Source organism: Mesorhizobium sp. WSM4815 (assembly GCF_055811575.1).
This window is the reverse complement of the sequence record NZ_JBVVQS010000097.1, coordinates 172,167-286,014: the sequence shown is the minus strand read 5'-3', so window position 1 is coordinate 286,014 and position 113,848 is coordinate 172,167. Positions and strand designations below refer to the sequence as shown.

103 protein-coding genes and 1 pseudogene (2 of these 104 only partly in view) are annotated in these 113,848 nt (G+C 62.7%); 62 read left to right on the top strand and 42 right to left on the bottom strand.

The genetic code is table 11. The annotated features are described in order from the left end of the window. Positions 1–50, bottom strand: partial view of a DUF3572 domain-containing protein gene (locus AC0L2B_RS21000; protein ID WP_027156292.1) — the beginning only. 250 nt of this gene lie to the left of the window's left edge; 50 of the gene's 300 nt are visible here — the first part of the coding sequence; it begins with the start codon at positions 48–50; its stop codon lies beyond the left edge, outside the window. A gap of 249 nt (positions 51–299) precedes the next feature. On the opposite strand from AC0L2B_RS21000, the gene AC0L2B_RS20995 reads away from it, so the two are divergent. Both AC0L2B_RS20995 and AC0L2B_RS20990 read left to right on the top strand, forming a co-directional pair. Further along, positions 300–656 (top strand): response regulator, encoded by a 357-nt coding sequence (locus tag AC0L2B_RS20995; RefSeq protein WP_287247952.1) that lies wholly within the window; start codon positions 300–302, stop codon positions 654–656. A gap of 33 nt (positions 657–689) precedes the next feature. Continuing rightward, positions 690–2,063, top strand: a complete 1,374-nt coding sequence (locus AC0L2B_RS20990) for a PleD family two-component system response regulator (protein WP_023801084.1) — start codon at positions 690–692, stop codon at positions 2,061–2,063. Between the two features lie 387 nt (positions 2,064–2,450). On the opposite strand, the gene rpmG is transcribed toward AC0L2B_RS20990, so the two are convergent. From rpmG to topA, 7 genes are all read right to left on the bottom strand, one after another. Further along, on the bottom strand, positions 2,451–2,618 hold the full coding sequence (gene rpmG / locus AC0L2B_RS20985; RefSeq protein WP_006201775.1) for a 50S ribosomal protein L33: 168 nt from the start codon (positions 2,616–2,618) through the stop codon (positions 2,451–2,453). A gap of 255 nt (positions 2,619–2,873) precedes the next feature. After that, complete coding sequence (locus AC0L2B_RS20980) at positions 2,874–3,329, bottom strand: YqfO family protein (protein ID WP_473520525.1); 456 nt, start codon at positions 3,327–3,329, stop codon at positions 2,874–2,876. Between the two features lie 104 nt (positions 3,330–3,433). Next, on the bottom strand, positions 3,434–4,609 hold the full coding sequence (locus AC0L2B_RS20975; protein ID WP_023801086.1) for an MFS transporter: 1,176 nt from the start codon (positions 4,607–4,609) through the stop codon (positions 3,434–3,436). A gap of 21 nt (positions 4,610–4,630) precedes the next feature. Further along, the gene (locus AC0L2B_RS20970) at positions 4,631–5,365 is read right to left on the bottom strand and encodes an NUDIX hydrolase (RefSeq protein WP_473746671.1); all 735 of its coding nucleotides are present in this window, start codon (positions 5,363–5,365) and stop codon (positions 4,631–4,633) included. A gap of 73 nt (positions 5,366–5,438) precedes the next feature. Continuing rightward, entirely contained in the window at positions 5,439–5,891 is a 453-nt protein-coding gene (locus AC0L2B_RS20965) for a DUF983 domain-containing protein (RefSeq protein ID WP_473746670.1), read from the bottom strand. After that, positions 5,891–8,197, bottom strand: coding sequence for a ribonuclease R (rnr, locus tag AC0L2B_RS20960; RefSeq protein ID WP_473746669.1), 2,307 nt, complete (start codon positions 8,195–8,197; stop codon positions 5,891–5,893). The genes AC0L2B_RS20965 and rnr overlap by 1 nt, the downstream gene beginning before the upstream one ends. 6 nt (positions 8,198–8,203) lie before the next feature. Next, positions 8,204–10,828, bottom strand: coding sequence for a type I DNA topoisomerase (gene topA, locus AC0L2B_RS20955; protein WP_473746668.1), 2,625 nt, complete (start codon positions 10,826–10,828; stop codon positions 8,204–8,206). A 415-nt stretch (positions 10,829–11,243) separates the two neighbouring features. On the opposite strand from topA, the gene AC0L2B_RS20950 reads away from it, so the two are divergent. The 6 genes from AC0L2B_RS20950 to AC0L2B_RS20925 all read left to right on the top strand — a co-directional run bounded on the left by AC0L2B_RS20950 (position 11,244) and on the right by AC0L2B_RS20925 (position 17,140). Beyond that, the gene (locus AC0L2B_RS20950) at positions 11,244–11,990 is read left to right on the top strand and encodes a cytochrome c biogenesis CcdA family protein (RefSeq protein WP_473746667.1); all 747 of its coding nucleotides are present in this window, start codon (positions 11,244–11,246) and stop codon (positions 11,988–11,990) included. 231 nt (positions 11,991–12,221) lie between these two features. Further along, positions 12,222–13,583 carry a bifunctional UDP-N-acetylglucosamine diphosphorylase/glucosamine-1-phosphate N-acetyltransferase GlmU gene (glmU, locus tag AC0L2B_RS20945; protein ID WP_473746666.1) on the top strand — a complete coding sequence of 454 codons (1,362 nt, stop codon included), beginning with the start codon at positions 12,222–12,224 and terminating at the stop codon, positions 13,581–13,583. A 157-nt stretch (positions 13,584–13,740) separates the two neighbouring features. Then, complete coding sequence (gene glmS / locus AC0L2B_RS20940; RefSeq protein ID WP_027155143.1) at positions 13,741–15,564, top strand: glutamine--fructose-6-phosphate transaminase (isomerizing); 1,824 nt, start codon at positions 13,741–13,743, stop codon at positions 15,562–15,564. Between the two features lie 118 nt (positions 15,565–15,682). Beyond that, positions 15,683–15,964, top strand: coding sequence for a type II toxin-antitoxin system RelE/ParE family toxin (locus AC0L2B_RS20935; RefSeq protein WP_091593986.1), 282 nt, complete (start codon positions 15,683–15,685; stop codon positions 15,962–15,964). Between the two features lie 37 nt (positions 15,965–16,001). Further along, positions 16,002–16,301, top strand: a complete 300-nt coding sequence (locus AC0L2B_RS20930) for a HigA family addiction module antitoxin (protein ID WP_077383967.1) — start codon at positions 16,002–16,004, stop codon at positions 16,299–16,301. A gap of 80 nt (positions 16,302–16,381) precedes the next feature. Continuing rightward, complete coding sequence (locus tag AC0L2B_RS20925; RefSeq protein WP_473508552.1) at positions 16,382–17,140, top strand: DUF502 domain-containing protein; 759 nt, start codon at positions 16,382–16,384, stop codon at positions 17,138–17,140. Here AC0L2B_RS20925 and recG read toward each other — a convergent pair. Further along, positions 17,092–19,203: an ATP-dependent DNA helicase RecG gene (gene recG, locus AC0L2B_RS20920; RefSeq protein ID WP_473746665.1), complete on the bottom strand. Its 2,112-nt coding sequence runs from the start codon at positions 19,201–19,203 to the stop codon at positions 17,092–17,094. The two genes, AC0L2B_RS20925 and recG, sit on opposite strands and share 49 nt — an antisense overlap. Positions 19,204–19,513: 310 nt before the next feature. On the opposite strand from recG, the gene AC0L2B_RS20915 reads away from it, so the two are divergent. The 3 genes from AC0L2B_RS20915 to AC0L2B_RS20905 all read left to right on the top strand — a co-directional run bounded on the left by AC0L2B_RS20915 (position 19,514) and on the right by AC0L2B_RS20905 (position 25,061). After that, complete coding sequence (locus AC0L2B_RS20915) at positions 19,514–19,801, top strand: FAD assembly factor SdhE (RefSeq protein ID WP_128169001.1); 288 nt, start codon at positions 19,514–19,516, stop codon at positions 19,799–19,801. Between the two features lie 13 nt (positions 19,802–19,814). Next, a complete protein-coding gene (gene mfd, locus AC0L2B_RS20910) occupies positions 19,815–23,312 on the top strand; it encodes a transcription-repair coupling factor (RefSeq protein WP_473490288.1) in 3,498 nt (1,165 codons plus the stop codon). A 375-nt stretch (positions 23,313–23,687) separates the two neighbouring features. After that, on the top strand, positions 23,688–25,061 hold the full coding sequence (locus AC0L2B_RS20905) for a class II 3-deoxy-7-phosphoheptulonate synthase (protein WP_473746664.1): 1,374 nt from the start codon (positions 23,688–23,690) through the stop codon (positions 25,059–25,061). A 244-nt stretch (positions 25,062–25,305) separates the two neighbouring features. On the opposite strand, the gene AC0L2B_RS20900 is transcribed toward AC0L2B_RS20905, so the two are convergent. Together AC0L2B_RS20900 and AC0L2B_RS20895 are read right to left on the bottom strand one after the other, a co-directional pair. Continuing rightward, positions 25,306–26,112, bottom strand: a complete 807-nt coding sequence (locus AC0L2B_RS20900) for an RES family NAD+ phosphorylase (protein ID WP_473746663.1) — start codon at positions 26,110–26,112, stop codon at positions 25,306–25,308. Then, entirely contained in the window at positions 26,072–26,446 is a 375-nt protein-coding gene (locus tag AC0L2B_RS20895; RefSeq protein ID WP_091593990.1) for an MbcA/ParS/Xre antitoxin family protein, read from the bottom strand. The genes AC0L2B_RS20900 and AC0L2B_RS20895 overlap by 41 nt, the downstream gene beginning before the upstream one ends. Positions 26,447–26,681: 235 nt before the next feature. On the opposite strand from AC0L2B_RS20895, the gene AC0L2B_RS20890 reads away from it, so the two are divergent. The 3 genes from AC0L2B_RS20890 (at position 26,682) to AC0L2B_RS20880 (ending at position 28,231) form a co-directional block, all read left to right on the top strand. Then, on the top strand, positions 26,682–27,101 hold the full coding sequence (locus AC0L2B_RS20890; protein ID WP_473746662.1) for a GFA family protein: 420 nt from the start codon (positions 26,682–26,684) through the stop codon (positions 27,099–27,101). A gap of 93 nt (positions 27,102–27,194) precedes the next feature. Continuing rightward, a complete protein-coding gene (locus AC0L2B_RS20885; protein ID WP_091593617.1) occupies positions 27,195–27,554 on the top strand; it encodes a diacylglycerol kinase in 360 nt (119 codons plus the stop codon). 98 nt (positions 27,555–27,652) lie between these two features. Then, positions 27,653–28,231, top strand: coding sequence for a hemerythrin domain-containing protein (locus AC0L2B_RS20880; protein ID WP_473746661.1), 579 nt, complete (start codon positions 27,653–27,655; stop codon positions 28,229–28,231). Positions 28,232–28,234: 3 nt separating this feature from the next. Here AC0L2B_RS20880 and AC0L2B_RS20875 read toward each other — a convergent pair whose 3' ends face one another. Both AC0L2B_RS20875 and AC0L2B_RS20870 read right to left on the bottom strand, forming a co-directional pair. After that, positions 28,235–28,822, bottom strand: coding sequence for a DedA family protein (locus tag AC0L2B_RS20875; RefSeq protein WP_473746660.1), 588 nt, complete (start codon positions 28,820–28,822; stop codon positions 28,235–28,237). After that, positions 28,819–29,382: a DUF1003 domain-containing protein gene (locus tag AC0L2B_RS20870; RefSeq protein WP_473746659.1), complete on the bottom strand. Its 564-nt coding sequence runs from the start codon at positions 29,380–29,382 to the stop codon at positions 28,819–28,821. Before AC0L2B_RS20870 ends, AC0L2B_RS20875 begins: the two co-directional genes overlap by 4 nt. Before the next feature lie 89 nt (positions 29,383–29,471). Between AC0L2B_RS20870 and AC0L2B_RS20865 the strand changes: the two genes are divergently transcribed. The 4 genes from AC0L2B_RS20865 to gltX all read left to right on the top strand — a co-directional run bounded on the left by AC0L2B_RS20865 (position 29,472) and on the right by gltX (position 36,004). Beyond that, positions 29,472–30,185 (top strand): DNA-3-methyladenine glycosylase I, encoded by a 714-nt coding sequence (locus AC0L2B_RS20865; protein WP_473746658.1) that lies wholly within the window; start codon positions 29,472–29,474, stop codon positions 30,183–30,185. A gap of 176 nt (positions 30,186–30,361) precedes the next feature. Continuing rightward, a complete protein-coding gene (locus tag AC0L2B_RS20860) occupies positions 30,362–32,107 on the top strand; it encodes an NAD+ synthase (RefSeq protein WP_473746657.1) in 1,746 nt (581 codons plus the stop codon). A 420-nt stretch (positions 32,108–32,527) separates the two neighbouring features. After that, complete coding sequence (locus AC0L2B_RS20855) at positions 32,528–34,333, top strand: ABC transporter ATP-binding protein (RefSeq protein ID WP_473746656.1); 1,806 nt, start codon at positions 32,528–32,530, stop codon at positions 34,331–34,333. Between the two features lie 297 nt (positions 34,334–34,630). Then, positions 34,631–36,004, top strand: coding sequence for a glutamate--tRNA ligase (gltX, locus tag AC0L2B_RS20850; protein WP_473746655.1), 1,374 nt, complete (start codon positions 34,631–34,633; stop codon positions 36,002–36,004). Here gltX and AC0L2B_RS20845 read toward each other — a convergent pair. From AC0L2B_RS20845 to AC0L2B_RS20820, 6 genes and pseudogenes are all read right to left on the bottom strand, one after another. Next, positions 35,922–37,052, bottom strand: a complete 1,131-nt coding sequence (locus AC0L2B_RS20845; RefSeq protein ID WP_473746654.1) for a DUF2865 domain-containing protein — start codon at positions 37,050–37,052, stop codon at positions 35,922–35,924. The genes gltX and AC0L2B_RS20845 overlap by 83 nt on opposite strands. A 310-nt stretch (positions 37,053–37,362) precedes the next feature. Continuing rightward, the gene (locus AC0L2B_RS20840; protein ID WP_077383986.1) at positions 37,363–39,687 is read right to left on the bottom strand and encodes an NADP-dependent malic enzyme; all 2,325 of its coding nucleotides are present in this window, start codon (positions 39,685–39,687) and stop codon (positions 37,363–37,365) included. A gap of 364 nt (positions 39,688–40,051) precedes the next feature. After that, positions 40,052–40,426, bottom strand: coding sequence for a PIN domain-containing protein (locus AC0L2B_RS20835; RefSeq protein ID WP_473746653.1), 375 nt, complete (start codon positions 40,424–40,426; stop codon positions 40,052–40,054). Then, a complete protein-coding gene (locus AC0L2B_RS20830; RefSeq protein WP_268929459.1) occupies positions 40,426–40,644 on the bottom strand; it encodes an AbrB/MazE/SpoVT family DNA-binding domain-containing protein in 219 nt (72 codons plus the stop codon). The genes AC0L2B_RS20835 and AC0L2B_RS20830 overlap by 1 nt, the downstream gene beginning before the upstream one ends. Before the next feature lie 73 nt (positions 40,645–40,717). Beyond that, positions 40,718–40,911, bottom strand: a pseudogene (locus AC0L2B_RS20825) (hypothetical protein); the annotation flags it as partial. 128 nt (positions 40,912–41,039) lie between these two features. Next, positions 41,040–41,873, bottom strand: a complete 834-nt coding sequence (locus AC0L2B_RS20820; RefSeq protein WP_473746652.1) for a LysR family transcriptional regulator — start codon at positions 41,871–41,873, stop codon at positions 41,040–41,042. A gap of 147 nt (positions 41,874–42,020) precedes the next feature. Between AC0L2B_RS20820 and AC0L2B_RS20815 the strand changes: the two genes are divergently transcribed. Then, positions 42,021–43,094 carry an alpha/beta fold hydrolase gene (locus tag AC0L2B_RS20815; protein WP_473746651.1) on the top strand — a complete coding sequence of 358 codons (1,074 nt, stop codon included), beginning with the start codon at positions 42,021–42,023 and terminating at the stop codon, positions 43,092–43,094. Positions 43,095–43,287: 193 nt separating this feature from the next. Here AC0L2B_RS20815 and AC0L2B_RS20810 read toward each other — a convergent pair whose 3' ends face one another. Next, positions 43,288–44,235 carry a LysR family transcriptional regulator gene (locus tag AC0L2B_RS20810; protein WP_473746650.1) on the bottom strand — a complete coding sequence of 316 codons (948 nt, stop codon included), beginning with the start codon at positions 44,233–44,235 and terminating at the stop codon, positions 43,288–43,290. A 138-nt stretch (positions 44,236–44,373) separates the two neighbouring features. Between AC0L2B_RS20810 and AC0L2B_RS20805 the strand changes: the two genes are divergently transcribed. Then, a complete protein-coding gene (locus AC0L2B_RS20805; RefSeq protein WP_473508538.1) occupies positions 44,374–45,342 on the top strand; it encodes an MBL fold metallo-hydrolase in 969 nt (322 codons plus the stop codon). Between the two features lie 504 nt (positions 45,343–45,846). On the opposite strand, the gene AC0L2B_RS20800 is transcribed toward AC0L2B_RS20805, so the two are convergent. Next, on the bottom strand, positions 45,847–46,626 hold the full coding sequence (locus tag AC0L2B_RS20800; protein ID WP_473746649.1) for an SDR family oxidoreductase: 780 nt from the start codon (positions 46,624–46,626) through the stop codon (positions 45,847–45,849). 119 nt (positions 46,627–46,745) lie between these two features. Between AC0L2B_RS20800 and AC0L2B_RS20795 the strand changes: the two genes are divergently transcribed. After that, positions 46,746–47,576, top strand: coding sequence for a UDP-2,3-diacylglucosamine diphosphatase (locus AC0L2B_RS20795; RefSeq protein ID WP_287175231.1), 831 nt, complete (start codon positions 46,746–46,748; stop codon positions 47,574–47,576). A gap of 109 nt (positions 47,577–47,685) precedes the next feature. Then, entirely contained in the window at positions 47,686–48,903 is a 1,218-nt protein-coding gene (locus AC0L2B_RS20790; RefSeq protein ID WP_473746648.1) for an MFS transporter, read from the top strand. Here AC0L2B_RS20790 and dgcA read toward each other — a convergent pair. Next, positions 48,874–49,857 (bottom strand): N-acetyl-D-Glu racemase DgcA, encoded by a 984-nt coding sequence (gene dgcA, locus AC0L2B_RS20785; RefSeq protein WP_473746647.1) that lies wholly within the window; start codon positions 49,855–49,857, stop codon positions 48,874–48,876. The two genes, AC0L2B_RS20790 and dgcA, sit on opposite strands and share 30 nt — an antisense overlap. A gap of 100 nt (positions 49,858–49,957) precedes the next feature. Between dgcA and AC0L2B_RS20780 the strand changes: the two genes are divergently transcribed. From AC0L2B_RS20780 to AC0L2B_RS20765, 4 genes are read left to right on the top strand one after another with little or no spacing between them, the layout of a single operon-like run. Beyond that, on the top strand, positions 49,958–51,145 hold the full coding sequence (locus AC0L2B_RS20780) for an ABC transporter permease (RefSeq protein WP_027155114.1): 1,188 nt from the start codon (positions 49,958–49,960) through the stop codon (positions 51,143–51,145). Between the two features lies 1 nt (position 51,146). Next, positions 51,147–51,965, top strand: coding sequence for an ABC transporter ATP-binding protein (locus AC0L2B_RS20775; protein ID WP_473490266.1), 819 nt, complete (start codon positions 51,147–51,149; stop codon positions 51,963–51,965). A gap of 14 nt (positions 51,966–51,979) precedes the next feature. Next, entirely contained in the window at positions 51,980–53,353 is a 1,374-nt protein-coding gene (locus tag AC0L2B_RS20770) for an MlaD family protein (RefSeq protein ID WP_473746646.1), read from the top strand. A 46-nt stretch (positions 53,354–53,399) separates the two neighbouring features. Beyond that, a complete protein-coding gene (locus AC0L2B_RS20765; protein WP_473520507.1) occupies positions 53,400–54,083 on the top strand; it encodes an ABC-type transport auxiliary lipoprotein family protein in 684 nt (227 codons plus the stop codon). 127 nt (positions 54,084–54,210) lie between these two features. Here the strand turns inward: AC0L2B_RS20765 and AC0L2B_RS20760 are convergent, their stop codons facing one another. After that, on the bottom strand, positions 54,211–61,317 hold the full coding sequence (locus AC0L2B_RS20760) for a kinesin (protein WP_473746698.1): 7,107 nt from the start codon (positions 61,315–61,317) through the stop codon (positions 54,211–54,213). Here AC0L2B_RS20760 and AC0L2B_RS20755 point away from each other — a divergent pair. The 4 genes from AC0L2B_RS20755 (at position 61,282) to AC0L2B_RS20740 (ending at position 63,998) form a co-directional block, all read left to right on the top strand. Next, positions 61,282–61,755, top strand: a complete 474-nt coding sequence (locus AC0L2B_RS20755) for a hypothetical protein (RefSeq protein ID WP_473746697.1) — start codon at positions 61,282–61,284, stop codon at positions 61,753–61,755. The two genes, AC0L2B_RS20760 and AC0L2B_RS20755, sit on opposite strands and share 36 nt — an antisense overlap. A 217-nt stretch (positions 61,756–61,972) precedes the next feature. Then, positions 61,973–62,341 carry an Hpt domain-containing protein gene (locus tag AC0L2B_RS20750; protein WP_027151987.1) on the top strand — a complete coding sequence of 123 codons (369 nt, stop codon included), beginning with the start codon at positions 61,973–61,975 and terminating at the stop codon, positions 62,339–62,341. Positions 62,342–62,441: 100 nt separating this feature from the next. Next, positions 62,442–62,762: a 2Fe-2S iron-sulfur cluster-binding protein gene (locus AC0L2B_RS20745; protein WP_006334837.1), complete on the top strand. Its 321-nt coding sequence runs from the start codon at positions 62,442–62,444 to the stop codon at positions 62,760–62,762. Between the two features lie 207 nt (positions 62,763–62,969). Then, positions 62,970–63,998, top strand: a complete 1,029-nt coding sequence (locus tag AC0L2B_RS20740) for an NAD(P)/FAD-dependent oxidoreductase (protein WP_287123223.1) — start codon at positions 62,970–62,972, stop codon at positions 63,996–63,998. A gap of 46 nt (positions 63,999–64,044) precedes the next feature. Here AC0L2B_RS20740 and AC0L2B_RS20735 read toward each other — a convergent pair whose 3' ends face one another. Next, positions 64,045–64,662, bottom strand: coding sequence for a DUF922 domain-containing Zn-dependent protease (locus AC0L2B_RS20735; RefSeq protein ID WP_473520503.1), 618 nt, complete (start codon positions 64,660–64,662; stop codon positions 64,045–64,047). An 84-nt stretch (positions 64,663–64,746) separates the two neighbouring features. Between AC0L2B_RS20735 and folP the strand changes: the two genes are divergently transcribed. The 3 genes from folP to folK all read left to right on the top strand — a co-directional run bounded on the left by folP (position 64,747) and on the right by folK (position 66,554). After that, positions 64,747–65,589, top strand: coding sequence for a dihydropteroate synthase (gene folP, locus AC0L2B_RS20730; protein ID WP_473746645.1), 843 nt, complete (start codon positions 64,747–64,749; stop codon positions 65,587–65,589). A 109-nt stretch (positions 65,590–65,698) separates the two neighbouring features. Continuing rightward, the gene (folB, locus tag AC0L2B_RS20725) at positions 65,699–66,058 is read left to right on the top strand and encodes a dihydroneopterin aldolase (RefSeq protein WP_473746644.1); all 360 of its coding nucleotides are present in this window, start codon (positions 65,699–65,701) and stop codon (positions 66,056–66,058) included. After that, complete coding sequence (folK, locus tag AC0L2B_RS20720; RefSeq protein WP_473746643.1) at positions 66,042–66,554, top strand: 2-amino-4-hydroxy-6-hydroxymethyldihydropteridine diphosphokinase; 513 nt, start codon at positions 66,042–66,044, stop codon at positions 66,552–66,554. The genes folB and folK overlap by 17 nt, the downstream gene beginning before the upstream one ends. A 48-nt stretch (positions 66,555–66,602) precedes the next feature. Here the strand turns inward: folK and AC0L2B_RS20715 are convergent, their stop codons facing one another. The 6 genes from AC0L2B_RS20715 to AC0L2B_RS20690 form a co-directional block, all read right to left on the bottom strand. Then, a complete protein-coding gene (locus AC0L2B_RS20715; RefSeq protein WP_473746642.1) occupies positions 66,603–67,151 on the bottom strand; it encodes a DUF924 family protein in 549 nt (182 codons plus the stop codon). Positions 67,152–67,169: 18 nt separating this feature from the next. Then, positions 67,170–69,005: a monovalent cation:proton antiporter-2 (CPA2) family protein gene (locus tag AC0L2B_RS20710; protein ID WP_473746641.1), complete on the bottom strand. Its 1,836-nt coding sequence runs from the start codon at positions 69,003–69,005 to the stop codon at positions 67,170–67,172. Positions 69,006–69,276: 271 nt separating this feature from the next. Then, the gene (locus AC0L2B_RS20705; RefSeq protein WP_473490259.1) at positions 69,277–69,828 is read right to left on the bottom strand and encodes a hypothetical protein; all 552 of its coding nucleotides are present in this window, start codon (positions 69,826–69,828) and stop codon (positions 69,277–69,279) included. Between the two features lie 295 nt (positions 69,829–70,123). Beyond that, entirely contained in the window at positions 70,124–71,212 is a 1,089-nt protein-coding gene (locus tag AC0L2B_RS20700) for a YcjF family protein (protein ID WP_473746640.1), read from the bottom strand. Next, complete coding sequence (locus AC0L2B_RS20695) at positions 71,209–72,723, bottom strand: YcjX family GTP-binding protein (RefSeq protein WP_473746639.1); 1,515 nt, start codon at positions 72,721–72,723, stop codon at positions 71,209–71,211. The genes AC0L2B_RS20700 and AC0L2B_RS20695 overlap by 4 nt, the downstream gene beginning before the upstream one ends. Before the next feature lie 227 nt (positions 72,724–72,950). Then, on the bottom strand, positions 72,951–73,454 hold the full coding sequence (locus AC0L2B_RS20690; RefSeq protein ID WP_473746638.1) for a SixA phosphatase family protein: 504 nt from the start codon (positions 73,452–73,454) through the stop codon (positions 72,951–72,953). 264 nt (positions 73,455–73,718) lie between these two features. Between AC0L2B_RS20690 and dksA the strand changes: the two genes are divergently transcribed. Then, positions 73,719–74,135 carry an RNA polymerase-binding protein DksA gene (dksA, locus tag AC0L2B_RS20685; RefSeq protein ID WP_292483123.1) on the top strand — a complete coding sequence of 139 codons (417 nt, stop codon included), beginning with the start codon at positions 73,719–73,721 and terminating at the stop codon, positions 74,133–74,135. An 85-nt stretch (positions 74,136–74,220) separates the two neighbouring features. On the opposite strand, the gene AC0L2B_RS20680 is transcribed toward dksA, so the two are convergent. Continuing rightward, positions 74,221–74,967 (bottom strand): hypothetical protein, encoded by a 747-nt coding sequence (locus AC0L2B_RS20680; RefSeq protein ID WP_473746637.1) that lies wholly within the window; start codon positions 74,965–74,967, stop codon positions 74,221–74,223. Between the two features lie 368 nt (positions 74,968–75,335). Here AC0L2B_RS20680 and cckA point away from each other — a divergent pair, with 368 nt between their 5' ends. Both cckA and AC0L2B_RS20670 read left to right on the top strand, forming a co-directional pair. Then, positions 75,336–77,906 (top strand): cell cycle histidine kinase CckA, encoded by a 2,571-nt coding sequence (cckA, locus tag AC0L2B_RS20675; RefSeq protein WP_473746636.1) that lies wholly within the window; start codon positions 75,336–75,338, stop codon positions 77,904–77,906. Positions 77,907–77,991: 85 nt separating this feature from the next. Beyond that, a complete protein-coding gene (locus tag AC0L2B_RS20670) occupies positions 77,992–78,702 on the top strand; it encodes a purine-nucleoside phosphorylase (RefSeq protein ID WP_473746635.1) in 711 nt (236 codons plus the stop codon). Here the strand turns inward: AC0L2B_RS20670 and AC0L2B_RS20665 are convergent. Continuing rightward, positions 78,699–79,004 (bottom strand): ribbon-helix-helix domain-containing protein, encoded by a 306-nt coding sequence (locus AC0L2B_RS20665; RefSeq protein WP_027151971.1) that lies wholly within the window; start codon positions 79,002–79,004, stop codon positions 78,699–78,701. The genes AC0L2B_RS20670 and AC0L2B_RS20665 overlap by 4 nt on opposite strands. A gap of 257 nt (positions 79,005–79,261) precedes the next feature. Here AC0L2B_RS20665 and AC0L2B_RS20660 point away from each other — a divergent pair, with 257 nt between their 5' ends. The 3 genes from AC0L2B_RS20660 to AC0L2B_RS20650 all read left to right on the top strand — a co-directional run bounded on the left by AC0L2B_RS20660 (position 79,262) and on the right by AC0L2B_RS20650 (position 81,903). Next, a complete protein-coding gene (locus tag AC0L2B_RS20660; protein WP_473608269.1) occupies positions 79,262–79,657 on the top strand; it encodes a VOC family protein in 396 nt (131 codons plus the stop codon). 79 nt (positions 79,658–79,736) lie between these two features. Further along, the gene (locus AC0L2B_RS20655; protein WP_473746634.1) at positions 79,737–80,285 is read left to right on the top strand and encodes a gluconate 2-dehydrogenase subunit 3 family protein; all 549 of its coding nucleotides are present in this window, start codon (positions 79,737–79,739) and stop codon (positions 80,283–80,285) included. A gap of 46 nt (positions 80,286–80,331) precedes the next feature. Then, a complete protein-coding gene (locus AC0L2B_RS20650) occupies positions 80,332–81,903 on the top strand; it encodes a GMC family oxidoreductase (protein ID WP_473746633.1) in 1,572 nt (523 codons plus the stop codon). Between the two features lie 66 nt (positions 81,904–81,969). On the opposite strand, the gene AC0L2B_RS20645 is transcribed toward AC0L2B_RS20650, so the two are convergent. After that, positions 81,970–82,365, bottom strand: coding sequence for a hypothetical protein (locus AC0L2B_RS20645; RefSeq protein ID WP_473746696.1), 396 nt, complete (start codon positions 82,363–82,365; stop codon positions 81,970–81,972). Positions 82,366–82,657: 292 nt separating this feature from the next. Here AC0L2B_RS20645 and urtA point away from each other — a divergent pair, with 292 nt between their 5' ends. From urtA to AC0L2B_RS20615, 6 genes are all read left to right on the top strand, one after another. After that, positions 82,658–83,968: an urea ABC transporter substrate-binding protein gene (urtA, locus tag AC0L2B_RS20640; protein WP_473746632.1), complete on the top strand. Its 1,311-nt coding sequence runs from the start codon at positions 82,658–82,660 to the stop codon at positions 83,966–83,968. Positions 83,969–84,092: 124 nt separating this feature from the next. Next, positions 84,093–85,709, top strand: a complete 1,617-nt coding sequence (urtB, locus tag AC0L2B_RS20635; protein ID WP_473746631.1) for an urea ABC transporter permease subunit UrtB — start codon at positions 84,093–84,095, stop codon at positions 85,707–85,709. Further along, the gene (gene urtC / locus AC0L2B_RS20630) at positions 85,706–86,950 is read left to right on the top strand and encodes an urea ABC transporter permease subunit UrtC (protein WP_473746630.1); all 1,245 of its coding nucleotides are present in this window, start codon (positions 85,706–85,708) and stop codon (positions 86,948–86,950) included. The genes urtB and urtC overlap by 4 nt, the downstream gene beginning before the upstream one ends. Positions 86,951–86,953: 3 nt before the next feature. Then, positions 86,954–87,700 (top strand): urea ABC transporter ATP-binding protein UrtD, encoded by a 747-nt coding sequence (gene urtD, locus AC0L2B_RS20625; protein ID WP_473490247.1) that lies wholly within the window; start codon positions 86,954–86,956, stop codon positions 87,698–87,700. 70 nt (positions 87,701–87,770) lie between these two features. Next, positions 87,771–88,466 carry an urea ABC transporter ATP-binding subunit UrtE gene (gene urtE / locus AC0L2B_RS20620; protein ID WP_091593695.1) on the top strand — a complete coding sequence of 232 codons (696 nt, stop codon included), beginning with the start codon at positions 87,771–87,773 and terminating at the stop codon, positions 88,464–88,466. A 289-nt stretch (positions 88,467–88,755) separates the two neighbouring features. Further along, complete coding sequence (locus tag AC0L2B_RS20615) at positions 88,756–88,932, top strand: hypothetical protein (RefSeq protein ID WP_287069712.1); 177 nt, start codon at positions 88,756–88,758, stop codon at positions 88,930–88,932. A 31-nt stretch (positions 88,933–88,963) separates the two neighbouring features. Here the strand turns inward: AC0L2B_RS20615 and AC0L2B_RS20610 are convergent, their stop codons facing one another. The 3 genes from AC0L2B_RS20610 to AC0L2B_RS20600 form a co-directional block, all read right to left on the bottom strand. Continuing rightward, on the bottom strand, positions 88,964–89,770 hold the full coding sequence (locus AC0L2B_RS20610; protein ID WP_473746629.1) for a DUF72 domain-containing protein: 807 nt from the start codon (positions 89,768–89,770) through the stop codon (positions 88,964–88,966). Positions 89,771–89,959: 189 nt separating this feature from the next. Next, positions 89,960–92,881 (bottom strand): excinuclease ABC subunit UvrA, encoded by a 2,922-nt coding sequence (uvrA, locus tag AC0L2B_RS20605; RefSeq protein ID WP_091593700.1) that lies wholly within the window; start codon positions 92,879–92,881, stop codon positions 89,960–89,962. A 298-nt stretch (positions 92,882–93,179) separates the two neighbouring features. After that, complete coding sequence (locus AC0L2B_RS20600; protein ID WP_167366425.1) at positions 93,180–93,356, bottom strand: hypothetical protein; 177 nt, start codon at positions 93,354–93,356, stop codon at positions 93,180–93,182. Positions 93,357–93,973: 617 nt separating this feature from the next. On the opposite strand from AC0L2B_RS20600, the gene AC0L2B_RS20595 reads away from it, so the two are divergent. After that, entirely contained in the window at positions 93,974–94,228 is a 255-nt protein-coding gene (locus tag AC0L2B_RS20595) for a hypothetical protein (protein WP_473746628.1), read from the top strand. A 187-nt stretch (positions 94,229–94,415) separates the two neighbouring features. Here AC0L2B_RS20595 and AC0L2B_RS20590 read toward each other — a convergent pair whose 3' ends face one another. Genes AC0L2B_RS20590 through AC0L2B_RS20580 form a run of 3 tightly spaced genes read right to left on the bottom strand, consistent with a single transcriptional unit; the run spans position 94,416 to position 95,848 of the window. Then, the gene (locus AC0L2B_RS20590) at positions 94,416–95,021 is read right to left on the bottom strand and encodes an ATP-dependent Clp protease proteolytic subunit (protein ID WP_236374206.1); all 606 of its coding nucleotides are present in this window, start codon (positions 95,019–95,021) and stop codon (positions 94,416–94,418) included. A 21-nt stretch (positions 95,022–95,042) separates the two neighbouring features. Beyond that, entirely contained in the window at positions 95,043–95,537 is a 495-nt protein-coding gene (locus AC0L2B_RS20585; RefSeq protein ID WP_473746627.1) for an SRPBCC family protein, read from the bottom strand. Further along, positions 95,534–95,848, bottom strand: a complete 315-nt coding sequence (locus tag AC0L2B_RS20580; protein ID WP_473746626.1) for an ArsR/SmtB family transcription factor — start codon at positions 95,846–95,848, stop codon at positions 95,534–95,536. The genes AC0L2B_RS20585 and AC0L2B_RS20580 overlap by 4 nt, the downstream gene beginning before the upstream one ends. Before the next feature lie 235 nt (positions 95,849–96,083). On the opposite strand from AC0L2B_RS20580, the gene ssb reads away from it, so the two are divergent. After that, positions 96,084–96,602 (top strand): single-stranded DNA-binding protein, encoded by a 519-nt coding sequence (gene ssb, locus AC0L2B_RS20575; protein ID WP_128172377.1) that lies wholly within the window; start codon positions 96,084–96,086, stop codon positions 96,600–96,602. Between the two features lie 132 nt (positions 96,603–96,734). Next, a complete protein-coding gene (locus tag AC0L2B_RS20570; RefSeq protein WP_473746625.1) occupies positions 96,735–97,160 on the top strand; it encodes an OsmC family protein in 426 nt (141 codons plus the stop codon). An 87-nt stretch (positions 97,161–97,247) separates the two neighbouring features. On the opposite strand, the gene AC0L2B_RS20565 is transcribed toward AC0L2B_RS20570, so the two are convergent. Next, positions 97,248–97,877, bottom strand: coding sequence for a MarC family protein (locus tag AC0L2B_RS20565; protein WP_473608255.1), 630 nt, complete (start codon positions 97,875–97,877; stop codon positions 97,248–97,250). A 78-nt stretch (positions 97,878–97,955) separates the two neighbouring features. Next, a complete protein-coding gene (locus AC0L2B_RS20560) occupies positions 97,956–98,492 on the bottom strand; it encodes a hypothetical protein (protein WP_473746624.1) in 537 nt (178 codons plus the stop codon). A gap of 102 nt (positions 98,493–98,594) precedes the next feature. On the opposite strand from AC0L2B_RS20560, the gene AC0L2B_RS20555 reads away from it, so the two are divergent. Both AC0L2B_RS20555 and gyrA read left to right on the top strand, forming a co-directional pair. Then, positions 98,595–99,449 carry a helix-turn-helix transcriptional regulator gene (locus tag AC0L2B_RS20555; protein ID WP_473746623.1) on the top strand — a complete coding sequence of 285 codons (855 nt, stop codon included), beginning with the start codon at positions 98,595–98,597 and terminating at the stop codon, positions 99,447–99,449. 192 nt (positions 99,450–99,641) lie between these two features. After that, positions 99,642–102,452 carry a DNA gyrase subunit A gene (gene gyrA / locus AC0L2B_RS20550; RefSeq protein WP_473746622.1) on the top strand — a complete coding sequence of 937 codons (2,811 nt, stop codon included), beginning with the start codon at positions 99,642–99,644 and terminating at the stop codon, positions 102,450–102,452. A gap of 57 nt (positions 102,453–102,509) precedes the next feature. On the opposite strand, the gene AC0L2B_RS20545 is transcribed toward gyrA, so the two are convergent. Beyond that, the gene (locus AC0L2B_RS20545) at positions 102,510–102,662 is read right to left on the bottom strand and encodes a hypothetical protein (protein ID WP_084646649.1); all 153 of its coding nucleotides are present in this window, start codon (positions 102,660–102,662) and stop codon (positions 102,510–102,512) included. A 338-nt stretch (positions 102,663–103,000) separates the two neighbouring features. Between AC0L2B_RS20545 and coaD the strand changes: the two genes are divergently transcribed. From coaD to AC0L2B_RS20485, 12 genes are all read left to right on the top strand, one after another. Beyond that, positions 103,001–103,501 (top strand): pantetheine-phosphate adenylyltransferase, encoded by a 501-nt coding sequence (gene coaD, locus AC0L2B_RS20540; protein WP_473746621.1) that lies wholly within the window; start codon positions 103,001–103,003, stop codon positions 103,499–103,501. Between the two features lie 74 nt (positions 103,502–103,575). Then, entirely contained in the window at positions 103,576–104,166 is a 591-nt protein-coding gene (locus AC0L2B_RS20535) for a peptidylprolyl isomerase (protein ID WP_473746620.1), read from the top strand. Between the two features lie 30 nt (positions 104,167–104,196). Continuing rightward, positions 104,197–104,709 (top strand): peptidylprolyl isomerase, encoded by a 513-nt coding sequence (locus AC0L2B_RS20530; protein ID WP_091593716.1) that lies wholly within the window; start codon positions 104,197–104,199, stop codon positions 104,707–104,709. 122 nt (positions 104,710–104,831) lie between these two features. Beyond that, positions 104,832–105,944 carry a tRNA preQ1(34) S-adenosylmethionine ribosyltransferase-isomerase QueA gene (queA, locus tag AC0L2B_RS20525; protein ID WP_473746619.1) on the top strand — a complete coding sequence of 371 codons (1,113 nt, stop codon included), beginning with the start codon at positions 104,832–104,834 and terminating at the stop codon, positions 105,942–105,944. Next, positions 105,941–107,071, top strand: coding sequence for a tRNA guanosine(34) transglycosylase Tgt (gene tgt, locus AC0L2B_RS20520; RefSeq protein WP_473746618.1), 1,131 nt, complete (start codon positions 105,941–105,943; stop codon positions 107,069–107,071). The genes queA and tgt overlap by 4 nt, the downstream gene beginning before the upstream one ends. Before the next feature lie 182 nt (positions 107,072–107,253). Further along, entirely contained in the window at positions 107,254–107,490 is a 237-nt protein-coding gene (locus tag AC0L2B_RS20515; RefSeq protein ID WP_023801175.1) for an Lrp/AsnC ligand binding domain-containing protein, read from the top strand. Positions 107,491–107,661: 171 nt separating this feature from the next. Beyond that, entirely contained in the window at positions 107,662–109,074 is a 1,413-nt protein-coding gene (locus AC0L2B_RS20510; protein WP_287222125.1) for a circularly permuted type 2 ATP-grasp protein, read from the top strand. A 227-nt stretch (positions 109,075–109,301) separates the two neighbouring features. Further along, positions 109,302–110,243: an alpha-E domain-containing protein gene (locus tag AC0L2B_RS20505; protein ID WP_473746617.1), complete on the top strand. Its 942-nt coding sequence runs from the start codon at positions 109,302–109,304 to the stop codon at positions 110,241–110,243. 117 nt (positions 110,244–110,360) lie between these two features. Next, entirely contained in the window at positions 110,361–111,155 is a 795-nt protein-coding gene (locus AC0L2B_RS20500; RefSeq protein ID WP_473746616.1) for a transglutaminase family protein, read from the top strand. 32 nt (positions 111,156–111,187) lie between these two features. Continuing rightward, positions 111,188–111,919, top strand: a complete 732-nt coding sequence (locus AC0L2B_RS20495) for a proteasome-type protease (protein WP_128172385.1) — start codon at positions 111,188–111,190, stop codon at positions 111,917–111,919. Between the two features lie 55 nt (positions 111,920–111,974). After that, on the top strand, positions 111,975–113,384 hold the full coding sequence (locus AC0L2B_RS20490; RefSeq protein ID WP_473746615.1) for a pyridoxal phosphate-dependent decarboxylase family protein: 1,410 nt from the start codon (positions 111,975–111,977) through the stop codon (positions 113,382–113,384). A gap of 127 nt (positions 113,385–113,511) precedes the next feature. Further along, on the top strand, positions 113,512–113,848 hold the 5' end (the start) of the coding sequence (locus tag AC0L2B_RS20485) for a DeoR/GlpR family DNA-binding transcription regulator (protein WP_128172387.1). Its footprint extends 431 nt past the window's final position; 337 of the gene's 768 nt are visible here — the first part of the coding sequence; its start codon is at positions 113,512–113,514; its stop codon lies beyond the right edge, outside the window.

Sequence of the window (113,848 nt, the reverse complement as noted above, 5' to 3'; positions counted from 1 at the left end):
TTCACGGCAATGGTTTCCGCTTCCTCGCGCATTGACCCTGGGTTTGCCATCACTACCTTCTTGTGGGTTGAATGAGTCTGTTTTTGGCAGTAATCGCAAGCGTCGCCTGCGGCAAGCCATCTGTCTCTGCAATGCGGAGTTCGCGGTGAAATCCGAAGCTTTTCCGGCAGCCGGTTTCCGTTTCGTCAATTATCTCGCGGTAGAGTTGAGCAGGGTTTGGTGCGTACCGGCGAGGGCGCATGGCGGCATCCTTCGAGCGGAAGGCAGGCCGGGACGGGAATTTGATGCCTAAGAAGGTCATGATCGTCGAGGACAACGAGCTCAACATGAAGCTCTTTCGCGACCTCATTGAAGCGAGCGGTTACGAGACGGTACGCACGCGCAACGGTTTGGAAGCGCTGGATCTGGCGCGACTGCACAAGCCGGACCTCATTTTGATGGACATCCAGCTGCCCGAAGTGTCGGGGCTGGAAGTGACCAAATGGCTGAAGGAGGACGACGACCTCCATGTCATCCCGGTCATTGCCGTCACCGCATTCGCGATGAAAGGCGATGAGGAGCGTATCCGCCAGGGTGGCTGCGAAGCCTATATTTCCAAGCCGATCTCGGTGCCGCGTTTCATCGAAACCATCAAATCCTACCTGGGCGACGCCTGATGCGCCCTTCCAGCCGAGCCGGAGCTTTATGAGATGACTGCACGGATCCTCGTCGTCGACGACATCCCTGCCAATGTCAGGCTGCTCGAGGTCCGGCTGCTTGCCGAATATTTCGAGGTGCTGACCGCCACCAACGGGCCGGACGCGATCGAGACCTGTGAAAACGGCAAGGTCGATGTCGTATTGCTCGACGTGATGATGCCTGACATGGACGGGTTCGAAGTCTGCCGCCGGCTGAAGAGCGATCCGGCGACGTCGCACATCCCGGTTGTCATGATCACCGCGCTCGACCAGGTTTCGGACCGGGTGCGCGGCCTCGAGGCCGGTGCGGACGATTTTCTGACCAAGCCGGTCAACGATCTGCAATTGATGACCCGCGTCAAAAGCCTGGTCCGGCTGAAGACTTTGACCGATGAGCTGCGCCTGCGCGCCTCGACCACGCGCAATATCGGCATCGAGGAGCTGTTGAGCCGCAACTTCGCGTCCGCGGACACCACGCCGAAGGTTCTGCTGATCGACGAGCGCAAATCCTCCATTGAGCGCGTCCAGAAGATGCTGCGCAGCAGTGCCGACCTGGACATCGCCACCGATCCGCATGCCGGCTTCTTCCAGGCCGCCGAGACGCCCTATGAATGCGTGATGATCTCGACGGGTTTTGCCGATTTCGATCCGCTCAGGCTCTGCTCGCAACTGCGTTCGCTCGATCGCACCCGTTTCGTGCCGATCATCCTTCTGGCGGAGCAGGGTGAGGAGGGACGCATCGTCCGCGGCCTCGAGCTTGGCATCAACGATTATCTGATGCGTCCGATCGACCAGCATGAATTGACCGCGCGGCTGCGCACGCAGGTGCGCCGCAAGCGCTACAACGACCAGTTGCGCGCCAGCGTCACCCAGACCATCGAGATGGCGGTGACCGACCCGCTGACGGGATTGCACAATCGCCGTTACCTCGACAGCCATCTGCAGACACTGTTCGACCGCGCCGTGGCGCGGCGGCGGCCGCTGTCGGTGATGATCACCGATCTCGACCGCTTCAAGACCGTCAACGACACGCATGGCCATGACGGCGGCGACGAGGTGCTGCGCGAATTCGCGCGGCGGCTGCGCAAGAATGTGCGCGGCATCGATCTCGCCTGCCGCTTCGGTGGCGAGGAGTTCGTCGTGGTGATGCCGGACACGGACGGCGCGGTCGCCGAAAAGGTCGCGGAGCGTATTCGCGCCGAAATCGCCCAGATGCCGTTTGCCGTCGGTCAGGACGGCAAGACGATCGAGGTTACCGTCAGCGTCGGCGTGTCGTCGGTGCTGAAGGGTGTCGACTCGGTTGCCGGGCTGATGAAGCGGGCCGACCTCGCGCTCTACGAAGCCAAGAGCGCCGGCCGCAACCGGGTCGTCGCCAAGGCGGCGTAAAAGTCCGATTATCCTGTCAATGTGACAGGGTTACGAATTTACCTTAACGCAAGCGATTCGCCGGGCTTGGTTAAGAAATTGTTGATTTTCGCAGGCTGTTGCGCAAATGTGCAGGCCGATGACGGGACCGGCGCCAGGGTAGATCGCCGGATCGATCCGAAGAATACCCCATGATTCAGGTCCGCCGCATCTCCTGGGTCCGTGGGGTCGGCCGGCCGGCGCTGGCACATAGTGGCCTCCTCGTACCGCTGCCAAACGCCGGCCGGCCCCCATTCTCAAAATGACATCAAGTCTCTGCGCCAAGCATTGGAAATTCTGGACTTTTCGAGCTTTGAAAACAAAAAAGCCGCCCACGGGGCGGCGTTTTTGTCTAGGCAGGAAAGCAGATTACTTGATCTTGGTTTCCTTGAACTCGACGTGCTTCTTGGCGACCGGATCGTATTTGCGGAACGACAGCTTGTCGGTCTTGGTGCGGCTGTTCTTGCTGGTCACGTAGAAGAAACCGGTGTCGGCGGTCGACAGAAGCTTGATCTTGATGTTTGCGGCTTTGGCCATTGTATCAGTCCATTATGTTCGTGGAGTCTTGGCCGCTGGAGCACGGGAAAACACCCGGACGCGGGAAACTTGGCGCGACACATAAACAACGCACCCGGAAAGTCAACCCTGTGAGACACCCTGTGAGCCGGCCTCTTCCTTCTCCCCTTGTGGGAGAAGGTGGATCGGCGCGTAGCGCCGAGACGGAAGAGGGGTGTTGGACGGAGTGCTGTCGGTGCCAAACCGGAGCACCCCTCATCCGGCCGCGTTCCGATTCTACGCATCTTCTTTAACTGGAGCGGCCTTCTTCCAGTCTCCCGTGGTGTTCCACCAGCGGTTCGGGTTCGAGCGGTCGTCCAATCCCTTGGAGCGGCTGGCGAGGATCGGCTGGATGCGGATCACCGGCTCCTGATAGGTGTGGACCTGGAAGATCGCCTCGACGATGCGGGCGGCCAACGCCTGGTCGTCGGGCAGCTCGAACGACACTTCCACCGTGCCATGCCGTCTGCGCAATTCGGTCTCGGCGCCGGCGGCAGCACCTTCGAGCGCCCGGTAGCGCTCGATGCCGTGCGCCGACTGGTAGGCATTGCTGTCGTATTTGCCCGTGGTGAGCGGGGCGATCGCGACCACCGCTTCCATGATACGGTCGACATCGGAAGCCGGCGCCTGGAAGGTCACAAGCAGCAGCAATTCCATCCGCAGCGATTTCGTTTCAAACCCGGAGTCGATCATGGCGGCATCCTCAAATTCGTGGCGTGTTGCTGACAATCTACCCAGGTGCTGCTGACACGGTTATGTCAGCAGCTTTGCGCCACCTGAGGCATCGATCGGGTCTTTTACAGGATTTTTCGGATGAGCCTGGCACCGACCAGCGCGATATAGAAGGCGAAGAACAAGCCGAGCGCCCAGCCGAAACCGGAGGGGCCGAAAAGGTCCATGCCGATGCCGATCGCCTGCGGGCCGAGCACCATGCCGACACCGTAGCAGAGCACGAAGGCAGCGTTGGCCGAGGCCAGGTCGTGGCCGGAAAGCTGCGAGCCGAGATGGGCCAGGCCGATCGTGTACATGGCCGCGACGACGCCGCCCCAGACGAACAGAAGCGCCGCCATCAGATGCCAGTTCTGCGCGAAGTGCGGCATGAAGATGGTGCCGGCAAGCCCGATGGTTGCACAGGCCAGAAGCAGATAACGGCGGTCGCTGACCCGGTCGCTGATCATGCCGAGCGGGATCTGCAACAGCACGTTGCCAAGGCCGATCATGGTGAGCAGCAGTGCGGCATCGGCCTCGGAGTAGCCGATACGATTGCCATAGACGGGAAACAGCGCAAAGCCACCGGTCTCGACCGCGCCGAACACCAGCACCGCAGCGGTCGCTGTCGGCACCAGCCAGATGTAGCGCAGGAAGTTGCTGGTTTCGCCGTTGGAGACGATCGTCGGGCTCTCGTTGCGGGCCGCCAGAACTGGAATGGCGGCCAGCGTCACCAGCGCCATGATGACGCCGAAGGGCAGGAAGCCAGCGCTGCCGAGTTGCGCGAACAGCCACGGCCCGGCGGCAAAGCCGAGCGACAGCACGGTGGCGTAGATGCCGAGGACGAGTCCGCGCCGGTGCGGCGGCGCCGACGTGCTGATCCAGAATTCCGACAGGATGAAAAGCACCGTCAGCGCGATGTGCAGCAGGACGCGCAGCGGAAACCACATCCAGAAGTCCGGTGCGAAATGGAAGCCGACAAAGGCCAGCACTCCGGTGGCGATCATGGCGAGCATCGTCCTGGCGACGCCGAACCGCATCGCCAGCGGGGTGGCGAGCGGTGCGCCGGCGATCGAGGCGAGGCCGGCGACTGCGGTGTTGAAGCCGATCATCGACGCCGAATGGCCACGCGTTTCGAGAATGACGCTGAGCAGCGGCATGCCGAGGCCGATGGCGATGCCGACGACGCTGATCGACGAGATCGCCGCGATCATCGGCAGCCAATGGACGCGTTCTTCGACCTCTTGCTGGGTATCGACTGTCATGGGATGTGAATGCTCTATGTTCTACAGAATTTCGCGAACGAAGCGATTGCCGACAAGCCGGTAGAACGGCACGGAACCACCGGGGCGCAGCAGCGGATCGTCGACGAGCCGCTTTTCCAGCTCCCCCAGGATGGCCCTGGTGATGTCGGGCACATCAGCTTCTCTGGCCTTGGCGAGCGGCAGCCAGACCAGTTCCTCCAGCTCGTTGGTCGGACCGCCGTCCGGCAGCTCCACCGCAATGTCTTCGCGCCAGGCGCTGAAGAAGCGCGTGTCGAAGCGCCGCACCCGGTTTGGCGGGGTGATAGCGCGCGCGATGAAGCGCAGCGCTTCCAGCGACGGTCTTACGCCGTGCTCGGCAAAACCCTGCCAATCGCGCCTGGTCGTGGCGAAGGCGCCCTTCTGGCCGATCAGCAGGCCGGCTTCTTCATAGGTCTCGCGAATCGCCGACAGGGCGATGGCGCGGGCACGGGCCGGGCTGGTGCGGCCGACGCCGGCGGTCAGCCTCGCCTGTTCCTCAGGGTGCAGCGCTGTGGCAACGGGAATTCGGCTGTCGGCCGGATCGGTACGGCCACCGGGAAAGACGAATTTCCCCGGCATGAAGGCGTGACGGGCGTGGCGCCTGCCCATCAGCACCAGGAACTCGGCGCCCCTGCGGTCGAGCAGGATCAGCGTCGCGGCGTCGCGCGGGCGTATAGGCCTGGCGTCGAGCGCGATCGGCTCAACCTTGTCGACTTCCGCCTTGATCATAACGTCCATGCGCACGACCTAGCGGAATCTGCTTCGATGCGAAAGTGGCGTCCAGCCATGCCGATTTGCGCTAGCCTCGGTTTCAAGCCTCGGGATGCGACTCGATCAGATCTTCTTCCCCGCCGAAGCCGTGCATATAGAACGCCCATTGCAGGCCGATGACGGCGCCCTTGACCGGCTGCAGCAAGACGATCGCCATGAGGATGGTCAGCGGCACCCAGATGGCGACGTGCTGCCAGGTGGACAGAGTGGAGGTCGCTTCGACACCCATGAAGGCGCCGAGCACGATGTGGCCGACGATGGCCACCACCAGATAGGCCGGCAGGTCGTCGGCGCGGTGGTGATGAAGCTCCTCGCTGCAATGATCGCATTTATCGACGGTCTTGACGAAGGCACGAAACAGCTTTCCCTCGCCGCAATGCGGGCAGCGGCCAAGCGCGCCACGCTTCATCGCCGTCCACAGCGGGCGGGCGATCCGGCCCGAGTGCTGTTGGCCGCCGAAAACCTGTTCGTTCTTTTTCAGATCGCTTGGCATTACCGTCTCCTGCCGCGCGAGCCTGGACGCGATTGCGACGCGCGGGCGCGGCCCTTGGCCTTGTGAAACGACCGTTTGGAGCCGGGCAGCGGCTTTGGGTCGGTCAGCATCTCGAAACGCATCGCGCCGGCCATAGGCGCCACCTCGATCAGGCGAACCTCGACGCGGTCGGCAAGCTGATAGCCCTTGCCGGTGCGTTCTCCGAAAAGCGATCGGGCAGTTTCGTCGTATATATAGTAATCGCCGCCCAGACTTGACACCGGGATGAAACCATCTGCGCCATACTGCGGCAATTGGACAAATAGTCCCGATTTGGTGACGCCCGAAATGCGTGCATCGAAACGATCGTCGACACGCTCTGCCAGATAAGCGGCGATCAGCCGGTCGACCGTGTCGCGCTCGGCGGCCATGGCGCGGCGCTCGGTGGCTGAGATCAGCGCAGAAACTTCTTCCAGCCGCTCCGCTTCATCCTGCGTCAGTCCGCCTGCACCGAAGCCGAGCGCGGCAATCAGCCCGCGATGCACGATCAGGTCGGCATATCTGCGGATCGGCGAGGTGAAGTGCGCATAGCGTTTCAGGTTGAGGCCGAAATGGCCGATATTGCTTGGCGAGTATTCGGCCTGCATCTGCGTGCGCAGCACCACCTCGTTGACCAGCCCCTCATGGTCGGCGCCGCGGACGCGATCCAGGATGCCGTTGAACTGGTTTGGCCGCATCTGGGCGCCGCGCGCCAGCGAAAGGCCAAGCGTCTGCAGGAATTCACGCAGCGATTCCTGCTTGGCGAGCGAAGGTGCGTCATGGATGCGGTAGACCAGCGCCTGTCGTTTCGCCTCAAGCGTCTCGGCCGCCGCGACATTGGCCTGGATCATGAATTCTTCGATCAGCTTGTGCGCGTCAAGCCGCTCCGGCACGACGACGCGGTCGACGGTGCCGTCCTCCTTGAGCAGGATTTTCCGCTCCGGCAGTTCGAGCTCGAGCGGCTGGCGCGTCTCACGACCGCGCTTCACCACGACATAGGCGTCCCACAGCGGCTTCATCACGGTGTCGAGGATCGGGCCGGTCTTGTCGTCCGGCGCGCCGTCGATCGCGGCCTGCGCCTGGCGATAGGCGAGTTTTGCCGCCGATTTCATCATGATGCGGTGGAACGAATGCCTGAGCTTGCGGCCATCGGCCGAAAAGGTCATGCGGACCGCCAGCGCCGGGCGGTCCTGGCCTTCGCGCAGCGAACAAAGGTCGTTGGAGATGCGCTCCGGCAGCATCGGCACGACGCGATCCGGGAAATAGACCGAATTGCCGCGCTTCAGCGCCTCGCGGTCGAGCGCGGTGCCAAAGCGCACGTAAGCGGCGACATCGGCAATCGCCACGGAAACGACCACGCCGCCGGGGTTCTTCTCGTCCGGATCTGCTGTCGCGAACACGGCGTCGTCATGGTCCTTTGCGTCGGCCGGATCGATGGTGACCAGCGGCAGGTCGCGCCAGTCTTCGCGGCCGGCCAGCGTCGCCGGTTTGACCGCCTCCGCCTCGGCGATGACGTCTGCCGGGAAAATATGCGGAATGTCGTGCGCGTGGATGGCGATCATCGAGACCGCCTTTTCGCTGGTCAGCGAACCCAGCACCGCCAGCACCTTGGCCCTGGGCAGCCCGTAGCGGGAGGCCCGCGCCGGCTCGACCTCGACCAGATCGCCGTTCTTGGCGCCGTTCTGGAATTCCTTGTCGACGACCAGCTCCGGCTGGCGCCTTTCGACAGGCTCGATGCGGAAGGTACCGTCCTGCAGCACGCGAAAAACGCCGAGAACAGCATCGGTGCGCTTCTCGAAGATCTTCATCACCCGCCCGGTATAGGCAGGGCCGGTCGCATCATCGGTTGGAAAGGTCTTGGCCAGCACGCGGTCGCCAATGCCCGGTGTCGGGCCGCCGCCGCCGCGCGACACGCGTATCGCTACGACAGGAGGCTCGCCGTTGCCCACCGCTTCGGTTGGGTGCGCCAAAAGCACGCCGTCGGCATCGCGGCCAAAGATGTCGAGCACGGCGACATGGGCGAGGGCGCCGACGCGGGCGAGCCGCTTGCGCTCCTTGGTCAGCAGGCCCTCATCCTGCAAGTCGCGCAAGACATCCTTCAGCCAGATACGGTCTTCGCCGCGCAGCGCAAACGCCTTGGCGATGTCGCGTTTGCCTGAGCGATCCGGATTTTCGGCGATGTAGCGCAGGATCTCGTCGCGGGACGGCCGGTAATCATCCTTGACCTTGGCCCTGGTGTCGGCGGTGCGCAGATCGCCATGACTTCTTCCGGATTCCCTGCGCGCCACGATGCACTATCCCTTTTTGTTGGCCACTTTCTTGGCGGCCGGTTTTTTGGCCGCAGGCTTTTTGGCAGGTGCGGCCGCTTTGCGGAAGGGTTTTCTGCCGCCATTGCCGCCCTTGGCTTCCTTCTCGGCAATGAGCGCCACCGCGTCCTCGATCGTCACCGACTGCGGGTCCTTGCCCTTCGGCAGCGTCGCATTGACCTTGCCGAAATTGACATAGGGCCCGTATTTGCCATCACGCACGACGATCTTGCCGCCGCCCGCCGGATGCTCGCCAAGTTCCTTCAAGGCGGCGGGCGTGCCGCCATTGCGACCGCCGGGGCCCTTCAATTGCTTCTCGGCGATCACCGACACGGCGCGGTTGAGACCGATCGAGAACACGTCCTCGATATTGTCGAGATTGGCGTAGGTGCCGTCATGCAGCACGAACGGGCCGTAGCGCCCCAGCCCGGCCGAGATCATCTTGCCGGATTCCGGATGCTTGCCGACGTCGCGCGGCAGCGACAGCAGGGCGAGGGCTTTTTCGTGGTCGATCGAATCGGCGGTCCAGCCCTTGGGCAGGCTGGAGCGCTTGGCTTCCTTGCCGTCGCCGCGCTGGACATAGGGCCCGAAACGACCACTGCGCAGCGTGATTTCCTCCGCCGTGTAGGGGTCCTTGCCCAGCACCTTGGTGCCGTCCTCGCCGTTGCCGTTTTCGGCATTGGGGTTGGCGGCGTCGCCGAGCTGGCGGGTGAAGGAGCATTCGGGATAGTTCGAGCAGCCGACAAAGGCGCCGAATTTGCCGAGCTTCAGCGACAGGTTGCCGGTACCGCATTTCGGGCAGATCCGCGGGTTCGAACCGTCTTCTCGCGCCGGAAACACCAGCGGCGCCAGTTCCTCGTTGAGGGCGTCGAGCACGTCGGTGACGCGCAATTCCTTGATGTCGGCGACGGCGCCTGAAAAATCCTTCCAGAAATCGCGCAGCACATCCTTCCAGGCGAGCTTGCCGTCGGAAATCTCGTCGAGTTTTTCCTCGAGCGAGGCGGTAAAATCATATTCGACATAGCGCTCGAAGAAGCTTTCGAGGAAGGCCGACAACAACCGGCCCTTGGCCTGCGGCAACAGCTTGCGCTTGTCCATGCTGACGTAGTCGCGGTCCTCCAGCGTCTTCAGGATCGCCGTGTAGGTCGACGGCCGGCCGATGCCGAGCTCTTCCAGCTTCTTGATCAGCGAGGCTTCCGAATAGCGCGGCGGCGGTTCTGTGGTGTGCTGGGTGACGTTGATCGCCTCGCGCTCGAGTTGTTCGCCGGCACGGATCTCGGGCAGACGGCGGTCTTCCTCGTCTTCCGCATCCTCGTCCTTCTGGTCGGTGTAGGCGGCAATGAAGCCATCGAAGCGAACGACCGAACCGACGGCGCGAAGCTCCGCGCTGCGGGCGCCGTTGACCGCCTCGATCTCGACCGTGGTGCGCTCGATCTCGGCTGGCTGCATCTGGCTGGCGATGGCGCGTTTCCACACAATCTCGTAAAGCCGCGCCTGGTCGGCATCGAGATATTGCCTGACCGAAGCCGGCGTGCGCATGAAATCGGTCGGGCGGATCGCTTCGTGCGCTTCCTGGGCGTTCTTGGCCTTGGTGGTGTAGTTGCGCGGCTTTTCGGGCAGGTATTTTGGGCCGAACTCTTTTGCGATCGCATCGCGCGCGGCTGATATCGCCTCGGGCGCCATCTGCACGCCGTCGGTTCGCATGTAGGTGATCAGGCCGGTGGTTTCGCCGCCGATGTCCATGCCTTCATAGAGCCGCTGCGCCACCTGCATGGTGCGGCTTGCCGAAAAACCGAGGCGCGAGGAGGCGGCCTGCTGCAGCGTCGAGGTGGTGAAGGGCGGGCCTGGATTGCGCCTGGTCGGCTTGGCTTCGACCGACAGCGCCTTGAAGGTCGCGCCATCCAGCATCGCCTTGATGTCGTCGGCCTGCGCCTTGTTCGAAATGTCGAGCTTTTGCAGTTTCTTGCGATCGAAGGCAGTCAGCCGCGCCTCGAAATTATCCTTGCGCGGCGTGCCGAGAATGGCGGCGATCTGCCAGTATTCCTCGCGGATGAAGCGCTCGATTTCCAATTCGCGGTCGCAGACGAGGCGCAGCGCCACCGACTGGACGCGGCCGGCGGAGCGGGCGCCCGGCAGCTTGCGCCACAGCACGGGCGACAGCGTGAAGCCGACGAGATAGTCGAGCGCGCGGCGGGCGAGATAGGCGTCGACCAGCGGCGCATCGATCTGGCGCGGATTGGCCATCGCTTCCAGCACCGACGATTTGGTGATGGCGTTGAAGACGACGCGGCTGACCGGCTTGTCCTTCAGCGCGCGCTTCTGCTTCAGCACTTCAAGGACATGCCAGGAAATGGCTTCGCCCTCGCGGTCCGGATCGGTGGCGAGGATCAGGCCGTCGGCGTCCTTGACCGCCTTGGCGATGTCGGCAAGACGTTTGCTCGAGGCGGTGTCGACAGCCCAGGACATGGCAAAATCCTCGTCCGGACGCACCGAGCCATCCTTGGCCGGCAGATCGCGGACGTGGCCGAACGAGGCCAGGACCTTGTAGTTCTTTCCGAGGTACTTGTTGATTGTCTTCGCTTTGGCCGGCGATTCGACGACGACGACGTCCATGAGGTCTCATATCAGCTGTGGTGCGGCAGAAGAATTCCGCTGCGCGCGACGAAATCTCGTATAAGTGTCGCTCACATGGCCGTGCTTTTGCATCCGGTCAAGGGCAAGCGCCCAAAATGCAGTCCTGCATTGAGGGGTGCGTCATGTGATATCCGCAATCCTGGATAGGGAGAGCGGCTGCCCTGATCGTTGGACAAACCGGCAATGAATCCGGGAGAACGGGACAAATACTTCCGCCGATATAAGAGAAACATCGATCACGCGCCAGCCCTGGTTTGAAGAGACGGCAGGCATGATGCGACGTTGACGGGCGAGACAGGCGTGGCAAGCGGCCGTGCGACTTGCCACGCGATGGTGATTGGCGGATCGGCGCGGTCGCGGCTATATGGCAGCGCAAACCATCAGGAGTTCGGGAATGGCGTTGGATATCGGCTATGTCAGCGCGGTCGGGGCGGGGGCGATCTCGTTCCTGTCGCCTTGCGTGCTGCCGCTGGTGCCGCCCTATCTCTGCTATATGGCCGGCGTGTCGGTCGACGATTTCCGCGGCAATGCCGGCGTCACCGCCAGGGCCGACGCACGCGGCGCGCTGCTTTTTGCCTCGATCGCCTTCGTTCTCGGCTTCTCGACCGTCTTCGTGGCGCTGGGCGCCGGCGCCTCGACCATCGGCCGGCTGCTGCGCGTCTGGCAGGAGCCGCTGGCGATGGCGGCTGGCGTGCTCATCATCCTGATGGGGCTGAATTTTCTCGGCATATTGCGCATCCCGCTGCTGTCGCGTGAGGCGCGCTTCCAGTCACAGGGCAAGCCGGCCAGTATCGTTGCCGCTTATGTCATGGGACTGGCCTTCGCCTTCGGCTGGACACCCTGCATCGGACCGGTGCTGGGTCCGATCCTGACGCTGGCCGGCGGCCGCGAGACGGTGGGCGAGGGCGCGGCTCTGCTTGCCGCCTATTCGCTCGGCCTCGGCATACCGTTCCTGGTCGCGGCGCTGTTTTCCGGCGCCTTCATGCGCTTTCTCGCAAAATTCCGCGTCCATCTCGGCCGCGTCGAAAGGGCAATGGGCGCGCTGCTGGTCGTCGCCGGCGTGTTTTTTCTGACCGGCGGTGTGCAGGCTGCATCCTACTGGCTGCTGGAGAATTTCCCGGTGCTGGGGCAGTTGGGGTGAAATTGGATCAAGTCGTGCGGCTCACAGCTATCGCAACTGACATTGTCAGCGCGACGATCGCTCAGGTTTGCGCTGCCCCTCATCTGCCTGCCGGCAGCGCCGGCATTGGCTGACAGCAGCACAACCGTCTCACCGGAATTTAACCGCATTGGTGCAGCATGGCGCCAATGCTAGTGAGTTTCCGGGCTAGACATGCCTTGATTCCCAACCCTCTTTATATGGTCGCATTCCATGAGCCAGAGAACCTGCCTGTCCGTCATCCTCGCCGCCGGCGAAGGCACGCGCATGAAAAGCGCCGTGCCAAAAGTGCTGCACCCGATCGCTGGCCTGCCGATGGTCGCCCATGTCGTCAAGGCTGCGGAAGCCGCAGGCAGCGGCGATCTGGCGCTGGTGATCGGCCATGGCGCCGACGAGATGCGCAAGGCCACGCAAAAGTTCGCGCCGAAGGCGGAGACCTTCGTCCAGGGCAAGCGGCTCGGCACGGCGCATGCCGTTTTGGCGGCTCGCGACGCGATCTCAAAGGGTTACGACGACATCCTCGTGATGTTCGGCGACACGCCGCTGATCGACCCGGAGGTGCTGAGTGCTGCGCGTCTGAAACTGGCCGGAGGCGCTGCCGTCGTTGTGGTCGGCTTCCGCACGTCAAATCCGTCCGGCTATGGCCGGCTGATCGAAAAAGGCGGCAAGCTCATCGCCATCCGCGAGGAAAAGGACTGCACCGACGAGGAGAAGAAAATCACCTTCTGCAATGGCGGGCTGATGGCGGTTGCAGGCAAGCACGCGCTGCAGCTGCTCGACCAGGTCGGCAACGACAACGCCAAGGGCGAATATTATCTCACCGACATCGTCGAGATCGCCGGCGGGCAAGGCCTTAATGTCATCGCCGCAGAAGCTGGCTTTGAAAATGTGCTCGGCATCAACAACCGCGCCGAACTCGCTGCGGCCGAAGGCATCTGGCAGGCGCGCCGGCGGCGCGAAGCCATGCTCTCCGGGGTTTCGCTGATCGCACCCGAAACCGTCTTCTTTTCATACGATACCGAGATCGGCGCCGATACGATCGTCGAGCCCAATGTCTGGTTCGGGCCGGGCGTGACAATCGCCACCGGCGCCAGGATCCATGCCTTCAGCCATATTGAAGGTGCCACGATCGCTTCGAACTGCGCTGTTGGTCCGTTTGCACGGCTGCGGCCGGGTTCCGATCTCAAGCAAAAAGCCAAGGTCGGCAATTTCTGCGAGGTCAAGCAGGCGACGGTCGAGGAGGGCGCCAAGGTCAATCACCTGACCTATATCGGCGATGCCCGCGTCGGCGCCGGCGCCAATATTGGCGCTGGAACCATCACCTGCAATTATGACGGCTACTCGAAATTCTTCACCAACATCGGCGAAGGCGCCTTCGTCGGCTCGAATTCGTCGCTGGTGGCGCCTGTCACAATCGGCAAGGGCGGCTACGTCGCTTCGGGCAGCGTGATCACCGAAAGCGTGCCCGACGATGCGCTCGCCTTCGGCCGCGCCCGCCAGAGGACGCTGCCTGGCAAAGGCAAGGAATTGCGCGAGCGTTTTGCTGCGGCTGCGGCGGCCCGGAAAAAAGGCTAGCCTGGCTGCTGTAATCGGATTGCAAGAGCGCCCTGTCATGGTGCATTTGTGCAGAACCGTTCCGGCTGATACGGAACGAAGCGCAATGTGATTTTTGCGGCAGCCCGGCCAACCCTAAATGGCGCCGGGTTTTCAGCCGGAATCGAGGGCAACGTCTATGTGCGGTATCGTCGGAATTGTCAGTCACTCGCCGGTCGCGCCACTGATCGTCGATGCGCTGAAAAGGCTCGAATATCGCGGTTATGATTCGGCCGGCGTCGCCACCGTCGAGCACGGCCAGCTTGCGCGTCGCCGCGCCGAGGGCAAGCTGATCAATCTCGAGCGCCGGCTGAAGGACGAACCGCTTGACGGCATGATCGGCATCGGCCATACGCGCTGGGCGACGCACGGCGTGCCCAACGAGACCAATGCGCATCCGCATTTTTCCGACGGCGTCGCCATCGTCCACAACGGCATCATCGAGAATTTCGCCGAATTGCGCGACGAGCTGATGCGCGACGGCTACACATTTTCATCGCAGACCGATACCGAGGTCGTCGCACATCTGGTGGGGCGCGAACTGGCCAGGGGCCTGCAGCCGGTCGAGGCCGCGCACCAGGCGCTGAAGCGGCTGGAAGGCGCCTTTGCGCTGGCCATCATGTTCAGGGGAGACGAGGATCTCATCGTTGGCGCGCGCAACGGTCCACCGCTGGCCGTCGGCCATGGCGATGGCGAGATGTTTTTGGGCTCCGACGCTATCGCGCTTGCCCCCTTCACCAATTCGATCACCTATCTGGAGGATGGCGACTGGGCGGTGGTGCGCCGTAACGACGTTGCCATCTTCGACATGGACGGCAACAAGGTTGACCGCAAGCGCCAGCAGTCGCTTAGCACCAGCTTCATGGTCGACAAGGGCAACCGGCGCCATTTCATGGAGAAGGAAATCCATGAACAGCCCGAGGTGATCTCGCACACGCTGGCGCATTATGTGGATTTCGTTGGCGGCGTCTCGAAGCCGCTCGACCTGCCGTTCGATTTCGCCAAAATCGACCGGCTGGCGATTTCGGCCTGCGGCACTGCCTATCTGGCCGGCCTGATCAGCAAATATTGGTTCGAGCGCTATGCGCGGCTGCCGGTCGACATCGATGTCGCTTCGGAGTTCCGTTACCGTGAAATGCCGCTGTCGAAGACAGACGCCGCCTTCTTCATCTCGCAATCGGGCGAGACCGCCGACACGCTGGCCTCGCTGCGCTATTGCCGCAAAGCGGGCATGAAGATCGGCGCAGTCGTCAATGTCCGCGAATCGACGATGGCGCGTGAATCCGACGTTATCCTGCCGACGCTGGCCGGGCCGGAGATCGGCGTCGCCTCGACCAAGGCCTTCACCTGTCAATTGTCGGTGCTGGCCTCGCTTGCCGTGCGGGCCGGCGTGGCGCGCGGTACGATTTCGCAAGAACAGGAAACGACGCTGGTCCGCCAACTGTCGGAAGCGCCGCGCTATGCCAACCAGGTCCTGAAACTCGACGGCCAGATCGAAAAGGTCGCGCGCGACCTCTCGCACTACAAGAACGTGCTCTATCTTGGCCGCGATACCAATTTCCCGCTGGCCATGGAAGGCGCGCTGAAGCTCAAGGAAATCTCCTATATCCATGCCGAGGGCTATGCTGCCGGCGAGCTGAAGCACGGGCCGATCGCGCTGATCGACGAGAACATGCCGGTGATCGTCATTGCCCCGCATGACCGGATTTTTGAAAAAACGGTGTCGAACATGCAGGAAGTGGCGGCGCGCGGCGGCAAGATCATCCTGATCACCGACAGCAAGGGTGCCGCGCACGCCACGGTGAAGACGATGGAGACGATCGTGCTGCCGGACGTGCCGGAAATCATCTCGCCGATCATCTACGCGCTGCCAATCCAGATGCTGGCCTATTTCACCGCGGTGTTCATGGGCACCGACGTCGACCAGCCGCGCAACCTGGCGAAATCGGTGACGGTGGAGTAAGGGCTGGCAAGTTTCGACCAGCTGCCGATAGGTCCGGTGACGGTTAGTATCAGTTATTGATACATATTTCTTGCACGCCCTCGTGTATCAATGTATGATACGTGACGAGGGGCAGAAATTGATCGTTTCGTTCAAAGGCAAGGCGGTGGAGGCGGTTGCCGAGGGGAAGGCGCCGAAGGGTTTTCCACCCGATCTGGTTGCCCGTGGCGAACGTCGTCTTCGTGCTATCGCCAATGCCGCCCAATTGAATGACCTTAGATCGCCACCCGGAAACCACCTTGAAGCCCTGAAAGGGAGTAGAGCTGGGCAGCATTCTATCCGTATCAACGACCAATGGCGCATCTGCTTCAGATGGACTGATGCTGGCGCCGAGGATGTGGAGATCGTCGACTACCATTGAGTGGGCACTTGCCCTAATCCTTCGAGGTCCCTGAATCATGCTCAAGTTCGCACGTCCAATTCACCCCGGAGAATTCCTGCGCGAGGAATATCTCCTCCCGCTTGGCATGAGCGCTGGCGCGCTGGCGAAGAAGCTTAATCTTCCGCGCACTCGTATCGAACGCATTGCCAAGGAAGAGATCGGCTTGACTCCCGATACCGCGCTTCGCCTCGCCAGGTTCTTCAACACCACGCCGGAATTCTGGATGAATTTTCAGCAGGCCTATGAGCTCGAAACCGAGGCACGGAAACTCGCGCCTGAGCTCGAGAAGATCGAGCCGCTGGAAGTCGCGGCATAGTTGATCATTTAAAAAATTCGCAGTTCCAAAGCCGGATGCGGTTCATTAATGTCGCGCCGCAATCAGCGCTGCGGTGAACCATGTCCGATGCTTCCAAGACCTCAGGCATGACCCGGCTGCGGAATTACTTTCTGACAGGCTTTGTCGTCTGCGCGCCGCTGGCGATCACCGCCTACATCGCCTGGTCGTTCATCGGCTGGGTCGATTCCTGGGTGAAACCCTATATTCCGGCGCGTTACAACCCCGATAGCTATCTGCCGGCGCCGGTTCCGGGATTCGGGCTGATCGTCGCCTTGATCCTGATCACCCTGATCGGGTTCCTGACCGCCAATATCGTTGGCCGGGCTATCGTCCTGTTCGGTGAGCGGCTGCTCGGCCGCATGCCGCTGGTGCGCGGCATCTATGGGTCGCTGAAGCAGATCTTCGAGACCGTGCTGTCGAACAAGGGCGACATGTTTCGCCAGGTCGGGCTGGTCGAATACCCGCGCAAGGGCGTCTGGTCGCTGGTCTTCGTTGCCAGCGAGAAGGAAACCGAGATCAACCAGAAGCTCGACCAGGAGGGTGATCCGCTGATCGCGGTGTTCATGCCGTGCACGCCCAACCCTACCACCGGCTTCCTGATGTATGTGCCGAAATCCGATATCGTGCTGCTCGACATGACGATCGAGGACGGCGCCAAGCTGATCGTTTCGGCAGGGCTGGTGGCGCCGGCGGTCAAGACGAACATGGTGACGTTGAACGGCAAGCCGATCGGCGTTCAGGTCGGCAATCCGCCGGTCGACGCCGGGCCTCAGCCGGCGCGCAAGAGCCGCACCGCCTCGTCGCGGCCGAACAAATAAAGCAGCATGCGAAGGGCGGCGCCGCGTTCGGATTGCAGTTCCGGATCGCGCGACAGGATCAGCCGCGCGTCGTCGCGGGCGGCTTCGAGCAGGTCGGCATGCGCCTCGATGCGCGCCACCTGGAAGCCAGGTGTGCCGGACTGGCGGGTGCCGAGCAACTCGCCTTCGCCACGCAGTTTCAGATCTTCCTCGGCGATGCGAAACCCGTCCTCGGTCTCGCGCATCACTGACAGCCGGCGCGTTGCCGTCTCGCCGAGCGGGTCCTTGTAGAGCAGCACGCAGGACGACGGTTTTTCGCCGCGACCGACCCGGCCGCGCAACTGGTGCAACTGAGCGAGGCCGAAGCGCTCGGCATGCTCGATGACCATGATCGTCGCATCCGGCACATCGACGCCGACCTCGATGACCGTGGTGGCGATCAGGATGCGTGTCTCGCCGGCCTTGAAGGCGCGCATCGCCTCGTCTTTTTCGGCGCCCTTCATGCGGCCGTGCACCAGGCCGATCCGGTCGCCGAATAGCGGCTTCAAGGAGGCAAAACGGTCCTCCGCCGACATCAGCTTGATCTCTTCGGATTCTTCGACCAGCGGACAGATCCAATAGATCTTCTGGCCGTCGGCGACGGCGTCGCGCATGCGGCCGACCAGTTCGTCGAGCCGCTCGAGCGGCAGGGTGACGGTGCGGATCGGCTGGCGACCAGCCGGCTTTTCCGTCAGCTTCGACACATCCATGTCGCCGAAGGCGGTCAGCACCAGCGTGCGCGGGATCGGCGTCGCCGTCATTACCAGCATGTCGGGCGCGTCGCCCTTGGCGGTGATGGCGAGCCGCTGGTGGACGCCAAACCGGTGCTGCTCGTCGATCACGGCAAGGACCAGGTCGTGGAACGTCACCGTTTGCTGGAACAGCGCGTGGGTGCCGACGACGATGTCGATCTCGCCACTGGCCAGGCCGGTCAGCGTCTCGGTGCGCTCGCGGCCCTTTTCGCGCCCGGTGAGGATGGCGATGCGCAGGCCGGCTTGTTCGGCCAACGGCGCAATCGTCGCAAGATGCTGGCGCGCCAAGATTTCGGTCGGCGCCATCAATGCCGCCTGGCCGCCGGCCTCGACAGCGCGCGCCATGGCGAGCAGCGCGACAACCGTCTTGCCTGAGCCGACATCACCCTGCAGCAGGCGCAGCATGCGTTCGGGGTCACCGAGATCGGCATTGATTTCGGCAAGCGCCATTTCCTGCGAATTGGTCAGCGAATAGGGAAGGGCGGCGCGCAGCTTTTCGACGAAGCGGCCGTCCCCGACCAGCGGCCGGCCGGACAGGCGGCGGACTTTTGCGCGCACCAGCGCCAGCGACACCTGGCCTGCCAGAAACTCGTCATAGGCGAGACGCCGCCAGGCCGCGCCGTCGACGGACACGTCGATCGGGTCGGCGGGATTGTGGATGCGGGCGAGCGCGTCGCCGAAGGCGGGAAAGCTGCGGCGGCGCAGAAACTCATCCTCCTGCCATTCCGGCAGCACCGGCAAGCGAGCGAGCGCCTGGCCGATTGCCCGGCGCAGCACTTTTCCCGAGAGCCCGGCGGTGAGCGGATAGACCGGCTCGACCAGCGGCAGGTTTTCCGCTTCGCTGGCCAGCGCGATGTGGTCGGGATGAACCATGGTCGGGCGGCCGTTGAACCATTCCATGCGGCCGGAGACCACGACATGCTCGCCCTCGGGCATTGCTTTTTCGAGATAGGCGGCGTGCGCATGGAAGAAGGTCAGCGCGATCTCGCCGGTGTCGTCATGGGCGTAAACCCGGTACGGCACCGATCTGTTGCCGCGCGGCGGCGGCTGGTGGCGATCGATGCGCACTTCCAGGGTGACGATCGCGCCCTCAGCCGAACCGGCGATGCCCGGCCGGTTGCGGCGGTCGATCACCGAATGCGGCAGCACGAACAGAAGATCGCCGGCACGTGCGGGGCGGCGATCACCAAGATCGGCCGGCACGATTTTCTCGATCAGTGCGCCGACCTTCGGCCCGACGCCGGCAAGCGAGATGATCGGGACAAACAGCGGATCGAGGAGGGAAGGTCTCATGGGTGAGAGACCACGCGATGTCGGCGCTCACCCCCCTCTGGCCTGCCGGCCATCTCCCCCTCAAGGGGGGAGATCGGCAGCTCTGGCCTCATTGCCCATCCTGCAGCGGTGGAGATTGGCGAAATCAGTCGCGACGGCAAATCTCCCCCCTTGAGGGGGAGATGGCCGGCAGGCCAGAGGGGGGTGCTTGGGCCGATGTTGTCAGGAGTGTATGTCACACCGGGATGTTAGACACCCACCGGACCGTTGCAAGGCTGACACCGCGCTCTATCCACGCTATATGCGCCGCTTCAGGCAAGGATGCTGGACGATGACCGGAACGAGACGATCAAGCGAGGGGCTCGACGCCCGCCGCCGCAAGCTTCTGTTTCGATCCTGGCATCGCGGCATGCGCGAAATGGACCTTATTCTCGGCAGTTTCGCCGACGCCGAGATCGGCGCCTTGACCGGCGACGAACTCGACCAATATGAGAGGCTCCTCGAAATTGCCGATACCGAATTCCTGCCCGTGATCACCGGCGAGCGGCCGATTCCGGCTGACATCGACTGTGCCGTCCTGCAAAAAATCCTGGCGTCGCGCCAGGCGATGACATTCTGAAATACGTGATTCCATGAGCCTGATTCCCACAATTGGCCTGCCGAAAGGCCGCGCCGGCCAGTTCATCGTCGACGGAGTCGCCGACGGTTACGAAGCCTTCGCGCTGGTGCAGGCCGCGCACGAGATCGCGCCCGACAAGCCGGTGCTGTTCGTGGCACGCGACGGCCAGCGCCTGCCTTCGATCGTCGAGGCGCTTTCCTTCGCCGCGCCTGGCCTGCCGGTGCTCGAACTGCCGGCCTGGGATTGTCTGCCCTATGACCGCGTTTCGCCCGGCCCGGATGCAGCCGCGCGGCGACTGGACGCGCTCACCGCGATGATCGCGTTGGCAAAAAATCCGCACCGCGCCGTCATCCTGACCACTGCCAACGCGCTGCTGCAGCGCATTCCGCCGGCAAGCCTTGTCGAGGCGCAGACATTTCACGCCAAACCCGGCAACCAGATCGACATGAACGCACTGGCGTCGCGGCTGGAGATATCAGGCTTCGAGCGGGTGCCGACCGTGCGCGGCGTCGGCGAGTTCGCCGTGCGCGGCGGCATTCTTGACCTGTTCGCGCCGGGCTGGACGGAAGCGCTCAGGCTCGATTTCTTCGGCGACACGCTGGAATCGATCCGCGTCTTCGACGCCGCCACGCAGCGCACCACCGGCCAGCGCAAGTCGATGGCGCTGCAGGCGATGAGCGAAGTGGCGCTGACGCCGGAGACCATCAGCCGCTTCCGCCGCTCCTACATCGACGCTTTTGGCGCGCCCTCGCGTGACGATGGGCTCTATGCGGCGGTCAGCGAGGGACGGCGATTTGCCGGCATGGAGCACTGGCTGCCGTTCTTCTACGAGCGGCTGGAGACGGTGTTCGACTATCTGCCGGACACGCCTGTCGTGTTCGACCATCTGGCGCATGAGGCACTGGCCGAGCGCCATGCGCTGATCCTCGACCATTACGAGGCGCGCAGGAAGCAGGCCGACGGCGCGCTGAAGGACGCCGTCCCCTACAAGCCGGTGCCGCCCGACCTGCTTTATCTGTCGCCGGAAAACCTCATCGCCTCGCTTGGCCCGCGCGAGGCGATCGACTTCACGCCGTTCGACGCGCCCGACGCCGGCGCCAGGAAAATCTACCATGCCGGGTCGCGGCACGGCCGCAGCTTCGTCGAGGAACGCGCCGACCCCAACGTCAACGTCTTCGACGTCGTTGTAAAACACATTGGCGACGAGCGCGCCGCCCGCCGCCGCGTCGTCGTCGCCGGCTGGACCGAAGGTTCGCTCGACCGGCTCGGCCAGATCCTGGCCGAGCATCATCTCGGCAATCTCGAGCCGGTGGCCACGCTGGCCGAGGCGGAAAAGCTCGAACCGGGACAGGCGGGACTTGCCGTGCTGCCGCTCGAATCCGGCTTCGAGACCGAGAAACTGGTCGTCGTCGCCGAGCAGGACATTCTGGGCGACCGGCTCATCCGTCGCTCGAAGCGCAAGAAGCGCCCTTCCGATTTCATCGCCGAGGCCTCGGCTTTGTCCTCCGGCGACATCGTCGTCCATAGCGACCACGGTATTGGCCGCTTCATCGGGCTGCGCACCATCGAGGCGGTCGGCGCGCCGCATGATTGCCTCGAAATCCATTACGCCGGCGACGACCGGCTGTTCCTGCCGGTGGAGAACATCGAGCTTTTGTCGCGCTATGGCTCGGATTCGACTGAGGCGACATTGGACAAGCTTGGCGGCGGCGCCTGGCAGTCCAGAAAAGCGCGGCTGAAGAAACGCCTGCTTGACATGGCCGGACAGTTGATCCGCATCGCCGCCGAGCGGCAGATGCGCGCTGCGCCTTCGCTGGTGCCGGCAGACGGTCTCTATGACGAATTCGCCGCGCGGTTTCCCTATGAGGAGACCGACGACCAGCAGACGGCGATCGATTCGGTCATGGGCGACCTGGGCGCCGGCAAGCCGATGGATCGGCTGATCTGCGGCGATGTCGGCTTCGGCAAGACCGAGGTGGCACTTCGCGCCGCCTTCATTGCGGCGATGGAAGGCTTTCAGGTCGCGGTGGTGGTGCCGACGACGCTGCTGTCGCGCCAGCATTTCAAGACCTTCTCGCAGCGCTTCTCCGGCCTGCCGATCCGCGTCGCCCAGGCCTCGCGGCTGGTCGGCGCCAAGGAACTGGCAGAGGCCAAGAAAGGCATCGCCGACGGCACCGTCGACATCGTCATCGGCACTCACGCGCTGCTCGGCTCGTCGATCTCGTTCAAGAATCTCGGCCTGTTGATCATCGACGAGGAACAGCATTTTGGCGTCAAGCACAAGGAACGGCTGAAGGACCTGAAGAGCGACGTGCATGTGCTGACGCTGTCGGCAACGCCAATCCCGCGCACGCTGCAACTGGCATTGACCGGGGTGCGCGAACTGTCGCTGATCGCCACGCCGCCGGTCGACCGCCTGGCGGTGCGCACCTTCATCTCGCCTTTCGATCCGCTGGTCATTCGCGAGACCCTGCTGCGGGAACGCTACCGCGGCGGTCATTCCTTCTATGTCGTGCCACGCATCAGCGATCTGGCGGAAATTCATGATTTCCTTCGTGAATCCGTGCCCGAGCTAAAGGTGGCTGTCGCTCACGGCCAGATGCCGCCCGGCGAGCTCGACGACATCATGAACGCCTTCTACGACGGCCAGTACGATGTGCTGTTGTCGACCACCATCGTCGAATCCGGCCTCGATATCCCGACCGCCAACACGCTGATCGTGCATCGCGCCGACATGTTCGGCCTGTCGCAGCTCTACCAGCTGCGCGGCCGCGTCGGCCGCTCGAAGGTGCGCGCCTATGCGCTGTTCACGCTGCCGGCCAACCGCAAGCTGACCGATACCGCCGAGCGCCGGCTGAAGGTGCTGCAGTCGCTCGACACGCTCGGCGCCGGTTTCCAGCTCGCCAGCCACGATCTCGACATCCGAGGTGCCGGCAATCTTCTCGGCGAAGAGCAGTCCGGCCACATCAAGGAGGTCGGCTTCGAGCTCTACCAGCAGATGCTGGAAGAGGCCGTCGCCGAGGTCAAGGATTCCGGCGAGGTGCAGGATGGCGGCTGGTCGCCGCAGATCGCCGTCGGCACGGCGGTGATGATCCCCGAAAGCTACGTTCCGGACCTGCAGCTGCGGCTGGCGCTCTACCGCCGCCTCGGCGATCTCGAAAACACCGAGGAGATCGACGCTTTCGGCGCCGAGCTGATCGACCGCTTCGGACCGCTGCCGGAGGAAGTGAAGCATCTCTTGAAGATCGTCTTCATCAAGGCGCTGTGCCGGAAGGCCAATGTCGAAAAGCTCGATGCCGGACCAAAGGGCGTCGTCATCCATTTCCGCAAGCGCGAGTTCTCCAACCCCGTCGGGCTGGTCACCTTCATCGGCGAGCAGGGTTCGCTGGCCAAGATCCGGCCGGACCACAGCGTCGTTTTCGTCCGCGACTGGCCGACACCTGAAAAGCGGCTGGCCGGTTCAGCGGTCGTCATGACGCAGCTGGCAAGGCTGGTGGAGAAGGCGGCTTAGCTGCTGGAGTGGCCAATTGTCGATGTAGGCGCTGCCCCTCATCCGCCTGCCGGCACCTTCTCCCCGTGTAGTGACGGGGAGAAGGAGGCTGGCCCGCAATCTCGGCAGCCTTTCCGCAACGCTGGAGATTGGCGAAATCCTTTGCGATGGCCGTCCTTCTCCCCGTCGCTATACGGGGAGAAGTGCCCGGCAGGGCGATGAGGGGCAGCGCAGACCTGAAGCAATTTGCTCTGTCTTTCACTTTGCCGTGCCATTCGCCACATGTCCAATTCCGGTCTAGAATAGGAAATCGGCTTCGTGTATGGAGCCGCGATCCCCATATTGGGGCGAAATGGCGGGCGACAGCACCCGCTGGAAAGAATTTTGGGTGCAACGATGACGAAATGGTCGCCGAATTCGTGGAGAGCAAAGCCGATCCAGCAGGTTCCTGCCTATCCGGATCTTGCCGCGCTGAGGAACACGGAAGCCCAACTCGCCACCTTTCCACCGCTGGTTTTTGCAGGTGAGGCACGCAAGCTGAAGAAGCAGCTTGCGACCGTCGCTGCCGGTGACGCATTCCTTCTGCAGGGCGGCGATTGCGCCGAGAGTTTTGCCGAACATGGCGCGGACAACATCCGCGACTTCTTCCGCGTCTTCCTGCAGATGTCCGTGGTGCTGACCTTCGCCGGCGCGCAGCCGGTGGTGAAGGTCGGCCGTGTTGCCGGCCAGTTCGCCAAGCCGCGCTCGTCGGACGCCGAGACCAAGGGCGGCGTGACCCTGCCCAGCTATCGCGGCGACATCATCAACGGCATCGAGTTCGACGCCAAGTCACGCATTCCCGATCCCGCACGCCAGGAGATGGCCTACCGCCAGTCGGCGGCGACGCTCAACCTGTTGCGCGCTTTTGCGCAGGGCGGCTACGCCAGCCTGGAGAACGTGCATCAATGGATGCTGGGCTTCGTGTCCGACAGCCCGCAGGGCGAGAAATACGAGTCGCTCGCCAACCGCATCACCGAGACGATGGACTTCATGAAGGCTGTCGGCATCACCTCGGAGACCAATTACGCGCTGCGCGAGACCGACTTCTACACCAGCCACGAGGCGCTGCTGCTCGGCTACGAGGAGGCGCTGACCCGCGTCGATTCGACCTCGGGCGACTGGTATGCAACCTCCGGCCACATGATCTGGATCGGCGATCGCACCCGCCAGCCCGACCATGCCCATGTCGAATACTGCCGTGGCATCAAGAACCCGCTGGGCCTGAAATGCGGCCCGTCGCTGACGCCGGACGGGTTGCTGCAGCTCATCGACCTGCTCAACCCGGAAAACGAGCCCGGCCGGCTGACGCTGATCGCGCGCTTCGGCTCCGACAAGGTCGCCGAGCATCTGCCGAAGCTGGTGCGCGCGGTGCAGAAGGAAGGCCGCAGCGTGGTGTGGTCGTCGGACCCGATGCATGGCAACACGATCGAGGCCGCCGGCTACAAGACACGGCCATTCGACCGCATCCTGAAGGAAGTGCAGAGCTTCTTCGAGGTGCATCGCGCCGAAGGCACGCATCCGGGCGGCATCCATATCGAGATGACCGGCAAGAACGTCACCGAATGCACCGGTGGCGCCCGCGCCATCACCGCCGAGGAATTGCAGGACCGCTACCACACCCATTGCGACCCGCGCCTCAACGCCGACCAGGCGATCGAACTGGCGTTCCTGGTCTCGGACCTGCTCAAGAAAAGCCACCCGATCCAGCACAAGCAGGCCGTCAACGGCTGATTCAGTCGCCATCGATTAAGAGGCGCCGGAGAAAGCCCCAGCCCCTGTGGAACCCGGACCACTGGACGGCTCATCACCGTCGGGTATCTTCGGGCTACCCGCCTTGGGCAATGCAATCAGTTGTGCATTTTCGTGCGAGGACATAAACGGAGGCGCTGGCGGCAAGCCGTACTTCTGACCTTGAAGCCGCTCGGTAGGAAAGCCTTACCGAGGGCGTGACGCTGCTGCGCTACCCACTCGCCGGTCAGCGGCCGCGCTCCCAGCGCAGTCCGTTGAGCCGGGGATCGGCGGCAAACGCCGTCCTGGAAAACTCGATCCGGTTTTGCGGGAACTCGCAGATCGCCTGCACGCCGAAGGCGCCCAGCCTGATGCGCCAGGTGTGGGGTTCCAGCGGTTTCGGCTTGGCAAAGCCGCTGCATGCCAGCAGCGCCACATTAGCGCCTTTCGGGTCGCGCACGGAGCGATAGCGGATCGCCTCCAGCCCGGCTTCGCGCGCGACATCGGCAATATTTTGGCAGGCCGCATAGTCGGTCGGGTGCGTCCACGCCGCTGCGTCGCGGTCGAGCGGCGGCCGCGTCAGGTCGATCACCTTTGTGCTGCGTATCGCTGCGGCGAAGGCGGTGTATTCGGCGGCGTCGCCTGGCCACGGCGTAGCCGGCGATTCGGCGAAGAACAGCAGGCGGTAAAAAGCCATCTCAGAGACGGCGGTCATAATGGTTTCCGCCGCATAGTAGACGCCCTTGGTCCTGCCGGCGCGGCGGAAGCGCGAACCGTTCGGATAGATCGAGCCGTAGCGGAAGGGCGTTGCCAGGAGATAATGCAGATGCCGGCATTCCAAGGGGATTTGCGGCTTGGTTTCCTCGATCAGGTCTTCGAGGACGGCCTGCTCGTCGAGCGTGTCAACGACTTTCAATGTCGAGACGCGGTGCTGCGCCTCGACCATGCGCCAGTATTTGCCGTCGAGCCCATCCTTGCCATCGAGCCCATGCTCGCCACCTCGTTTGGCGGCTTCAGACGAGAGCGCGTCGGGAGTCCAGATAGGCGATGACATCGACAAGCCCTGATATCGTCACGATTTTTTCGAGCGGGGTGCCATCGAAGGCCGTGTTGGCATTCTTCAGCCATGCCCGGGCGACGGTCTCGTCGCCGCCGACAATGGCGTCGAGCGAGCGGAACAGGCGGACGAACAGCACGGCAAGCTCGAACGGCTTGGTTCCACGCTCCAGCAGGAATTCCTGCCTGCGCATGCGCGAAACCGTGGCTTCCGAAACCCCGATGATGGAGGCCAGCATCCTGGCGGTAATGTCCAGCAGGTCGGCGGCGCGCAGCGTCGCCTTGGTCAGCACTGCATTTTCGGCCGTGTTGGCGGCGAGATTGGGTTGCATTGTCGGCAGTGTCTCCTTTCTGATGAAAATATAGCGCACAAAAATTCATATGGAAAGATATTGCTTTAACAATTGGCGGACCGTCGAGAGGCTGTTGGCGCGGCCTGCCGCTTTGTCCAAACCGTGCTGTCCGGAACACGCCCGTCGAATGTCGCATTCGCTTGAGCACGGCCGCTGCAAAACTGGAATCCTGGCAAGGGACGCCGAGGATCACGGCTGCGTCGGGAGGCCCGAGATGGACAACACACATAGCGGCTCTTGCCTGTGCGGGGCTGTGCGGTTCAAGACGCGAGGGGCCTTGCGCGGCGTCATCTACTGCCACTGCTCGCAATGCCGGAAGCAGAGCGGGCATTTCTACGCTGCAACCAATGTTGCCAACGCAGACATCACGATTATGGGCCCGGAAAGCATCACCTGGTACGAAGCATCTTCGTTTGCCAGGCGCGGTTTCTGCAAGACATGCGGCTCGTTGCTGTTCTGGAAGCCGCAGGATGATGAATATGTTTCGGTTCTCGCCGGACTGTTCGACAAGCCCACCGGACTTCAGGGCCAATGCCACATATTCGTCGGCGACAAGGGCGACTACTACATGGTCGACGATGGGCTGCCGCAGTTCGAAAAGTCGACGTCGTCGATCAAGGTCGCCGATGAGTGACAAGCTCGCCGGCAAATGATTTTGCAGCGATCGCCTTATTCCCTTGATCCGGCCATTGCGCTATCCCCTGCCGGTGATTCGGAAAGGTTTGGCATGCAGCGGCTGATCGATGCTTTCTACAATTCAGTGCGGGCATTTCGCAAATTGGCTTCCAGCGAAAAAGCCTTCCAGCAGGAGCTGATGCTGCTCGTGCTGGCGCTGCCGCTCGGCTGGTTTGTTTCGGTGTCGTGGCGCGGCTATGCGCTGCTGATCGGCGCGGTGCTGCTGCTGATCATGGTCGAAGTGCTGAACACCGGCATCGAGGCCGCATGCGATGCGTTCAGCCGGGAGTTCAACGTCGATATCCAGCTCGCCAAGGACTGCGGTTCGCTGGCGGTGCTGATTTCGGTGGTGATCGTTGCCGGCGTCTGGGGCATCGCCATCATCGAGCGAATCATGGGGCTACCGATCTAGCCATCAAACCCCTACATGCCGGTCACCACAACCTGATCCCATGATCTGTTCCGAAAACCGGTATCCACTTTCCGGGATCATGGTCTGAGGAGACCGACATGACCGCCGATTCCCTGCTGCTCGAACGCGCAGGCCTGCCGGACGATTTGCGCTGGCTTGCTGAAAAATACCCGCGCGAGGTCTGGCAGGGCCACGCCAATATCCATGGCATCGCCACTATGTGGCTGCAGCGGCACGACATGTTCCGCGAGCTCCGCGGCATGCTGACCAACGGCACTGACGACTATCGCGAGGGCCGGCTGACGGCGGAGTTCGCGCGCTGGTTCGCGCCGCGGCTCAACCATTTTCTTGGGCACCTCGACGGCCACCATAATGTCGAGGATATCCATTATTTTCCGGTCTTCGCCAAGGCCGAGACCCGGCTGAAGCGCGGCTTCGAGATTCTCGATGCCGATCATCATACGATCCATGAAGGGCTGGAGCGCAATTCCGAGGCGGCAAACGCTTTCATCCGCACGCTAAGCGAGAGCGAGGACAAGCAGCGCTTTGCCGCCGATGCCTATGCCGACGAGAACAGCCGGCTGATCGCCATGCTGACCCGGCACCTTGCCGACGAGGAAGACCTGATCATCCCGCTGATCCTTGATCGCGGCGACCGGGCGCTCGGCATCGACTGATCATCACGTCTCCTTGCTACGCTCCTTCTTGGCAATGGTATGAGCGATGAACCAGGCAAAGACGGCCACGCCCAACCCAATCGCCAGGGCGATCAGCAATCGCTCGTGACGGACCAGCGCCTGGCCGACGATGCGCTCCGCGCCCAGCCCGAACACATAGCCGATGGTGGTGAACAATCCGGCCCAGACCATCGACGAAATGGCGTTGAGAATGACAAAGCGCGTCACGGCCATGCCGGACAGTCCGGCCGCGATGCCGCCGACAAGGCGCAGGCCATAGATAAAGCGGTTCGTCAGCACGAAAATGTCGGGATGGGTGGAGACAAGACGATAGGCGTGGCTGAAACCCGGCCGGCCCTTCAGTTTGACCACGAACGGATGGTCGGCGAAGCTTCGTCCGAGGATAAAGAAACAGCTGTCGCCGGCAAAGGCGCCGATGGCGGCCGCCAGGAACGCCTGCCACAGGACGAAAACATGCTGATGCGCGAAAAACCCGCCGAGGAGGGCGGCACTTTCGCCCTCGGCGACACAGCCCAGGAAGACGGCAATCAGCCCATATTGCTCGATGAGGTTGTGGATGGCATCCGTCATGAAGGCGTCCGCTGCTTCGACAGTATCTGGTCGATCCGCTTCACCTGTTCGGCCAGCTGCACGATCTCGTCGCGCATGCCAACGATCTGGCTGTGGCGCATTTCGTCCAGCTTCTCATGCAGCGCCATGATCTCGATCTCGGCCTTGAGATTGACCTCGTAGTCGTGGGCGGCGTCGATGCGGTCGCGCTCGGCCTGGCGGTTCTGCGCCATCATGATCACCGGCGCCTGCAGCGCAGCGACCATCGACAGGATAAGGTTGAGGAAGATGAAGGGATAGGGATCGAAGGCGTCGCGCGACAAAAGCCAGGCATTGCCTGACGTCCACAGGATCAGGAAGGCGATGAAGACCAGGATGAAGGACCACGAACCGCCGATCCGGGCGATGGTATCGGCGAGGCGGTCGCCAAACGTCTGGTGAAAAGCGACGGCCTTGTTGGTGTCCTTCGCGATCGTGGTGCGTTCGAGCGTGCTTTGCAGCACCTGGCTCTCGACCTGGCTTAGGCCATCCGGCCTTCGCCGCAGCCAGCGGTTTGCCAGATCTTCGATCGTCTTGTTCATTGTCGCCTCCGTCGTCAGCGTCCGCATAGACCTAGAGGCTGCCGGTTCGCGCGGGAAGTGGTAGATTGACGCGACAGGGTGAGGAAACAATGATGGATTTTCAGAAAATCCGCGCCCGCGCGGCCAAACGCAAGGGCGGGGAAGCGGTGCTGGCATCGCTGCTGGGGCCGATGCCCGACAATGCCGCGGTGGCTGACATTTCCGATGATCGCATCCTGTCGACGATGGCCGAGCGTGTTTTTGCGGCGGGTTTCGTCTGGCGCGTCATCGAGCAGAAATGGCTGGGTTTCGAACAAGCGTTCCTCGGCTTCGAGCCGAAGCGGCTGTTGTTCCAGCCTGACGATTTCTGGCACGAACTGACGGCCGACGAGCGCATCGTGCGCAATCCGCAGAAGATCAAGGCGGTTCGCGACAACGCGGCTTTCGTCGAGCGTGTGTCGAAGGAGCACGGCGGCTTTGGCAGGTTCCTCGCCGACTGGCCAGAAGACGACCAGGTTGGACTGATAAAATATCTCGGCAAGCATGGCAGCCGGCTCGGCGGCAATACCGGCCAGTATTTCTTGAGGTGGCTGGAGTGGGACGCCTTCATCGTCTCAGGCGACATGGCCGCCGCACTGCGCGACGCCGGCCTGGACATCGCCGAACACCCGACCTCGAAGCGGGATCTCGACAAGATCCAGAACCAGATCAATGCCTGGGCGGCGGACACCGGGCTGCCGCGCCGGCATATTTCGCGCATCCTGGCGATGTCGATCGGCGAAAACCATTCGCCGCAGGCATTGCGCGAATATATGGGCGAATAGGACGCGATCGGTATCCGGCGGTCCGATCGGTCTGACACGAATGACATGTGTCATACGGTCTGACACGAATGACGTAGGTCATTCGGTCTGGACACGAATGACATAGGTCATTCGGTCCGGGGTGGTCCAAGCAAACGCCATTGCCCGGCCAATTCTGTCGCGCTAAGTCAGCAGGCATGACCGACAAGACCGCTTCCGACATATTGCGCATCGCCGTCGCCCAGCTCAATCCAACGGTTGGCGATGTCGCCGGCAATCTCGCCAAGGCGCGCGAGGCGAGGGCGGATGCGGCTCGCCAGGGCGCCGACATCGTGCTGTTCACCGAGCTTTTCCTTGCCGGGTATCCGCCCGAAGACCTGGTGCTGAAACCGGCGTTCCTGAAGGCCTGCGAGCGGGCGGCGCAGGATTTCGCTGGCGACACTGCCGATGGCGGGCCGGGCGTCATCATCGGCACGCCGCTGAAGCGCAAGAGCGGCACGCACAATTCGATCATCTTTGCCGATGGCGGCAAGATCCTTGCCGAGCGCTACAAGCTCGATCTGCCGAACTACGGCGAATTCGACGAGAAGCGCGTCTTCCAGCCCGGCCCTGAAATCCAGGGGCCGGTCAATTTCCGCGGCGTGCGCCTGGGGATTCCGATCTGCGAAGATATTTGGGGCGATGTCGGCGTCTGCGAGACGCTGGCCGAAAGCGGTGCTGAAATCCTGCTGGTACCGAACGGCTCGCCCTATTATCGCGGCAAGGTCGATGTTCGCCACCAGATTGTCATCCGCCAGGTCATCGAATGCGGATTGCCGATCATCTATGCCAACCAGCTTGGCGGCCAGGACGAGCTGATCTTCGACGGCGCGTCGTTTGCCATAGGTTCCGACAAGACGCTGGCCTTCCAGATGAGCCAGTTCGAGGAAACGGTCAACGTCACCACCTGGAAGCGCAACCGCGCCGCCGCAGGCGCGCAAAATAGAAATAACGCTGCGGCAGGCGCGCAACTTGGAAATGGTCCTGATGGCTGGGTCTGCTCCGAAGGACCGATGTCAAAAATCCCGGAAAAGGAGGAGGCCGATTACCGCGCCTGCATGCTGGGCCTGCGCGACTACGTCAACAAGAACGGTTTCAGGAATGTCGTGCTCGGGCTTTCCGGCGGCATCGATTCGGCGATCTGCGCCGCACTTGCCGTCGATGCGCTCGGCGAGGAGCGGCTGCGCGCCGTGATGATGCCCTACCGCTACACTTCTAAGGACTCGCTCAAAGACGCCGAGGATTGCGCCCGCGCGCTCGGCTGCCGTTACGACATCGTGCCAATCTTCGAGCCGGTCGACGGATTCCTGCATACGCTGACGCAGCTTTTCGAGGGCACCAAGCAAGGCATCACCGAGGAAAACCTGCAGAGCCGCGCGCGCGGCACCATTTTGATGGCGATCTCCAACAAGTTCGGCTCGATGGTGGTCACCACCGGCAACAAGAGCGAGATGTCGGTCGGCTACGCCACGCTCTACGGCGACATGAATGGCGGCTTCAACCCGATAAAAGACCTCTACAAGATGCAGGTCTATGCGCTGGCGCGCTGGCGCAATACGCATGTGCCGCCGGGTGCGCTGGGCCCTTCCGGCGAGGTGATCCCGAATAACATCATCGACAAGGCGCCGTCGGCGGAACTGCGCGAGAACCAGACGGATCAGGACTCGCTGCCGCCCTATCCGGTGCTGGACGACATATTGGAGTGTCTGGTCGAGAACGAGATGGGTGTCGACGAGATTGTGGCCCGCGGCCACGACCGGGCAACGGTGACGCGCATCGAGCACCTGCTCTACATCGCCGAATACAAGCGCCGGCAGGCAGCGCCGGGCGTGAAGATCACCAAAAAGAATTTCGGCCGCGACCGCCGTTATCCCATCACCAACCGGTTCAGGGACGGCGGATAGATCGCCGTTTTTTGCTGCTGTGAAAATGGCTGCCGCGAGAAAGTGCACAACCCGCGATTGTTGCAAAATCGCCTCACCAGTTGGACCAGATGCGCTTTCGGCAACCTGCTGGCTTGGCGCGGCGTTGACGCGTCTCTATAAAGGCGTCTCCGCGATCCCCTTGCGGGAGGACCGAATGCCAGGATTTGACATCGTTATGCGAGGCCGCGAAGCCTAGGTCTCAGAGGGCGCGCCGGAAGGTTTTCACCTTCATGGCCAGGCAATCTGACAGCAGGCATTCGTCGATGCCGGTCGCCGCCCGTATTCGGGCGAGCCGCCAATATGTCGAACCTTCCGCATTCCCGGGCACTCACGCGCCCAACGCGGTTTTCTCAATTTCGACCTTACCGGGACCGGGCTCGTTTGCGCCCGAATGACATCATGGCTCGTTTTCAGATCGATTTGCGCGCCGGCGCCTTTCGCAGCGTTCTTGGCTTCACGCTCAGTCATTGGCGGCGCCAGCCGTGGCGGCTTTCGCTCATCATGGGCACATTCCTGCTGTCGACCTTGGCCGACGTGCTGACGCCGCTCTATTCCGGCCGGCTGGTCGACGCCGTCGCCAGCAGTGCTGCGGCCGACGATGTCGCCTGGGACGCGGCGATGGCGGCCTTTTCGATGCTGGTGGCGCTGGCGCTCACCGGTGTCGTGCTGCGCAACCTCGCCTTCATGGCCATCGTCGAATTGACCCTGAAGATGATGGCGGATATCGCCGCCGACGCCTTCCACCGGGTCCAGCGTTTCTCCACCGACTGGCACGCCAACAGCTTCGCCGGATCGACCGTGCGCAAGATAACCCGCGGCATGTGGGCGCTCGACCTGCTCAACGACACGATCCTGATCGCGCTGCTGCCGTCCGTCGTGATGCTCGTCGGCTCGACGCTGCTGCTCGGCTGGTTCTGGCCGCTGATGGGTGCTGTCGTCGCCGCAGGCTCGGTGCTGTTCATCGCGGTGACGGCGCTGCTGTCGCTTGGCTATGTCGCGCCCGCGGCAAGGCTTGCCAATGCATGGGACACGCGCCTTGGCGGCTCTCTGGCCGATGCGGTGAGCTGCAACGCCGTGGTCAAGGGCTTTGGCGCCGAGGAACGCGAGGAAACACGCCTCGCCAAGGTCGTCGCCAGATGGCGCGCCCGCACGCGCCGCACATGGGTGCGCGGCACCATCAACGGCACCACGCAAGGATCGATGCTGCTGCTTCTGCGAACAGCGGTGATCGGTCTCTCGCTGCTTTTGTGGTCGTGGGGGCAGGCGAGCGCCGGCGATGTCACCTTCGTGCTGACCTCGTTCTTCGTGCTGCAAGGCTATTTGCGCGATATCGGCACGCATATCCGCAATCTGCAGCGCTCGATCAACGACATGGAGGAACTGGTCGACTTCCAGTTCGAGCCGCTCGGCATCGAGGATGTGCCCGGCGCCAGGCCGATCCGCATCACCGACGGCCGCATCAGCTTCGACAACGTCACCTTCCATTATGGCAGCCACCGACTGCCGCTGTATCGCGACTTTTCGGTGGACATCGCGCCGGGCGAGCGCGTCGGGCTGGTCGGCCATTCGGGTTCGGGCAAGACGACCTTCGTCAAGCTGATCCAGCGGCTTTACGACGTGAACGCGGGAACGATCCTGATCGACGGCCAGGATATTTCCTGGGTGGCGCAGGCGTCGCTGCGCGGGCAGATCGCTATCGTCCAGCAGGAGCCGATCCTGTTCCACCGGTCGCTGGCCGAAAACATCGCTTATGCCCGGCCGAGCGCGACGCAGGCCGAGATCGAGCATGCCGCACGGCTGGCAAGCGCGCACGACTTCATCGTCGATCTGCCGAAAGGCTATGGCACGCTGGTCGGCGAGCGCGGCGTGAAATTGTCGGGCGGCGAGCGCCAGCGGGTGGCGATCGCGCGGGCTTTCCTTGCCGACGCGCGGATCCTCATTCTGGATGAGGCGACGTCGAGCCTCGATTCGGAATCGGAGGTGCTGATCCAGCAGGCGATGGAGCGGTTGATGGTCGGCCGCACGACGCTGGTCATCGCGCACCGGCTTTCGACGGTGCGAGCGCTGGACAGGCTCCTGGTGTTCGATCGCGGCCGCATTGTCGAGGAGGGCTCGCATGATCAACTGATCCGGCTGCAAGGCGGCATCTACCGCCGGCTGTTCGAGCGCCAGGCGCTCGAATTGACCAAGGGGCTGGCGATCTGACGACTTGCAGCGCCGCGCGCGTCCAACAACTTTGAATCTGCGCATCGTGCTTTCCGCAAATCGGTTCCGATTTTCGGGCCGATTAGAGCGACGTGCGTCCCCTTGGACGCACAAAGTACGCTCTAACAACTTTGAATCTGCGCATCGTGCTTTCCGCAAATCGGTTCCGATTTTCGGGCCGATGCGCTAAAACGCGCGGCGCTGCCGCCTTTTCATCGCCTTCGTCATGTCTTATGTCTGCGGCCAAGCGCGGGGGCGTGTCTTGTCAACAGCAAAACCATCCGGTACGCCCCATTCATGACAGTTACCGTCCGTTTCGCCCCATCACCCACCGGCCGCATTCATATCGGCAATGCGCGCACTGCGCTGTTCAACTGGCTGTTCGCCATGAACAACAAGGGCCGCTTCATCCAGCGCTTCGACGACACCGACGTCGCGCGCTCGACGCAGGAATTCTCCGACGCCATCCTCTACGACCTGCATTGGCTTGGCATCTTTCCCGACGGCACGGAATACCAGTCGCGGCGCTTCGAGTTCTACGATGCGGCGGTGGAGAAATTGAAGGCGGCGCGCCTTCTCTATGCTTGCTACGAAACACCGGAAGAGCTCGATCTCAGGCGAAAGGTGCGCCGCACGCGCGGCCTGCCGCCGGTCTACGGCCGCGAGGCGCTGACGCTGACGGCTGAGCAGGTCGCCGAATACCAGGCCGACGGCCGCCGGCCGCATTGGCGCTTTCTGCTGCCTAATTTCACCAGCGATCCGCTGCAGCCGGAGCGCACCGAAATCCACTGGAACGATCTGGTGCGCGGCGAGGAAACCGTCGACCTAGCCTCGCTTTCCGACCCGGTTCTGATGCGCGAGGACGGCACCTATCTCTATACTCTCCCTTCGGTGGTCGACGACATCGAGATGGGGATCAGCCATGTCATCCGCGGCGACGACCACGTCACCAATACCGGCGTGCAGTTGGCCTTGTTCCAGGCGCTGGGTGCCGAGCCGCCGGTGTTCGGCCACCACAATCTGTTGACCACCGCATCGGGCGAGGGCCTGTCGAAGCGGAGCGGCGGGCTGTCCATCGAAAGCCTGCGCGAGACCGGCATCGAGCCGATGGCGGTCGCCTCTCTGGCGGTGCTCGTCGGCACCTCGGAAAACGTCGCCGCGGTGCAGACGATGGCTGAGCTTGCCGAGCGCTTCGATCCGGCGGCGACATCGAAATCTCCGGCCAAATTCGATCCGGACGAGCTCTTCGTGCTCAATCGCACGCTGCTGCACCACATGCCGTTTTCCGAGGCGCGCGACCGGCTGATCGTGCTCGGCATTTCCGGCGAACAGGCGGAGCCGTTCTGGCTGGCGGTTCGCGGCAATCTCGACAGGTTGGCCGACGCCGCAATCTGGTGGCGCACACTTCGCGACGGCCCGCAGGAGCAGCCGGACTTTTCCGACCCCGACCGCGAGTTCCTTCGCCAGGCGTTCGATCTTTTGCCGGAAGATCCCTGGAACGGGTCGGTCTGGAAGGAGTGGACCGGCAGGATCAGGGAAGCAACCGGCCGCAAGGGCAAAGCGCTGTTCACGCCGCTCAGGCTGGCGCTTACGGGCCAGCCCTCGGGGCCGGAGCTTGCAGATCTGTTGCCGCTGCTGGGTCGGGAAGGAACGTTGGCCCGACGACCCTGACCTTGCGCTGTTCCGGCGGCGGCAAGATCGTCGGCGAGGGTTTCGCGGCGGGGCGCTCGATGGCTTCGCGATCGAGCCGGCCTTCGCCATTGGCCAAACTCTCGGGGTCGGCGGGGTCAGCCGGTTCCGGGCTTGGCGGGTTGCCGGCAATGATCTCGAAATTTCGCGCGGCGTTGCAGCCGCAGGCCGGCGGGCGCGTGGGCTGCTTGTAGAGATAGGCGGTCGGCAGCTCGCTGTAGAGCCTGCCGGTTACCGAAGACGTCATGCCGCCCGAGTCGTCGCCAAAGCCGCGCGCATAAAACACCTGCATCTCGGTGCCGGGGCAACTCGAATCGCAGTTCTTCTGGTCGCGCTCGAAATCGCCCAGCGAGGCGGCGTTCGACATCGGGAAGAAATAGCCGTCGCAGGTGCGCACGCACATGGTGCGGAATTCGCCGTGCGGCTGGCCCATTTCGTCGGCGAGCATGGTGCGGATGTCGCGCGGACCCACGGCTTGATCGGGCTCTTCAGGCCGGTCGGACGCGCCGGGTCCAATTGCGTCGCTGCCCAAAAGCTGGTCGAGCAAGTTTTTCTCGCCGGTTCCACGGCTGGCGTCGCGGCCCGGTGCCGGCTTTGGCGGCGCCGCATCGGCGCGGCAGCCATTGGCGTCGAGCGAAGCCAGTATGCGTGCGCGATTGCGGTGCGAGCCGTCGCCGGCGAGTTCAGCGCGCGTGGCTTGCAAGCCGTCGAGATTGGCTGCCATGCGATCGATGGTGGCGTCGAGTGTGGCGCATGCGTTGGCGTTGCGGCGCGACGGCGAAAAGCCGCAGCCGGCGCGGCTGGATTGGCTGACGGCCTTTGAAATCTGCTGGCGCTGCCGCACGATTGCATCGTCATATTTCCTGAGCAGGGCTGGCTTGGTGCCGCCACCGCGCGAAGCGGCCGCGAGATCGGCTTCCAGCTGCCGGCAAACACCGGAGGCGGCCTGCAGTTCGGTGGCGGCAAAGCCTGACAATGCCAGGGCACCGAGCAGTGCTGCGGCGCGCGTCAGCTTCCACCCTCCGCCCATACGGAACTCCGCTTGCCTCGTCCGTTGCGAAGGTTACCGCGTCCGCGGTTAACTGTTTATTTAGCTTGCCCGTCAAATTGGGTTTTGTTGGGCGTGACCAATGCAACGTCGGCGCCGCCCCTCGTCTGCCTGCCGGCATCTTCTCCCCGTATATGTGACGGGGAGAAGGGGCTGGCCGCAACCTCGGCACACTTTTTGCAACGCTGGAGATTGGCGAAATCGTTTGCGAAGGCGTCTTTCTCCCCGTCACTATACGGGGAGAAATGCCCGGCAGGGCAATGAGGGGCAGCGCAGACCTGAAGCGATTGCCTTATCCCAAACTTACGACCGCCTGCGCCTTGTGGGCCGCTTCGACTACCGCGAGCGCCGTCATGTTGACGACGCCGCGTGACGTCACCGACGGCGTCAATATATGCGCCGGCCTGTCGGTGCCGAGCAGGATCGGGCCGACATGCAGCGCGTCCATCATCGCGCGCAGCGCAGTGAGCGTGATGTTGGCCGAATCGAGATTGGGGAAGACCAGCAGATTGGCTTCGCCCTTCAGCCGCGAATGCGGATAGACCCGCTGGCGCAGCGGCTCCGACAGAGCCGAGTCGGCATGCATCTCGCCGTCGCATTGCAGGTCCGGCGCGATGCGCGCCAGGATCGCCGCTGCCTGCCGCATCTTGAGCGCACTTGGCGAATCACGCGAGCCGAAATCCGAATGCGACAGCAGGGCGGCCTTGGGCTCGATGCCGAAGCGCTGGATTTCTTCGGCCGCCAGCACCGTCATCTCGGCGATCTCCTCGGCGGTCGGATCGACGGTGACATGGGTGTCGGTGAGGAAAATGATCCCGCGCTGCGAGATCAGCATCGAAAGCGTCGACAGGTCGTGATCCTTGATGCCGGCGCGCGGGCCGATGATCAGGGTGACATTGCGCAAATGCCGCTCGAACCGTCCTTCCAGGCCGCAGACCATGGCGTCGGCGTCGCCACGCTTGAGGGCAAGTGCGGCGATCACCGTGTTGTCGGTGCGCACCATGGTGCGCGCGGCCTCCGTCGTGACGCCACGCCGGCCGGCGAGCTCGATCAAAAGGTCGACATAGTGGCGATAACGCGGATCGTCCTCGGGATTGATCAGGCCGAAATCGACGCCCGGCTTGATGCGCAGCCCGTAGCGTTTCAGCCTGACTTCGATGACATGCGGGCGGCCGATCAGGATCGGCTCGGCGATGCCTTCCTCCAGCACCACCTGGGCGGCGCGCAGCACGCGCTCGTCCTCGCCGTCGGCATAGATGACGCGCTTGGCGCTCGACGTCTTGGCCATCGTGAACACCGGCTTCATGACCAGGCCGGAGCGGAAGACGAAGCGGTTGAGCGTGTCGATATAAGCGGCAAAGTCGGTGATCGGCCGTGTCGCGACGCCGGTGTCGCAGGCGGCCTTGGCCACCGCCGGCGCGATGCGCAGGATCAGCCTGGGATCGAACGGCGAGGGGATCAGGAAATCGGGCCCGAAGATCGGCGTTTCGCCGGAATAGGCGCGGGCGGCGACGTCAGACGGTTCCTCGCGGGCAAGGGCTGCGATCGCCCGCACCGCAGCCATCTTCATCTCTTCGTTGATGGCGCTGGCGCCGCAGTCCAGGGCGCCACGGAAAATGTAAGGAAAGCAGAGTACGTTGTTGACCTGGTTGGGAAAATCGGAACGGCCGGTGCAGATCATCGCGTCGGGTCGCGCCGCCCGTGCCGCTTCCGGCATGATCTCGGGGTTGGGGTTGGCCAAGGCCAGGATCAGCGGTTTTGGCGCCATGTGCTGGAGCAATTCCGGTTTCAGCACGCCGGCGGCCGAAAGGCCCAGGAACACGTCGGCGCCCGGTAGCACATCGGCCAGCGTGCGCGCCTCGGTGTCCTTCACATAGGGGTCCTTCCAGCGGTCCATTTCGTCGACGCGGCCCTTGTAGGCGACGCCGAAACGGTCGGTGACCCAGATGTTTTCGATGCGCGCGCCGAGCAAAACCAGCAAGTTGAGGCAGGCGAGGGCCGCTGCCCCGGCGCCAGAGGTGACGATCTTGATGTCGGAGATCGTCTTGCCGGCAAATTCCAGCCCGTTGAGCACGGCGGCGGCGACGATGATCGCGGTGCCGTGCTGGTCGTCGTGGAAGACCGGTATAGCCATGCGCGCCTTCAGCCGTTCCTCGACCTCAAAACATTCGGGCGCCTTGATGTCCTCGAGGTTGATGCCGCCGAAGGTCGGCTCCAGCGCCGAGATCGTCTCGACCATCCGCTCGATGTCAGGCGCGTCGATCTCGATGTCGAAGACGTCGATGCCGGCGAATTTCTTGAACAGCACCGCCTTGCCTTCCATCACCGGCTTGGAGGCCAGCGGGCCGATATTGCCCAAGCCGAGCACCGCCGTACCGTTGGAGACGACACCAACCAGATTGGCGCGCGCCGTGTAGTCGGCGGCGGCTGCCGGATTGTCGCGGATTTCCAGACAGGGCGCCGCGACGCCCGGCGAATAGGCAAGCGCCAGATCGCGCTGGTTGCCGAGCGGTTTTGTCGCCTGGATTTCAAGCTTTCCAGGGCGTGGATGCTTGTGGAAATAAAGTGCGGCTTCGTCGAGGTCCGACCGGGCTGCTTTTTTGTTTTCGCCTTGCATGCCGGCCGCTCCTCAGTCCGTTTGCTGTTTTGAGTCTCTTAGCATGCAGCCGAGGCTTTTCGAGAGGTGATATGTCGCAAAGTGCGGCCTTTGGCTTCGCATCGCCGGTCCGGCCTGTGTGGTCTGCCATTGAATGTTGGGATGACGGGCGGGGTGCTGTGACGAGCTACGCCGACATCCCAGTTTGAATGTCTGCAATGGGTGGAAAACGACCTTCACGCGCGAGCCGCATCGAATACGAGCGCGCTTCTGTTCGCTTGGGCAAAGGAGAAAATTCTACGTCTTGACCGACGTGCCGAGTTTTCACACGCCCTCGGTCGTGAACTGCCGGAGCCGACATCACCCCGGCCCAACAAGGTCAGCGCTAGATCTTTTCGATGAGGGTGACGACTGGCAGGCTCTGGAAATGCTTGTCGCAAGTCAGGAGCGTCGCGTCATGGGCCCGAGCGGTCGCGAAAATGATCGCATCTGCGGTCGCCAATTTGTGCTTCCGGCAGGCTTCGGCGGCCGCTAGCGCGATTTCCATGTCAAGCGGGACCACCGTACAGACCTGCGTAAAGGCGATGGTCTGATCGGCTTTGTCTTCGCCTACTTCGCGAGTGAGCCATTTTGCGAGTTCCAACTGCACAATGGTCGGAACGAGCCAGTCGGCTCGCTCGGGCAGATGCTCTGCCACCTGCTCTCCAGTCGGAGAGTCTATCAGCCATTCGATCCAAGCCGAGGTATCGACGAGCACCATCAGAAACGGTCCGACCGGTCGCGATATTCCGTCGCCGAAGCGCCCTTCGCCAGCCCCTTCAGCGCTTCCCGCTTCGGCACAGGGACGAGTAGCACGCCCGTTCCCTTCGGGATGAAGGCCAAGGTCAAACCCGCTTCCCAATGCTGGGCGGTCCGGATCGCCTTTGGGATCGATATCTGGAACTTCGAGGACAGGGTTGCAGTCTCCGGCATTATCATACCCTCGCTTGATCGATGCGCCAAACGTAAGACGCAATGAGGGCCAATGCAAGGAGCTTACGGCAGCCGTCTAGTCTCGGATTTCGAGACAGGGCACCGCCACGCCGGGCGAATAGGCGAGCGCCAGGTCCGCTGGTTGCCGAGCGGCTTTGTCGCCTGGATTTCAAGCTTTCCAGGGCGTGGATGCTTGTGGAAATAAAGTGCGGCTTTGTCGAGGTTTAGCATGCAGCGCAGGTTTTTTACGATGCCAAATGACGCAACGGCCATTAGGGGGAAGGATCGTGGAAAACCATACCATGTCAGATTATTGCGCTGAAATCCTAACCTGCCTTGTCGCGGCCGGCGCGGATGTCATCGAGCGCGTCGCGCCGCCGGGCGTGTCCAGTCGCGGGCGGTCAACTCACGTCTGAACGAGCCTCAAGCAGTTTCCAGACGCTATCGACAATCGCCGGCCGTGGCCGCCGTTTCGCGATCACGGCAAGTGGCCAGGCGGGCAGCGATACGTCTGCGATCGCTGCATAGCGGACGCCCTGAAACACAAGGCGCTGGGTCGATCGTGGCAGCAGCGCCGCTCCAAAGCTGGCCGCTACGAGCGAGAGCATGGTCAGTGCCCGCGTTGCCTCCTGGACGATCCGCACCTCGAGACCAGCCCTGGTGAACGTGTCCATGATGCGGGCGTGGAGTGCCGGGCCTTGTACAGCCGGAAACATGATGAGCCCGCGGCGGGCGATGTCCGTCAGCGTCACCCCGTGCGTGTGCCGGTCATCAGGCAGAACCGCGATAAGATCTTCAGCAGGATAGCCATGGATGTCGAGACGTTCGTCAGTACCGAGCGGTGGATGCACGAAACCGATGTCGATCTCATTCCGCGACAGCGCCGCAATCTGCTCATTGGTGGACACCTCGATGAGCTTTGGATGGATGTCCGGATATGTCTCGCGAAGCCGGGATAGGAGATGCGGCAGATGTTCGTACAGAGCCGCCGACACGAAGCCGATCCTGATCTCGCCAGCTTCGCCGTCATGCGCTGCGCGGGCGACGTGAAGCGCCGCATCGGCGTGCAGTACCGATGCCCGCGCCTCCTCCACGAAGGCCGCGCCGGCGCGCGTCAGGGTCAGGCGGCGGTTGGCCCGCTCGAACAGCTTGACGCCGAGTTCTTTCTCCAGGCGACCGATCGATTGACTAAGCGGAGGCTGCGCCATGGCCAGCCGCAGTGCGGCACGCCCCATATGCAATTCCTCCGCAACGGCGAGGAAATGTCGCAAGTGCCGAAGTTCCATATCTTGACGATATCAAACGCGCTCAAATACGTCATCGATAAGATATCGAATAGCTGGCAGTCTTTGCGAAACGCGATTGCGATCGGAGATATCATCATGTCCCATTTCACCGCCTTTCCCCTTGTGCTCGCCGCAGCCATGATGGCTGCGGCTCCAGTCCCGGCAGGCGAGCCGGATCTCGTCAGGGCCGACAGGTTCGTCGAACTGCCGACGGGCGAGCGCCTCTTCGTCCGGGAGGTGCGCCGTCCTGGCGCAGCGTCCGAACCCAAGTCCGCCGTCCTCCTCATCCATGGCGCACGCGTGCCCGGCGTCGCGTCCTTCGATCTGCCTGTTGCGGGCGGATCGCTTGCCGCCGACCTCGCGGCGGACGGGCACCTTGTCTATATCCTGGATCTTCGCGGCTACGGCGCATCGAGCCGTCCTGCGGCCATGGACAGGCCGCCGGACAAGTCCGCTCCCCTGATGCGCACCGAAGACGTCGTGGCGGATATTTCCGCAGCGGTCGACGGCATCGCGAGATGGAGCGACGTTTCGAGGATCAGCCTCGTCGGCTGGGCCACCGGCGGGCATTGGGCCGGCGCCTATGCCAGCCGCTTTCCGCAGACGGTTGATCGGCTCATCCTCTACAACACCCTGTATGGAGGCTCAGACCAGCACCCCACTCTTGGCACCGGCTCGCCGCTCGAAAATCCGGATCGGCCCGGGACGTTCAATGTCCATGCGTTCGGCGGTTATCGGCTGAATACACGTCCGAGCCTGTTCACCGCCTGGGACGACAGCGTCCCGGCCGCGGACAAGGCTCAGTGGCGCGATCCCGCGGTGGCCGCGGCCTATGGTGATGCGGCACTCGCCTCCGACGAGACGGTGTCGACGCGCCAGCCGCCGAGTTTCCGGTCACCGAGCGGCGCCATGGCCGACAGCTTCGAACTCGCGTTCGATCGCCGGCAATGGTCGGCGGCGGCGCTCACCATGCCGGTGCTCGTCATCCGTTCCGGACGGGATTTCTGGAGCCGACCGGAGGATGCGAAGGCAATTGTGGACGAAGCACCAAAAGCGGAACGCCTGAACATCCCGGACGCTACCCACTTCGTGCATCTCGACCGCGAGGCCGCAGGGCGCGGTGTGTTCCTCGGCGCCGTGAAGCGGTTTCTCGATCGGCAGCAGGAATGACCATGAAGGGCAGTTCATGTGTCCTGCGGGAGCAGCAGCCGCAACGGTGTCAGGTCGACCGCCTCCAGGCTTTGCGGCTACCGTCCACCCGACAGCTACCCACTGCGCGGTTGCGGGGCTACGCCTATCTCCGCCGCGCCACATCTCGACTCCCCCGTCTCCGCCATTTCCCTGCGCGTACAAACGTCAGACTTCACTGGGCCGGCGCCGTTTCCTTGGATGTACATGCTTTTTTGTCATCGATGAACGCACCCATCGCGGCGAAGTGATCGGCGAAGCCGGCAACGAACCGCCTAACCTTCAACGGAATGAAGCGATTCGATGGATAGACCGCATGCACATGGTGCGGCGCATAGTGCCAGTCCGGCAGCACATGTTCGAGCAAGCCTTCGGCGATGAGCGGATGGAGTGTCATCCTGTGCCCGAGGCCGATGCCGACGCCGGACAGCAACGCTTGATGATTGAGCAACGAATTGTCGGAGCGCATGGCCGGCCGAATTCGCACCTCGGCCTTTTCGCCGCCCGGGCCGGTGAGCGGCACGACATCGCGCTTCCTGATGTGGGCGTAAAGCAGATAATCATGGTCGGCGAGATCTTCCGGGCGTCGCGGCCGGCCCCTGCGGTCGAGATACTCTGGCGTTGCCGCAAGGCAGCGCCCGATCACCCCGAGCTTGCGCACGATCAGCCGGTCGTCATCGATGGTCCCCATACGGATCGCCACGTCGAGCCCCTCTGCGATCACATCGACGAAACTGTCGGTCAGCGCCACGTCGAGCAACAGTTCCGGATAGGCGTGCTTGAACTCGATCAGATAGCTGCCAAGCACGCCGGCGCCGAAGCTGGCCGGCGCGCCGACGGCAAGACGTCCGCACATCTTCGATTCGAGGCAGCCGACGCTGCGGTCCGCCTCCTCGATGCGCTCAATGATGTCGCGGGCGCGCTCCAGATAACGCCGGCCGGCTTCCGTCGGCGAAACATGGCGGGTCGTACGGTCAAAGAGCCGGACGCCTAGACGCGTTTCTAGTGCACGGATCTGCTGGCTGACGGCCGGTTGGCTCAAGCCCAACTCGCGCGCTGCTGCCGAGAAGCTGGCGGTATCGCAGGTGCGTACGAAGCTGGTCAGCTCGGTCAAGCGGTCCATGATGGCAACTCTCTGTCGTGATTAATAAACAAGAGTAATAAGACATATAAAGAATTGGCAAGTTCAAAAAGCTGAGCCTATGGCATAGACCCGCCTTGCTCCGCCTGGAGCTCTAGATCCCAAACTGGAGACGATGCAATGCCGCTTTCCCGCCGTCATTTTCTCGCCGGTGCCGGCCTAACCGGCGGCACTCTCCTAGCCAACGTCTCCGTTCCGGCGGTGGCCCGCGCGCCGCTGGTCGACGCCGCAACGCTTGGCGCGCTGCGCCGCAACGTGGGATCGGTCCAGGTTACGGCGCTACTAGATGGCTATATCGACCTTGGTTCCGAGCTGGTCATCGGACTCGCTGAGGCCGATGCGGAGCGGCTGGCTGAGGCCAGCTTCCAGAAGCCCGGACCGCGCCGCGCACCGGTCAATGCCTATCTCATCAATCTGGGCGATCGTCTGGTGCTCGTCGACGCCGGTACGTCGGACAGCATGGGCCCGTCACTCGGCCGACTTCCGGCCGCTATCGAGGCGGTCGGCGTCTCTCCGGACCAGATCGATACATTGCTGATTACCCACATGCATCCCGACCATATCAACGGCGTTCTGACTCCCGCCGGCCAGGCGCTGTTTCCCAATGCCGAGCTCGTCGTCACCGCCGCCGATTACGCCTTCTGGCATGACGACGCAAACATGAACCAGGCGCCGGATGGGGCAAGGCCGTTCTTCATCGGCGCCCGCCAGGCCGCCGCCGCCTATGCGAACCGCGTGCGGCAGGTGGGTGGCGAGGGCGAGGCGGTCGGCGCGATCCGCACCGTGCCGCTGCCCGGCCACACTCCGGGCCATGCCGGCTTCATCGTGGAATCGGACGGCGAGGCGCTGTTCATCTGGGGCGATGTCGTGCACATGGCGACCTACCAGTTCGCGCGCCCGGATTGGAGCATCGCCTTCGATGTCGATTCCAAGCTGGCTGCCGAAACGCGCAAGCGGACGCTCGACCGGGTCGCTGCTGACCGGATGCTGATCGCCGGCATGCATTTGCCATTCCCCGGCATCGGCCATGTGGCGCGCGATGGCGACGCCTATCGCTTCGTGCCGGACGAATGGCCCTATGCACTGTAGCGGCGGCCGGCGCGGTAAGGGGCCATCATAGCCCCGCTGCTCAACACCACACCCGGCCCCTCGCCAGCGCAGCCGATGTCTTTGAGACTTCGGACGATAAATCGGCTCCTTATGGTCTGGCACGGCAGAAGCCTGCTCACCTCCCTCGCGCTGCGTGAAACCGCGACGTCGCCATCGACCGTGCGTCAGCCATCAGCTCAAACTGAACCGGCCGACCACTTTTCAGGTGCACCACGATCGCACGCCCGTATCTGCGGACCGACGAGCAAGCTTCCGATGTTGATCTTCACGAGGTCGCATCGGTATCGTGGCGAAAGGCGCGATCTGCCTCGGCTGCCAATTATGATCTGTCGCGAAATTCAGTTCTGCACCCGACTTCTGCGACAGATATGATCCATGACGACGGCCACCTGCAAGGCCTGCTTTCAGAGCCGTCACTTCCTGACAAGAACGGCCGAGATGGATCGTCTCCCGGCGTCCCCAGCGGGTACCAAGCGTTAGGCGCTAAAACGCGCTGACGTAGAGGCCGCCATCGACCGGTATGTTCTGCCCGGTCAGGTAGCCGGCATGAACCGAGCACAGGAAGGCGCAGATCTGGCCGAATTCCTCCGGCGTGCCGAGCCGCTTGGCCGGAACGTTGGCTGCTGCCTGGGCCTTGCGTGCGGCGGCGGCAGCCGGATCTTCCGGTGTGCCGGCTTCGTGCGCGGGACGCAGCCGGTCGGTGTCGAGCTTGCCCGGCAGCATGTTGTTGATCGTTACGTTGCGGTCGATCACCGTCCGCGCGACGCCGGCCAGGAACGAAGTCAAGCCGGCGCGCGCGCCGGACGACAGATCGAGGCCGGGAATGGGAACATAGACCGACAGCGAGGTGATGTTGACGATGCGGCCGAAGCCGCGCTCGGCCATGCCGTCGATCACAGCCTGAACCAGCTCGACCGGGGTCACCATGTTCTGGGTGACGCCTTCGAGGATCTTTTCGCGGTCAAGCTCGCGGAAATCGCGAAGCGGCGGTCCGCCATTGTTGTTGACGAGGATATCGGGATCGGGACAGGCGGCAAGCAGCGCGTTCTGCACCTCGAGCTTCGATACGTCGCCGACGATCTCGGTCACCTCAACGCCAAATCTTTCGCGCAGTTCGGCGGCGGTCTTGGCCAGTTGGTCGGCGTTGCGCCCGTTGACGACGAGGTCGCAGCCGGCTTCGGCCAGCGCTTTGGCGCAACCGCGCCCAAGACCCTTGCTCGAAGCACAGACGATGGCCTTTTTTCCGCGAATACCGAGATCCATGGCGATTTCTCCTCTGATTTGGGTCGCAACCTACTCTTGGGGCTGGACCAATCGCAACCGTCATACGGTTGTTGCATGAATCGAGGCATAGCCTGTTCGGAAGCAACGGTGATAATCCAATGCCTGGCGCAGAGCCCCGCACATTCCGCAGCATGTTCATCTCCGACGTCCATCTCGGATCGAAGGCGGCGAAGGCCGAGTTCCTGATCGATTTCCTGCGCCATCACGACGCCGATATCATCTATCTCGTCGGCGACATCGTCGACGGCTGGCGGCTGAGACGGAACTGGCACTGGCCGCAAAGCCACAATGACGTCGTCCAGAAATTGCTGCGCAAGGCGCGCAAGGGCGCCAGCATCACCTACATCGCCGGCAATCACGACGAATTCGCGCGCCAATTCCAGGGCGTGCATTTCGGCGGCATCGTCGTCGCCGACCGCGTCGTCCACGAGACCGCCAACGGCAAACGCTTTCTTGTCATCCATGGCGACCAGTTCGACACCGTCGTCCACAATGCGCGCTGGCTGGCCTATCTCGGCGACTACGCCTATGACGCGGCAATGCTGGTCAACCGCGTGGTCACGCGACTTCGCCAGCTGCTTGGCCTGCCTTACTGGTCGTTTTCGTCCTGGGCCAAGGTCAACGTCAAGAAGGCGGTGAATTTCATCGGCTCGTTCCAGACCATGCTGACCGAGGAAGCGCGCCGCTCGCATGTCGACGGCGTGATCTGCGGCCACATCCACCATGCCGCGATCGAAAATTATGAGGACGTGCAATACATCAACACCGGCGACTGGGTGGAGAGCTGCACCGCGGTGGTCGAGCATTTCGACGGCCAGATGGAGATCCTGCACTGGGCGCATGTCCTGCCGGAGGCTCCGGTCGGCAGCGAAGTGCTGGTGCCGATCGACATCGTCGCCATCAAGGGCAGGGCAGTCCAGGCTGCCTGACGCGACGCGCTTTAGCGCAGCGGTTTCATCGCTTTTTTCGCCATGTTATGGGATCGGCGTGCGTTGGCTGGCCGGCCGGTCGAATGCTGCGCCGACGGATTGCCTGTTGATGTCCTCCCTGCCGCCGCTTTCACCCGAACAACTCGTCAAGCCGCGTCATTTCGAGCTGCGCATGGGCCTGATCTTCTTCACGCTTTTCGTGCCGCTCGGGATACATTTGCCGTACTTTCCGTTGTGGCTGCAGGCAAACGGTTTTGATGCCGAGCAGATAGCGATCATTCTCGCGGCACCGATGTTCCTGCGCGTGGTGACGACGCCATTGCTTACGGCACTGGCCGACAGGGCGAGCGACCGCGCCCATGTCTATGTCGCGCTGACGGCCGCATCGCTGGCGCTGTCCGCCGGTTATTTCCTGACGCCGACCTATGCCATGGTGCTGGCCGTTTCGCTGGCGCTCACTGTCGCCTGGACGCCGCATTCGCCGATCGCCGATTCCCTGGCGCTGTCGGGGGTGCGCCGCTTCGGCTCGAATTATGCCAACATGCGCAAATGGGGATCGATCTCCTATCTGTGCGCAAATCTTGCCGGCGGTTTTATCCTGTCGGCGACCGGCGCCCAGGCAGTTCCGGTGATCATTTTCGTGGCGTTTGGCGCCGCACTTGTCGTCGCACTGATCGCGCCGCGGCTCGGCCGTCCCCGCCGTGCCTCGCCGCTTTCGGCTGCCGACATCCAGCAATCGGCGCCAAAACTCCTCAATGGCTATTTCCTGTATTTCTCCGTCGGCGTCGGCGTCATCACCGCCAGCCACGCGTTTTTCTACGGCTTCGTCTCGATCTACTGGAAATCGATCGGCATCGGCGACTCTGTGGTCGGGCTGCTTTGGGGTTGGGGTGTCCTGGCCGAGATCGGCATGTTCATGATCTTTACTCGGGTTTTCGGTTCCTTCTCGGTCGTGTCGATCATGGTGATGGCGGGAATAGGCGCGATCGTGCGCTGGATTGCCTTTCCCTTGGTCTGGCCGCTTGGCCTTGGCGTAGGTGGGTTTTTCGCAGTCCAGACGCTGCACGCGGTCTCGGTGGCGCTGGTGCTGATCGGCCTGCAGAAAATGATCGGTGAGACGGTCGCGGAGGAACGCACCGGGGCCGCGCAAGGCATCGCCTATTTCTCCAACGGCTTTTTCACCGCTGTGGTGACGCTCCTGTGCGGCCCGCTTTACGACCGCTTCGGCGTCGACGGCTTTTTTGCCATGATCCCGATCGCCCTGGTCGGCCTCGTGCTGATCGGGCTTGCGGCGCGTTCAGCCCCACAGCGCCGGATCGGGCGGTGACACCAGCGAAACTTGGTAGACAAGGCCAGGCGCACGGTCGCGGGCCAGCAGCAGCGGACCGTCGAGATCGACGAAATCGGCATCCTGGGCCAACAGCACCGCCGGCGCCATGGCCAATGACGTGCCGACCATGCAGCCGACCATGACGCCAAAACCCAGTTCGCGGGCGCGATCGCGAAGGACGAGGGCAGCGGTCAAGCCGCCCGACTTGTCGAGCTTGATGTTGACCGCATCGTAAAGGCCGACAAGCCAGGCAAGGTCTTTAGCCTCATGCAGGCTTTCATCGGCGCAGATCGGCACCGGATGGGCGATGTTGCGAAGCATGCCATCACGGCCCGCCGGCAGCGGCTGTTCGATCAGCGCGATGCCGTGCTCGGCGGCAAAGGCCAGGTTTGCAACGATGTTGTCGTCGCGCCAGCCCTCATTGGCGTCCAGGATGATGCGGCTCGCCGGTGCCGCCTCCCTGACCGCGCGGATGCGGGCCATGTCGTTGTCGCCGCCGATCTTGACCTTGAGAAGCGGGCGCAGGGCATTGGCGCGGGCCTGGGCTGCCATGGCTTCGGGCTCGCCGAGCGACAGCGTGTAAGCCGTTTCGAGCGCCCTCGGCGGCGCCGTGCAGATGCTGGAAGCCACCGGCTTGCCTGCGATCTTCGCCTCCAGGTCCCATAGCGCGCAGTCTACGGCGTTGCGCGCCGCGCCCGCCGGCATGGCGTCGAGCAGCGCGGCCCGGCTGATGCCGTCTTGAACCTGCTCCCGCATCGCCTCGATCGCATCGCGCACACCCTCGATGGTTTCGCCATAGCGTTTGTAGGGGACGCATTCGCCGCGCCCGCTCTGGCCGTCCTCGCGGATCGTCACTGTGACGACCTCGGCTTCGGTTTTCGAACCGCGCGAGATGGTGAAGGTCCCGGCGATAGGAAAGCGCTCGGACTCGACCGAAATGACACGCGCCATATTTTTCTGCTCCGGCTGTGCGACAACAAGCTTGTCGGCAAATCGACAGGTGGGTTCTGTCAGGTTAAACAGATCGGCCCGTCAGGCTAAACAGGACGCCATGTTGACGATCCGCAAACGCGACGCAAGCGGCACGACCGCCAAGGAGGCCGACCACCAGCCGCGCGTTGTGGTCGGCGAGGACGGCGGCGTCCTCGGCTGCGCTTTCTCCGGGACCTGGACGACACGCACCGTGGCGCTCGTCGATGCCGAGATGCGCAAGATCGAGCAACGCAGCGGCTTTCAGACATTGGCGCTCGACCTCTCGCATATCGAGAAGATGGACACCGCCGGGGCCTGGGTGATCGACCGTCTGGTCAGCGCCTTCGAAAAGCAGGGTGTGAAAATCACGATGCAGGGGCAAAGCGAGGTTGCCTCGATCCTGCTCGGCGCCGTCGGCGACGCCGTTCGACGCGAACCTGATTCCGGCATCGTTGGGCCGCCGAACATCGTCATTCGCGCGCTCGAGGCGGTTGGCCGCCGCGTCTATGAGATGCGTGACGATTTCCTGGCCGCGATGAACATACTGGGCGCCACGATACGCGGCGCGCAGATGAAGCTTGGCCGCGGCCATGCGGTCAATCCGGCGGCGATCTTCAACCAGATGGACCGCATGGGCGTCGGCGCCATCCCGGTGGTTGTGCTGATGTCGGCCATCGTCGGGGCGATCGTCGCCCAGCAAGGCGCCTATCAGCTCAGCTATTTCGGCGCCGATATCTTCGTCGTCGACCTTGTCGGCGTGCTAATCCTGCGCGAGCTCGGCGTGCTGATGACTGCGATCATGATCGCCGGCCGTTCGGGCAGCGCCATCACGGCTGAAATCGGCTCGATGAAAATGCGCGAGGAGGTCGACGCGCTGAAGGTCATCGGGCTCAATCCGATCGGCGTTCTGGTGTTTCCGCGGCTGGTCGCGCTGGTGATCGCACTGCCTTGCCTGACGATCATTGCCAATTTCGCCGCACTCGGCGGCGGCATACTGGCGGCATGGCTCTACTCCGACATCGCACCGGCCGCCTTCATCGACCGGCTGCGCGTTGCCATCGATCTCAGCACCATCTTTGCCGGGCTGATCAAGGCGCCGTTCATGGCCATGATCATCGGCACGATCGCCTCGGTCGAAGGCATGAAGGTCGGCGGCAGCGCCGAATCGCTCGGGCAGCACGTGACTGCTTCGGTGGTGAAGTCGATCTTCGTGGTGATCATCCTCGACGGGCTTTTCGCCATGTTCTACGCAGCGATCGAGTTCTGACATGGCGCTGCTTGGCACAAAACCGACCACGACTACGCAAAGGGCCGACGAGGACGAGATCGTGCTTTCTGCGCACGACGTCACCGTCTCCTTCGGCGACAAGGTCATTCTCGACAAATTGTCGCTCCATATCCGGCGTGGCGAAATTCTCGGCTTCGTAGGCGCCTCCGGCGCCGGCAAGTCGGTTCTGCTGCGCACCATTCTCGGCCTGGTGCACAAGCAGTCGGGAACGATCAAGCTGTTCGGCGTCGATGTCGAAAAGGCGAGCGAGAGGGAGCGCCTTCGCATCGACATGCGCCTTGGCGTCCTCTTTCAACACGGCGCGCTGTTTTCGGCGCTCACGGTGCTCGAAAACGTGCAGGTGCCGATGCGCGAATATCTCGATCTGCCGAAAAAGCTGATGGACGAGTTGGCGATGCTCAAGGTCGAACTGGTCGGGTTGCCGCCGGATGCGGCGCAGAAATTCCCGTCCGAGCTTTCCGGCGGCATGATCAAGCGTGCGGCGCTGGCGCGCGCGCTGGCGCTCGACCCCGAGATTGTGTTCCTGGACGAGCCGACATCCGGCCTCGATCCGATCAGCGCGGCTGAGTTCGACGAACTGGTCGTCAAGCTGCGCGATACCATGGATCTGACCGTATACATGGTCACGCACGATCTCGACACGCTGTTCACCGCTTGTGATCGGGTGGCCGTGCTCGGCAACAAGAAAGTGCTGGTCGAAGGCACGATCGACGACATGCTCAAGAGCGAGGAACCCTGGGTGAAATCCTATTTTCGCGGAAAACGTGCGCGGCAACTTGATCTTGCGGCCCGCGCGTAGCCATAAGTGGATAAATGGAAACCAGAGCCAACTACGTCATTGTCGGCATTTTCACGCTAGCCGCGATCCTGGCGGCATTCGCGTTCGTCTATTGGACGGCCGCGATCGGCGACAGGGGTGAGACGGCGATGCTGCGGGTGCGCATTCCGGGATCGGCTTCCGGCCTCGGCCGCGGCAGTTTCGTGCTGTTCAACGGCGTCAGGGTCGGGGATGTCAGGCGCGTCTATATCGACCCCGCCAATCCGAACGACGCCATAGCCGAAGCCGAAGTAGGCCGCACGACGCCGATCACCAAATCGACGCAGGCCGATATCGGGATCGTCAGCCTCGCCGGCCAAGCGAGTATCGAGCTCAGGGGCGCTGACCCCAAGGAGGTCAACCTTCTCGACCAGGCGGAGCAGGAGGGCCGCGTCGCCGAGATCGTCGCCAACCCGTCGGCGGTCACCAACCTGTTGCAGACGGCGCAGAACATCTTCACCCGCGCCGATACGGTTCTCTCCCAGCTCGAAGGCTTCACCAGCGACGTTCGCGGGCCGCTGACGCAGACCGTCAACAATGTGCAGACCTTCTCCGATGCGCTGGCCAAGAACTCTGACGGCATCGACAAATTCCTCGCCAGCGTCAGTTCGCTGTCGGAGGAACTGAGGGGCGTCTCGGGCAAGCTTGACGGCACGCTGAAGGCGGCGGAAGGGCTGCTCAACGCCGTCGACAAGGATCAGATCAAGAGTATTGTCGCCAACGTCGATACGGTGACCGAGAACCTGAAGGAAACCAGCAAGCAGTTCGACACGGTCGTCAGGAATGTCGACACCGCGGTGGGGTCGATCAACGATTTCGCCCAAAGGACGCAAGGCACGCTGGCCAAGGTCGACGGCGTTCTCGACGGCATCGATCCGGCACAGGTCCGCACCGCGCTGGCCAACATCCAGAAGGCCAGCGAAAACGCCAACGAGGCTGCCGCAGACATCGCCAAGGTGACCAACAAATTCGCCAACCGGGCCGACGATATCGACCAGACGATCAAGGACGCGCAGCAGCTCGCGGAGCGCCTCAACGACGCTTCGGTGCGTGTCGAGGGCATCCTCGTCAAGGTCGATACATTGCTCGGCTCAGGCCAGGCCGACGGCATGATAGCCGATGCCAGGAACACGCTGAAATCGTTCAAGCAGGTTGCCGACACGCTGAACGCCCGCCTCGGCACCATCACCGACAATCTGGCGCGATTCTCCGGCCAGGGCCTGCAGGACGTCGAAGCGCTGGTCCAGGACAGCCGTCGTTCGATCAACCGCATCGAAGAGGCGGTGACGGATCTCAGCCGCAATCCGCAGCGAATCCTGTCAGGCGGCGAAGGCGAGGTTCGGCAATTCGATGGCAGGGCGCGGCGTTGACTTCGGCTTTCGCCGGCCCCAAGAACGGCAGGCAAGTACGCTGCGGATGCGATTTGCTCATTCGATTCGGGGACAACGGGGATCGCGTGTGAAGTCGGTCGTGCTTAAATTGGGCGTGCTTAGATTGGGCGAGGTCAAAGCGGGCGGGCCCACTGCGGGTGTGGCATTGCTTGCGCTTTCGCTGGCCGGCTGCGCGTTTTTGCCGGGCGGCGGGCCGACGCCCCTGGACACATTCGAACTGTCGGCGCCGTCGCTCGATGCGCGCGGCCGCGGCCGCCAACAGATCCTCATCGCCCAGCCTTCCGCGCTCAAGGCGCTGGACAGCCAGAACATCGTCATCAAGCCATCGGTGCGCTCGATCCAGTACCTCAAGGGAGCGCAATGGGCCGACCGGCTGCCGCTGATCGTGCAGGCGCGGTTGGCCGAGACATTCCAGCGCTCGGGCAGTTTCGCCGGCGTCGGAAAGCCGGGCGAGGGCCTGGCGATCGACTATCAGGTGATCGTCGAGGTTCGTTCCTTCGAAGTCCGCGTCGACGGCGGCCAACATGCCGAGGTCGAGCTGTTCGTGCGGATATTGAACGACCGCAATGGCGAGGTGCGTGCCTCCAAGAGCTTCAACGCGACCGCGCCCGTCTCGGGCAGCGGCAACCAGGCCTATGTCGACGCGCTCGACAGGGCGTTCGGCGATGCCGCCAAGGACATCGTCCGCTGGACCGATGCGGTGATCTGACCTCAGCCGGAATTGCCGGGCACTCAATTGTCGCTGCCGGCGCCGGTAACGATGGGAAATTCAAACCCGAAGCGATTGCTCTAAAAGGCGGGAATTTCCCGCCTTTTTCCGCTCGCCCATCGTCTGATCAATGCAGGCGGCCACTGGCGTGGGCTAGCATCGTATAGACCTTGCCGGTGTCCGACGTCAGGTAGGTCTGCGCCATCATGTTGTCGCGGTCGTTGCGCGAGACGTCCTTGAGCAGCTTTTCGAAGTCGTCACAGTAACGGTCGACGGCGGCGCGGAATTCCGCCTCCATCTGATATTTGCGTCGGATCTCGTCGAACGTCTGCTGTCCCTTCAGCGTGTAGAGACGTCGGGTAAACACGTCACGCTCGCCGCTCCGGTAGCGGTTCCACAGTTCGATCGAGGCGTCGTGATCGATAGCGCGGGCGATGTCGACGGAAAGCGAGTTGAGCGACTCCACGACATGAAGCGGCGAGCGCTGGGCAGGGGCTGCCGAGCGTGGCGCTTCCGAAGGTGCTGCTGGCTTGGCGGCCTCTTCGCGCGATGCCCCGGTCAAGAGATCGCGCACCCAGCCGCCCTGCGGCGCGCGGCCATTAGGGTCGCGCTGGCGCGGCGCCGTCTCCGTCGGGCGTTCCAGGTCGCCGCGCAGTGCGGTGTCACCCGACGGTGCCTGCGGGGCAAGGGGTTCCGGGGCCGGAGGACGGCGCAGCGGCTCAGTGGCGCGCGGGGCAGGCGCCTGTTGTGCCGGGCGCAGGTTGCGCGGCTCCGAGGAGTCGGTGCTGCGGCCAGATTTCGCAACGATATCAGAGAGTTCCTTCAGGGCGTTGATCTGCTCGGAAACGGCACGGCGGATGGCCGTGGTCGATTCCTTTGCCTCTTCCGGCATCTCGATGACACCCTTCTTGAGCTCGGCGCGGGTAAGGTCGAGCTCGCTCTTGATCGAGCTGGCGGTGCGTCGCATCTCCTCGGTCGCGTCGGCAAAGCGCTTGGTTGCCGAATCGACGACGTCGGCAATGGAGGTACGGATCTTGTCCGCCGACTCCAGCGTCTTGCCTTCGGCGTTCTGCAACGTCTGGCCGACCAGATCCTCGAACGAGCGCATGACTTTTTCGAGATCCTCCGACTTCTTGACCAGGCCGACGGCGAGGTCCTCCAGCGACGACTGCCTTTCCAGCGTGTGTTCGAGGTTGCTCTGGGCCGAGCTCAACAGGTCTGAAGCACTCGACAGCAATCGGCTGTGCTCGTCGAACTTGGTGGCGATCGAGGCAACCTCGCGCAAGGTCGAGGACGACAGCTCGGTAAGCCGTGTCGTATTCGAATCGACCAGACGCGCCGAGCTGGCGAAAGTCTGCGCGGCTTTTTCCGTTGTCGCCGCAAAGCTTTGCGTGCTGCCGGTCAGGCGTTCGTCGACCTGGCCGAGATTGGCCGCCGCCTGTTCGATCAGCTGGCCGAGCTGTGCGCTCGAGGTGCTCATGCGGCCGATGAGGTCGGCGACGCTGTCGGCGAGCGTCGAGCGCGCCCCTTCGACGGCCGACAATGTTTCGGCCGTGCGGCTGGCGAGCGCGTCAACCAAGGCGGCGTTTTCGCTGCGCAGCTTCTCGGTGGCGCGTTCGGTCACTTCTTCCATGCTCTTTTGCAGTTCCGAGCCGCCGTGGGCGAAGCGCTCGACCAGGGGCCGAGCCGTTTCATCGAGGATTTTCGAGATCTCGGCCGAACGTGCCGCAAGCATGGTGTTGAGTTCGCGGGTGTTGGTGCCGATGGTCTTGGCGGCGTCGTTGGTGCTCTGGCCGATATGCTGGCCGACCGCAGTGAAGGTTTCGGCGATCGAGTTGGCGCGCGAAATGAGCTGCGCCTCAGCGGTCGAAACCTGCTCGTTGAGCTTCTGGCCTATCGTTTCGGTGGTGTTGACCAGACGGTTCTCGACGCCGGCAACCTGTTCCTCGACGCGAGCCGCCGCGGCCGCCGCGCTGGAGGCCAGGCGCTCGTCGGCGCCGGCGAGCGCCTGCTCGATCTCACGGGCGTGGACGGCCAGGTCCTGCCCGGTCTGCTTTGCACGTTCGGCAACCCGCTGCTCGGTGCTGGCGAAGGCCCCGACGATGTTGTCGGCATGTTCTCCGATCGTCGACGTGCTGTCGGCGATACGCGACACCAGGCGGTGATCCGCCTCATCGAAGATGCGGCCGATCTCGGACGCGCGGGCCGACAACGCTTCCGAACCTTCGGCGATGCGCGAGATCAGCTGCTGGTCGGCAGCATCGAAAATGCGGCCAAGGTCCGATGCACGCGCTGCGAGCGCTTCGGCCGATTCGCCGATGCGCACGCTGAGCCGTTCGTCGGCGCCTTCGAAATTGCGCAGGATGTCGCCGGCGCGTTCCGCCAGCGACTGTGCCGTTTCGACCGCGCGGGCAACCAGCTTCTGGTCCGCCGCATCGAATGTACCGGCGATCTCGCTGGCACGGGCAGCCAGCTGGTCGGCCGTTTCCTGGGCGCGCGCCAGCAACGAGTTCGAGGTGTCGTCGACGCGGGCCATGATTGCGCTCGATGCACCCTCCGCCCGGGCAACGAGCGCGCTTGACGTGTCTTCGGCACGTGCGGCGAGGCGGCGATCCGCTTCCTCGAAGGTGCGTGCGATATCCTCCGCCCTGGCGAGCAGGGCAGCAGAGGTCTGCTCCGCCCGTTCGGCGATCTTGCGATCGGCGTCACTGAAAGCCGCGCCTGCCTGCTCATGCAGTGCGCTGGTGACTTCCATGACCTTTTCGCGCAGCGCTCCGGCAACGAAGACGGCGCTCTTTTCGAGCACGTTGCGGACGTTGTCGACGCCGGTCGACAGCGCGCGCTCCATGGTCCCGGCACGCTCCTCGATGATGCCGGTCTGGCGGCTGAACGCCTGCTCGATCTTTTCGACGTCGGCGGCAATGGCGCCCGAGATGTCGGTGCTCCTGGCGGCGATCTGGTCGATATGGCCGGACAGGGAACGGTCGACTTCCTTGCGCGTGTCGGCGAGCTTGGAGAGGTCGTCCTCCAGCGCACGGGTCAGCGCGTCGCGGCCTTCGGTCAGCTTGCCGACGTGCCCGGCGATGATGTCGTCTATGTCGCTGCGGCTCGCTGCAATTTTCTGCAGGTCTGCTTCCAGCGCACGTCTGAGGATGTCGCGGCCTTCGGCCAGCTTCTCGACCTGGCCGGAAACCAGCCCGTCGATGCTCGACCGGCTTTCCGCCAGCTTGGCGAGATCGTCTTCGAGCGCCTTGGACAGGATCGAGCGGTCCTGGATGAGCTTCTCGGCGTGGCTGTTCACAAGACCGTTGACGCTGCCGAGGTCGGCCTCCAGCGCCCGCGCAAACTCTGCGCGATTGTCGGTCAGCTGCTGAGACTGGTCGGCGACGACACCCTTGATGGTGTTGAGGTCTGCTTCCAGCGCACGTCTGAGGATGTCGCGGCCTTCGGCCAGCTTCTCAACCTGGCCGGAAACCAGCCCGTCGATGCTCGACCGGCTTTCCGCCAACTTGGCAAGATCGTCTTCGAGCGCCTTGGACAGGATCGAGCGGTCCTGGATGAGCTTCTCGGCGTGGCTGTTCACAAGACCATTGACACCGCCGAGATCGGCCTCCAGCGCCCGCGCGAACTCTGCGCGATTGTCGGTCAGCTGCTGAGACTGATCGGCGACGACACCCTTGATGGTATTGAGGTCGGCTTCCAATGCGCGTCTGAGCAGGTCGCGGCCTTCGGCCAGCTTCTCGACCTGGCCGGCAACCAGCCCGTCGATGCTCGACCGGCTTTCCGCCAATTTGGCGAGATCGTCTTCAAGCGTCTGGGACAGGGTCGAGCGGTCTGCGGCGAGCCTGTTCATGTGATCGGAGATCAGGCCGTTCACATTCTGCAGGTCGGTCTCCAAGGCTTGCGACAGTTGACCACGATCTTCCGCCAGCTTTTCCGACTGGCCTGAAATGACGTCCTTGATCGTGTTGAGATCGGATTCGAGCGCGCGCTTGAGGATGTCGCGGCCTTCGGCCAGTTTCTCGACCTGGCCGGCAACCAGCCCGTCGATGCTCGACCGGCTTTCCGCCAGCTTGGCGAGATCGTCCTCGAGCGCCTTCGACAGGATCGAGCGGTCTTCCACAAGCTTTTCCGACTGGTCCGATATAACGCTTTTGATCGTGTTGAGATCGGATTCGAGCGCGCGCTTGAGAATGTCGCGACCCTCGGCCAGTTTCTCGACCTGCCCGGTGACCAGCCCATCGATGCTCGACCGGCTTTCCGCCAATTTGGCGAGATCGTCTTCGAGCGCCTGGGACAGGGTCGAGCGATCTGCGGCGAGCCTGTTCATGTGATCGGAGATAAGGCCGTTCACGCTCTGCAGGTCGGTTTCCAACGCCTTCGAGAGATTATCACGGTCTTCCGCCAGCTTTTCCGACTGGCCTGATAGGACCTCCTTGATCGTGTTGAGATCGGATTCGAGCGCGCGCTTGAGGATGTCGCGACCCTCGGCCAGTTTCTCGACCTGGCCGGCAACCAGCCCGTCGATGCTCGACCGGCTTTCGGCCAGCTTGGCGAGATCGTCTTCGAGCGCCTTCGACAGGATTGAACGGTCCTCGGCGAGCCTGTTCATATGATCGGAGATAAGGCCATTCACGCCCTGCAGGTCGGTTTCCAACGCTCGCGCCAGTTGACCACGATCTTCCGCCAGCTTTTCGGACTGGTCTGATAGAACGCTTTTGATCGTGTTGAGATCGGATTCGAGCGCGCGCTTGAGAATGTCGCGACCTTCGGCCAGTTTCTCGACCTGCCCGGTGACCAGCCCATCGATGCTGGACCGGCTTTCGGCCAGCTTGGCGAGATCGTCTTCGAGCGCCCTCGACAGGATTGAACGGTCCTCGGAGAGCCGGTTCATGTGATCGGAGATAAGGCCATTCACGCTCTGCAGGTCGGTTTCCAACGCCTTCGAGAGCTGACCACGGTCTTCCGCCAGCTTTTCCGACTGGCCTGATATGACCTCCTTGATCGTGTTGAGATCGGATTCGAGCGCGCGCTTGAGGATGTTGCGGCCTTCGGCCAGCTTCTCGACCTGACCGGCGACCAGCCCATCGATGCTCGACCGGCTTTCCGCCAATTTGGCAAGGTCTGCCTCGAGCGTTTGCGAAAGCAGGCTGCGATCGTCGGCGAGCCTGCCCGAATGGTCCTCGATCAGGCCTCGGATACCCGACAGATCGTCTTGGAGCGAACGCGAAAGCTCGCTGCGGTCTTCCGCCAGTTTGGCGGAATGGGTCTCGATGAGACCTTTGATGCCGACAATGTCGGTTTCCAACGCCTTGGCGAGCAAGGCACGACCTTCGGCGATCTTCTCGACCTGGCCAGCGACCAGGCCGTCGATGCTGGCGCGACTGTCGGCCAGCTTGCCGAGATCGGCATCGAGAGCGCGTGAAAGGATGCTGCGGCCTTCGGCGAGCTTCCCAACATGGCCGGCAACCATTTCGTCAATGATCGTGCGGGCTTGCACAAGTTTTCCGGAGTCTTCGTTCAAGGCCTGCGAAAGCCTGTTGCGGCCCTCTTCGAGCCGTTCGAGATGGCTGCCGAGCGACGCATCGATGGCGGCGCGCGACTCGTTGACCTTGCGCAGATCCTCCTCCAGGGCGCGCGAGATCAGGTTGCGGCCTTCGCCAAGCTTTTGCACCTGGTCGGTGACAGCCGCGTCGATGCCGGCGCGGCTTTCGGCGAATTTCTCCAGATCGGCCTGCATGGCCGCCGTCATGTGTTCGCGGCTTTCGGAAAGCTTGCGGCTGTGGTTCTCGACAGCCTCCTCGATGCCGACGCGGGCATCGGCAAGCCGCTGGATGTCGGCGTCGAAGGCGCGCGACACCACATGACGGGCCGCTTCCATGCGGCCGGCGAAATCGCCGGCGCGTGCTTCGAGCATCGACGAGGTCGACGAAACGATGTCGGCCATGTCGGCGCCGATCTGGGTCTTGCCCTGATCGATCATCGCCGAAAGCGTCTCCTTGCTCTCCTGGAAGGTATGGGCGATTTCGCGCGCGCGCTCGACCAGCGTCTCGTTGATCTGGCGTGCGCGGGCCTCCAGCGCGGCGTTGAGCTTTTGGGTGCCGGTGTCCAGCGCTTCGGCGCGGGTCTGGAACTCGCTGATCAGCCCCTGGCCGCGTTCGGCCAGCGTCCGCTCGATGCCGTCAAGGCTGGCTTCAAATTCGGAGTTGAGCGTGCGTGCGGCGCCGCCGAGCAGCGACACCATGCCGGAGGTCCGATCGTCGAGCAGATCGGTCAGCGACCGGGTGAGGCCGTCGGTCGTCTCCGTCAGCTTGGCAATGCGTGTGTCGAGAAGGCTGGCAAAGGCTTCGCCGGAGGTCGACAGCCGGTCAGTGATGGATTCGAGCCGGCCTTCCACCGAATCGAAGATCGACAGCGAGCTTTGGTTGATCCTGTCGATCAGCGTGTCGCCGGAATTGGTGATGGTCATCGACAGGTTGGTCGAGGCGTTGAGGATGCTGTCGCGAATAATGTCGCTGGCAGCCCCGATTTCATCCTTCAGCGTCTCATGCGCGCCGGTGATCGAGGCGCGCACGCGTTCGGCGTGGCCGACCACCGCTTCGCGCTCGCTGCCCAGCCCATCGACAAGCGAGCGGATGCGGGATTCATTCTCCGAATAGGAGCGCTCGATCTGGTTGACCTCGCTGTGGACCAGGGTTTCGAGCTCGACGGCACGTGCAAGCGTGCGCTCGATGCCTTCACCCATGGCCGCAACCTCGCGGCGCACGGCTTGCCCGATCATCATGACGCGATCCTGGGCGATTTGCTCCGGCTCGGTCAGGCGGAAAGCCACTTCCGTCATCGACTGAGCGGCGATGCGCATCTCCTGCGCGCGGCGGATCATGGCTGCAAACGCCCAGAACAGGAGGACGGGCAGGATCGCAGCGATTGCCAGGCCAATCAGTTCGGGACGGGCGAAAAACTGGCCGGGCGTGCGGATTTGCCAAATGCCTGGGCCAAACAGCAGGTTTGCCAATGCACCGGCGCCCGCGACCCAGGCGAGCGAAACGAGCGCCACGACCCAGTAGATCGTGTTCGAGGCACGCCGATTGAGGGTGTGCAGCAGCGTCTTGTAATCTTTTTGACGAGGATCGTTGGCCGGCGTGAAGCCGGCCGACTGCGTGCCATTGCGCGTTTCAACGGGGCGCGTTTCAACAGGGTGCGTCTCAAAAGGGCGCGTTTCAACGGGGCGCAGCTCAGCAGGGCGCGGTTCAGCCGGCCTGGCGTTTGCCGCTTCTCTCTGGTCCTGGGCGTTCTGGTCCTGATTGGCGGCAAGCTCGGCATTCTGGCTCTGGTTGACGACAGGCTCGGCATTCTGATTCTGGTTGGCGACAGGCTCGGCATCCTGGTTCTGGTTGGCGACAGCCTCGGCATCCTGGTCACGGCCCTCGCGTGCCAACTCGTCGGCGGCCTGCGATATCTGCGCTTCCAGATCCTCCATCGACGCGGCGATGTCGAGGTCGCCGCCAGCATCACCGTTCAGATCGATTTCAAGTGCTTTTTCGAGTTCCCTGGCTACGTCGTTGTCGAGCGTTCTTGTCGTCGTTGTTTTCTTCGCCATGCCTTCGCTACCCTGTACAAGCTGCCGCGGGACTTGTTGATTTTGCTTTTCGTGTCCCACGCAAGAGGCTGAAAATGGACCTTTCGTATCGTAATGACACACCGGGGTAAAGAAAACATGCATTCGGTGCGATACGTAAAACTTTAAATATAAGGTTAACAGAACTGTGATTCCGGCGCCGCTATCGCAACATTTTTCCGGGCCAATCATTAACCCGTCGTCCACAGGATGGGCCTATTTTTTGGCGGCTGCCTATTTTTGGCGGCTGGAAGAACGGAGTTGCAGAGTCATGCGTGGCGAAAACGGCATTGCCTTCTCGATGCCCGGCGGCGATGTGTCGGGAACGGCCGGGTCGCGGCCCGTGGACCTGGCGCATCTGGCGCGCCAGACGATGGGCGACCGCAGCCTCGAACAGGAGGTGCTGGCGCTGTTCGTGCAGCAGGCATTGTCGGTTCGCGACAGGATCGTCGACGCCGATGTGAAGCAAAGACTGCTCCTGGCGCACGGGCTGAAAGGCTCGGCGCGCGGCGTCGGGGCCTTCGCTGTTGCCGATTGCGCCGGCGCGATCGAACTTCAACCTGAAGATACCAATACCCTCAAGCGGCTTGGCTCCCTGATCGAAGAAGTCCGCGATTTCGTCGCCGCCATCAGCCGTTAAACCCGTTTCCGAAAAAAACGGCATAGAGCGACGCTTTCGCGCCGCAGTTGACTTGTCTGCGGGAGTGATTATCTCGGCTGGGACTCCCTTCAGGTGACAAATGACCAAGCTGACCTTCATCGCCCATGATGGCACACATTTTGACGTGGATGCCGAAAACGGCTCGACCGTCATGGAGAACGCGATCCGCAACGCGGTGCCGGGGATCGAGGCCGAATGCGGCGGCGCTTGCGCCTGCGCGACTTGCCATGTCTATGTCGATGAGGCGTGGACGGCCGAGGTCGGCGAGCCGGAAGCGATGGAAGAGGACATGCTGGACTTCGCCTACGACGTCCAGCCGAACTCACGGCTCTCCTGTCAGATCAAGGTGCGCGACGCTCTCGACGGCCTGGTTGTGCGCGTGCCCGCCCGCCAGGGCTGAAGCGTGGAGGCTTAAGCGGGGGATATAGCCGATTTTTCCGGCGCCGGCTTGGCAGCGGGCCAACGGTCATGCAGTGTCGCGCCGTTCTCTACAGCGCCGCACGTTCCCTGGACCACGCAAAGCACGCTGTAGCACGGTGATTTGGCGCAGGATCCCCGGCGAGAATCGATTCCGATTTTCGGGGTCATGCGCATCGAAGGCGCATTCATGACCGATATCATCAGGACGGACGTATTGATTGTCGGGGCAGGGCCTGTCGGCCTGTTCGCCGTGTTCGAGCTCGGCCTCTTCGACATGACATGCCATCTGATCGACATACTCGATCGGCCCGGCGGGCAATGCGCCGAACTCTATCCGGAAAAGCCGATCTACGACATTCCCGGCTGGCCATCGATCTCGGCCCAGGGCCTGGTCGACAGACTGCTTGAGCAGATCGCGCCGTTCAAGCCCGACTTCACCTTTAACCGCATGGTCTCGAGCCTCGAAAAGCTCGAGGACGGCAGCTTTCGCGTCATCACCGACGAGAACGAGGTGTTTGAAGCCAAGATTGTGGTTATCGCCGCCGGCGGCGGCTCTTTCCAGCCGAAGCGGCCGCCAATTCCGGGCATCGAGCTTTATGAGGGCAAGAGCGTCTTCTACTCGGTGCGCCGGATGGAGGAATTCCGCGGCCACGACCTGGTTATCGTCGGCGGCGGCGATTCGGCGCTCGACTGGACGCTGAACCTGCAGCCGGTGGCCAAGAGCGTGACACTTGTCCACCGGCGGCCGGAGTTCCGCGCGGCGCCCGACAGCGTCAACAAGATGTACGCCATGCAGGAGATGAAGGAACTGGATTTCCAGGTCGGGCAGGTGACCGGGCTGACCGGCACGGACGGCCATCTCTCGGCGGCGACCATCAAGGGTCCCGATGGTGACAGCGAGGTGCCGTGCACTCGGTTGCTGCCGTTCTTCGGCCTGACCATGAAGCTCGGACCGATCGCCGAGTGGGGGCTCAATCTTCATGAGAACCTGATCCCGGTCGACACCGAGAAATTCCAGACGTCGGTACCGGGCATCTTCGCCGTCGGCGACATCAACTGGTATCCCGGCAAGCTGAAGCTGATCCTGTCGGGCTTCCATGAGGTCGCGCTGATGGCGCAGGCGGCCAAGCGTATCGTCAGCCCCGGCGAGCGCATCGTATTCCAGTATACGACGTCGTCGACCAGCCTGCAGAAGAAGCTCGGCGTCGCCGGCTGAGTCTCTTACTCGACGAGAATCGCCCTTACCGTCTGGCCGAAGCTAGCTAACCCGGCAGCTGGCCGTTTTCGATGCGCTTCATGCGATAACGCAGCAGCCGCAGGATGCGGCTTTCGAAATTGATGGTTTCGACGCGATCGAACTGCATCTGAGCGCGGTCGTGCTTGGCAAGAATAGCGGCGGAGATCTCCGCTGCCTTGGCTTTGGCCTCCTGGCACGTCTTGCGCGGGTGGGTCGCCTTCAGCGCATCCTCGAGTTCGCCGGCATGGTTCTTGGCGATCTCGACATGGCGATCCTCATGACGCTTGATGTCGGCGGACAATGTATCCCAAAACAGCCTTACGCCGGCATCAGCCTTGCGCGGGCGGCGCCAGTCGGGAAGGATCACCTTGACCTTGACGGTGACATTGGCGTCGGCAATCGCGCAGGAGTTCGATCTTTCCGCATAGCTGACGCGGGTGGTGAACGCCATCTGCGTGGCGCCTGGATGCCGCATCCCGGTGCTCTTCACCCGAGGTCCAAGTTTCGTAAGCTGGGATCCGATATCATCGAGCGTTCTGCCGCCGATGCTGAAATAGCTGTATGTCTTCACCAAATTCGCCGTGCCCGCCGGCAAGGCGGAACAAGCAAGCATCAGGGCGCAAAGCAGGGATCGTTTCATCATGTTGCCTCTTTGCCTACCTTGCGCTACGGCCGTTGCCGACGCAACGGAATTGATCTTTGGTGGATCACACATGGTTTATCGACAATGACGACAGGGCGATGGCAGTTGGCGCATGGGCGCCATCTCGACCTTGGCGGCAAGGCGGTGATCGTCGGTATTCTCAATGTCACGCCGGACAGTTTTTCTGACGGCGGACTGTTCGTCGCGCCCGAACAGGCGATCGCCCAGGCGCGCCGGATGGTGGAAGAGGGGGCCTCCGTCATTGACGTCGGCGGGGAATCGACACGCCCCGGCGCATCTCCGGTAGCCATCGAGGAAGAGCAGGCCCGCGTGCTGCCTGTCATCGAGGCGCTCGCCGGGCTCGGCGAGGCGCTGATTTCGGTCGACACCTATCGTGAGGACACCGCCCGGCTTGCCGTCGCCGCCGGCGCCCACATCCTCAACGACGTCTGGGGCCTGCAACGCGAACCAGGCATCGCGCGGGTCGCGGCCGAAACCGGCGCCGGCCTTGTCATCATGCACACCGGGCGTGACAGGCAAAAACTGCCCGACGTGATCGAGGATCAGTTTTTCTTCCTCGGGAAGTCCCTGGAAATCGCCCGGCGAAGCGGCGTTGCCGACGACCAGATCGTGCTCGATCCGGGCTTTGGCTTCGCCAAGGAAACCGCGGAGGAAAATCTCGACCTGATGGCACGGTTTTCCGAGCTCGATGCCTTGGGCTTTCCGCTGATGGCCGGTACATCGCGAAAGCGCTTTATCGGCGCCGTCACCGGCCGCGACGCCTCGGCCAGAGACGCCGGAACAGCGGCGACGAGCGTCATACTGAGGCTTAAGGGCGCGCGGCTTTTTCGCGTCCACGATGTCGCAATCAATGTGGATGCGCTGGCGCTTGCGGATGCTATGCTGGCGCGTGAAACCGCCGCATAGCTCGCAAATTGAAATCGATTCCAGCAGGATGCGTAGATTAAAAGCCCAAAAGCGTAGTCTGTGCGCCCAAGCGGACGCGCATCGCTCCAATCGAGCAGGACGCTGAGCGATGTATGTCATCCGCATGAAAAATTGCGCCTTCTTCGCTCGGCACGGCGTGCTGGATGAGGAGGAGACGCTCGGCCAGCGATTCTATGTCGACGCTGCGCTCACCGTCGAACCCGGCCGCGCGCTGGTCGATGACTCCATCGAGGATACCGTCCACTATGGCGTTGCCTTCGGGGTGATCGAAAAGATCATCACCGGGGAGAGGCGTTTTCTGATAGAAGCGCTGGCGCTGGAGGTGGCCCGGGCGCTGACAGCCCGCTTTCCCCAGATAAAAAGGGCCGAGATCACTGTGCGCAAGCCGAACGCGCCGGTGCCCGGCGTGCTCGATCATGTCGAGGTGACCGTTGCCTGGCCCCAATAACACGGTCTACCTCAGCCTTGGCGGCAATCTCGGCGACCCGGCAAAGTCGATGGGCGCGGCGCTGCGCATGCTGGACGCCGACGGGAACACGCGCGTCGTTGTCGTCTCCTCGCTTTACCGCACGCCGCCCTGGGGCAAGCTCGACCAGCCGGATTTTCTCAATGCGGCCGCCGAAATTTCGACCGTGCTCGCGCCACATGCATTGCTCGATCTCTGTCTCGACGTCGAGCGCAGGCTGAAGCGGGTGCGCGAGGAGCGCTGGGGTCCACGGCTGATCGACATCGACATTCTGGTGTTCGGCGATCGGATCATCCACGAAACCGGGCTGGAAGTGCCGCATCCGCGCATGCTGGAGCGCGCCTTCGTTCTGGCGCCGCTGGCCGAGATCGCGCCTGACCTCACCGTCGACGGCAGAAGCGCGGCGGAGCGGCTTGCCGCTCTCGACAGCGCCGGCATCCAGCAATTGTCGTCCGGCCGGGATTGGTGGCTGACCTAAAGCATCGAACCAAAACCTCTACCCACTTTTGGCTCCGATGCACTGAGCTCAGCCGGAAAACCCGCCGCCGTCGAGGAACACCTGTTCTTCCGGCGTCGTCTCTCGGCCAAGCATCCTGTTTCGATGCGGAAAGCGGCCGAAGCGCTGAATGATCTCCAGGTGCTCGACGGCATACTTCAGATAGGATTGGGCTTTGGCGGTGGTGAGGTCCACCGATTTGAGCTGGTCGGCGAGATGCTCCGAATGCTCATAAGGCAAATAGAGGAAGACGCGAAGCTCTTCGTCGAGCGCCAGATCCTGGCCGGCGGCGATCGCCTTTTCGGCAAAATGCCTTGCCAGCGGGTCGGTGGCATACATATGGCCGGTGCCGCGAAAGCAGTTTCGCGGGAACTGGTCGAGCAGGATCATCAGCGCCAGTGAGCCTTCGGCATGCTCCGACCATCCGTCGCATTCACGCCGCGCGGCAGCGTAATGCAGCTCAAGGAACCAGTTGCGGAACTCCGCGTCGAAGGCGTCATTCTTCTCGAACCATGTATCTTTCCCGGCGTCACGCCAGAATTTGGTGACGGAGAGCGCGCGCTCGTCCAGTTCGATCATCTGTTTGCTCTCCAATGTTTAGTCGGCAGGCTCGGATTTGTGCAGAACGCCGGCGGTTTCTTCATTGAGCGCCTGACCGGAGCGGCGCGGCTGGCTGAGCGGTGTCGGAATGGGTGTGCCGATATTGCCCTTGAGGAAGCGCGCTCCGGCGCGAACCCCTTCGGCGAGCTGCAACTCGAAACGGGCGGAATCGCGGTGGCGGACGTCCTCGATCACCTCGGCGACTTCCTCGGGGTCGACGCCCAGTGCTTCCAGCGTGGAGCCGCCGAAGACAAGCGCTGATTCGAAGGTTTCGCGAATCTGGAAATCGACGTCGGCACGTATCAACTGCAGTGCGGTTCCGCGGTCGAAAGCGCGTGCCAGCACGGTGAGCAGGGGAAACTCCGCCTTGATCAGCTTTGCGATGCGGACGGCGACATCGGGCTTGTCGACGCAGATCAACACGGCGCGCGCGCGGCCGGCGCCGGCGGCACGCAGAATGTCCAGCCGCGTGCCGTCGCCATAATAGACCTTGAAACCGAAATCGGCCGCCGCCTGGATCATCTCGACCTCATTGTCGATGATCGAGACGTCGATCCCGCGCAGCAGCAGCGGCTGGCTGGCGATTTGGCCGAAGCGGCCGAAGCCGATGATCAGCACGCTGCCGGTCAGGCCATCGGCCATGTCGACGCCTTCGAGCGACTGCTCGTCGCGTGGCGTCAGATACCGCAATGCCAGAATGGCCAGCGGCGTCAGCACCATGGAGATGATGACGATCGCCGTCAGCGTCGCGTTAGCCTGGCTGTCGATGATGCCGACCGCCGCCGCGGCGGAATAGAGAACGAAGGCGAATTCGCCGCCTTGCGCCATGAAGACGGCGCGCTCGAGCGCCTCCCGGTGGCCGGTCTTGAGGATGCGGGCGACGAGATAGATGCCGATCGCCTTTATCACCATGTAGGCGACGACGTAGATGGCGACAAGCCGCCAGCTCTGGGCAACCACGTGCAGGTCGAGCGACATGCCGACAGCGAGGAAGAACAGCCCGAGCAGCACACCGCGGAAGGGTTCGATGTCGGCCTCGAGCTGATGGCGGAAGGTGGATTCCGACAACAGCACGCCGGCCAGGAAAGCGCCCATCGCCATCGACAGGCCGCTGAGCTGCATGGCAAGCGCCGACCCCAGAACGACCAGAAGGGCGGCGGCGGTCATCACTTCGCGGGCGCGGGCATCCGCCAGGATGCGGAAGAACGGATTGAGCAGGTAACGCCCGGCCAGCACCAGCCCGACGATGGCGGCAAGACCGATGCCCACCTCCGTCAGCCGCTGCGTCAAGCTCATATCGGCGCCGCCCGGTGCCAGGAAAGCGATCAGCGCCAGCAGCGGCACGATCGCCAGGTCTTCGAGCAGCAGGATGGAGACGATGCGCTGGCCTTTGGGCGCGGCCATCTCACCGCGTTCCTCCAGAAGCTGCATGACGATCGCCGTCGAGGTCAGCACGAAACCGGCGCCGGCGACGAAGGATTGCGAGACCGGAAAACCTCCCGCCAGTCCGACCCCGGTCAGCAACAGCGCGCACACGCCGACCTGCAATGCGCCAAGGCCAAAGATCTCTCGCCTGAGGCCCCACAGCCGTGACGGCTGCATCTCCAGCCCGATGATGAACAGGAACATGACGACGCCGAGCTCGGCGACGTGAAGAATGGCTTCCGATTCGGAAAAGATGCCGATGCCGAACGGGCCGATGACCACGCCGGCCGCCAGATAGCCGAGGATGGAGCCAAGCCCGATGCGCTTGAAGATCGGCACGGCGACAACACCTGCGGCGAGCAGCGCCACGACGTGGATCAGATCGCTGCCCGCTGCTTCTGCCGCCATGCCTGCCGTTCCATTCTCTCTAGGGACCGCTGCACGTGCTGCGGCATCGAGCCGCCAAGATAGGGGCTTCGGCTGAGATCGAACAGTCCGAATCCGAGACTGGTGCAGCAGTGTTGCAGGCGCGCTCAGGTGGCCGGGGCTGCCGCTTTTTTGGTGAATATGAATTAGTGAATAGTGAATAGTGAATAGTCAGTAGTAGTCTGAAGTGATATCTAATCCCATTCACCTATCACCATTCACCATTCACCATTCACCATTCACCATTCACTACTCACGGCGCGATGGAGCCGACTTCGAGCGTATCGACACGCTTCAGCTTCATGCCGATGACCGGCACCAACTGCTGGTCGACGCGCACCGCAACCGTCACTGTCATCGAATTGTCGTTGGGGACAAGAGCCTGCATGACGCCGCGCAACTGGTTACGGTTGATGGTGAAGACGACCTTGTTGGCGCTGACCACGTTGCCGCCGATGATGTCGAGCCCGGAACCGGCGGCACCGCCCATGAAGCTGCCCTTGTAGCCCTCGCGGCCCTTGTGCTGGATCGTCGCCGACATCTGCTGGGTGAACATGCCGACCCGGCAACCGCCGTCGAGCGACATGCCGATCTTGCCGTCCGGCGTCGAACCGGTGAAATTGCAGGTGAATTTCGTGCCTTTGTATTTGCCGGCGACGATTTCCCCCGGGCCGACCCATTCGCCTTTCACCGATTGAAAGAACTTCTTGTCCCGTTCTGCCGCAAAGGTCTTTTCGGCCATGCCGGCGGTTGTTGAAACCACGACTGCCATGGGCAGGACGCTAGACAAGATCACGCTTTTCATCGACGACACCCGGCAACAAAGAGACTGGTTTGAGAACCCGTCCGACCATGAACAAGATTGGTTAATGCTTCGTCACCGCTTGCGCATGGACCCGAAAATCGGACGTGGTTTGCGCTCGGATCATGGGCAGAACAAACGTGCTGCAGCATCCCTTTGCGCGCCACTAAAGCGCGTCGCGTTCGGCCGCCCTGATGCGACGCGCTTTAGGTTGTTGTTTCCATGCATGTCGTTATCGCAAAACCGCTGCACACTTTGGCGCGACATGCATTAGGACGTGCCGCGTCGGAGACGGTCGTCAGGTGTCGGAAGCGGATGTTTCCTTCTGCTTTTTGGTTGCAAATGATGTCAGCGCGGACAGGAAATCGCCCATGCCGGGCCGCCTCGCGGCGCTGAAGGGCAGGGGCCTTGCGGTCTCCATCGCAGCAATGCCGATGCGCGCCGTCATCATGCCGTTGACGACGCCTTCGCCAAGTTTTGCCGAGAGCCGGGCGGCAAGGCCATGGCCGACGATCTGCTGCACGAAACTGTCGCCGACGGCAATCGAGCCGGTCACCGCCAGATGGGCGAGAACGCTGCGCGCCAGCCGGAAGAACCCCAGCGTGCCCGGCCGGCCGCCATAAAGCTCCGACAGGCGGCGAATCAGCCGGCCGGCTTCGAACACGACATAGGCGACGTCGACCAGAGCGCGAGGGCTGACCGCCGTCACCAGCGACACACGCTTTGCCGCTTCGAGGATCATCACCTTGGCGCGCGCATCGAGGGGGCCGAGGATTTCGGTCTCGGCCAGGCGCACCAGATTGCCACCGTCGATGATCTCGTCGCGCAAGTCTGCCAGGGCGCGTCTGCCGGCCGCGGTTTCGGGCTTGGCCGCGACAAAGGCCGACAATTCGTCGACCACGGCGCGAGCGGCTTTCGGATCGTCGCGGGCGATGGCGTCTAGCGCCCGCTTCTGCAGCTTTTCGACCTCGGCGAGGCGGGCGATCGCCAGGAACTCGCGGGCAAGGATGACCAGAAGCGCGAGCAGCGCGATCACGGCCATGCCGGCGGCCAGCCAGCCCAGCCATTCGGCCCGCGCGAACAGATCGCGAATCAGCTGGTCGGTCCAAAGGCCGAGGGCCAGCGAAACCAGAACGCCCAATGCTCCGAAAAACAGGCTGCCTGATATCGAGCGCTGCCTCGGCGCGGTCGCCGGCGGCGGTTCGGCGGCGATGATGTCCGGCTCGTCGAAAACGTCGATTTCCGCCGGCGTGACGACGGCAAGGTCAGCGTTCACGGTGCGTGGTTTTCTGGCCGCAGCGGCGTCGGGCTGTCGCAAGGCCGCCTGTTGCTTTGGCGGGGCTTCCGGCTCGATGCGAAATGCCGCCGGCTTGCGGGGCGCGGTCATGCCAGGTGATCTCCGATCAGGAACTGCAGGGCGCGGTCGAGCCTGATATGCGGCAGCGACAGCGTGACGCCTTCGGCAGTGCGTTCGAGTTTTGGCGGGCGAAAGCGCACGAAGCGGATCGCCGGATCCTCATTGCCCTGCCGATGGCCTGGGCTCTGCCGATGGCTCGGGTTCTGCTGACGCTCTGGTCCGGAGACATCGAACACTGCATCAATTTTCTCCGGCAAGTCACCGGGAAATATGGCTGTTTCTGTTCTTCCATCAAATGTTTCGCCGTTGATCTTTTCACCTTTCAACGGTGTGCCGATGATGACCGGCAGCGTTTCCCGGCCTTGCTTGACCGTGCCTTCCCGGGTCGCTCGCATCGCCGCCAGGGCGACCACGTCGACATCGGCGCCGGTGAAATTCGCGCGCGCCACGGCGCGGTCGGCGAGCCGCCGCACGATCGCCTGCAGCCGGTCATGGCTTTCGTGATGCAGATGGTCCGCCTTTGTCGCCGCCACCAATATGCGGTCGATGCGCCTTGAAAAGAAGTCGGTCAGGAAATTGCCGCGGCCGGGGCGGAAGCAGGCAAGGATTTCGGTCACCGCACGTTCGAGATCGGCCATTGCGCCGGGTCCCGCATTCAAGGCCTGCAAGGCGTCTATCACAACGATCTGACGGTCGAGGCGCGTGATGTGCTCCCGGAAGAACGGCTTTACGACGTGCGTCCTGTAGGCCTCATAGCGCCGCTCCATCATCGCCTGAAGCGACCCGGGCCGCGCCCGCCGCTCGCTCAGGCCCGGCAGCGGCGCGAAGGTCAGCGCCGGTGAGCCCTCAAGGTCGCCGGGCATCAGGAAACGGCCGGGTGGCAGGGTCGAAAGCGCCCGCTCGTCGAGCTTGCATGCCTTGAGATATGCGGCGAAGCTCTCGGCGAGGCGTCGCGCCGTCATCTCATCGGCGTCGGCATTCGGGTCGATTGCGGCGGAGAGCGCGCGCCATTCCTGCGAAAGGTCGGCGCGCACCGGCAGCACGGCCATGTCAAAGGCTTCGCGTGAGAAATCGGTGTAGGATTTGCCGAGCAGCGGCAGGTCAAGCAGCCATTCCCCAGGGTAGTCGACGATATCGACCGACAATCTGCCTGATGAGAACATGCGGCTCCAGCCGGAGGCCGATTCATATTCGATGGTAAGCCTCAGCTCGGAAATGGCACGTGTCGAATCCGGCCACAGGCGGTCGTTGACCAGGGCCGCGATGTGGTCCTCGTACTGGAATCGCGGCACGGCGTCATCGGGTTGCTCTTCGAGGAAGGCACGGGCGATACGCCCCGATTTCTGCGCCTCGAACAGCGGCAACCGCCCGCCATGGATCAGATTGTGGACAAAGGCTGAGATGAACACCGTCTTGCCGGCGCGGGAGAGGCCGGTAACACCCAGCCGCAGCGATGGCGAAAAAAGCCCGGTAGCGCGCCCCGACAGCGTATCCAGGGCAATCTTCGCCTCGTCGGTGAAAGTGGTCAGCGATGATGCCAAAATGCGGTCTCTCGGGGCTTCGGTCCGCCCCGATATAGGCGCTGCCGGCTAGTGTGGCGAATCCGAAATTCGCAGTACCTTGGAGCATCGCAGTGAGCGAATTTCGGTTTCTAAGTCACACTGGCAAACCATCGTTTCTAGCGTGGTTTTGGATTTGAAGTTCCTGAACGCTGATGCCATTGAAGTGGCAGGAACTTCAAATCCACCACGCTACGTTTGAAATGGCGTCAGATCTCGGCCGGCGACAGGAAGGCTTCAAGATAGCCGGTGCCTTGCGCGGCGTTGGCAAGACTGCCTGGAAAACGCACGACCGCGAGGCCGGAGGTCGGGAAGCCGTGGTTCAGCATTCCCCTGGCGACCTCCTCGCCATCGCCCGAAAGCGCGATAGTGAGATCTTCCGTCATCGGATTGTGGCCGACGACCAGCAGCGAGCCTGGCCCGCCATTGCCACGGATGAGGTTGAGATAACCGGCGGCATCCTCGCTGTAGAGCGTCTCCAGGAACAGAACCCGGCCCGTATCGGTGTGACCGGCAAGCCCCTCAAGCGTTTGGCGGGCTCGCTTTGCATTCGAGCAAAGGGTCAGGTCCGGAATGTAGTTGCAGGCCCGCATGACCGCACCCATCGTTTCGGCGTCGGCGACGCCGGATGCGTCGAGTGGACGATCGAAATCGCGCATGCCCGGCAGGGCCCATCCGGCCTTCGCATGCCTCAGCAGATAAAGCTTGCTCACCCGTCCCTCGCTTGTGCCAAACACCGAAACTCGTCAAAAGGCGCTGCGGGATTAGTCATGAGAAACGCCTTGCGCACAATGGCCGGCGCCCTACAAACCTAACGAATCATACGCGAATTCGGTCGCGCCCTTCATGCGAATGATGCAGCCCATGGCGTATTGGCCGAGATTAACAATTGCGTGAATCAGTCGTCGATTGCGCTTGTGCAGCATTCGGTCCGTGAATATATAGGCGCCAAATTTGGGGCTGTCTGGGTGAGTCGAATGAACGACATCGTTGCCGCCGATTACGTACCCTCCGAGGACGAGCCGTTCATGAACGAGCGGCAGAAATCCTACTTTCGCCTGAAGCTCGTCACCTGGAAGAATGACATACTGCGCGAAGCGCGCGAAACTCTCGAAATCCTGCAGCAGGAAAACGCCAACCACCCCGATCTCGCCGATCGCGCCTCATCGGAAACCGACCGCGCCATCGAACTTCGTGCCCGCGATCGCCAGCGGAAACTCATTTCAAAGATCGATTCTGCGCTTCAGCGCATCGATGAAGGCACTTACGGTTATTGTGAGGAAACCGGCGAGCCGATCGCGCTGAAGCGGCTCGATGCGCGTCCGATCGCGACCCTGTCGATCGAGGCGCAGGAGCGCCACGAACGCCGCGAGAAGGTCTACCGCGACGACTGAAGCACGGGCGAAGCGTCTAAAACGCAGCCAATAGCGAATTTGTCATGGCCGGTCTCCGGCCATTTTTTTGTTGGCTGTTGGCCGGTTATCTCTTCTGGCTGGACAACTCGCCGAGAAGCTTCGTCATCTCGTCATCGAGAGACGACGGCGCTTTCGCCGCCGGCTTGCTCTCCGGCTTGGCGGGGTGCGGGTCATCAAACGGGACCTCGAGCTCCCTCATCAGCGTATCGTCGATGGAATCCTCTTTTGCCGGGGAATCCGGCTTTGCCGGGGAATCCTGTCTTGCCGGCGATGGCGCGTACCGAACAGCATTGGTGTAGGCGGGCAGCGGCGTGATGGTCGCCGATTGAGGGCTTTGCGCTGCTGGCCTCGGCGCCGGTGCGGGCTGCTGCGGCCGGCCAGGCGTTGGGGCCGTGCTTGCCGGCTGCGGAGACGGTGCTTGCCTCACTGGCGCGGGAGCCGGTTGCGGCGCGCGCGGCGGCGGTGCCGGCTGATGGCCGCCGCCATCTCCGGTCAGTGCAGGACGGCGCAGCGCCGACAGCCTGATGTCGCGTTCGACGACGACGTCGGTCGGACCGCCGATCAGCAGCAGGTGCTCGATATCGTCGCGGCGCACCAGCACCAACCGGCGGTGACTGTCGACTGCGGTGGCGTCCATCACCGCCAGCCGCGTCTTGCGGTTCCTGCCGCCGGCAACGAATGTTCCAAAAGTCAGGTTGCGGACCAGCTTGATGATGAGGAGAACGATGACCACAAGGACAAGCGCGACAAAGGTCCACAGGATCGCCGCGGCATAACCGGGACCCGCCACGCTATCCAGCCACTGCAGCATTGGTGCACCCAAAATCAGCTTTCGAAGAAGATGCGACACTAGACTGTTGCGGCACGCGACTGCAAGTTACGTTTCGCGCTTCGTGAACAGCTTGAAACACCCATGTGGTGGATTTCAAGCTCCTGCGAATTGAGGGCGTCAGCGTCCCCACTTCAATCCACGACGCTGGATTTTCAGCAAGTTGCTGGCGTGATGAATCCGAAATTCGCTCGCGTCGGACCAGGAATGATGCGAATTTCGGATTCGCCGCACCAGGCGCCGAACGGGTGTCATTTTTAGCGGACAGTTGCCGCCAAGGCCTTTTCCGGACCCTGAGAATGTGATTCAACCGGCAGGGGCAAGTACCGGAATTCACGAGCAGGGGGCACATGGCCAAGGAAGCGCGCGGCGATTTCTATCCGGTACCGATCGTCGACCAGAACACGCGACCGGGCGCGGTCACCCGGCTCATCGTCTTCATCGTTGTGCTGACAGGGGCGGCGATCGTTTTCGGCCTTTTCCGAGAACGTCTTGGCGATCCATTCCTGCTTGGAATGCTTGGCGTGCTGGCGATGATCGGTGTCGGCTTCCTGTTCGCCACCGCCATCGGCTTCGTGCAGATCACACCGCGCTCGACGAGTGACGAGCTGTCGAAGGCCTTCGTCGATTCAATGTCGCAAGGCCTTCTGGTCACCGACACCAAGGGTCGTGTCGTCTACGCCAATCGGGCCTATGCCGACATGACGGGCGCGGCTTCTGCGGCGGATCTAAAGACCGTCGAAGGGTTGCTGTCCGATGTTCCCGAGGCCTCGGTGACCATATACCGGCTCGCCTCCGGCCTGCGCGACGGCCAGCCCGGCGACGGTGAGTTTCGCCTTGCCCAATCCATTCGACCCGGCGCCGAGCCGGGCGCGCGCTGGTATCGTGTCCGCGCCCGCGCATTCAGCGTTCCGGGCCAGCGGCTGCCCTTGCTCGCCTGGCAACTCGCCGACATCTCGAAAGAACGGGCCGAGCAGGAGCGCTTCTTCCTTGATCTGCAGGAGGCCATCGACCATCTCGACCATGCGCCTGCCGGCTTCTTTTCGGCCGACCAGGAAGGCCGCGTCACCTACATCAACGCCACGCTTGCGGAGTGGCTGGGCATCGACCTGACGAGCTTCACGCCTGGTGCCGTCACGCTTGCGGAGATCGTCGCCGGCGACGGCATGGCGCTGGTCCGCTCGGTCAAGGCCGATCCCGGCACCACCCGCAATGCGGTCATCGATCTCGATCTGACGACAGTGAAGGGCGAGGCACTGCCCGTGCGTTTCATGCATCGGGTTTCGGCCAGCCGCGAGGGCGCCAACGGTCCGACGCGCACCATCGTGCTCAACCGGACGCAAGGCGAGGACGCTTCCGCCGATCTGCGCGCCTCGGAGATCCGCTTCACCCGCTTCTTCAATTCGACGCCGATGGCAATAGCGGCTGTCGACAACCGCGGGCGCATCCTGCGCACCAACGCGCCTTTCCTGTCGCTGTTTTCCTCCGTCGTCGACGGGGACGCGGTCGATCGGCGCGTGCGGCTGGACACGGTGATCCATGAGCGCGACCGCCCCGCCTTTGCCGCGGCGTTCGAAAAAGCGCGACAACGGCAGGCCGATATCGAACCGATCGATACGCTGCTGCCCGGCAATGAAGAACGGCACATGCGCTTCTACGTCAACGCGGTTGCCGACGGCACCGGCGAGGGCGCCGAAGAATCGGCCATCGTCTACGCCGTCGAGACCACCGAGCAGAAGGCGCTCGAGGGCCAGATGGCGCAAAGCCAGAAGATGCAGGCGGTCGGCCAGCTTGCCGGCGGCATCGCACACGACTTCAACAATGTGCTGACCGCCATCATCATGGCGTCGGACCTGTTGTTGACCAACCACCGCCCGTCGGACCCGTCCTTCCCCGACATCATGAACATCAAGCAGAATGCCAACCGGGCGGCCTCGCTGGTGCGGCAGCTTCTGGCCTTCTCGCGCAAGCAGACGCTGCGGCCGGAGGTGCTCAACCTGACCGACGTGCTTGCCGATCTGCGGATGCTGCTGGCCCGTCTGGTCGGCAACGACATCAAGCTGAAGGTCGATCATGGCCGCGATCTGTGGCCGGTGAAGGTCGACATCGGGCAGTTCGAGCAGGTGGTGGTCAATCTGGCGGTCAATGCGCGCGATGCGATGCCGAACGGCGGCGAACTCACCGTGCGCACCCGCAACGTGACCACACAGGAGAGCAAGAGCCTTCCCTACCGCGAACTTGCACCTGCCGATTATGTGGTGGTCGAAGTTGAAGACACCGGCAGCGGCATCGCCCCCGAAGTGCTCAAGAAGATTTTCGAACCCTTCTTCACCACCAAGGAGGTCGGCAAGGGCACCGGCCTCGGCCTGTCGATGGTCTATGGCATCATCAAGCAGACAGGCGGCTTCATCTTCTGCGAGTCCGAGGTCGACAAAGGATCGGTGTTCCGCATCTTCCTGCCGCGCTACATTGCTGAGGCGAGAACGGCAGGCGAGCCCGGCGAGGCGCCGGCTGCACCGGCAAAGGTCGCCGACGCAGCCAAGGACCTGTCAGGTTCGGCCACGGTGCTGCTCGTCGAGGACGAGGATGCCGTGCGCATGGGCGGCATGCGGGCGCTGACGTCGCGCGGTTACACCGTCCACGAAGCGTCCTCGGGCGTCGAGGCGCTGGAAGTCTTCGAGGCGCTCGGCGGCAAGATCGACATTGTCGTTTCCGATGTGGTGATGCCGGAAATGGATGGGCCGACGCTGCTCGGCGAATTGCGCAAGCGGCAGCCGGACATCAAATTCGTCTTTGTTTCCGGCTACGCGGAGGACGCGTTCGCCAAGAACCTGCCGGCAGACGCGCATTTCGGTTTCCTGCCGAAGCCGTTTTCGCTCAAGCAACTGGCCACAATCGTCAAGGACGTGCTGGAATCTTAGGGCTCACTAATTCGCACTTGCGAAATGGCGTGAGACTGCCATGATTATGGGGCCAAACAGACGGCGGGTTTTGGGGGAGCATGCCGTGACGCCGCACAACGAGGCAGGCAAGGGTGATTATGCGGCAACAGTGCTGTTGCCGGGCGATCCGCAGCGTGCCGAATGGATGGCGGAAACCTTTCTCGAGGCGCCGCGCTGCGTCAACCGTCGAAGGCAGGCCCTCGGTTTTACCGGCCTGTTTCGCGGCAAGCCCGTCAGCATCCAGTCCACCGGCATCGGCGTCTCGTCATTCCTGATCTACGCCCATGAATTGCTGGACTTCCATGGCGTGAGGACACTGATCCGCACCGGCACCTGTGGTGCCCTGACTGCCGCAGTCAAACTGCGCAGTTTAGTGATCTCGCAAGCGGTGCGGGGTGAAAGTGCCGAGAGCGGCCAGGTTTTTGGGCTTTATGGTGCTGAGGCCGGACCCGATCCGGATCTGGTTTCCCAAGCCCTGGCCCGGGCTGCCGAAATCGGCATCGAGCATCAGGCCGGGCTGACCATCTGCAGCGACATATTCTATCATCCCCGGGGGCGCGACCGCTTCGCCGAAGCGCAGGCACAGGGCGCGCTGGCCGTGGATATGGAGACCAGCGCGCTCTATCGCATCGCCGCGCATTTCGGCGCCAGGGCCTTGTCGATGCTGACTGTCGTCGACAATGTGGTGACCGGCGAGCAAACCGATTATTCCGAACGCCAGGCGCTCTTCACCGATATGACCCGCCTGGCGCTCGATGTCGCGATCGAAAGTTAAGCTGCCTGCCGCTTCGGCGCCGTGTGTTCTTCGATGCCGGGCCGATGGCCGCGCAGATAGAGAGCACAGGTCGTCCGCAGCATCGAGGCGAAGTTGGGAATCTGGCCATTGATCTCGATGGCCTCGTCATAGAGCTTCGAGATGAATTTCGGCGTCGTCAGGCCCTGGCTGTCGGCGATCTCGTCGAGCAATGCCCAGAACGTCGCCTCGAGCTGGATGCTGGTCGAATGCCCGTCGATACGAATCGACCGGTTGATCTGCCGGTAGCCGTCCGGATCCTGCCCGGCAAAAACCCTGCACATCGTTACCTCCCGTTCCTATTGATCTGGCCGTTCTTATTGATTTTGGGCGCAATCAGCAGTGATTCGCGCCTTTGGCAGTGCCTTGTCGTGGCCAATTATCTTCAGCTGGAAAGCGGAAAACAGCAATCGGACTTTCGTCCTTAGGCGGTTTTCCCCGTCGTTAGATTAGCGCGTGGTAATCGGCTGCCACCACGTTTGCCGCAACCCGCGCATAATCACGCCGACGCGCACATCGCGCTTACCGCACGGAGTGTCATTTGGCGAAGGCGATCCACACCATGATCCGGGTTCTCGACGAGGCCCGGTCCGTCGACTTCTACCGGAAAGCGTTTGGACTGGACGTCGCCGAACGGCTCGATTTCGAAACCTTTACGCTCGTCTATCTGAGCAATGCCGAGGCGGAGCTCGAGGTCGAGCTCACCGTCAACAAGGGCCGCCAGGAGCCTTATGCGCTCGGCGACGGCTACGGCCATCTCGCGGTTTCGGTCGCCGATCTGGACAGCGAGCATGACCGGCTCGGCGCGCTTGGCCTGAACCCGAAGAAGATCGTCGAGTTCAACCGCGACGGAGCGCTACTCGCACGCTTCTTCTTCATCGAGGATCCCGATGGCTTCAAAATCGAGGTGCTGCAGCGTCGGGGCCGGTTCAAATAGGAGATACGACGGCCGCGCCGGCCAGCGCGGCGCCAGCCAGGGCACCTTCGGGTGCAGACAGCAAGCAAGGGAGGAACAATTGGTCACAATTTATGAGAGCAAGCCGGTCCATGAAACGAAGCCAGTTCTATCGCGCCGCGAGCTACTGAAGCGCGGCGGTGTCGGCGCGCTGCTGGTCATTTCAGGCAGTGCCGTCATCAGCCCGGAACATGCCTGGGGTCTCGAAACATCCGCGCTCAAGCCCGAAACCATGGCGACCCTGATCCAGATGGCGCGCGACATCTACCCGCACGACCAAGTGCCTGACAAATATTACGCAATCGCCGTCAAGGCGCACGATGAGCAGGCCGGCAAGGACCCTGCCCACAAGGACCTTATCGAAAAGGGCATCGCCGATCTCGACCTGAAATCGGGCAAGGACGGCTACACCGGTCTCGGCTGGGAGGAGCAGCGCGTTGCGGTGCTCAGGGATATCCAGGACACGCCGTTCTTCCAGGCCGTCCGCGGCGGGCTTGTCGTCGGCCTCTACAACCAGAAGGAGGTCTGGCCGATCTTCGGCTACGAGGGCGAATCCTACTCCAAGGGCGGCTACATGGTGCGCGGGTTCGACGACATCGAGTGGCTCTGAGCCCCGTCGTCGCAACCGCACACAACAGACATCATGGGAGGAAACCATGGCAGCACCATTTGATCTCAACAACGACGGCGTGGTCGTCATCATCGGCTCGGGCGCCGGCGGCGGCACGCTCGGCAATGAACTTGCGCAGAAGGGCGTCGATGTCGTCATGCTGGAGGCGGGCGCCCGTCACGAATACGAGGATTTCATCAATGACGAGTGGGAGTCATTCGCCCAACTCGCCTGGACGGACAAGCGCACGACCTCGGGCGACTGGCGGGTGGCGAAGGATTTCCCCAACCTGCCGGCTTGGATCGTCAAGGCGGTCGGCGGCTCGACCACGCACTGGGCAGGCGCCTCGCTGCGCTTTCAGGAGCACGAATTCAAAACGCTTTCGACCTACGGAAAACTGGAAGGCGCGAACCTGCTCGACTGGCCGATCACGCTTGGCGAGCTCGAGCCCTACTACGCAAAGGCCGAAGACAAGCTAGGCGTGACGCTCACCAGCAACATCCCGGGCCTTCCCGGCAACAACAACTTCAAGGTGATGAAGGCCGGCGCCGACAAGCTCGGCTACAAGGAGTGCCACACCGGCCGGATGGCAATCAATTCCGAGCCGCGCGACGACCGCAATGCCTGCCAGCAGACCGGCTTCTGCTTCCAGGGCTGCAAATGGGGCGCCAAATGGTCGACGCTCTACAGCGAAATTCCCAAGGGCGAGGCGACCGGCCATCTCGAGGTCAGGCCGAATGCCATGGCCATCAAGATCAACCACGATGCGTCGGGCAAGGTAACCGGGGTCGTCTATGCCGACAAGGACGGCAGACTGAGGGAACAGAAGGCCCGCATCGTCGCGGTCGCCGGAAATTCGATCGAGAGCCCGCGGCTGCTGCTCAATTCGGCATCGAGCCAGTTTCCCGACGGCCTTGCCAATTCGTCGGGGCAGGTCGGCAAGAACTACATGCGCCACACCACCGGCTCGGTCTACGGCATCTTCGACAAGCCGGTGCATATGTATCGCGGCACCACCATGGCCGGTATCATCCGCGATGAGGCCCGCAATGATCCCTCGCGCGGCTTCGTCGGCGGCTACGAACTCGAGACGCTGTCGCTCGGCCTGCCGTTCATGGCCGCCTTCCTCAATCCCGGCGGCTGGGGGCGTTCCTTCACCACCGCGCTCGACCACTACGACCACATGGCCGGCATGTGGATCGTCGGCGAGGACATGCCGCGCCAGGAAAACCGCATCACGCTGCATGCCGATATCAAGGACGAGCACGGCATGCCGGTGGCGGACGTCCATTTCGACGACCATGCCAACGACACGGCGATGCGCAACCACGCCTACAAGCAGGGCTCGGCGCTCTACGAGGCGGTCGGGGCGACGCGGACCTTCTCGACGCCACCCTATCCGTCGACCCACAATCTCGGCACCAATCGGATGAGCGAGAAGGCGGCCGACGGCGTCGTCAACAAGCATGGCCAGGCGCACGATATCAAGAACCTGTTCGTGTCGGATGGCAGCCAGTTCACCACGGGCGGGGCTGAAAATCCGACATTGACGATCGTGTCGCTGGCGATCCGTCAGGCCGAGTACATTGCCGGACAAATGTCGGCCAAAAGCATTTAGCCATAGCCTCCCGACTGCTGCTGGCGCGGAACCTCACAAGGTTTCGCGCCTCTTCTTGTCGGCTGTTCAACGCTTCGTGCAGGTCGAGGCGGTGAAGGCGCCGTCAGGCTGCTTCATGATGATGTCGAAGGACGGGCTGGTTTGACCGTCCAGGGTGGCTTGCGTGAGCGAGATCGAGTTGCCGCCGGTCGTGTAGCCGCCCAACGGGCCCAACCAGGTGATCTCGCCATTTGCATTCATCTGATAGTTGTAGCCCTGCCGGGCGGTTCCGAAGCTCACCGGGCCGCTATAGACATTGCCCTTGACGGTGATGTCGCCAAGGCTGAGGAACATGCCAAGCAGATAGACTTCGCAGTGATAGGTGCCGTCCGGCAATTTGCCATCGGCGAAGTCGGCGCGGGCGCTGCCGGTTGCCGCAACCAGAAGCATGGTGCTGAAAATGCGAGAAATCCTGGAGGTCATGCGGTCGCTCTTGTGAAGATCGATCTTGCCCCATTTTCCTGCAGCGCCGCAACGGTTCGCCGTCTTTTGCTCAAAATTCATGCATTAATTCGCGAGTGATCAAAAATTAGGCGAGAGCGGGGATGTTTTTCTCAAGCAGAGCACTGGCAGCGGCGCTTATCTTTGGCGGCTAATATATTAACCCGCTGATAGGGCTAGGAAATCCAGACCCGCTTGATTTTGCTCCTGCGGTTGGCACAGCCGTTGCATGGTCTGTTCGCGATGCGATCAACCAGTCAGGGAGTTTTGAAATATGCGGGGCAGTTTCTCGACAATAACAAAAATGTTTTCGGCAGGCGCGGTCATGGCCGGCCTGCTGATGAGCGTCCCGGCCAGGGCGGCTGACGACACGATCAAGGTGGGTATCCTCCACTCGCTGTCGGGGACCATGGCGATTTCGGAGACGACGCTGAAGGACGCCATGCTGATGCTCATCGAAGAGCAGAATGCAAAGGGCGGCCTGCTCGGCAAGAAACTCGAAGCGGTCGTCGTCGATCCGGCTTCGAACTGGCCGCTGTTCGCCGAAAAGGCGCGCGAGCTGATCTCCAAGGACAAGGTCGCGGCGGTGTTCGGGTGCTGGACCTCGGTGTCGCGCAAGTCGGTGCTGCCGGTGTTCAGCGAACTCGACAACATCCTGTTCTACCCCGTCCAGTATGAGGGCGAGGAGAGCGAGCGCAACGTGTTTTACACCGGCGCGGCGCCGAACCAGCAGGCAATTCCGGCTGTCGACTATCTGATGAGCGAGGACGGCGGTTCGGTGAAGCGCTGGGTGCTTGAAGGCACCGACTACGTCTATCCGCGCACCACCAACAAAATCCTCGAAGCCTATCTGAAAGCCAAGGGCGTCGCTGCCGAAGACATCATGGTCAACTACACGCCGTTCGGCTTCTCCGATTGGCAGACCGAGGTCGCGGCGATCAAGAAGTTCGGCTCCGCCGGCAAGAAGACCGCCGTCGTCTCGACGGTCAATGGCGACGCCAACGTGCCGTTCTACAAGGAGCTTGGCAACCAGGGCGTCAAGGCCGAGGACATCCCGGTCATGGCCTTCTCGGTCGGCGAGGAAGAGCTTGCCGGTCTCGACACCGCGCCACTCGTCGGTCATCTCGCCGCCTGGAACTATTTTCAGAGCATCGATACGCCCGAGAACGCCAAGTTCATCGCCGACTGGCACAAGTTCATCAAGAGCGACAAGCGCACTACCAACGACCCGATGGAAGCCCATTATGTCGGCTTCAACATGTGGGTGAAGGCGGTCGAGAAGGCCGGCACCACCGATCCTGACAAGGTCATCGACGCCGTGATCGGCGTCTCGGTGCCGAACCTGACCGGTGGCTATTCGACGATGATGCCGAACCATCACATCACCAAGCCGGTGCTGATCGGCGAAATCCAGGCCGATGGCCAGTTCGAGACCGTCTCGCAGACGCCTGACCTGGTGATGGGCGACGAGTGGTCCGACTATCTGGCCGATTCGAAGGACCTGATTTCCGATTGGCGCGCGCCTCTGTCCTGCGGCAATTTTAATGTCGCCACCGGCAAATGCGGCGGCAAGGGAACCAACTGATCCTCCCGGGTCTGACGGTCGTGGATTTCTCCACGACCTGGACCGCGACGCGTCCGGGCGAACTCGTCCTCTCCTCCAGTTCGCCCGGACGCGAAGTTTCAACCCTCAAGAATCGCAGAAATCGATGATCCTCACCCGCGCGATCGGCCTGACGCTGCTGCTCCTCCTGGGGATGCTGTCGCCGTCGAACGCTGCCGAAGCGGATCTGCGCGCCATCATCGCCAAATTTGCTACTGCCTCGAATTTCTCGGCCACCGAAGCTGTCGTGCGCGAGCTGGCGGCCACCGGTGATACTGCCGTCGAACGTCCGCTTGGCGCGCTTGCCGAGGGCGATCTTTACGTCCGCAAGGCCGATTCGCTGGTTTTCATCGGCAAGGCAGCTGGCGGCAGCGTTGAGCTGCTCGACCCGCTGAGCGGTGAAAAATCCGGTGACGCGGCCAAAAGCGGGATCACCAAGATCAAGGTCAACAACACGCTGCGCCGCGCCATCCGCGATGCGCTGGGCACGCTGACGCTCGGCGCAAAAGATCCGGCCGCGCGCATTGCCGCCGCCGACACCATGTTCAGGACGCCCGATGCGACAAACATCGAGCCGCTCGATGCCGCAATCGCCAGCGAGACCGTGGCGAGCGTCAAAGCGCTGCTCGAACAGGCCCGCGCCGCATCGGTTCTGGTGTCCGACAGGCCGGAGGCCGACAAACTGGCGGCGGTCGCCCTGATCGGCGGGCGCGGCGATCGCAACGCGCTCTCACTGCTCACCGCCGTCGAGGCCAATTCCGAAGGCGCGGTCAAGGACGCGGCGACGGCGGCGATCGCCAACATCAATGCGACGCTGGCGCTGTGGGATGCGGGCCAGAACATCTGGTACGGCATTTCGCTCGGATCGGTGCTGCTGCTGGCGGCGATCGGCCTCGCCATCACCTTTGGCGTCATGGGCGTCATCAACATGGCGCATGGCGAAATGGTGATGCTCGGCGCCTACACGACCTTTGTCGTGCAGGAGGTGATCCGAACCTCCTTTCCCGGCCTGTTCGACTGGTCGCTGGTTATCGCGCTGCCGCTCGCCTTCTCGGTCGCGGCGCTCGTCGGCCTCGTCATCGAGCGGGGCGTGATCCGTTTTCTCTACGGCCGGCCGCTGGAGACGCTGCTGGCGACATGGGGCGTCTCGCTGATCCTGCAGCAGGCCGTGCGCACCATCTTCGGGCCGACGAACCAGGAGGTCGGCAATCCGTCGTGGATGTCGGGTTCGTTCTATATCGGCCAGCTTGCGGTGACCTGGAACCGGCTCTGGATACTGGTATTCGCGCTCGGCGTGTTCGCAGTGCTGCTTTATGTGATGAAGCGCACCTCCTGGGGCCTGCAGATGCGCGCCGTCACCGCCAATCGCCGCATGGCCGCTTCGATGGGCATCAGGACGCCGTGGGTCGATGCGCTGACCTTTGCCCTGGGATCCGGCATTGCCGGCATCGCCGGTGTGGCGCTCAGCCAGATCGACAATGTCTCGCCCAATCTCGGCCGCGGCTACATCATCGACAGCTTCATGGTCGTCGTCTTCGGCGGTGTCGGCAATCTCTGGGGCACGCTGGTCGGCGCCTTCTCGCTCGGCATCGTCAACAAGTTCCTCGAACCCTATGCCGGCGCGGTCCTCGGCAAGATCGTCGTGCTGGTCCTCATCATCCTGTTCATCCAGAAACGCCCGCGCGGCCTGTTCGCGCTGAAGGGCAGGTCGGTGGAAGCATGATCACCGGACGCTTCTTCACCGCCGGCGCCGACCGCCGCATCGCCATCACTATCTTCATCCTTCTGGCGGTCGCCATCATCGTGCCGCTGCTCAATCTTGCGGTCTCGCCGACGAGTGCGTTCTACGTGCCGTCCTATGTCGTCGCGCTCACCGGCAAGTATCTCTGCTACGCGCTGCTCGCCCTGGCGCTCGATCTCGTCTGGGGCTATTGCGGCATCCTTTCGCTCGGCCACGGCGCCTTCTTCGCGCTCGGTGGCTATGCGATGGGCATGTATCTGATGCGCCAGATCGGCTCGCGCGGCGTCTACGGCAATCCGCTGCTGCCGGACTTCATGGTGTTCCTGAATTATGGGGAATTGCCGTGGTTCTGGTACGGTTTCGACCATTTCTGGTTTGCCGCGATCATGGTGCTTGCAGTGCCTGGCCTGCTCGCCTTCGTCTTCGGCTGGTTCGCCTTCCGCAGCCGCGTCACCGGCGTCTATCTGTCGATCATCACCCAGGCGATGACCTATGCGCTGCTGCTTGCGTTTTTCCGCAACGACATGGGTTTCGGCGGCAACAACGGCTTGACCGACTTCAAGGATATTCTCGGCTACAACGTGCAGGCCGATGCGACACGCTCGGCATTGTTCGCGGCCAGCGCCGTCACGCTGGCGCTCGCCGTCTTCGTCACCTGGGCGATCGTCGGTTCCAAATACGGCAAGCTGCTGATGGCGGTGCGCGACGCCGAGAGCCGCACGCGCTTTCTCGGCTGGCGCGCCGAGAACGTCAAACTGTTCGCCTTTACCGTGTCGGCTGTCATGGCCGGCATCGCCGGCGCGCTCTATGTGCCGCAGGTCGGCATCATCAATCCGGGCGAGTTCGAGCCGTCCAATTCGATCGAGGTCGTGGTATGGGCGGCCGTCGGCGGACGCGGCACAATCGTCGGGCCGATCATCGGCGCGCTCGTGGTCAATGCCGGCAAATCCTGGTTCACCGGCGTGCTGCCGGCGTTCTGGCTGTTTGCGCTGGGCGGGCTGTTCGTCGCCGTCACGCTGTTCCTGCCCAAGGGCATTGTCGGCATGTGGGATTCCTGGCGCGGCAATGCCAGGGCGCTGCGCGCAGCCTCGATCGCCGACCCGATCATTGGGGAGGCCGGCACCGATCCTGCCGTCCCGCCACCCCCGAAGATCGTTCGCTTGGCTGCGAGAACGCCGGGCGACTGGTCCGCATCCGGCCCCGAACCTCAGCCGGCGGAGTGAGCAATGCCGAAGAGCAACACCATCCTCTATCTCGACGGCGTCTCGGTTTCCTTCGACGGCTTTCGCGCCATCAACAATTTGTCGCTGGTGCTCGACAAGGGCGAGATGCGGGCGATCATCGGTCCCAACGGCGCCGGCAAGACCACGATGATGGACATCGTCACCGGCAAGACGCGCCCCGACTCGGGCGAGGTTTACTTCGACGGGCAGGTCGACCTGACGAAACATGACGAGGCCGAGATCGCCATGATGGGCATCGGCAGGAAATTCCAGAAGCCGACGGTCTTCGAAAGCCACACGATCGAGGACAACCTGATGCTGGCGCTGAAGGGCCCACGCTCGATCTTCCCGGCACTGTTCCATCGCCGCTCGGCGGCGGAGGCGCGGCGGATCGACGACATCCTCGGCATCATCCGGCTCGGTGACAAGCGCGACGAGCTTGCCGCCAATCTCAGCCACGGCCAGAAGCAATGGCTCGAGATCGGCATGCTTTTGGCGCAGGATCCGAAGCTGCTTTTGGTCGACGAACCGGTCGCCGGCATGACCGACGCCGAGACCGAGGAGACCGCGCGGCTGCTTAGGGATATTGCCCGCGACCATTCGGTCATCGTCGTTGAGCACGACATGCATTTCGTGCGCGAGCTCGGCGTCAAGGTCACCTGCCTGCACGAAGGCTCGGTGCTTTCCGAAGGCTCGCTCGATTTCGTTTCGGCCGACGAACGTGTCGTCGAAGTCTATCTGGGGAGATGATCATGGTCTGGCGCGTTCCGTTCCATCATTTCGATCTTTCGTTCTTCAAGCGCTGGAGAAAGCGCTGACCATGCTCGAAGTCTCCAATGCCACGCTGCACTACGGCGCCGCCCAGGCGCTGCGTGGCGTCTCGCTGAAGGCCGGCGCCGGCAAGATCACCTGCGTGCTCGGCCGCAACGGCGTCGGCAAAACCAGTTTGATGAGATCGATCGTCGGCCACCACCGGCTGACGAGCGGAAGCGTTGCCTTCGAGGGGAAGGCGCTCGACCGGAGCGCGGCGTATGATCGCGCCCGGTCGGGCATCGCATTCGTGCCGCAGGGCAGGGAGATCTTCCCTCTGCTCACCGTGCGGGAAAACCTCGAATCGGGCTTTGCGCCATTGAAGCGCGCCGACCGCAACATTCCTGGCCATGTCTTCGAATTGTTCCCGGTGCTGAAGCAGATGCTCGGCCGCAGGGGCGGCGACCTTTCCGGCGGCCAGCAGCAGCAACTTGCCATCGGCAGGGCACTGGTGATGCGGCCGAAACTGCTGGTGCTCGATGAGCCGACCGAGGGCATCCAGCCGTCGATCATCAAGGATATCGGCCGCGCCATCCGCTATCTGCGCGACCAGGCTGATATCGCCGTGCTGCTGGTCGAACAGTATCTCGATTTCTGCCGGGAACTGGCCGACGAGGTCAACATCATGGACCGCGGCCTGATCGTCCACACCGGCCCGGCCGAGGATCTCGACCGGGCGGATGTGAGGAAATTTCTGACGGTGTAGCGTTCATCCCTTCGGTCGAGTAGAGGCGATGGTCGCCCATCGCCTCTACTCGACCGAAGTCGCGAATGCCCGCCCAGTCTTTCCTGAACGCCTTTGTTCCTGAACGCCTCTGGCGCGCTGAAGATTGCATGCTAGGCTTTACTTGGCCTTGTTGAGTCGGCCGCTTTCCGTATCAGTCACGTCGACAGATCAGGCGCAGGCTCAGCCGGCACGTTCCGTGCAAGCAGCCCCTTCCTGCGATCTGATCGTTGTTCAAAACGCATTTGGGGCACTTGGGCCAGGGCAGCCGATGGAACGTTACGTCGAGGACCACCACAAACGACGGCTTACCGAGCGCGTCGACATCATGACCGCCATCGATATTCTGAAATCGCAAGGATACGACCACGACGAACTGATCGCGGAGCTCACCAAGGTGTTCTTCGTCGATCTCGATGCCTACAACGAAGTCGTGGTGGCGGCATGACCGAAGGGGTGGATGCGCTGTGCCGCCAACGTCAGCCTGTGACGCGCTTCATCAGCGCCATGGCGCCGAACGGCGCGCGGGCCTTGCCTTCGGTGATGAAGTAGACGAACACATCACGCGGTTTGACCGGTGCCTCGGTTGAGGAATCGGCGCGCGGCAGGTCGGCCGGCGCCTTGCCCTGGGCCCAGGTCTTTGCCCGCGCCGCCCATTCGTCGAGCGTCTTTGGCGTGTAGCAGTCGGGATTGTCGTCGCTGCCGGTCTGCAGCCGGGCGTAGATGAAATCGCCGGTGACGTCGGCTATTGCTGGATATTTGGCGTGGTCGGCATAGACGATCGCGACCTTGTATTGGCGCGCCAGGGCGGCGAATTCCGGCACGACGAAACTGTCGTTGCGCACCTCGACCGCATGGCGCAGCGCAACGCCGTCCTGCTTTTCAGGCAACAGCTTGAGGAAAGCCTCGAAATCGTCCGGGTCGAATTTTTTGGTTGGCGCGAACTGCCACAGGATCGGCCCGAGCTTGTCGCCGAGCGCGGCGACGCCCGATCCCAGGAAACGCGTCATCGACTCGCCGGCCTCACCGAGGACGCGGCGGTTGGTGACGAAACGGTTGCCTTTCAGCGAATAGACAAAACCGTCCGGCGCTTCGTTTGCCCATTTGACGAAGGTCGGCTCCTTGAAACTCGAATAATAGGTGCCGTTGACCTCGATGCTTGGCACCTGCCGGGTTGCATAGTGCAGTTGCTTCGCCTTGGACAACTTGTCCGGGTAGAAAGACTTGTCCCAGGGCTCGAAGGTCCAGCCACCCATGCCGGCGCGGATTGTTCCAGATTGAGTCACTGTCGTCCTCCCGGGTTGAAATGGATCAGGCCGTAGCGAGCGTCTCGACAGCTTTAACCATGTCGAAATGCGGATTGGGCGTAGGGTGCATAGGCGGCTTGCGTCAGCCGGACGACAGCATCAGGATCACCGGCAAGCGCTCTTCTGATCTTCATTTGAAGGTTCTTCCCGACGCCAGCCAGTCTTCACTCACTCCGCCGCTTCGCGCTTGCCCCCGGGCCGCCGCTCCAGCAGCTCCCGCAGGAACTGGCCGGTGTAGCTGCGCTTTTCGCGGACGATATCCTCGGGCGTGCCTGAGGCCACCAGCTCGCCGCCGCCGTCGCCGCCTTCGGGACCGAGGTCGAGCACCCAGTCGGCGGTTTTTATTACCTCCAGATTGTGCTCGATGACGACCACCGTGTTGCCCTGGTCGACCAGCTCGTGCAGCACTTCCAGGAGCTTGGCGACGTCGTGGAAATGCAGGCCGGTGGTCGGCTCGTCGAGGATGTAGAGCGTCTTGCCGGTCGCCTTGCGCGACAGTTCCTTGGCCAGCTTGATGCGCTGCGCCTCGCCGCCCGACAACGTCGTCGCCTGCTGGCCGACATGGATGTAGCCGAGGCCGACCTGCTTCAGCGTCTCCAACTTGTCGCGCACGCCGGGCACGGCGGCGAAGAAATCGACGCCTTCCTCGACCGTCATGTCGAGCACGTCGGCAATCGACTTGCCCTTGAACAGGACGTCGAGCGTCTCTCTGTTGTAGCGCTTGCCGTGGCAGACGTCGCAGGTGACATAGACGTCGGGCAAAAAGTGCATCTCGATCTTGATGACGCCGTCGCCTTGGCAGGCCTCGCAGCGACCGCCCTTGACGTTGAACGAGAAGCGACCTGGCTGATAGCCGCGCGCCTTGGACTCCGGCAGCCCGGCGAACCAGTCGCGGATCGGCGTGAAGGCGCCGGTATAGGTGGCGGGATTGGAGCGCGGCGTCCGCCCTATAGGCGACTGGTCGATATCGATGACCTTGTCGAGGAATTCGAGGCCCTCGATGCGGTCGTGCTCGGCCGGGTGCTCGCGCGAACCCATGATGCGGCGCGACGCTGCCTTGAACAAGGTCTCGATCAGGAAGGTCGACTTGCCGCCGCCGGAGACGCCGGTGACGGCGGTGAAGGTGCCGAGCGGGATTTCGGCGGTAACATTCTTCAGATTGTTGCCGCGCGCGCCGACGATCTTCAGGCGCCGGTTCTTCTTGGCCTCGCGCCGCACCGCCGGCGTCGCCACTTCGAGCTCGCCGGACAGATATTTGCCGGTGATCGAGGCGGGGCTGGCCATGATCTGCTGCGGCGTTCCCTGCGCGATGATGTGGCCGCCGTGGATGCCGGCGGCCGGGCCGATATCGACGACATAGTCGGCATGCAGGATGGCGTCCTCGTCATGCTCGACGACGATCACCGTGTTGCCGATGTCGCGCAAATGCTTCAGCGTGTCGAGCAGGCGCGCATTGTCGCGCTGGTGCAGGCCGATCGACGGCTCGTCCAGCACATAGAGCACGCCGGTGAGGCCGGAGCCGATCTGCGAGGCCAGCCGTATGCGCTGGCTCTCGCCGCCCGACAGCGTGCCGGAATTGCGCGACAGCGTCAGGTAGTCGAGCCCGACATCGTTGAGGAAGCGCAGCCGCTCGCGGATTTCCTTGAGCACGCGCACCGCGATCTCGTTCTGCTTGTCGCTGAGTGCGGCGGGCAGCTCGGTGAACCATTGGTCGGCCTTGCGGATCGACAGCTCGGTGACCTCGCCGATGTGCTTGCCGGCAATCTTCACCGCCAGCGCTTCCGGCTTCAGCCGGTAGCCGCGGCAGGCCGGGCAAGGCGTGGCCGACATGAAGCGCTCGATCTCCTCGCGCATCCAGGCGGATTCGGTTTCCTTCCAGCGCCGCTCGAGATTGGGGATGACGCCTTCGAATGTCTTTGTCGTCTGGTAGGAGCGCAGGCCGTCATCATACTGGAAAGTGACTTCGCGCTCGCCGGTGCCGTGCAGGATGGCTTGCTTTGCCTCTGCGGTCAGGTCCCGGAACTTGTCGCCGAGCTTGAAGCCATAAGCCTTGCCCAGCGCCTCGAGCGTCTGCACGTAGTAGGGCGACGTCGATTTCGCCCACGGGCTGACGGCGCCGGCGCGCAGCGACAGATTGTCGTCGGGCACGATCAGGCTGGCGTCGATGGCGCGCTGGCTGCCGAGGCCGTCGCAGGTCGGGCAGGCGCCGAACGGGTTGTTGAAGGAGAACAGCCGCGGCTCGATTTCGGGAATGGTGAAGCCGGACACCGGGCAGGCGAATTTTTCGGAGAACAGGATGCGCTCATGCGTCTCGTTCTTCGATTTGTTGACCGAATCCTCGCCGGTCTGGCTGGCGTCGAGCGGCCGGTCGGCGAATTCGGCCACCGCCAGCCCGTCGGCGAGCTTCAGCGCGGTCTCGATGGAATCGGCAAGCCGCGTCGCCAGATCGCCGCGCACGACGATGCGGTCGACGACGACGTCGAGGTCATGCTTGTACTTCTTGTCCAGCGCCGGCACGTCGGCGATTTCGTAAAAGACACCGTCGACCTTGACGCGCTGAAAACCCTTCTTCTGCAGCTCCAGCAGTTCCTTGCGGTATTCGCCTTTGCGGCCTCGCACCATCGGCGCCAGGATGAACAGACGCGTGCCTTCCTCGACCGCCAGCACGCGGTCAACCATCTGCGAAACCGTCTGGCTCTCGATCGGCAGGCCGGTGGCCGGCGAATAGGGGATGCCGACGCGCGCGAACAGCAGCCGCATGTAGTCGTAGATCTCGGTGACGGTGCCGACCGTCGAGCGCGGGTTCTTCGACGTGGTCTTCTGCTCGATGGAGATGGCCGGCGACAAGCCGTCGATCTGGTCGACATCAGGCTTCTGCATCATTTCGAGGAACTGCCGCGCATAGGCCGACAGGCTCTCGACGTAGCGGCGCTGGCCCTCGGCATAGATGGTGTCGAAGGCAAGCGACGACTTGCCGGACCCCGACAGCCCGGTCATTACGATCAGGCTGTCACGCGGCAGGTCGAGATCGACATTCTTCAGATTGTGTTCGCGCGCCCCGCGAATGGAAAGATATTTATGGTCGGCCATCGCCGGTCGCCGCCTCAGATCTGGAATCTCGTGGGATGGCGGGTTATCCCGGCCATCTCCCATGTAGGTATTTTAGCTACCATTTCGAGAGAACTCTCGACCAAAGCCTTTAACCGTCTTTTGCGCGGGCGAGCAAGCAGAAAGAACAAAGGCCGAACACGTTCCTGACAAATGCGCTCATCAAACCAGCTTCGCGCACCACCGCATTAAAGTTCCACGCGTTAGTAAACGCGCGAACCCCAAACGGGTGGACAGCTTGCGACCGACGCGGAAACCGCCGCACCTTTCGAGAACGAAGTCACACTGCAACAAAAGAAATCGTACCCAATAATACAATCGCTGCTGCCGCAGCGAACCAATACGACGAGCGTACAATATTGCGATTGTTTTTCTTCCCGTCGCCTCTCACAAGCAAGACCAAGCCGACCGAGCAAAAGATAAATCCCACAAGGGCCGACAGAATAAAAAGATACATGCCGGTCTCCACTCCAAGTCGCACTCTAGCGAATGGAGGCTTCTGTCGATAGTCACCTCGGCGCAAGGCGCAGCGGCTCTGATCCATGGCCGACGCCGCGCTGCTCAAAACGGATGCAAATTTCGGATTCGCCACACAAGCGATCACGTTTTTGGTAAATCGGCTATCCACCTGTTGACGTCTTAACCTCAAGGAGTCAGACTCCAGGCGTCACCGAAGCCGACTATCTTTCGATGGCCTCGCCGCCCTAAGGCGGCCTGCACGAGTTGCAGGCTTTTGCGATATGCGCTTCGGACGACACCAGTCGCAATGGACAGAAAAGGAGAGCAGAGGAATGACTCCACCGGACAGTCCCTTGAGGCTCCACGTGTCGCTGGAGCCGCGGCAGGCATAAGGTGCCAGGGCCAGGCGTTTGCGCCGCCCGACAAACCGTGACCTGCCGATCCCATTAAAATCAGAGACTACTAGTCGGATCGTCGGCTGAACGCCGCGAAGCATCCGAGATCAAAGAGCCGGCAGTTCGCTCCCGGCCATTGGATTTCAGATCCAAGAAAGCCCCGACCGTTTGCGGAAGCAGAGGCGGGGCTATTCGTTTCAATGGCGCAAGCGCAGCACGAATGCCTGACACTCCTGACATTGTGGCAGCGATGATGGACGTGTCCTATCGCCGATGGACGTGTCCTATCGCCGGGGGCTTCAATTGCGCCGGCGCCGACATCGAAAATTATGCTGCCGGAAATCCTGACGTCGGTATCGCCAATCCTAAACTGGCTGTTGTCGCTGGGCACGGCATCGTCGGGTTCGGCAGCCGGCGTGACGATACGGTAGTCATTGGTCACGCCGGGCAGCGTGCCTTCGTGCGGCGGCGTTGAATTGTCTCCGGCGAACGCCGTGCCGGAGGTATCGCCGCGATGGCGACACCGACAAGCAGCCGATTCGAGCAAATGCTTGAGATCTTAGACATCGGCGGACTGTATCGCCGCACTCTGGCCGAAGCCAGACCGGTGGCGATCAAACTGGCCGAACGGCTTGGCTGCTATCGCTCATGGCGTTCGGCTTTCAAGCCGCCTGTTTGCGCGTATCAAAAACATGATCGACAAGGCCCCATGTCCTTGCCTCCGCGGCGGTCATGAAATGGTCGCGGTCGAGCGTGCGTTCGACCTCTTCGAACGTGCGACCACAGTGGTGCGCGTAAAGCTCGGTCATGCGCCGCTTGGTCCTGAGGATGCCTTCGGCGTGGCGCTGGATGTCGGAGGCCTGGCCCTGGAAACCACCTGACGGCTGGTGCAGCAGGATGCTGGTGTTGGGCAGCGCGATGCGTCGCCCCGGTGTGCCGGCCATCAGCAGGAAGGAGGCCATCGACGCAGCAAAGCCCATGCAGACGGTGGATACGGGGCAAGAAACGTACTGCATCGTATCGTAGATGGCGAAGCCGCTGGTCACCACACCGCCAGGCGAGTTGATGTAGAGCGAAATCTCCTTGTCTGGATTGTCGGATTCCAGCGACAGGAGCTGGGCACAGACCAACGCCGACACATTGTCGTCGATCGGCCCGTTGATGAAGACGATGCGCTCGCGCAGCAGCCGCGAGAAAATGTCGAAGGCGCGTTCGCCGCGGCTCGACTGCTCGATCACCATCGGCACCAGGTTGGCAAAACCGCTCATCGCTTTTCTCCGTTGTGCTGCTCAGGCCGCGCGCAGGGAGAGGCGAGGCGTGTTTGCGGCTGTGGTCTGTCTGGGGCTGTGTGCGTTGAGCGAAAGCCGGCAACCAGCGCCGGCAACCGCAGGCGTAGCTACTCGCGCAAATCCGTCGTGGACGATGCGCAGATGCGTGCCGCCCGACACAGTGCGGTCAAGCGTGAAGGTGACGATGCTGTCCATTGGGCTATCCAGCGGGCTGGTGAGCGGATCCGCTGTATTGCCGGGCGCCGGCCGCTCCCGCCAGGAATAACGCAGCAGGCGTTCGGGCTCGGCGTCGAGGATTTCGCACTCGATCGGCGCGTCCGGCCTGGCAAAGGCAAAGCGGCTGCCGATCTCCGGCTTGATGTCGTTCGGCATCATCCAGGCCGCGAGCAGGTCCGGCACCGTCAGCGCCCGCCACACTTTTTCCGGCGGGTCTGGAAGTTCGCACTCGAACTCGATCGAGTCTGCCGCCATGTTTGAATGCTGTTTTGCCGTCATTGGTCCATATCCTTCAAAACCGCCTTGAGCCGTTCGATACGCTCGGGCCAGAACGCACGGTAACGCTCGATCCAGCCGAGCAGAGGGTCAAGCCCTTGCGGATCGGCGCGATAATAGGCGTTGCGGCCGGCTCGCCGCTCGGTCACCAGGCCGGCGCCGCGCAGCACCGCGAGATGCTGCGAGACGGCCGGTTGCGACACGCTCATGCCGCTGCGCAGTTCCGACACCGACATCTCGCGGGCGGCGAGCCGTTCGTAGACGGCGCGGCGCGTCGGGTCGGCAAGCGCTCGAAAAATCTCGGCTTCGATCATAGCAAAGCATAAGTCTACACTTATTGATTTGGCAAGCAGTCTTTTCGCGCCCATATGGAACGGCACGGCGGAACCCATCGATTGCTGACATTCCTTGACAAAACGGATTGATGGTTTTAGAACGAAAAGAGAACAAAAACCTTGTGGGAAAAGCCAGGCACGGCAGGCGGGGAATGTCCGCAGTCTATAAGGTGAGAGCGAGAAAATTTGTTTCGGATGAGCGCGGAGAAGTATCATGGCGGGTAGCGTCAACAAGGTCATTCTGGTGGGCAATCTCGGGGCGGACCCGGAAATCCGCCGTTTGAATTCGGGTGAGCCGGTCGTCAATATCCGCGTCGCCACCTCGGAAAGCTGGCGCGACAAGACTTCCGGCGAGCGCAAGGAAAAGACCGAGTGGCACAATGTCGTGATCTTCAACGAGCAGCTCGCCAAGGTCGCCGAGCAGTATCTGAAGAAGGGTGCGAAGGTTTATGTCGAGGGCCAGTTGCAGACGCGCAAATGGCAGGACCAGACCGGCAATGATCGCTACACGACCGAAATCGTGCTGCAAAAATTCCGTGGCGAGCTGCAGATGCTCGACGCACGCGGGCAGGGCGAGGGCGGTCAGGTCGGCAGCTATGCCGGTGGCGGCAGCAGCCGCGGTTCCGATTTCGGCCAGTCCGGCCCGGGCGAGAATCTCAATCGCGGCGGCGGTGGCGGTAACAAGGGTGGCGGCGGTTCGTCGCGCGAACTCGACGACGAAATTCCGTTCTGATCGCTTGGAGCAAGCGGCTCTGCGCGAGCTGATAGCCAGTTATTTGAGGCCACGCATTGGCGTCCCGAAAATCTGTCTCGGATTTTCGGGACGTTGTGCGTTTGAGCGGTGTGCGGTGAAAGGACGTATCAGGTGAAAGCACGGGTCAAATGGGTCGAGGAGCGCACTTTCGTTGGCGAGTCGGGCAGCGGTCACAAGGTGGTGCTGGGAACCGCGTTCGGACCGGATGGCAAGACGCCGGGGCCAAGCCCGATGGAACTGGTGCTGCTCGGCACTGGCGGCTGCTCGGCCTATGATGTCGTCCACATCCTCGAAAAGGGGCGAGAGGCGGTCGAAGACTGCGTGGTCGAACTCGATGCCGACCGGGCGGAGAAGGAGCCGCGGGTGTTCACCCGCATCCATATGCGTTTTGTCGTCAAGGGCCGCGCGCTTTCGCCTGACAAGGTCAGGCGGGCAATCGATCTTTCGATCGAAAAATACTGCTCGGCCTCGGCAATGATGGCCAAGACCGCCGAGATCACCCACGACTTCGAAGTTATTGATACGACGGCGAAGTAGGATAGCGTCCAGTGGCGGTTCGTTGCGCGAGCTGGACGACGAAAATGACGGCCTCGGCGGCGATCAAGCGCGAGGCCGCCTTCATTTTCATGCTGCCATCAACGCCTTGACGCCGTCGGCGACGAACTGCACGGCGAGCGCCGCCAGGATGACACCGAGCAGCCGTGTCAGGATCGAACGGCCGGTCTGGCCGAGGACCCGGTCGATGCGCTCGGCCAGCACGAACACCAGATAGGTGAGGACAAGGCAGATCGCGATGATGCCGACAAGGGCTGCCTGCGCGCCAAAACCTGGAAACGAGCCTGACAGCAGGACGGTCGCTGATATCGCGCCCGGACCGGCGATCAGCGGGATCGCCAGCGGAAAGGCGGCGATGTTGTGGATCATGTCCTTGGTGATGGCGACGTCGCCGATCTTCTCCTTGCGGTCCTGCCGGCGCTCGAACACCATTTCGAAGGCGATGAAGAACAGCAGGAACCCGCCGGCGACGCGGAACGCCGGCAGCGTGATGCCGAACACCGACAGGATCGATGCGCCGGCGATTGCAAACAGCGCCATCACCAGGAAAGCGATGATCGAGGCGCGCACGGAAACCTGGTTGCGCTCCTCGCGGTTCATGCCGCGCGTCACGGCGAGGAAGAGCGGCGCCAGGCCAGGCGGGTCGATGGTCACCAGAATGGTGACGAAGGCGTTGAACAGGCTGTCGAAGCTCGGCATCTCTGACCCTCCCCGCCGGGCCGTGCCCGAGATCCCAGCATTGGTAGAGCAAAGCGGCGTCAGGGGGAACCGTGCAGGTCAGGCGCTGGCGACGCGCCGCGCCAGGAACTCGACTTCGAGCCGCCAGGTCGCGCCATCGTCCTGAGAGCGTTCGCCTAGCCAGCGGAACGAATTTTCGGTGATCCGAGAAAAGCTCCAGCGCACCGAGGCGCCGGTGCCGTCGGCGCCTTGCTGGACGATGGTGTCGCCCTCGACGCGGCCGAGCTGGCGGCTGTAATACTGGGTGCGCGGATCGCTCCAGAAGATATGCCAGGCGTCGACGCCGGGGTCATAGACGCGCAGTGTCGTGCCATAAAAGGTCCATTTGCCGAGCGAGTTCTGTGCGCCACTGTTCCGCACGGGCAAGATCCATACATCCTGGATCGCGCAGCCCTCGAGCACCCAGCCGAAATGCACCTCGCCGCGTCCGGTCAGCACCTGGCCGTCTTCGAGATGGCGCGTGGCATCGAACGTCCAGGCGCCGACGAAGCGGCCGTAAAGGTTCAGTTTTTCGGCAAGGCCTGCGGCTGGCCCGTCACTGTGCAGGGCTTCGGCAAATGAGGATGAATTGAACATGGTTTCTGCCCACATTGTCAGGAGACCCATCTTGTCAGGAGAATGGGAAGAATAGGCCCTGGCAGTCTTCTTGCGCTTGGGAAAAATTGCTATCTTTCGACCATGACGAGGAGCGTGCATACACTGGCGTCGGGAAAAGGCTGGCGGGTGTCGGACGTGGTCTGCACTGCCGGCGTCGCTGATCGCCCGTTCGAGGAAGAGCATCGCAACTTCTGCGTCGCAGTGGTGACCAACGGCACTTTCCGCTACCGCGCACGCCAGGGCACGGCGATGTTGACGCCAGGCGCAATTCTGCTCGGCAACCCCCGCACTTGCTACGAGTGTGGGCACGAGCATGGCGCCGGCGACCGCTGCATCTCCTATCATTTCAGCCCGGCCTATATGGAGCAGATCGTCGCCGATATGCCGGGCGCGAAGAAGCTGGCCTTCGAGACGGCGCGGCTGCCGCCCTTGCCGGCCCTGGCACGGCTGCTGGCCGAGGCGGAAGCCGCGCGCGAGATGGCCGACATTGAGGCGTTCGAGGAACTCGGACTGCGGATTGCCGGCGCAGCCGTCGCCTCCGGTCTCACGCCCGCTGCCCGGTCACCGAGCCGCCGCGATCAGAAACGCGTAGCGGAGGCGGTGCGGCGCATCGAAAAGGATGCCGAAAGCCCGGTCTCGCTCGCCGAGCTTGCAAGCGAAACGGCGACCAGTCCTTACCATTTCCTGCGCAGCTTCCGGCATGTCGCGGGCATGACGCCCTACCAGTTCGTGCTGAAAACCCGGCTGCACAGGGCGGCGGTGCGGCTGCGCATGTCGGACGAGGCGATCTCGACGATCGCCTTCGAAGCCGGGTTCAACGATTTGTCGACCTTCAACCGCCGTTTCCGCCGCGTGATGGGGGAGGCGCCCGGTGCCTACCGGCTCCGGCGGCGAGGCGATAAATTGCCGAACGCGTCCATGGTTCCGGCTTTGTGAAGCAAAAAATTGGCCTGACAATGAGCTTTGCCCCGGCGGCCATGAAAGCGCCTCGGCCATATCGTCGCAATCAGTGATATCCTTTTGAAATCACCACAAAAACCGACACTGGAAAACTGCCGCGGGCGTTGGAGTTTCGGCCCGGCTTCCTATATAAGCACCGAGTGATTCCCGATTTGATTGTGACCTGATTTGACCGACCAGAAGACACCGCGCGGCGCCGACGGCGGGCCCACCGGCATCGAGCCGATTTCCATCATCGAGGAGATGCAGCGCTCCTATCTCGATTACGCGATGAGCGTGATCGTCAGCCGTGCGCTGCCCGACGTGCGCGACGGGTTGAAGCCGGTGCATCGCCGCATTCTCTACGCTGCCCATGAGAGCGGCTATCACTGGAACCGCAAATATGTGAAGTCGGCCCGCCCGGTCGCCGATGTGATGGGTAAATACCATCCGCATGGCGACGCCTCGATCTACGACGCCTTGGTGCGGATGGCGCAGGACTGGTCGCTGCGCGTGCCGCTGATCGACGGGCAGGGCAATTTCGGCTCGATCGACGGCGATCCGCCGGCGGCGATGCGTTACACCGAATCGCGGCTGACCAAGGTCGCGCATGAGTTGCTGGAAGACATCGACAAGGACACCGTCGATTTCCAGGACACTTATGATGCGTCCGGCAGCGAACCGAAAGTCCTGCCGGCGCGCTTTCCGAACCTGTTGGTCAACGGCTCCGGCGGCATCGCCGTCGGCATGGCCACCAACATTCCGCCGCACAATCTGGGCGAGGTCTGCAACGGCGCCATTGCCCTCATCGACAATCCGGCAATCGATCTGCCGGCGCTGATGGAGATCATTCCAGGGCCGGATTTCCCGACCGGCGGCATCGTGCTCGGCCGTTCCGGCATCTACAGCGCCTATTCGACCGGCCGCGGCTCCATCGTCATGCGCGGCCGCGTCAACGTCGAGGCGCGCGGCAACGACCGTGAATCGATCGTCATCACCGAAGTTCCCTACCAGGTGAACAAGTCGTCGATGATCGAGAAGATGGCCGAGCTGGTGCGCGACAAGCGCATCGAGGGCATTTCCGATATCCGCGACGAGAGCGACCGCCAGGGCTACCGCGTCGTCATCGAACTGAAGCGCGACGCCGTCGCCGACGTCATCCTCAACCAGCTCTACCGTTTCACGCCGCTGCAGACGTCGTTCGGCGCCAATATGGTGGCGCTGAACGGCGGCAAGCCGGAATTGCTGACGCTGACCGACATGCTGAAGGCGTTCGTCGCCTTCCGCGAGGACGTGATCAGCCGGCGCACGAAATTCCTGCTGCGCAAGGCGCGCGACCGTGCCCATGTGTTGGTCGGCCTTGCCATAGCCGTCGCCAACATCGACGAGGTGATAAAGCTGATCCGCAGCGCGCCGGATCCGCAGACGGCGCGCGAGCAGTTGATGGAGCGGCGCTGGCCCTCGGGCGACGTCGAATCGCTGATCCTGCTGATCGACGATCCGCGCCACCGCATCAACGAGGACGGCACCTACAATCTGTCCGAGGAACAGGCGCGCGCCATCCTCGAACTGCGCCTGCAGCGGCTGACTGCGCTCGGCCGCGACGAGATCGCCGACGAGTTGAACACGATCGGCGCGGAAATTGTTGATTATCTTGACATTTTGTCGTCCCGCGCGCGCATCCAGCAGATCGTCAAGGACGAGCTTGCCGCCGTGCGCGACGAGTTCGGCACGCCGCGCCGCACCGAGCTGTCCGAGGGCGGGGCGGATATGGAAGACGAGGACCTGATCCAGCGCGAGGACATGGTCGTGACGGTCAGCCATTCCGGCTATATCAAGCGTGTGCCGTTGTCGCTCTATCGGGCGCAGCGCCGCGGCGGGAAGGGCCGCTCCGGCATGTCGACCAAGGAAGAGGATTTCGTCACCCGGCTGTTCGTCGCCAATACGCACACGCCGGTGCTGTTCTTCTCCTCGCGCGGCATCGTCTACAAGGAAAAGGTGTGGCGCCTGCCGATCGGCAACCCGCAGTCGCGCGGCAAGGCGCTGATCAACATGCTGCCGCTGGAGCAGGGTGAACGCATCACCACCATCATGCCGCTGCCCGAGGACGAGACCAGCTGGGGCGAGCTCGACGTGATGTTCGCCACGACGCGCGGCACGGTGCGCCGCAACAAGCTGTCGGATTTCGTCCAGGTCAACCGCAACGGCAAGATCGCCATGAAGCTGGAAGAGGAGGGCGACGAGATACTCGGCGTCGAGACCTGCACCGACAATGACGACGTGCTTTTGACCGCAAGCTCCGGCCAGTGCATACGCTTCTCGGTCAGCGACGTGCGCGTTTTCCAGAGCCGCAACTCGGTCGGCGTGCGCGGCATCGCCATGGCTGCCAGCGACCGGGTGATCTCGATGGCGGTGATCGAACATGTCGATGCGTCGCCGGCCGAGCGCGCCGCTTATCTCAAGCGGGTGGCGGCCGAACGGCGGCTCGCCGCCGGCATTGCGGCGGGCGAGGACGAAGACTTCCAGCTCACCAATGAGGAGGTCGGCGAGGAGACGGAGCTTTCCGACGAGCGCTACGAATTCCTCAAGGCACACGAGCAGTTCGTGCTGACGGTGACGGAATATGGCTACGGCAAGCGCTCGTCTTCCTATGATTTCCGCCAGATAGGGCGCGGCGGCAAGGGCATCCGCGCCACCGATGTGTCGAAAGTGGCTGAGATCGGCCGCCTGGTGGCGACTTTCCCGGTCGGCAATGACGACCAGATCATGCTAGTCTCGGATGGCGGCACCGTAATCCGCGTGCCGGTCAACGGCATTCGCTTCGCCAGCCGCGCCACCAAGGGCGTAACCATCTTCAACACGGCCGACGGCGAGAAGGTCGTTTCGGTGGAGCGGATAACGGAACCGCAATCGGACGAGGAAGCAGAAGAGAGTGTCGAGGGCGACGCAACTCTGGATACCGGTACTGAAGGCGCTGGCCCGGACAATAACGCCGACTAGGTCTTGATGAGCAATGCCGGCCCGATGGACCGGCGCCGTCAACCGATAGCGGCCGGTCTAGAAGTGGCGTGAAGGCTTGCGGATACCGAAGCCTCCGAATCGCTTGGCATTGGACTTGGCGCGGACGCGCTCTGCTTCCTGATGCAGCCCGAATACGGTGGCGATCAGCATGGCGATGGTCATTGCGGTGGCGAGCATGTAGATCAGCATGTGCGTGTTCTCCTGCACCTAGCAACGATCAAATGGGGTTTTGGTTTCATCTTCTGAAGCTGCAATCTAATGAACGCTGCGTGAAGCCTTCGTGATCGGCACCCATTCATTGGTCGTTCATCTCGGCCAAAAGGTTCACTCAAAGCGCATCGCGATTACCGTGGCTCAGGCGATGCGCTTTGAAGCCCCGTTCGGGTGGATGCCGTTGTTCCAAACCGCTGCGCACCCTCGGGTCAGGCCCTGTGTCAGGCCCAAGGGCAGGCTTTTGCGGCGACATGCATTGGCGGCTCGCCGATCGGATTTGCCTTTGCGAGAGAGGCTCGCTAGAAGCACCAGCCATGACCGAACGCATCGCCCTTTATGCCGGCTCCTTCGACCCGCCGACCAACGGCCATCTCGACGTGCTGAAGGCGTCGCTGGCTGTGGCGGACACCGTCTATGCAGCGATCGGCATTCATCCCGGCAAGAAACCGCTGTTCTCGTTCGAGGAGCGGGTCGGCCTCATCGAAGCTGCGACGAAGGCCGAATTCGGCCGCGACGGCGCGCGCATCAAGGTCGTCGCTTTCGACGGGCTGGTCATCGACGCTGCCAGGAAGCAGGGCGCCTCGATCATGATCCGTGGCCTGCGCGACGGCACCGATCTCGACTACGAGATGCAGATGGCCGGTATGAACGAGACCATGGCGCCGGAACTGCAGACGGTTTTTCTGCCCGCCAGCCCTTCGGTGCGAACCATTACCGCCACACTTGTCCGTCAGATAGCCGCGATGGGCGGCGACATTCGCGCCTTCGTGCCGGCGGCCGTGGCTGGCGCACTCACCGCCAAATTTGCGAAATAATGCATGTCGCCCAAACGTGGAACCCGGTTTGGGGCAACGACATGCGTGAAACAAAGGTTTTCGGAGAAAGATCCATGCAGCTCAAAAGGCTCGCCACCTGTTTTGTCGTTCTTTTCGGTCTTGTGACCGCCTCCGTTTCGGCGTTCGCCGCCGATCCGGAAAACACGATGATCATCACGCTTAAGGACGGCGACGTGACCATCGCGCTCAGGCCCGATCTCGCGCCGAAGCATGTCGAGCAGATCAAGAAGCTGGTGCGCCAGGGCGCTTATGACAACGTCGCTTTCCACCGTGTCATCGACGGCTTCATGGCGCAGACCGGCGACGTGAAGTTCGGCAACATGAAGAACGGCTTCAGCGCCGACGCTGTCGGCACCGGCGGTTCCGATCTTCCCGACCTTCCGGCCGAATTCTCGAAGACCGAGCGCTATCAGCGCGGCGTGGTCGGGATGGCCCGCTCGCAGGACCCGGATTCCGCCAATTCGCAGTTCTTCATCATGTTCGCGCCGGCGCCGCCGCTCGATGGCCAGTACACCATCGTCGGCAATGTCGAGAACGGCATGGAGTTGGTGGACAAGATCAAGAAAGGCGACGCGGCGCAGAACGGGGTCGTCACCGATCCGGATCGCATGATCAAGGTGCGCATCGCCGCCGACGGCAAGTAAACCCATTTATTTCAAAAGGATATTTCTGACATGGCCGAGATCAAGGACCGCGAGAATGCGCTCATCATGGAAACGACCAAGGGCAAGGTCGTCATCGAACTGTTTCCCGATCTGGCGCCTGGCCATGTCGGCCGCATCAAGGAACTGGCGCGCGAAGGCGCTTATGACGGCGTGGTGTTCCACCGCGTCATCGACGGTTTCATGGCGCAGACCGGCGACGTGAAATTCGGCAATTCCAGCAAGCCCTCTTTCGCACCGGCGCGCGCCGGCACCGGCGGCTCCGACAAGCCCGACCTGAAGGCGGAGTTCTCCAACGCCAACCATGGCCGCGGCACCTGCTCGATGGCGCGCTCGCAGAACCCGAACTCGGCCAACTCGCAATTCTTCATCTGCTTCGACGATGCCGCCTTCCTCAACCGCCAATACACGGTCTGGGGCCAGGTCATCGAAGGCATGGACAATGTCGACAAGATCAAGCGCGGCGAGCCGGTGCCGGATCCCGACAAGATCGTGTCGCTGAAGGTCGCGGCCGACGTGAAATGACCTCCTCGGCTGTCGCGGCTATCACACTGATGCTTGCCGCGGCGGCCGCTCCGGCGCTGGCGACGGGGTCGATCGCTGGCGCCCGGGCGGTGACCTGCCCGGGATTTTGAGGCGGGATTTTCTTGCGCGTCGATCTTTTCGACTTCGATCTGCCGGAGGAGCGAATCGCGCTTCGACCGGCAGAACCGCGCGACAGCGCCAAAATGCTGGTTGTCAGGCCGGGTGAAGGTCTCGAAGACCGGACGGTGCGCGAGCTGCCGTCGCTGATCGAGACCGGTGACGTGCTGGTCTTCAACGACACCAAGGTCATTCCGGCACAGTTGAAGGGCATCAGGCGGCGCGGCGAAGCGGCGGCGCAAATCGAAGCCACGCTGCACATGCGGGTGGCGCCGGACCGCTGGCTGGCTTTCATGCGGCCGGGCAAGCGCATCGCCGCCGGTGACCGCATCCATTTCGGCCATGACGCCAGTTCCTGCTTTCTCGGCCAGCTCGATGCCACGGTTATCGAGAAGGGCGAGGCCAGCGAGGCTTTGCTCGGTTTTGACCTCTCAGGCCCGTTTCTCGACGAGGCGCTGCACGCCGTCGGCCACATTCCGCTGCCGCCTTATATCGCTTCGAAGCGCGACGACGACGAACGCGACCGCAGCGACTACCAGACCATATATGCCAGGGAGGAGGGGGCTGTGGCGGCCCCCACTGCCGGCCTGCATTTCACGCCCGAGCTTTTCGCCGCCCTCGATGCCAAGGGCATCGAACGGCGCTTCGTCACCCTGCATGTCGGCGCCGGCACGTTCCTGCCGGTGAAAGTCGACGACACCGCCGATCACAAGATGCATGCCGAGATCGGTTCGGTCAGTCCGGAAACCGCCAGGGCGCTGAACGCGGCAAAGGCGCGTGGCGGGCGCATCATCGCCGTCGGCACGACATCGCTGCGCCTGCTGGAGAGCGCCGCGCGGAAGGACGGCATGCTGGCTGGATGGTCGGGTCCGACCGATATCTTCATCACGCCCGGCTATCGCTTCAAGGCCGCCGACATGCTGATGACCAATTTCCATCTGCCGCGCTCGACGCTGTTCATGCTGGTTTCGGCGTTTTGCGGTCTGGAAACGATGCGTGCGGCCTATGCGCATGCCATCGAGAACCGCTACAGGTTCTACTCCTACGGAGATGCAAGTCTGCTGCTCAAGCAGGAGAACGATGGACGCGCGCCCGGTATAGAACAAGGAATTCAATGACTAAAGCGTTCACCTTCAAGGTGCTGGCGACCGACGGCAAAGCGCGGCGCGGCTCCATCACCATGCCGCGCGGAGAAATCCGCACGCCGGCCTTCATGCCGGTCGGCACCGGCGGCACGGTCAAGACCATGTATATGGATCAGGTGCGCGGCGTCGGCTCGGACATTATCCTTGGCAACACCTATCATCTGATGCTGCGGCCGGGCGCCGAGCGTGTGGCGCGGCTTGGCGGTCTGCATGAATTCGCCCGCTGGCCGCACCCGATCCTGACCGACAGCGGCGGCTTCCAGGTGATGTCGCTGTCGAAGTTGAGGAAACTGACCGAAAAGGGCGTCACCTTCCGCTCCCATATCGACGGCGCCGCCTATGAGATGTCGCCCGAGCGCTCGATCGAAATCCAGGGACTGCTCGGCGCCGACATCCAGATGCAGCTCGACGAATGCACCGCGCTGCCGGCCATGGAGAAGGAGATCGAGCGGGCGATGGAGCTGTCGCTGCGCTGGGCCGAGCGTTGCAGGACGGCGTTCGGCGACCAGCCGGGCAAGGCGATGTTCGGCATCGTCCAGGGCGGCGACATACCGGCCCTGCGGCTGCGCTCGGCGCAGACGCTGAAAGCGATGGACCTCAAGGGCTACGCGATTGGCGGGCTGGCGGTCGGCGAGCCGCAAGCGGTGATGCTCGAAATGCTCGACATCACCTGCCCGGAGCTGCCGGCGGACAGGCCGCGCTATCTGATGGGTGTCGGCACGCCCGACGACATTTTGAAATCGGTGGCGCGCGGCATCGACATGTTCGATTGCGTGATGCCGACACGCGCCGGCCGTCATGGCCTCGCCTATACAAGGCGCGGCAAGGTCAATCTGCGCAACGCCCGCCATGCGGACGATCCGCGGCCGCTGGACGAGGAGAGCGACTGCCCGGCCGCCAGAGATTATTCACGCGCCTACCTGCACCATCTGGTCCGCTCGCAAGAGGCGCTGGGAGCGATGCTGCTGACCTGGAACAATCTTTCCTATTATCAAAAGCTGATGCAGGACATTCGTGCCGCCATCGAAGCCGGCGTCTTTGAGGCGCGGGCGGCAGAGATTTCCGAGGGCTGGGCCAGGGGCGATATCCAGGCGATGTGATCGAGCCCTCAGGTGCTCAGCAGAGATTGCACGGTTTCGGCGCCCGCGTACATCCGCCGTTTGGCTGCACTAAGGCTTCCCCCCAGGTCGGTTTCTGCCTGAGCGCTGTCCTGATGCTTGAAAGCCGGGCGGCAGTCTGCCACAAGGGCGGCCTAAGCGGGCAAGCTGAGCAGGATCGGGCAATGAAGGCATTTTTCGTGCAGATAAAGTGCGATCTGGGCAAGTCCTATGACGTTGCCGGCGCATTGGCCGATGCCGAGATCGCCTCGGAAATCTACTCGACAGCCGGCGACTACGATCTGCTCGCCAAATTCTATGTCGACGACGATGAAGACATCGGCCACTTCGTCAACGAGAAGGTGCAGAGTCTTCCCGGCATCAAGGATACGTTCACGGTCGTCACCTTCCGCGCGTTCTGAGCGGCGCCTGCCACCTGCCCGGGCACAAGGCAAAGCCTGACCCAGTCATATCGGCGCTGCCCTAATTTTAGGCAGGTCGCGACATACTGATCGCCAACATCCTCCAAATCACCGATTGCGCTTGATTTTCTCCGGTGACGCCAGTGAAATGGCCTCACAGGGAGTAAGCGATTGGCAGCGTTCGACGAAATGCTTCCGGAAATCTCCGGATTGAGAAAACCGTATTCGGCTTACGATCGCTGGCTGAAGGAGCAGGATCCGGCCAGGCTTACCGAAAAGATGCAGGACGCCGAACGCGTCTTTCGCAAGACCGGCATCACCTTTGCCGTCTATGGCGAGCAGGAAGCCTCCGAGCGCCTTATCCCCTTCGACATCGTTCCGCGCATCATTTCCGGCAATGAATGGCGACGGCTGACGCAAGGCATCGAGCAGCGCGTCCAGGCGCTGAACGCCTTTCTCGACGATATCTACCACCGCCAGGAGATTTTGCGCGCCGGGCGCGTCCCCAAGGAATTGATCGCCAAGAACGAGGCATTCCTGCCGGAGATGATCGGAGTGAGGCCGCCAGCCGGCGTCTACACCCATATCATCGGCGTCGATATCGTTCGCATCAGCGAGAACGAATTCTACGTGCTGGAGGACAATGCGCGCACGCCGTCCGGCGTCTCCTACATGCTGGAGAACCGCGAGACGATGATGCAGCTCTTTCCCGAGTTGTTCCAGCAGATCAAGGTGCGGCCGGTGGAAAACTATCCGCAGCTCTTGCGCCAGTCGCTGGCGGCAGTGCGGCCGCAAGGCACCAAGGGCGCGCCGACCATTGCTGTGCTGACGCCGGGCAGCTTCAACTCCGCCTATTTCGAACATGCCTTCCTTGCCGACCAGATGGGCGTGCAGCTTGTCGAGGGGCAGGATCTGCGCGTCGTCGATGGCCACGTCGCGATGCGCACGACCGAAGGCTACAAGCAGATCGACGTGCTTTATCGAAGGGTGGACGATTCTTTTCTCGATCCGCTGACCTTCCGCCCGGACTCGGCACTGGGTGTGCCGGGCATCATGGATGTCTACCGTGCCGGCAACATCACCATCGCCAATGCACCGGGAACCGGCATCGCCGACGACAAGGCGATCTATTCCTACATGCCCGAGATCGTTGAATTCTACACCGGCCGCAAAGCGATCCTCGGCAACATCCCGACCTGGCGCTGCTCGGAGCCGGACAGCCTGAAATACGTGCTCGAACATATCGACGAGCTGGTGGTCAAGGAGGTGCATGGCTCCGGCGGCTACGGCATGCTGGTCGGACCGGCGGCGACCAAGAAGGAATGCGAGGATTTTTCCAAGAAACTCGCGGCAAGACCGTCGAACTACATCGCCCAGCCGACGCTGGCGCTGTCGACCTGCCCGATCCTGACCGACAAGGGACTGGCGCCGCGCCATGTCGATCTCAGGCCCTACGTGCTGGTATCCGACCGCATCCAGATCGTGCCGGGCGGGCTGACGCGTGTGGCGCTGAAGGAAGGCTCGCTGGTGGTCAATTCGTCCCAGGGCGGCGGGACGAAGGATACGTGGGTGCTGGATGATTAGAGTGGGAATAGTAATAGTGAATAGGGAATAGGGAATAGCGAATAGTGAATAGTGAATAGTGAATAGTGAATAGTGAATAGTGAATAGTGAATAATGAATAAATAAGGATGACATGTCGTTGATGTTGGTGAAATGCCCTGAAATGAAGCACGCGGCGTCGTGCCCTGGAAAAATTTGGCCATTCACCATTCACCATTCACCACTCACCGTCCGAAGGACCGCGTAGAATGCTTCTCGGCCGCACCGCCAACGGGCTCTACTGGATGAACCGCTACATCGAGCGGGCGGAAAACATGGCGCGGCTGGTCGATGCCGGGCTGCGCATGGCGCTGACCCGAACCCAGAACGCTTCCGAAGAGTGGAATTCGGTGCTGCTCAGTGCCGGTTCGGACGCTGCCTTCACGCAGAAATATTCCGACTATACCGCCGCCAACGTTGCCGATTTCCTGCTGCGCGACACATCCAACCCGTCGAGCACGATGACGTCGATCGAAACGGCCCGTAACAATGCCCGCATGGTGCGCACCGCATTGACGCGCGAGACCTGGGAAAGCATCAACGAAGCCTGGATGTCGCTGAAGCGCATGCTGGCCAAGCCGATCGACGAGCGCGACCTGCCCAGCGTGCTCGACGCGATCAAGCGCGAAACGGCGCTGATCCGCGGCTCGTTCTACGGTACCATGCTGCGCAACGAGATCTTCGATTTCTCGCAACTCGGCACCTATGTCGAACGCGCCGACAATACGGCTCGCATCCTGGACGTGAAATACTACGTGCTGTTGCCGTCGATCTCGTGGGTCGGCTCCACGCTCGACAACTACCAGTGGGAATCGATCCTGCGTTCGGTGTCGGCGCATCGCTCCTATCGCTGGGTCTACGAGGCCGACTACAAGCCGAGCAACATCGCCGACTATCTGATCCTCAACGTTCGCATGCCGCGCTCGCTGACCTTCTGCTACCGTTTCCTGACGGAGCATCTCAGATTCCTGGGCGACGATTATGGTGAGCGCCATGCCTGTCATGTGACAGCCGGCAAAACCCAGGCGATGCTGGCCGCCGGCTCGATCAAGGACATATTCGACGCCGGCCTGCATGAATTCCTGGCCAATTTCATCCTCGACAACATCAGGCTCGGCGACGAGATCGCGCAGGATTACAGGTTTAATTGAGCATGATCCCGGAAAGTGGAAGCCGGTTTCCGGGAAAGATCATGCTCGGGGGACGTGCATGATCCCGGAAAGTGGAAGCCGGTTTCCGGAAAAGATCATGCTCAGGGGACGAGAGCAATGCGGCTGAAGATCACCCACCGGACCGAATACCGCTACGATGCGCCGGTGCACTATCTGTTGCAGCGGCTGCGGCTGCTACCAGTCAGCGGACCGACACAGACCGTCTTATCCTGGGCGCTGAAGATCGAAGGGGCGCGCGAAGAAGTGCGGTTCACCGACCATTTCGGCAACGACACGCGGCTTTTGAGCGTCGAAGGTGAGCGCGATTTCATCACCGTCGAGGCATCAGGCGAGGTGGTGACACGCGACACATCAGGCGTCTCCGGGCCACATCAGGGTTTCGCGCCGCTGTGGTTGTTTGGCCATGAAACACCGTTGACCACGATCGGCGGCGGCATTCGCGAACTCGCGGCCTCGGTCGGCGAGGGGGCCGATATCGAAAGGTTGCACCGGCTGATGGCGGTGATCGGCGAGCGCGTCGCCTATACGATGGGCACCACCAACGCGGCGACCCCGGCCGAGGACGCGCTGGCGCTCAGGACCGGCGTCTGCCAGGACCACAGCCACATCTTTGCCGCCGCCGCGCGGGCCATGGGGTTTCCGGCCCGCTACGTCAGCGGCTATTTGATGATGCATGCGGCGGTCGAGCAGGCGGCGAGCCATGCCTGGGCCGAAGCGCATGTTGCGGGCCTTGGCTGGGTCGCGTTCGACGTCGCCAACGGCATTTCGCCCGACGAACGCTATGTGAAGGTGGCAACCGGCCGTGATTACCGCGATGCCACGCCCGTATCGGGAATTCGGCTGGGACAAGCGGAAGAACAGCTTGCGGTCACCGTCACCGTGGAGCAGTAATCCCCGGCAAGTTTTGCTGCCAAAGGGATTCGATGACCTATTGCGTCGGCTTGAAGATCGATCGCGGGCTCGTGTTCATGTCGGACACGCGCACCAATGCCGGCATGGATTCGATCTCTACCTTCAAGAAGATGCATGTCTGGGAGCAGCCGGGCGAGCGCGTCATTGTGCTGATGTCGGCCGGCAATCTGGCGACGACGCAAGCTGTCGTCAGCCTGCTCGACGAACGCACCAAGGCGGTGGCCGATCGCCACGCCACGCTGCTTGAAACGCCGTCGATGTACCAGACGGTGCGGCTGGTCGGCGACACCGTCAAGGAAGTCATCGCCAGTTCGTCGCCGGCGGGCGAAAAGGCGGATTCCTACTTCAATGCCTCCTTCATCCTCGGCGGCCAGATCAAGGGCAGCGCGCCGCGGCTGTTCATGATCTATCCGGAAGGCAATTTCATCGAATCGACCGACGACACGCCGTTCTTCCAGATCGGCGAGACCAAATATGGCAAGCCGATCATCATCCGCGCCTATGAGAAGGCGATGAGTTTCGCCGAGACGGTGAAACTGCTGCTGGTGTCGTTCGACTCGACGCTGAAATCGAACCTGTCGGTCGGTCTGCCGCTCGACCTGCTGTTCTACGAAAAGGACGCCTTCAAGGTCAGCCTGAAGAAGCGGATCGCCCAGGACGACCAATATTATCGGACGATCTCGGACGGCTGGTCGAATGCACTGAAGGCTGCTTTTGCGAGCCTGCCTGACTTTCCCGAGTGAACGCCTCCGTTTTTCGTGCTCTTTGATCGCTGGGCTCGATCTGACGGAGAGCAGGATGAATAGCAACGAATTCCGGGAATGGTCGCTGCGCGCGGCCGAATGGGGTGCCGACTACAGGAGCACACTTCGCGAAAGGCCGGTGCGGCCGCTCGTCGAGCCGGGCGAAATCTCCAGAAGCATCGACGTCTCGCCGCCGGAACATGGCGAAACCATGCAGGCAATCTTCGCCGACTTCGAGCGCAAAATCCTGCCCGGCATGACGCATTGGCAGCATCCGCGCCTCTTCGCCTATTTTCCGGCCAATGCCGCACCGGTTTCGGTGGTGGCCGAATATCTGGTCTCGGTTATGGCCGCGCAATGCATGCTCTGGCAAACTTCGCCGGCAGCGACCGAACTCGAGACGCGCGTCGTCGACTGGATGCGTCAGGCGCTTGGCCTGCCGGAAGGGTTTGCCGGCGTCATGCAGGATTCGGCATCGTCGGCGACGCTCGCCGCCGTGCTGACCATGCGCGAGCGCGCGCTCGACTGGCAGGGCAACAAGAAGGGCCTGCAGGGCCAGCCGATATTGCGCGTCTATTCTTCCGACCAGGTCCACACCTCCATCGACCGGGCGATCTGGGTGTCGGGCGTCGGCGAGGACAATCTCGTGCGCATTCCGGTTGGCGGCCGCTTCCGCGCCGTGGATGTTGCGGCTCTCGAAGCGGCTGTCGTCGCCGACCGGCAGGCGGGCATGCTGCCGGCCGGCATCATCGCCTGCGTCGGCGGCACCAGCACCGGCGGCACCGATGATATCACCGGCGTCGCCGCGGTGGCGAAACGGCACGGCCTCTATCTGCATGTCGATGCCGCCTGGGCCGGATCGGCGATGATCTGTCCGGAATACCGGCATTTCTGGGCGGGCGTGGAGCAGGCGGATTCCATCGTCTTCAACCCGCACAAATGGCTGGGCGCGCAGTTCGACTGCTCGATCCAGTTCATCCGCCGGCCGGAAGACCTGGTGCGGACGCTGGCCATCAAACCGGACTACCTGGAGACGCATGGGCGCGACGGCATCATCAACTATTCCGAATGGTCGGTGCCGCTCGGGCGGCGCTTTCGCGCACTGAAACTCTGGTTCCTGCTGCGCGCCCACGGGCTAGAAAATCTGCGGACCATGATCCGCAACCATGTCGCCTGGAGCGAACGGCTGGCCGAGCGGCTGGCCAGGGAACCGGATTTCGAGATCGTCTCGGAGCCGATGCTGTCGCTGTTCTCGTTCCGGCATTTGGCGGCCGGCACCGATTCGGACGAACACAACCTGCGGCTGGTCAACGCGATCAACGACGATGGCCGCATCTACCTGACGCAGACACGGGTGGACGGGCAGGTCGCGATCCGCTTTCAGGTCGGTCAGTTCGAGACGACGGCGGCGGATGTCGACACCGCATTCGGGGTCATCACCGAAATCGCCCGCCGGCTGGCCTGAAAATTGGTCGGCAAAGTTGCGTCGAGGTTTGTTTTTGGACGTATGCTAATTTCGTTAGCCGCCCCATGCCTTTTCACCGCTTTCGTTTTTCGCTATAGACAAGGAAAACGAAAACGGGAGGTCACCGATGTATCTGTCGCCGCGTCATTCCGAGATCATCCAGATGGCCAAGGACAATGGCCGCGTGCTGGTCGAGGATCTGGCAACGCATTTCAACGTGACGCCGCAGACCATCCGCAAGGACCTCAACGATCTGTGCGACCAGCGCCTGCTTTCCCGTATCCATGGCGGGGCGCTGTTCCCGTCCGGCATCGAGAACATGGAATATGAGGCGAGGCGCAAGATCGCCGCCGACGAGAAGGAGGCGATCGGCCGCGCCGCAGCCAGGCTGATCCCGGACAACGCCTCGCTGTTCATCAATATCGGCACCACGACGGAGTCGGTCAGCAAGGCGCTTCTCGATC

What these genes read in the sequence shown, in the direction of transcription:
- AC0L2B_RS20995 (WP_287247952.1), top strand. Translation starts at nt 300, where the DNA reads ATGATCGTCGAGGACAACGAGCTCAACATGAAGCTCTTTCGCGACCTC.
- AC0L2B_RS20990 (WP_023801084.1), top strand. Translation starts at nt 690, where the DNA reads ATGACTGCACGGATCCTCGTCGTCGACGACATCCCTGCCAATGTCAGG.
- rpmG (WP_006201775.1), bottom strand. Translation starts at nt 2,618, where the DNA reads ATGGCCAAAGCCGCAAACATCAAGATCAAGCTTCTGTCGACCGCCGAC.
- AC0L2B_RS20980 (WP_473520525.1), bottom strand. Translation starts at nt 3,329, where the DNA reads ATGATCGACTCCGGGTTTGAAACGAAATCGCTGCGGATGGAATTGCTG.
- AC0L2B_RS20975 (WP_023801086.1), bottom strand. Translation starts at nt 4,609, where the DNA reads ATGACAGTCGATACCCAGCAAGAGGTCGAAGAACGCGTCCATTGGCTG.
- AC0L2B_RS20970 (WP_473746671.1), bottom strand. Translation starts at nt 5,365, where the DNA reads ATGGACGTTATGATCAAGGCGGAAGTCGACAAGGTTGAGCCGATCGCG.
- AC0L2B_RS20965 (WP_473746670.1), bottom strand. Translation starts at nt 5,891, where the DNA reads ATGCCAAGCGATCTGAAAAAGAACGAACAGGTTTTCGGCGGCCAACAG.
- topA (WP_473746668.1), bottom strand. Translation starts at nt 10,828, where the DNA reads ATGGACGTCGTCGTCGTCGAATCGCCGGCCAAAGCGAAGACAATCAAC.
- AC0L2B_RS20950 (WP_473746667.1), top strand. Translation starts at nt 11,244, where the DNA reads ATGGCGTTGGATATCGGCTATGTCAGCGCGGTCGGGGCGGGGGCGATC.
- glmU (WP_473746666.1), top strand. Translation starts at nt 12,222, where the DNA reads ATGAGCCAGAGAACCTGCCTGTCCGTCATCCTCGCCGCCGGCGAAGGC.
- glmS (WP_027155143.1), top strand. Translation starts at nt 13,741, where the DNA reads ATGTGCGGTATCGTCGGAATTGTCAGTCACTCGCCGGTCGCGCCACTG.
- AC0L2B_RS20930 (WP_077383967.1), top strand. Translation starts at nt 16,002, where the DNA reads ATGCTCAAGTTCGCACGTCCAATTCACCCCGGAGAATTCCTGCGCGAG.
- AC0L2B_RS20925 (WP_473508552.1), top strand. Translation starts at nt 16,382, where the DNA reads ATGTCCGATGCTTCCAAGACCTCAGGCATGACCCGGCTGCGGAATTAC.
- recG (WP_473746665.1), bottom strand. Translation starts at nt 19,203, where the DNA reads ATGAGACCTTCCCTCCTCGATCCGCTGTTTGTCCCGATCATCTCGCTT.
- AC0L2B_RS20915 (WP_128169001.1), top strand. Translation starts at nt 19,514, where the DNA reads ATGACCGGAACGAGACGATCAAGCGAGGGGCTCGACGCCCGCCGCCGC.
- mfd (WP_473490288.1), top strand. Translation starts at nt 19,815, where the DNA reads ATGAGCCTGATTCCCACAATTGGCCTGCCGAAAGGCCGCGCCGGCCAG.
- AC0L2B_RS20905 (WP_473746664.1), top strand. Translation starts at nt 23,688, where the DNA reads ATGACGAAATGGTCGCCGAATTCGTGGAGAGCAAAGCCGATCCAGCAG.
- AC0L2B_RS20900 (WP_473746663.1), bottom strand. Translation starts at nt 26,112, where the DNA reads ATGTCATCGCCTATCTGGACTCCCGACGCGCTCTCGTCTGAAGCCGCC.
- AC0L2B_RS20895 (WP_091593990.1), bottom strand. Translation starts at nt 26,446, where the DNA reads ATGCAACCCAATCTCGCCGCCAACACGGCCGAAAATGCAGTGCTGACC.
- AC0L2B_RS20890 (WP_473746662.1), top strand. Translation starts at nt 26,682, where the DNA reads ATGGACAACACACATAGCGGCTCTTGCCTGTGCGGGGCTGTGCGGTTC.
- AC0L2B_RS20885 (WP_091593617.1), top strand. Translation starts at nt 27,195, where the DNA reads ATGCAGCGGCTGATCGATGCTTTCTACAATTCAGTGCGGGCATTTCGC.
- AC0L2B_RS20880 (WP_473746661.1), top strand. Translation starts at nt 27,653, where the DNA reads ATGACCGCCGATTCCCTGCTGCTCGAACGCGCAGGCCTGCCGGACGAT.
- AC0L2B_RS20875 (WP_473746660.1), bottom strand. Translation starts at nt 28,822, where the DNA reads ATGACGGATGCCATCCACAACCTCATCGAGCAATATGGGCTGATTGCC.
- AC0L2B_RS20870 (WP_473746659.1), bottom strand. Translation starts at nt 29,382, where the DNA reads ATGAACAAGACGATCGAAGATCTGGCAAACCGCTGGCTGCGGCGAAGG.
- AC0L2B_RS20865 (WP_473746658.1), top strand. Translation starts at nt 29,472, where the DNA reads ATGATGGATTTTCAGAAAATCCGCGCCCGCGCGGCCAAACGCAAGGGC.
- AC0L2B_RS20860 (WP_473746657.1), top strand. Translation starts at nt 30,362, where the DNA reads ATGACCGACAAGACCGCTTCCGACATATTGCGCATCGCCGTCGCCCAG.
- AC0L2B_RS20855 (WP_473746656.1), top strand. Translation starts at nt 32,528, where the DNA reads ATGGCTCGTTTTCAGATCGATTTGCGCGCCGGCGCCTTTCGCAGCGTT.
- gltX (WP_473746655.1), top strand. Translation starts at nt 34,631, where the DNA reads ATGACAGTTACCGTCCGTTTCGCCCCATCACCCACCGGCCGCATTCAT.
- AC0L2B_RS20845 (WP_473746654.1), bottom strand. Translation starts at nt 37,052, where the DNA reads ATGGGCGGAGGGTGGAAGCTGACGCGCGCCGCAGCACTGCTCGGTGCC.
- AC0L2B_RS20840 (WP_077383986.1), bottom strand. Translation starts at nt 39,687, where the DNA reads ATGCAAGGCGAAAACAAAAAAGCAGCCCGGTCGGACCTCGACGAAGCC.
- AC0L2B_RS20835 (WP_473746653.1), bottom strand. Translation starts at nt 40,426, where the DNA reads ATGGTGCTCGTCGATACCTCGGCTTGGATCGAATGGCTGATAGACTCT.
- AC0L2B_RS20830 (WP_268929459.1), bottom strand. Translation starts at nt 40,644, where the DNA reads ATGATAATGCCGGAGACTGCAACCCTGTCCTCGAAGTTCCAGATATCG.
- AC0L2B_RS20820 (WP_473746652.1), bottom strand. Translation starts at nt 41,873, where the DNA reads ATGGGGCGTGCCGCACTGCGGCTGGCCATGGCGCAGCCTCCGCTTAGT.
- AC0L2B_RS20815 (WP_473746651.1), top strand. Translation starts at nt 42,021, where the DNA reads ATGTCCCATTTCACCGCCTTTCCCCTTGTGCTCGCCGCAGCCATGATG.
- AC0L2B_RS20810 (WP_473746650.1), bottom strand. Translation starts at nt 44,235, where the DNA reads ATGGACCGCTTGACCGAGCTGACCAGCTTCGTACGCACCTGCGATACC.
- AC0L2B_RS20805 (WP_473508538.1), top strand. Translation starts at nt 44,374, where the DNA reads ATGCCGCTTTCCCGCCGTCATTTTCTCGCCGGTGCCGGCCTAACCGGC.
- AC0L2B_RS20800 (WP_473746649.1), bottom strand. Translation starts at nt 46,626, where the DNA reads ATGGATCTCGGTATTCGCGGAAAAAAGGCCATCGTCTGTGCTTCGAGC.
- AC0L2B_RS20795 (WP_287175231.1), top strand. Translation starts at nt 46,746, where the DNA reads ATGCCTGGCGCAGAGCCCCGCACATTCCGCAGCATGTTCATCTCCGAC.
- AC0L2B_RS20790 (WP_473746648.1), top strand. Translation starts at nt 47,686, where the DNA reads ATGTCCTCCCTGCCGCCGCTTTCACCCGAACAACTCGTCAAGCCGCGT.
- dgcA (WP_473746647.1), bottom strand. Translation starts at nt 49,857, where the DNA reads ATGGCGCGTGTCATTTCGGTCGAGTCCGAGCGCTTTCCTATCGCCGGG.
- AC0L2B_RS20780 (WP_027155114.1), top strand. Translation starts at nt 49,958, where the DNA reads ATGTTGACGATCCGCAAACGCGACGCAAGCGGCACGACCGCCAAGGAG.
- AC0L2B_RS20775 (WP_473490266.1), top strand. Translation starts at nt 51,147, where the DNA reads ATGGCGCTGCTTGGCACAAAACCGACCACGACTACGCAAAGGGCCGAC.
- AC0L2B_RS20770 (WP_473746646.1), top strand. Translation starts at nt 51,980, where the DNA reads ATGGAAACCAGAGCCAACTACGTCATTGTCGGCATTTTCACGCTAGCC.
- AC0L2B_RS20765 (WP_473520507.1), top strand. Translation starts at nt 53,400, where the DNA reads ATGCGATTTGCTCATTCGATTCGGGGACAACGGGGATCGCGTGTGAAG.
- AC0L2B_RS20750 (WP_027151987.1), top strand. Translation starts at nt 61,973, where the DNA reads ATGCGTGGCGAAAACGGCATTGCCTTCTCGATGCCCGGCGGCGATGTG.
- AC0L2B_RS20745 (WP_006334837.1), top strand. Translation starts at nt 62,442, where the DNA reads ATGACCAAGCTGACCTTCATCGCCCATGATGGCACACATTTTGACGTG.
- AC0L2B_RS20740 (WP_287123223.1), top strand. Translation starts at nt 62,970, where the DNA reads ATGACCGATATCATCAGGACGGACGTATTGATTGTCGGGGCAGGGCCT.
- AC0L2B_RS20735 (WP_473520503.1), bottom strand. Translation starts at nt 64,662, where the DNA reads ATGATGAAACGATCCCTGCTTTGCGCCCTGATGCTTGCTTGTTCCGCC.
- folP (WP_473746645.1), top strand. Translation starts at nt 64,747, where the DNA reads ATGACGACAGGGCGATGGCAGTTGGCGCATGGGCGCCATCTCGACCTT.
- folB (WP_473746644.1), top strand. Translation starts at nt 65,699, where the DNA reads ATGTATGTCATCCGCATGAAAAATTGCGCCTTCTTCGCTCGGCACGGC.
- AC0L2B_RS20715 (WP_473746642.1), bottom strand. Translation starts at nt 67,151, where the DNA reads ATGATCGAACTGGACGAGCGCGCGCTCTCCGTCACCAAATTCTGGCGT.
- AC0L2B_RS20710 (WP_473746641.1), bottom strand. Translation starts at nt 69,005, where the DNA reads ATGGCGGCAGAAGCAGCGGGCAGCGATCTGATCCACGTCGTGGCGCTG.
- AC0L2B_RS20705 (WP_473490259.1), bottom strand. Translation starts at nt 69,828, where the DNA reads ATGAAAAGCGTGATCTTGTCTAGCGTCCTGCCCATGGCAGTCGTGGTT.
- AC0L2B_RS20700 (WP_473746640.1), bottom strand. Translation starts at nt 71,212, where the DNA reads ATGACCGCGCCCCGCAAGCCGGCGGCATTTCGCATCGAGCCGGAAGCC.
- dksA (WP_292483123.1), top strand. Translation starts at nt 73,719, where the DNA reads ATGAACGACATCGTTGCCGCCGATTACGTACCCTCCGAGGACGAGCCG.
- AC0L2B_RS20680 (WP_473746637.1), bottom strand. Translation starts at nt 74,967, where the DNA reads ATGCTGCAGTGGCTGGATAGCGTGGCGGGTCCCGGTTATGCCGCGGCG.
- cckA (WP_473746636.1), top strand. Translation starts at nt 75,336, where the DNA reads ATGGCCAAGGAAGCGCGCGGCGATTTCTATCCGGTACCGATCGTCGAC.
- AC0L2B_RS20665 (WP_027151971.1), bottom strand. Translation starts at nt 79,004, where the DNA reads ATGTGCAGGGTTTTTGCCGGGCAGGATCCGGACGGCTACCGGCAGATC.
- AC0L2B_RS20650 (WP_473746633.1), top strand. Translation starts at nt 80,332, where the DNA reads ATGGCAGCACCATTTGATCTCAACAACGACGGCGTGGTCGTCATCATC.
- AC0L2B_RS20645 (WP_473746696.1), bottom strand. Translation starts at nt 82,365, where the DNA reads ATGACCTCCAGGATTTCTCGCATTTTCAGCACCATGCTTCTGGTTGCG.
- urtA (WP_473746632.1), top strand. Translation starts at nt 82,658, where the DNA reads ATGCGGGGCAGTTTCTCGACAATAACAAAAATGTTTTCGGCAGGCGCG.
- urtB (WP_473746631.1), top strand. Translation starts at nt 84,093, where the DNA reads ATGATCCTCACCCGCGCGATCGGCCTGACGCTGCTGCTCCTCCTGGGG.
- urtC (WP_473746630.1), top strand. Translation starts at nt 85,706, where the DNA reads ATGATCACCGGACGCTTCTTCACCGCCGGCGCCGACCGCCGCATCGCC.
- urtD (WP_473490247.1), top strand. Translation starts at nt 86,954, where the DNA reads ATGCCGAAGAGCAACACCATCCTCTATCTCGACGGCGTCTCGGTTTCC.
- urtE (WP_091593695.1), top strand. Translation starts at nt 87,771, where the DNA reads ATGCTCGAAGTCTCCAATGCCACGCTGCACTACGGCGCCGCCCAGGCG.
- AC0L2B_RS20615 (WP_287069712.1), top strand. Translation starts at nt 88,756, where the DNA reads ATGGAACGTTACGTCGAGGACCACCACAAACGACGGCTTACCGAGCGC.
- uvrA (WP_091593700.1), bottom strand. Translation starts at nt 92,881, where the DNA reads ATGGCCGACCATAAATATCTTTCCATTCGCGGGGCGCGCGAACACAAT.
- AC0L2B_RS20600 (WP_167366425.1), bottom strand. Translation starts at nt 93,356, where the DNA reads ATGTATCTTTTTATTCTGTCGGCCCTTGTGGGATTTATCTTTTGCTCG.
- AC0L2B_RS20595 (WP_473746628.1), top strand. Translation starts at nt 93,974, where the DNA reads ATGCCTGACACTCCTGACATTGTGGCAGCGATGATGGACGTGTCCTAT.
- AC0L2B_RS20590 (WP_236374206.1), bottom strand. Translation starts at nt 95,021, where the DNA reads ATGAGCGGTTTTGCCAACCTGGTGCCGATGGTGATCGAGCAGTCGAGC.
- AC0L2B_RS20585 (WP_473746627.1), bottom strand. Translation starts at nt 95,537, where the DNA reads ATGACGGCAAAACAGCATTCAAACATGGCGGCAGACTCGATCGAGTTC.
- AC0L2B_RS20580 (WP_473746626.1), bottom strand. Translation starts at nt 95,848, where the DNA reads ATGATCGAAGCCGAGATTTTTCGAGCGCTTGCCGACCCGACGCGCCGC.
- ssb (WP_128172377.1), top strand. Translation starts at nt 96,084, where the DNA reads ATGGCGGGTAGCGTCAACAAGGTCATTCTGGTGGGCAATCTCGGGGCG.
- AC0L2B_RS20565 (WP_473608255.1), bottom strand. Translation starts at nt 97,877, where the DNA reads ATGCCGAGCTTCGACAGCCTGTTCAACGCCTTCGTCACCATTCTGGTG.
- AC0L2B_RS20560 (WP_473746624.1), bottom strand. Translation starts at nt 98,492, where the DNA reads ATGTTCAATTCATCCTCATTTGCCGAAGCCCTGCACAGTGACGGGCCA.
- AC0L2B_RS20555 (WP_473746623.1), top strand. Translation starts at nt 98,595, where the DNA reads ATGACGAGGAGCGTGCATACACTGGCGTCGGGAAAAGGCTGGCGGGTG.
- AC0L2B_RS20545 (WP_084646649.1), bottom strand. Translation starts at nt 102,662, where the DNA reads ATGCTGATCTACATGCTCGCCACCGCAATGACCATCGCCATGCTGATC.
- coaD (WP_473746621.1), top strand. Translation starts at nt 103,001, where the DNA reads ATGACCGAACGCATCGCCCTTTATGCCGGCTCCTTCGACCCGCCGACC.
- AC0L2B_RS20535 (WP_473746620.1), top strand. Translation starts at nt 103,576, where the DNA reads ATGCAGCTCAAAAGGCTCGCCACCTGTTTTGTCGTTCTTTTCGGTCTT.
- AC0L2B_RS20530 (WP_091593716.1), top strand. Translation starts at nt 104,197, where the DNA reads ATGGCCGAGATCAAGGACCGCGAGAATGCGCTCATCATGGAAACGACC.
- tgt (WP_473746618.1), top strand. Translation starts at nt 105,941, where the DNA reads ATGACTAAAGCGTTCACCTTCAAGGTGCTGGCGACCGACGGCAAAGCG.
- AC0L2B_RS20515 (WP_023801175.1), top strand. Translation starts at nt 107,254, where the DNA reads ATGAAGGCATTTTTCGTGCAGATAAAGTGCGATCTGGGCAAGTCCTAT.
- AC0L2B_RS20505 (WP_473746617.1), top strand. Translation starts at nt 109,302, where the DNA reads ATGCTTCTCGGCCGCACCGCCAACGGGCTCTACTGGATGAACCGCTAC.
- AC0L2B_RS20500 (WP_473746616.1), top strand. Translation starts at nt 110,361, where the DNA reads ATGCGGCTGAAGATCACCCACCGGACCGAATACCGCTACGATGCGCCG.
- AC0L2B_RS20495 (WP_128172385.1), top strand. Translation starts at nt 111,188, where the DNA reads ATGACCTATTGCGTCGGCTTGAAGATCGATCGCGGGCTCGTGTTCATG.
- AC0L2B_RS20490 (WP_473746615.1), top strand. Translation starts at nt 111,975, where the DNA reads ATGAATAGCAACGAATTCCGGGAATGGTCGCTGCGCGCGGCCGAATGG.